Source organism: Citrobacter portucalensis (assembly GCF_002042885.1).
GTDB classification, from domain to species: Bacteria; Pseudomonadota; Gammaproteobacteria; order Enterobacterales; family Enterobacteriaceae; genus Citrobacter; species Citrobacter portucalensis.
Map to the genome: position 1 here is coordinate 1 of NZ_MVFY01000014.1, position 115,343 is coordinate 115,343.

General features: G+C 50.6%; 94 protein-coding genes and 1 tRNA gene (1 of these 95 running past the window's edge). 50 read left to right on the forward strand and 45 right to left on the reverse strand.

What is annotated here, in order from left to right; translation table 11 throughout:
- Window positions 1–356 precede the first annotated feature (356 nt).
- The 8 genes from ecpA (at window position 357) to BZK40_RS18720 (ending at window position 9,472) form a co-directional block, all read left to right on the forward strand.
- Entirely contained in the window at window positions 357–944 is a 588-nt protein-coding gene (gene ecpA, locus BZK40_RS18685; protein ID WP_003830835.1) for a common pilus major fimbrillin subunit EcpA, read from the forward strand.
- A 52-nt stretch (window positions 945–996) separates the two neighbouring features.
- Window positions 997–1,674: an EcpB family pilus assembly chaperone gene (locus tag BZK40_RS18690; protein ID WP_060682708.1), complete on the forward strand. Its 678-nt coding sequence runs from the start codon at window positions 997–999 to the stop codon at window positions 1,672–1,674.
- A gap of 58 nt (window positions 1,675–1,732) precedes the next feature.
- Window positions 1,733–4,225, forward strand: a complete 2,493-nt coding sequence (locus BZK40_RS18695; protein ID WP_079935088.1) for a CS1-pili formation C-terminal domain-containing protein — start codon at window positions 1,733–1,735, stop codon at window positions 4,223–4,225.
- A gap of 10 nt (window positions 4,226–4,235) precedes the next feature.
- Window positions 4,236–5,843, forward strand: coding sequence for a fimbrial adhesin EcpD family protein (locus tag BZK40_RS18700; protein WP_079935089.1), 1,608 nt, complete (start codon window positions 4,236–4,238; stop codon window positions 5,841–5,843).
- Window positions 5,840–6,535, forward strand: a complete 696-nt coding sequence (locus BZK40_RS18705) for a fimbrial biogenesis chaperone (protein WP_079935090.1) — start codon at window positions 5,840–5,842, stop codon at window positions 6,533–6,535. Before BZK40_RS18700 ends, BZK40_RS18705 begins: the two co-directional genes overlap by 4 nt.
- A 517-nt stretch (window positions 6,536–7,052) precedes the next feature.
- Window positions 7,053–8,501, forward strand: coding sequence for an EAL domain-containing protein (locus BZK40_RS18710; protein ID WP_079935091.1), 1,449 nt, complete (start codon window positions 7,053–7,055; stop codon window positions 8,499–8,501).
- 265 nt (window positions 8,502–8,766) lie between these two features.
- Window positions 8,767–9,231, forward strand: a complete 465-nt coding sequence (locus BZK40_RS18715) for a methyltransferase family protein (protein WP_079935092.1) — start codon at window positions 8,767–8,769, stop codon at window positions 9,229–9,231.
- A gap of 165 nt (window positions 9,232–9,396) precedes the next feature.
- Window positions 9,397–9,472 (forward strand) — tRNA-Thr (locus tag BZK40_RS18720).
- Between the two features lie 209 nt (window positions 9,473–9,681).
- On the opposite strand, the gene BZK40_RS18725 is transcribed toward BZK40_RS18720, so the two are convergent.
- The 4 genes from BZK40_RS18725 to BZK40_RS18740 form a co-directional block, all read right to left on the reverse strand.
- A complete protein-coding gene (locus tag BZK40_RS18725; protein ID WP_079935093.1) occupies window positions 9,682–10,863 on the reverse strand; it encodes a MalY/PatB family protein in 1,182 nt (393 codons plus the stop codon).
- Between the two features lie 12 nt (window positions 10,864–10,875).
- Complete coding sequence (nhaC, locus tag BZK40_RS18730; protein ID WP_008783827.1) at window positions 10,876–12,327, reverse strand: Na+/H+ antiporter NhaC; 1,452 nt, start codon at window positions 12,325–12,327, stop codon at window positions 10,876–10,878.
- 153 nt (window positions 12,328–12,480) lie between these two features.
- Window positions 12,481–13,485 (reverse strand): LacI family DNA-binding transcriptional regulator, encoded by a 1,005-nt coding sequence (locus BZK40_RS18735; protein ID WP_008783828.1) that lies wholly within the window; start codon window positions 13,483–13,485, stop codon window positions 12,481–12,483.
- 167 nt (window positions 13,486–13,652) lie between these two features.
- Window positions 13,653–14,102, reverse strand: a complete 450-nt coding sequence (locus BZK40_RS18740; RefSeq protein WP_079935094.1) for a GNAT family N-acetyltransferase — start codon at window positions 14,100–14,102, stop codon at window positions 13,653–13,655.
- Between the two features lie 124 nt (window positions 14,103–14,226).
- Here BZK40_RS18740 and pdxR point away from each other — a divergent pair, with 124 nt between their 5' ends.
- Both pdxR and BZK40_RS18750 read left to right on the forward strand, forming a co-directional pair.
- The gene (gene pdxR / locus BZK40_RS18745) at window positions 14,227–15,696 is read left to right on the forward strand and encodes a MocR-like pyridoxine biosynthesis transcription factor PdxR (RefSeq protein WP_079935095.1); all 1,470 of its coding nucleotides are present in this window, start codon (window positions 14,227–14,229) and stop codon (window positions 15,694–15,696) included.
- Between the two features lie 192 nt (window positions 15,697–15,888).
- The gene (locus BZK40_RS18750; RefSeq protein WP_079935096.1) at window positions 15,889–16,602 is read left to right on the forward strand and encodes a GNAT family N-acetyltransferase; all 714 of its coding nucleotides are present in this window, start codon (window positions 15,889–15,891) and stop codon (window positions 16,600–16,602) included.
- Between the two features lie 52 nt (window positions 16,603–16,654).
- Here the strand turns inward: BZK40_RS18750 and cbdX are convergent, their stop codons facing one another.
- The 13 genes from cbdX to puuD form a co-directional block, all read right to left on the reverse strand.
- Window positions 16,655–16,744, reverse strand: coding sequence for a cytochrome bd-II oxidase subunit CbdX (cbdX, locus tag BZK40_RS18755; protein WP_003830863.1), 90 nt, complete (start codon window positions 16,742–16,744; stop codon window positions 16,655–16,657).
- 13 nt (window positions 16,745–16,757) lie between these two features.
- The gene (appB, locus tag BZK40_RS18760; RefSeq protein ID WP_079935097.1) at window positions 16,758–17,894 is read right to left on the reverse strand and encodes a cytochrome d ubiquinol oxidase subunit II; all 1,137 of its coding nucleotides are present in this window, start codon (window positions 17,892–17,894) and stop codon (window positions 16,758–16,760) included.
- Window positions 17,895–17,905: 11 nt separating this feature from the next.
- The gene (gene appC, locus BZK40_RS18765; RefSeq protein WP_079935098.1) at window positions 17,906–19,450 is read right to left on the reverse strand and encodes a cytochrome bd-II oxidase subunit 1; all 1,545 of its coding nucleotides are present in this window, start codon (window positions 19,448–19,450) and stop codon (window positions 17,906–17,908) included.
- An 88-nt stretch (window positions 19,451–19,538) separates the two neighbouring features.
- Window positions 19,539–20,396: a hydrogenase expression/formation protein gene (locus tag BZK40_RS18770; protein WP_079935139.1), complete on the reverse strand. Its 858-nt coding sequence runs from the start codon at window positions 20,394–20,396 to the stop codon at window positions 19,539–19,541.
- On the reverse strand, window positions 20,396–20,797 hold the full coding sequence (hyaE, locus tag BZK40_RS18775) for a hydrogenase-1 operon protein HyaE (protein ID WP_048236031.1): 402 nt from the start codon (window positions 20,795–20,797) through the stop codon (window positions 20,396–20,398). The genes BZK40_RS18770 and hyaE overlap by 1 nt, the downstream gene beginning before the upstream one ends.
- 5 nt (window positions 20,798–20,802) lie before the next feature.
- Entirely contained in the window at window positions 20,803–21,384 is a 582-nt protein-coding gene (gene hyaD, locus BZK40_RS18780; protein ID WP_048236030.1) for a hydrogenase 1 maturation protease, read from the reverse strand.
- Window positions 21,381–22,115, reverse strand: a complete 735-nt coding sequence (gene hyaC, locus BZK40_RS18785; protein ID WP_079935099.1) for a Ni/Fe-hydrogenase b-type cytochrome subunit — start codon at window positions 22,113–22,115, stop codon at window positions 21,381–21,383. The genes hyaD and hyaC overlap by 4 nt, the downstream gene beginning before the upstream one ends.
- Window positions 22,116–22,133: 18 nt before the next feature.
- A complete protein-coding gene (gene hyaB, locus BZK40_RS18790) occupies window positions 22,134–23,927 on the reverse strand; it encodes a Ni/Fe-hydrogenase large subunit (protein WP_032942453.1) in 1,794 nt (597 codons plus the stop codon).
- Entirely contained in the window at window positions 23,924–25,051 is a 1,128-nt protein-coding gene (gene hyaA, locus BZK40_RS18795) for a hydrogenase 1 small subunit (RefSeq protein ID WP_095533162.1), read from the reverse strand. The genes hyaB and hyaA overlap by 4 nt, the downstream gene beginning before the upstream one ends.
- A gap of 209 nt (window positions 25,052–25,260) precedes the next feature.
- Window positions 25,261–26,541, reverse strand: coding sequence for an NAD(P)/FAD-dependent oxidoreductase (locus tag BZK40_RS18800; RefSeq protein WP_079935101.1), 1,281 nt, complete (start codon window positions 26,539–26,541; stop codon window positions 25,261–25,263).
- 2 nt (window positions 26,542–26,543) lie between these two features.
- Complete coding sequence (gene puuC / locus BZK40_RS18805) at window positions 26,544–28,031, reverse strand: aldehyde dehydrogenase PuuC (RefSeq protein WP_048236025.1); 1,488 nt, start codon at window positions 28,029–28,031, stop codon at window positions 26,544–26,546.
- Between the two features lie 138 nt (window positions 28,032–28,169).
- Complete coding sequence (gene puuR / locus BZK40_RS18810; RefSeq protein ID WP_003830877.1) at window positions 28,170–28,727, reverse strand: HTH-type transcriptional regulator PuuR; 558 nt, start codon at window positions 28,725–28,727, stop codon at window positions 28,170–28,172.
- A gap of 25 nt (window positions 28,728–28,752) precedes the next feature.
- A complete protein-coding gene (gene puuD, locus BZK40_RS18815) occupies window positions 28,753–29,517 on the reverse strand; it encodes a gamma-glutamyl-gamma-aminobutyrate hydrolase (RefSeq protein WP_079935102.1) in 765 nt (254 codons plus the stop codon).
- 212 nt (window positions 29,518–29,729) lie between these two features.
- Here puuD and BZK40_RS18820 point away from each other — a divergent pair, with 212 nt between their 5' ends.
- Both BZK40_RS18820 and BZK40_RS18825 read left to right on the forward strand, forming a co-directional pair.
- Window positions 29,730–31,148: a glutamine synthetase family protein gene (locus BZK40_RS18820; RefSeq protein WP_003830879.1), complete on the forward strand. Its 1,419-nt coding sequence runs from the start codon at window positions 29,730–29,732 to the stop codon at window positions 31,146–31,148.
- Between the two features lie 343 nt (window positions 31,149–31,491).
- Window positions 31,492–32,880, forward strand: a complete 1,389-nt coding sequence (locus BZK40_RS18825; RefSeq protein WP_048236023.1) for an APC family permease — start codon at window positions 31,492–31,494, stop codon at window positions 32,878–32,880.
- A 186-nt stretch (window positions 32,881–33,066) separates the two neighbouring features.
- Here the strand turns inward: BZK40_RS18825 and BZK40_RS18830 are convergent, their stop codons facing one another.
- Both BZK40_RS18830 and BZK40_RS18835 read right to left on the reverse strand, forming a co-directional pair.
- Entirely contained in the window at window positions 33,067–35,289 is a 2,223-nt protein-coding gene (locus tag BZK40_RS18830; protein WP_079935103.1) for an EAL domain-containing protein, read from the reverse strand.
- A gap of 503 nt (window positions 35,290–35,792) precedes the next feature.
- A complete protein-coding gene (locus BZK40_RS18835) occupies window positions 35,793–36,905 on the reverse strand; it encodes an agmatine deiminase family protein (protein ID WP_079935104.1) in 1,113 nt (370 codons plus the stop codon).
- 403 nt (window positions 36,906–37,308) lie between these two features.
- Here BZK40_RS18835 and BZK40_RS18840 point away from each other — a divergent pair, with 403 nt between their 5' ends.
- Window positions 37,309–37,872 carry a DJ-1/PfpI family protein gene (locus BZK40_RS18840; protein ID WP_079935105.1) on the forward strand — a complete coding sequence of 188 codons (564 nt, stop codon included), beginning with the start codon at window positions 37,309–37,311 and terminating at the stop codon, window positions 37,870–37,872.
- Window positions 37,873–37,929: 57 nt separating this feature from the next.
- Here BZK40_RS18840 and BZK40_RS18845 read toward each other — a convergent pair whose 3' ends face one another.
- Together BZK40_RS18845 and BZK40_RS18850 are read right to left on the reverse strand one after the other, a co-directional pair.
- Window positions 37,930–38,676 carry an SAM-dependent methyltransferase gene (locus BZK40_RS18845; RefSeq protein WP_079935106.1) on the reverse strand — a complete coding sequence of 249 codons (747 nt, stop codon included), beginning with the start codon at window positions 38,674–38,676 and terminating at the stop codon, window positions 37,930–37,932.
- A 10-nt stretch (window positions 38,677–38,686) separates the two neighbouring features.
- Complete coding sequence (locus BZK40_RS18850; protein ID WP_003021255.1) at window positions 38,687–38,944, reverse strand: YjhX family toxin; 258 nt, start codon at window positions 38,942–38,944, stop codon at window positions 38,687–38,689.
- A gap of 1,320 nt (window positions 38,945–40,264) precedes the next feature.
- Between BZK40_RS18850 and pepT the strand changes: the two genes are divergently transcribed.
- The 4 genes from pepT to BZK40_RS18870 all read left to right on the forward strand — a co-directional run bounded on the left by pepT (window position 40,265) and on the right by BZK40_RS18870 (window position 44,166).
- Entirely contained in the window at window positions 40,265–41,521 is a 1,257-nt protein-coding gene (pepT, locus tag BZK40_RS18855) for a peptidase T (RefSeq protein WP_079935107.1), read from the forward strand.
- Window positions 41,518–42,879, forward strand: a complete 1,362-nt coding sequence (dcuC, locus tag BZK40_RS18860) for a C4-dicarboxylate transporter DcuC (RefSeq protein WP_057069055.1) — start codon at window positions 41,518–41,520, stop codon at window positions 42,877–42,879. Before pepT ends, dcuC begins: the two co-directional genes overlap by 4 nt.
- A 322-nt stretch (window positions 42,880–43,201) precedes the next feature.
- Window positions 43,202–43,831: a DUF2913 family protein gene (locus BZK40_RS18865; RefSeq protein WP_048226383.1), complete on the forward strand. Its 630-nt coding sequence runs from the start codon at window positions 43,202–43,204 to the stop codon at window positions 43,829–43,831.
- Between the two features lie 98 nt (window positions 43,832–43,929).
- Complete coding sequence (locus tag BZK40_RS18870) at window positions 43,930–44,166, forward strand: hypothetical protein (RefSeq protein WP_020996594.1); 237 nt, start codon at window positions 43,930–43,932, stop codon at window positions 44,164–44,166.
- Between the two features lie 101 nt (window positions 44,167–44,267).
- On the opposite strand, the gene BZK40_RS18875 is transcribed toward BZK40_RS18870, so the two are convergent.
- Window positions 44,268–44,897 carry a LysE family translocator gene (locus BZK40_RS18875; RefSeq protein ID WP_079935108.1) on the reverse strand — a complete coding sequence of 210 codons (630 nt, stop codon included), beginning with the start codon at window positions 44,895–44,897 and terminating at the stop codon, window positions 44,268–44,270.
- A 109-nt stretch (window positions 44,898–45,006) separates the two neighbouring features.
- Between BZK40_RS18875 and BZK40_RS18880 the strand changes: the two genes are divergently transcribed.
- From BZK40_RS18880 to foxA, 3 genes are all read left to right on the forward strand, one after another.
- On the forward strand, window positions 45,007–45,912 hold the full coding sequence (locus BZK40_RS18880; protein WP_048236016.1) for a LysR substrate-binding domain-containing protein: 906 nt from the start codon (window positions 45,007–45,009) through the stop codon (window positions 45,910–45,912).
- Window positions 45,913–46,036: 124 nt separating this feature from the next.
- Entirely contained in the window at window positions 46,037–47,020 is a 984-nt protein-coding gene (locus BZK40_RS18885) for a helix-turn-helix transcriptional regulator (RefSeq protein WP_071444609.1), read from the forward strand.
- A gap of 121 nt (window positions 47,021–47,141) precedes the next feature.
- Complete coding sequence (gene foxA, locus BZK40_RS18890; protein WP_095533159.1) at window positions 47,142–49,250, forward strand: ferrioxamine B receptor FoxA; 2,109 nt, start codon at window positions 47,142–47,144, stop codon at window positions 49,248–49,250.
- A 560-nt stretch (window positions 49,251–49,810) separates the two neighbouring features.
- Here the strand turns inward: foxA and BZK40_RS18895 are convergent.
- From BZK40_RS18895 to BZK40_RS18910, 4 genes are all read right to left on the reverse strand, one after another.
- Complete coding sequence (locus BZK40_RS18895; RefSeq protein ID WP_239497872.1) at window positions 49,811–50,320, reverse strand: hypothetical protein; 510 nt, start codon at window positions 50,318–50,320, stop codon at window positions 49,811–49,813.
- 183 nt (window positions 50,321–50,503) lie between these two features.
- Window positions 50,504–51,598: a 4Fe-4S binding protein gene (locus BZK40_RS18900; RefSeq protein ID WP_079935111.1), complete on the reverse strand. Its 1,095-nt coding sequence runs from the start codon at window positions 51,596–51,598 to the stop codon at window positions 50,504–50,506.
- Between the two features lie 219 nt (window positions 51,599–51,817).
- Window positions 51,818–53,206 (reverse strand): diguanylate cyclase, encoded by a 1,389-nt coding sequence (locus BZK40_RS18905; RefSeq protein ID WP_079935112.1) that lies wholly within the window; start codon window positions 53,204–53,206, stop codon window positions 51,818–51,820.
- Between the two features lie 79 nt (window positions 53,207–53,285).
- The gene (locus BZK40_RS18910; protein ID WP_008783857.1) at window positions 53,286–53,918 is read right to left on the reverse strand and encodes a LysE family transporter; all 633 of its coding nucleotides are present in this window, start codon (window positions 53,916–53,918) and stop codon (window positions 53,286–53,288) included.
- A gap of 449 nt (window positions 53,919–54,367) precedes the next feature.
- Here BZK40_RS18910 and BZK40_RS18915 point away from each other — a divergent pair, with 449 nt between their 5' ends.
- The 5 genes from BZK40_RS18915 to yahO all read left to right on the forward strand — a co-directional run bounded on the left by BZK40_RS18915 (window position 54,368) and on the right by yahO (window position 63,397).
- Window positions 54,368–56,440 (forward strand): CHAT domain-containing protein, encoded by a 2,073-nt coding sequence (locus BZK40_RS18915; protein WP_079935113.1) that lies wholly within the window; start codon window positions 54,368–54,370, stop codon window positions 56,438–56,440.
- On the forward strand, window positions 56,437–60,237 hold the full coding sequence (locus BZK40_RS18920) for an nSTAND1 domain-containing NTPase (protein ID WP_079935114.1): 3,801 nt from the start codon (window positions 56,437–56,439) through the stop codon (window positions 60,235–60,237). The genes BZK40_RS18915 and BZK40_RS18920 overlap by 4 nt, the downstream gene beginning before the upstream one ends.
- The gene (locus tag BZK40_RS18925) at window positions 60,218–61,549 is read left to right on the forward strand and encodes a hypothetical protein (protein ID WP_008783860.1); all 1,332 of its coding nucleotides are present in this window, start codon (window positions 60,218–60,220) and stop codon (window positions 61,547–61,549) included. The genes BZK40_RS18920 and BZK40_RS18925 overlap by 20 nt, the downstream gene beginning before the upstream one ends.
- Entirely contained in the window at window positions 61,542–62,966 is a 1,425-nt protein-coding gene (locus BZK40_RS18930; protein WP_079935115.1) for a C25 family cysteine peptidase, read from the forward strand. Before BZK40_RS18925 ends, BZK40_RS18930 begins: the two co-directional genes overlap by 8 nt.
- A 155-nt stretch (window positions 62,967–63,121) precedes the next feature.
- Window positions 63,122–63,397, forward strand: coding sequence for a DUF1471 family periplasmic protein YahO (gene yahO, locus BZK40_RS18935; RefSeq protein ID WP_032942474.1), 276 nt, complete (start codon window positions 63,122–63,124; stop codon window positions 63,395–63,397).
- A 32-nt stretch (window positions 63,398–63,429) separates the two neighbouring features.
- Here yahO and prpR read toward each other — a convergent pair whose 3' ends face one another.
- Entirely contained in the window at window positions 63,430–65,040 is a 1,611-nt protein-coding gene (prpR, locus tag BZK40_RS18940) for a propionate catabolism operon regulatory protein PrpR (RefSeq protein ID WP_079935116.1), read from the reverse strand.
- Between the two features lie 253 nt (window positions 65,041–65,293).
- On the opposite strand from prpR, the gene prpB reads away from it, so the two are divergent.
- The 4 genes from prpB (at window position 65,294) to prpE (ending at window position 70,844) form a co-directional block, all read left to right on the forward strand.
- Complete coding sequence (prpB, locus tag BZK40_RS18945; protein WP_003830903.1) at window positions 65,294–66,175, forward strand: methylisocitrate lyase; 882 nt, start codon at window positions 65,294–65,296, stop codon at window positions 66,173–66,175.
- Window positions 66,176–66,255: 80 nt separating this feature from the next.
- The gene (gene prpC / locus BZK40_RS18950; protein ID WP_032942476.1) at window positions 66,256–67,425 is read left to right on the forward strand and encodes a bifunctional 2-methylcitrate synthase/citrate synthase; all 1,170 of its coding nucleotides are present in this window, start codon (window positions 66,256–66,258) and stop codon (window positions 67,423–67,425) included.
- A gap of 40 nt (window positions 67,426–67,465) precedes the next feature.
- Window positions 67,466–68,917, forward strand: coding sequence for a bifunctional 2-methylcitrate dehydratase/aconitate hydratase (locus BZK40_RS18955; protein WP_048236009.1), 1,452 nt, complete (start codon window positions 67,466–67,468; stop codon window positions 68,915–68,917).
- 40 nt (window positions 68,918–68,957) lie between these two features.
- Entirely contained in the window at window positions 68,958–70,844 is a 1,887-nt protein-coding gene (gene prpE / locus BZK40_RS18960) for a propionate--CoA ligase (protein ID WP_079935117.1), read from the forward strand.
- 94 nt (window positions 70,845–70,938) lie between these two features.
- Here the strand turns inward: prpE and BZK40_RS18965 are convergent, their stop codons facing one another.
- The 3 genes from BZK40_RS18965 to BZK40_RS18975 all read right to left on the reverse strand — a co-directional run bounded on the left by BZK40_RS18965 (window position 70,939) and on the right by BZK40_RS18975 (window position 76,531).
- Entirely contained in the window at window positions 70,939–72,192 is a 1,254-nt protein-coding gene (locus BZK40_RS18965; RefSeq protein ID WP_079935118.1) for an MFS transporter, read from the reverse strand.
- Between the two features lie 51 nt (window positions 72,193–72,243).
- A complete protein-coding gene (locus BZK40_RS18970) occupies window positions 72,244–75,327 on the reverse strand; it encodes a beta-galactosidase (protein ID WP_079935119.1) in 3,084 nt (1,027 codons plus the stop codon).
- 121 nt (window positions 75,328–75,448) lie between these two features.
- Window positions 75,449–76,531, reverse strand: a complete 1,083-nt coding sequence (locus BZK40_RS18975) for a LacI family DNA-binding transcriptional regulator (RefSeq protein ID WP_079935120.1) — start codon at window positions 76,529–76,531, stop codon at window positions 75,449–75,451.
- Between the two features lie 165 nt (window positions 76,532–76,696).
- Here BZK40_RS18975 and BZK40_RS18980 point away from each other — a divergent pair, with 165 nt between their 5' ends.
- Window positions 76,697–77,305: a class I SAM-dependent DNA methyltransferase gene (locus tag BZK40_RS18980; protein WP_410734518.1), complete on the forward strand. Its 609-nt coding sequence runs from the start codon at window positions 76,697–76,699 to the stop codon at window positions 77,303–77,305.
- Here BZK40_RS18980 and BZK40_RS18985 read toward each other — a convergent pair.
- Together BZK40_RS18985 and BZK40_RS18990 are read right to left on the reverse strand one after the other, a co-directional pair.
- The gene (locus tag BZK40_RS18985; RefSeq protein ID WP_048214826.1) at window positions 77,302–78,252 is read right to left on the reverse strand and encodes a GlxA family transcriptional regulator; all 951 of its coding nucleotides are present in this window, start codon (window positions 78,250–78,252) and stop codon (window positions 77,302–77,304) included. The two genes, BZK40_RS18980 and BZK40_RS18985, sit on opposite strands and share 4 nt — an antisense overlap.
- A gap of 18 nt (window positions 78,253–78,270) precedes the next feature.
- Complete coding sequence (locus tag BZK40_RS18990; protein WP_057067089.1) at window positions 78,271–79,047, reverse strand: MBL fold metallo-hydrolase; 777 nt, start codon at window positions 79,045–79,047, stop codon at window positions 78,271–78,273.
- Between the two features lie 382 nt (window positions 79,048–79,429).
- On the opposite strand from BZK40_RS18990, the gene BZK40_RS18995 reads away from it, so the two are divergent.
- The 3 genes from BZK40_RS18995 (at window position 79,430) to BZK40_RS19005 (ending at window position 81,035) form a co-directional block, all read left to right on the forward strand.
- On the forward strand, window positions 79,430–79,675 hold the full coding sequence (locus tag BZK40_RS18995; RefSeq protein ID WP_079935122.1) for a YmjA family protein: 246 nt from the start codon (window positions 79,430–79,432) through the stop codon (window positions 79,673–79,675).
- An 86-nt stretch (window positions 79,676–79,761) separates the two neighbouring features.
- Window positions 79,762–80,238, forward strand: a complete 477-nt coding sequence (locus tag BZK40_RS19000) for a cold-shock protein (protein WP_003830914.1) — start codon at window positions 79,762–79,764, stop codon at window positions 80,236–80,238.
- Between the two features lie 239 nt (window positions 80,239–80,477).
- Window positions 80,478–81,035, forward strand: a complete 558-nt coding sequence (locus BZK40_RS19005) for a hypothetical protein (protein ID WP_223849069.1) — start codon at window positions 80,478–80,480, stop codon at window positions 81,033–81,035.
- Between the two features lie 235 nt (window positions 81,036–81,270).
- On the opposite strand, the gene BZK40_RS19010 is transcribed toward BZK40_RS19005, so the two are convergent.
- Together BZK40_RS19010 and BZK40_RS19015 are read right to left on the reverse strand one after the other, a co-directional pair.
- Window positions 81,271–81,573 (reverse strand): putative quinol monooxygenase, encoded by a 303-nt coding sequence (locus BZK40_RS19010; protein WP_003830918.1) that lies wholly within the window; start codon window positions 81,571–81,573, stop codon window positions 81,271–81,273.
- Window positions 81,574–81,708: 135 nt separating this feature from the next.
- Entirely contained in the window at window positions 81,709–82,521 is an 813-nt protein-coding gene (locus BZK40_RS19015; RefSeq protein WP_050579920.1) for a DNA-binding transcriptional regulator, read from the reverse strand.
- Window positions 82,522–82,711: 190 nt separating this feature from the next.
- On the opposite strand from BZK40_RS19015, the gene BZK40_RS19020 reads away from it, so the two are divergent.
- The 9 genes from BZK40_RS19020 (at window position 82,712) to mmuM (ending at window position 92,871) form a co-directional block, all read left to right on the forward strand.
- Window positions 82,712–84,376 carry a bifunctional 3-(3-hydroxy-phenyl)propionate/3-hydroxycinnamic acid hydroxylase gene (locus tag BZK40_RS19020; protein ID WP_008783875.1) on the forward strand — a complete coding sequence of 555 codons (1,665 nt, stop codon included), beginning with the start codon at window positions 82,712–82,714 and terminating at the stop codon, window positions 84,374–84,376.
- A gap of 1 nt (window position 84,377) precedes the next feature.
- A complete protein-coding gene (gene mhpB / locus BZK40_RS19025; RefSeq protein WP_008783876.1) occupies window positions 84,378–85,322 on the forward strand; it encodes a 2,3-dihydroxyphenylpropionate/2,3-dihydroxicinnamic acid 1,2-dioxygenase in 945 nt (314 codons plus the stop codon).
- 28 nt (window positions 85,323–85,350) lie between these two features.
- Complete coding sequence (gene mhpC, locus BZK40_RS19030) at window positions 85,351–86,217, forward strand: 2-hydroxy-6-oxonona-2,4-dienedioate hydrolase (RefSeq protein WP_079935123.1); 867 nt, start codon at window positions 85,351–85,353, stop codon at window positions 86,215–86,217.
- A gap of 9 nt (window positions 86,218–86,226) precedes the next feature.
- Window positions 86,227–87,036, forward strand: a complete 810-nt coding sequence (mhpD, locus tag BZK40_RS19035; RefSeq protein WP_003830923.1) for a 2-keto-4-pentenoate hydratase — start codon at window positions 86,227–86,229, stop codon at window positions 87,034–87,036.
- On the forward strand, window positions 87,033–87,983 hold the full coding sequence (mhpF, locus tag BZK40_RS19040; protein ID WP_008783879.1) for an acetaldehyde dehydrogenase: 951 nt from the start codon (window positions 87,033–87,035) through the stop codon (window positions 87,981–87,983). The genes mhpD and mhpF overlap by 4 nt, the downstream gene beginning before the upstream one ends.
- Window positions 87,980–88,993: a 4-hydroxy-2-oxovalerate aldolase gene (mhpE, locus tag BZK40_RS19045; RefSeq protein ID WP_079935124.1), complete on the forward strand. Its 1,014-nt coding sequence runs from the start codon at window positions 87,980–87,982 to the stop codon at window positions 88,991–88,993. The genes mhpF and mhpE overlap by 4 nt, the downstream gene beginning before the upstream one ends.
- Before the next feature lie 69 nt (window positions 88,994–89,062).
- Window positions 89,063–90,274, forward strand: a complete 1,212-nt coding sequence (gene mhpT / locus BZK40_RS19050; protein WP_079935125.1) for a 3-(3-hydroxy-phenyl)propionate transporter MhpT — start codon at window positions 89,063–89,065, stop codon at window positions 90,272–90,274.
- Window positions 90,275–90,548: 274 nt separating this feature from the next.
- A complete protein-coding gene (gene mmuP, locus BZK40_RS19055; protein WP_001373486.1) occupies window positions 90,549–91,952 on the forward strand; it encodes an S-methylmethionine permease in 1,404 nt (467 codons plus the stop codon).
- On the forward strand, window positions 91,939–92,871 hold the full coding sequence (gene mmuM, locus BZK40_RS19060) for a homocysteine S-methyltransferase (protein WP_079935126.1): 933 nt from the start codon (window positions 91,939–91,941) through the stop codon (window positions 92,869–92,871). The genes mmuP and mmuM overlap by 14 nt, the downstream gene beginning before the upstream one ends.
- Before the next feature lie 110 nt (window positions 92,872–92,981).
- On the opposite strand, the gene BZK40_RS19065 is transcribed toward mmuM, so the two are convergent.
- From BZK40_RS19065 to BZK40_RS19105, 9 genes are all read right to left on the reverse strand, one after another.
- A complete protein-coding gene (locus tag BZK40_RS19065; RefSeq protein WP_008783884.1) occupies window positions 92,982–93,386 on the reverse strand; it encodes a hypothetical protein in 405 nt (134 codons plus the stop codon).
- Window positions 93,361–94,827: a PAAR domain-containing protein gene (locus tag BZK40_RS19070; protein WP_139762117.1), complete on the reverse strand. Its 1,467-nt coding sequence runs from the start codon at window positions 94,825–94,827 to the stop codon at window positions 93,361–93,363. Before BZK40_RS19070 ends, BZK40_RS19065 begins: the two co-directional genes overlap by 26 nt.
- 136 nt (window positions 94,828–94,963) lie before the next feature.
- A complete protein-coding gene (locus BZK40_RS19075) occupies window positions 94,964–95,527 on the reverse strand; it encodes a hypothetical protein (RefSeq protein ID WP_079935127.1) in 564 nt (187 codons plus the stop codon).
- A gap of 232 nt (window positions 95,528–95,759) precedes the next feature.
- Window positions 95,760–96,806, reverse strand: a complete 1,047-nt coding sequence (fbpC, locus tag BZK40_RS19080) for a ferric ABC transporter ATP-binding protein (protein ID WP_000192349.1) — start codon at window positions 96,804–96,806, stop codon at window positions 95,760–95,762.
- Window positions 96,807–96,817: 11 nt separating this feature from the next.
- A complete protein-coding gene (locus BZK40_RS19085; protein WP_008783887.1) occupies window positions 96,818–98,896 on the reverse strand; it encodes an ABC transporter permease in 2,079 nt (692 codons plus the stop codon).
- A gap of 68 nt (window positions 98,897–98,964) precedes the next feature.
- Window positions 98,965–99,996, reverse strand: a complete 1,032-nt coding sequence (locus tag BZK40_RS19090; protein ID WP_003830932.1) for an ABC transporter substrate-binding protein — start codon at window positions 99,994–99,996, stop codon at window positions 98,965–98,967.
- Window positions 99,993–101,297, reverse strand: a complete 1,305-nt coding sequence (gene uhpC, locus BZK40_RS19095; protein ID WP_003830933.1) for an MFS transporter family glucose-6-phosphate receptor UhpC — start codon at window positions 101,295–101,297, stop codon at window positions 99,993–99,995. The genes BZK40_RS19090 and uhpC overlap by 4 nt, the downstream gene beginning before the upstream one ends.
- A gap of 85 nt (window positions 101,298–101,382) precedes the next feature.
- Window positions 101,383–102,924 (reverse strand): MASE1 domain-containing sensor histidine kinase, encoded by a 1,542-nt coding sequence (locus tag BZK40_RS19100; protein ID WP_079935128.1) that lies wholly within the window; start codon window positions 102,922–102,924, stop codon window positions 101,383–101,385.
- Window positions 102,924–103,553, reverse strand: coding sequence for a response regulator transcription factor (locus BZK40_RS19105; protein ID WP_008783889.1), 630 nt, complete (start codon window positions 103,551–103,553; stop codon window positions 102,924–102,926). Before BZK40_RS19105 ends, BZK40_RS19100 begins: the two co-directional genes overlap by 1 nt.
- Before the next feature lie 327 nt (window positions 103,554–103,880).
- On the opposite strand from BZK40_RS19105, the gene tauA reads away from it, so the two are divergent.
- Genes tauA through tauD form a run of 4 tightly spaced genes read left to right on the forward strand, consistent with a single transcriptional unit; the run spans window position 103,881 to window position 107,300 of the window.
- Window positions 103,881–104,843, forward strand: coding sequence for a taurine ABC transporter substrate-binding protein (gene tauA / locus BZK40_RS19115; RefSeq protein ID WP_003830936.1), 963 nt, complete (start codon window positions 103,881–103,883; stop codon window positions 104,841–104,843).
- Window positions 104,844–104,857: 14 nt separating this feature from the next.
- A complete protein-coding gene (tauB, locus tag BZK40_RS19120) occupies window positions 104,858–105,625 on the forward strand; it encodes a taurine ABC transporter ATP-binding subunit (RefSeq protein WP_008783891.1) in 768 nt (255 codons plus the stop codon).
- On the forward strand, window positions 105,622–106,452 hold the full coding sequence (gene tauC, locus BZK40_RS19125) for a taurine ABC transporter permease TauC (protein ID WP_079935129.1): 831 nt from the start codon (window positions 105,622–105,624) through the stop codon (window positions 106,450–106,452). The genes tauB and tauC overlap by 4 nt, the downstream gene beginning before the upstream one ends.
- Window positions 106,449–107,300, forward strand: coding sequence for a taurine dioxygenase (gene tauD / locus BZK40_RS19130; protein ID WP_079935130.1), 852 nt, complete (start codon window positions 106,449–106,451; stop codon window positions 107,298–107,300). The genes tauC and tauD overlap by 4 nt, the downstream gene beginning before the upstream one ends.
- A 77-nt stretch (window positions 107,301–107,377) precedes the next feature.
- Here the strand turns inward: tauD and hemB are convergent, their stop codons facing one another.
- On the reverse strand, window positions 107,378–108,352 hold the full coding sequence (gene hemB / locus BZK40_RS19135) for a porphobilinogen synthase (RefSeq protein WP_079935131.1): 975 nt from the start codon (window positions 108,350–108,352) through the stop codon (window positions 107,378–107,380).
- 500 nt (window positions 108,353–108,852) lie between these two features.
- Here hemB and ehaB point away from each other — a divergent pair, with 500 nt between their 5' ends.
- Both ehaB and iprA read left to right on the forward strand, forming a co-directional pair.
- On the forward strand, window positions 108,853–111,774 hold the full coding sequence (gene ehaB, locus BZK40_RS19140; protein WP_079935132.1) for an autotransporter adhesin EhaB: 2,922 nt from the start codon (window positions 108,853–108,855) through the stop codon (window positions 111,772–111,774).
- 89 nt (window positions 111,775–111,863) lie between these two features.
- Window positions 111,864–112,487 (forward strand): hydrogen peroxide resistance inhibitor IprA, encoded by a 624-nt coding sequence (gene iprA, locus BZK40_RS19145; protein WP_079935133.1) that lies wholly within the window; start codon window positions 111,864–111,866, stop codon window positions 112,485–112,487.
- 1 nt (window position 112,488) lies between these two features.
- Here the strand turns inward: iprA and ampH are convergent, their stop codons facing one another.
- Window positions 112,489–113,646, reverse strand: coding sequence for a D-alanyl-D-alanine-carboxypeptidase/endopeptidase AmpH (ampH, locus tag BZK40_RS19150; RefSeq protein WP_079935134.1), 1,158 nt, complete (start codon window positions 113,644–113,646; stop codon window positions 112,489–112,491).
- Window positions 113,647–114,030: 384 nt separating this feature from the next.
- Here ampH and sbmA point away from each other — a divergent pair, with 384 nt between their 5' ends.
- Entirely contained in the window at window positions 114,031–115,251 is a 1,221-nt protein-coding gene (gene sbmA / locus BZK40_RS19155) for a peptide antibiotic transporter SbmA (protein ID WP_003021430.1), read from the forward strand.
- A 15-nt stretch (window positions 115,252–115,266) separates the two neighbouring features.
- Window positions 115,267–115,343, forward strand: the start of a protein-coding gene (locus tag BZK40_RS19160) for a DUF1615 domain-containing protein (protein WP_079935135.1). The gene runs 1,027 nt beyond the window's last position; 77 of the gene's 1,104 nt are visible here — the first part of the coding sequence; it begins with the start codon at window positions 115,267–115,269; the stop codon falls past the right edge of the window.

Here is a 115,343-nt window from a genome sequence, read left to right on the forward strand (position 1 = left end):
TTAATTATCTTTATGTTTTGTAAGGGTTTTGCTCTCGTGGTATTTGTATGATCTTTTTGATATTTATCAAAAACATAAAAAAGATGAATTGTTTGATTTGTCTTATTTATTTGGGTGATAGTTCTGGTTCATGGTGTTATTTAAGTAAATTAAACTTAGGAAACTTCTTAGATTATCGTTTTAGTGGGAAAATTCTTAGTCTTTTTGTAATTTTTGCGTTTCAGGGTTTGTTGAGATGTTACTTAATTCAAATGATAATTTTTGGGCGCGGCAATTCTGGCTCGCAATTAATGGAACCGCTGGAGTGACTTAATAATAAGACTCGGTGGTGAGTTTGTTCTTAGGAGAAGATAAAAATGAAAAAATTATTATTAGTGACCTCTCTGGCGTCTGTATTTGTTGCGGCAAATGCAATGGCAGATGTCACTGCTTCTGCAACGGCCTCGTGGGACGCGACGGCAACAAAAGATACCACCAGCATGTTGGTCGTCACTCCGCTGAACTCTTTGACTTTCCAGTATGCGGAAGGTCTGAATGGCTTCAACTCCCAGGATGGCGCGTTTGATGTGACTATTCAGGGCCAGGAAACGGCAACTGATTTTGAACTGACCGCTCAGATTATTAGCAATACTCTGACCAACGCCAGTGGCGATGCGTCTACCCTGAACGTAGGGGTGGCATGGAATGGCACCGCGTTGACTAATTCATCAGATACTGTCCTGGTAAATTCCAGCTCGACTTCTGGTCTTGAAAGCCTGATGGCTGATGGCGCTTACAACGGTGCTGACCGCGTCAGCGATCAATCCAACTTCAAATTCACCATTGCGTCTGCGACTTCTGATGGTAGCACGCCGGTAACGGATTACTCTGCACTGCCAGACGGCTATTGGACTGGGGATGTAAAAGTACAGTTCAATGCAACCTGGACGACTCCGTCCGCCTAAGAAATAAAAGTTCGGGAGGAGAATTTCTCCCGAATTTATCAGGAATGGTGTCATGAATAAATATTTACCGGCAGCAATGTTGGTAGGGTTGGTAATATCTTTTTCCAGCTGGGCAATTAACGTCGGTGATATCACGTCGATAATGACTTCTACTGAGAGTTCATTATCGAAAGAAATCACTAATACGACAGATTCGGCTCGTTATGTCAGCGTATCGGTAAAACAACTGTCATCACCTTTAGCGGGCGGAGTCGAAATAAAACCCGTTAATTCCGGGGAATTACTCTCTACGCCTGCCAATCTAATTCTGCCTGGTCAGGCAAAAGATGTTTTTCGCTTCTTTTATAAAGGGCCAGTTGATGATGTCGAGCGTTATTATCGTCTGCAATGGATAGATGAGCCAGTCACCGAGAGCGCGGAAACCCGGGCCAATAAATTAGCTGTTGCGACAGCGTCAGCAGAAATTGGAACGATTTTGGTTGTTGCGCCGCGAAAAGAGCGTTTTGAATATAATCGTAATGGTGATGTTATTAGCAATACTGGCAATGTTTCATTTCGAGTAATCGCCTATGGGGCTTGCAAAGATAATGCTCGCGATCAGGGGCGGGGCTGTCGTGAACGTTATTACATTATGCCAGGTACGAAAATAAAACTGCAGTTCACCGACATTAGTAATAGCCGCTCACGCATCGGTATCTGGCACGGTAAGCAGTTTATTACAGTGAAGTGATGGTCAATAGCAGCCATCTGTACGGGAAAAATAAAAATACCGGATTGTAAGGATGCATATGACAACAACATATATTGTTGGCGGTAGCATTTGTCTTTTTCTTGCGCTGACACCAGGAACTTCACATGCAGCCCCAGTAAAAGTGGGTAATTACGTTATTCCCAGCGCTTTCGCTCGTTCACTGGAGCAGGGAATGACGGTGCCGGTTTATATCCGTTACAACGAGACTGATGAGAAAAGTCAGCAAAAAATTGCCGATGCGGTGATTTCGCTTGTTGATGGCAATATTACAGTTAAAGCACTGACTCTTGCTGAATTGCCCAATAATGCTGTGTTATCCGAGAAAACCCGCGCGTTAGTGGAAAAAATCCGTGATGTAAAGTTTCACGATAATACGAATATTGAACTGTCAGATGATGCTCGACTGCAACTTAATGTCTCATCATTTCACCTGGAGATGATTGTCAGCAAAGATGCGTTAACTGAAGCGATTGTCGCGCGCAGTAGCTTGCTTGGACCTTCCAGCGTTGAAACTCTGTCTAACGTCCTGAACTACAACTTCGGTACCTACTACAACGATTACCGAAATGGCAGCAGTACCCGCAGCTATCTGACGATGGACAATACAACATCGCTGCGGGAGCACCACATTAATGTTAACGGTTCGTTTTACGGTATCGGTGACAGCAATGGTACCAGTAAACTATATCGTGCGATGTATGAGCGCGATTATGAAGGGTATCGACTGGCGCTGGGGATGCTTGATACATGGAATGTCCAGTCTATTGCCAGCCTGAATGCGCTGAATGGTGGGAAAATTTACGGTGCGAGCTACGGGAACAAAGGAAGTACGGTTGTTGAGAATACCGCGCTTTCACTCACGCCGATTACCGTATTTTTGCCAGCCGCTGGTGAGGTTCATGTCTTCCGCGATGGACGTTTGCTCAGCGTGCAGAACTTTAATATGGGCAGCTATGAAATTGATACCAGTCGCTTTCCGTATGGTGTTTACGACGTCACGGTAGATATCGTGGTCAATGGGCGGACAATTAATAGTCGTGTCAGCCGGGTTAATAAGATCTTTGCTCGCCAACAAGCTGCCGGAGTTCATCAGCTCTCATGGCAGTTTTTTGGTGGTTCGCTGGATTATGATCGGGTGAGCTATAAGCGTAACCACTATCAGGATTTGGGTAATGAGCAGACCTGGATTGCCGGGGGGGCCGCATCGGTGACGCTGGCGATATTGTCGGGACTGGGCCTGAAATCAACGATCTACGGTTTTGACAACAATGCGGTTAATGAAACGGATGTCACGCTGAATGTGAATGAATACGTCAGTATTGGCAATCAGATGTTGGTAGCGAACGATTCATCATGGCGAAACATCAGTAACATTAATCTCAATGTCCCTGAGGGATATGGTTCCCTTTGGGCATCTCGTGAAGACAGTAAAATTGGCGATCGCTTGCCTATGCAGGAGCGTGATAACTATTCCATTGGCGGAACTCTTAACCTCGGAAAGTTTATTCCTCATGGTGGTTCACTCACTGTTAGTCAGACGGAGAATCGTTACTCAGGCAATAAATACCGTAATCTGGATTACAATACGACTCTTTATTCTGGAAGGTATGCCACGATTGGGTTACGTGCAGGAATTCAGCGTTATTACTACAACAACCGAAATGACGATGGGCGACAGGAACGTTATGTCAGCCTGGACTTATCGTTGCCGTTGGCGACCTGGTTGAGCATGGGCGTCTCCCGAGATCGCTATGGCAGCACCCAGGGTAATCTCAGTGCACGAAAACAGTATGCTGAAGGGCCGATTAAATCGGTCGGATTATCGGCATCAACGCGTCTGAGTGGTGAACAGTATTACGACAATAATTATTCGGTAAACGGCAATCTAAGTTATGACACGAAATATAACGCTGGCACCGTATCGGTAACACGCTCTGCTGACAACTCCACCAATATGAACTTCTCTTCCCAAGGTTCTCTGGCATGGGCAGGTAAAGACTTCGGTCTGAGTAAAGAGAGACAGCGTTCTGGCGTTATCGTAAAAACAGATTTGACCGGCGAGGGGAAACTGGCTGCGAAGATTAATAACCGCAATTATCGTCTCAGCGGTAAATCAAACTTCATTGCACTGCCGCCCTATGCTCAGTACAAGCTGGAAATCCTCAATGATAAAAACTCTGAGGACAGCTTCGATATTGTTTCAGGACGCAAACAGGAGCTGACGCTATATCCGGGTAACGTGGGAGTTATCAACCCTGAAGTGAAAAGCATGGTCACCGTATTCGGTCGCATTCGTTATCCCGATGGACAGTTGGCTGCAAATACCGATATTCATAACCACATCGGTAAAACACGTACGGATGCAAAAGGTGAGTTTGCTATCGATATTGATAAAAAGTATCCGGTTATTACGTTAATTTCTGCCAATGGCAGGATATGTGAAGCCGATCTGGATCTGGAAAATGCACGCGGCGCTGCGTGGGTTGGCGATGTGAAATGTGCAACGCAAACCACGATGGCACAACGATAAGGTATTAATAATGAATAAATCTCTTTCCCTTATTCTCGGCTGTGTCTTTGCCGCGTTATCTCCATCCGCCTGGGCGCTCTCGGCTTCCACTCAGGCGGCGGTCAACAACAACTATTTGTTTATAGAAAACAATGTTGATAACGAATACTTTATTACCCCGTCCTCTCTCGATCCTCGCATTAGTGGGTCGAACACCTGGGTAAAATATGGAAACGACCAGGATAGCCTGGGATATATGGGTATCGTTGGTTGGGTAGCCAATACCTCATATTATAAAGATATGTGGATTGATAATTCACCAATCAGTGAACCATTCCGGGGTATTCGTTGCACCACTGGTGCTAATTGCCCTGCATCTGGCTATATTGCTGCCGAGCTAACCGATCAATTTGGTTTTTATCACACTAAAGCAACCGGATCCGGGATCGCCGGTGGATACTATGGTTTTGCATCGCTGACAGACTCGGCGTATGAATACTTCCGCAATATGTCGGTCGGAAGCGCAGAGACATATAACCTTAATTTTTGTCGAACCACGATTGACTATGATTATGCGGCTGGACAGCGTTGTAAAGACCAGAGCAGCGGTAATTGGTACATCAGACCTTATACATTAAATAAAATAGGTCATTTGTCTTTGGTTTCTACCAATGCATTTCAGGAGTTATGGGTTGCCAGTGATGGTACGCCGAGCATCACTAAAGACAGTGGTTATTGTGAGCTGGGTGTGGTCAGTCGTGAAGATGGCGTTATCTGTAAGATGATTTCATACAATTTAAATCAAACCAGCAACCTGACGGCTTCACTACGTATTCGTATGTATGCGGATAGCGGTTTGCTTGGTTTTACACCGGCAGCTGCCACAATTAAATATTCTGGTGATGGTCAATCCTGGACTAATTTTAGCTCGACATCGATTTATTATAATATTTTTAGTAATGGTGGCGAGTATGTCTATGTTTTTTTGTCGAAAACATTCCTGAAAAATATGGTGGACAGTGGCGTCAGTATCACCAACAGCCAACCATTTACATTTGCTTTTACAAATAGCGTGACGCCAGAGTCGGGGTATTACCAGTTTACTCCTTCGCTACAGCTCAATATTGTGCCAAAGGAATATGGGATCAGTATTATCTCATCGGATAACAGCACCTCGGCAAGCGGCAGCGGCACAATTGGCGAGACCGCTCCGATTGAGGTGGATTACACCGTGACGGTCTCGGGGCCTCGTCAGGCTGATAGCATTACCGCACAAGTTATTGGGGAAAGTACGACGATAAACAATGTGCCTTATTGCCTGTTCACTTCTACGCAAGGTGGGTTATCTGTCCCAATTCCCGCCTTTCTTCAGTACAACAGTCAGTCGGGTGGCGTGGTACAGAAACGAAATAGCTGTAGTGAAGCGGCGATCAGCATGAGAGATGCGCAATGGCAACAGACGCCCTGGGACGCAAATAATACAGATGATGGAAGCTACTTTGCGACTGATTTAAAATTGCTTTTCCCAATGAATGATTCGCGTTCGATGTTGACCGTTTCCGGTGCGGATTGGGAAGGTGTTGTCAGTGCCAGCGGAGAGATAAAAGTGACGGCGAATTGGGTGGGAGTGACGCCATGAGCCACTGTCGTTTGGCGCTAAGATGGATATTGGCCTTGCTTTCCGGGCTGGCGGTGTTCTCCGCACAGGCAGTCTATCTGGAGTCGACTATTTATGAGATGCCATCGGATAAATCATTTATCAGTAAACGAATCTATAACGATAGCCAGAAACAGAACGTGTACAGTATTAGCGCAGTTAAAATAGATAAACCGGGACCGGGAGGTGAAAACAGAAGTGCTATTGCCGAAGGCGAACTTTTGTTTACTCCGCTCCGTTTTTCACTGGCACCGCAGGCAAGTGAGTTTTTTAAGATTTTCTATCGTGGCCCGCAGGATGATAAAGAACGCTATTACCGAATACTGTTTCGTGAAATGCCGATAACGCTGTTTACCGAGCGTAATCAAGGGAAAGGCGGACAGGCTCTCCCGGTGATCGCTATGGATACCATATTGGTCGTTCGTCCGAGGAAAATGAACCTGGCCTACACCATTGATGAGATAAACGGGACGTTGAAAAACACAGGGAATACTTTTTTCAAAATTATCGTACACCAGGGGTGTCACTCAACTGATGATGAAGCCACCATGCGTTATGTGTTACCGGGGGAAACCTGGCATAGTAGTGAGTTGAAAACAAAAAACCGGAAATTTATCGTAGCGTTGCAGAAATACCTACCCGTGGGTCAGAGTTGCTCAAAAATTAATCATTAAGGGGGTTGGGTCTGAACCAATATGCCCTGATTATATATTGAACCTATACTGTCACTCTCTATAGAAAATGTAGCAATAAATTTAGAGTCGATGAAACAATATGTCGTGCATATTGCCGGAAATGTTTATGAATACAAGATCTACGACATCCTCTCTTAGTTTGTCGGTCAGCATAAACTACGGTAATATGTTATTCTGTTGGTCACTGTAGTTATATGTTTTGTAAATTTTGTATTTATAGCTTTTTGTTTTGTAATGAAGTGAAAGTGAGTAAAGGGATTTGTACTGATTAAGAAATGGAGTTTTTTCTTTTTCAATTTTTAAATGGAACTTACGGTGTGATGAGAATACTCATATGGATAACTGTGATTATAAATTCTGAATTTACGTGATATGGCTTATGGATAAAGTTATATCACGAATCGCCTTATGATTATTGGAGGTCGAAGGTGTTGTATATTCTCTCGTGAATAGAGCGAGGGACCTGCTATGCCATAAATTTAAGTTGGTGATAACTATGAATACGAAAAAAATTTTTCTGCTCAGTTATGATAGTTTCCTTTTTTCAGGAATAAAAGCATGGTTACCAAATCTGGTATTGATCGATGCACGGACATTTATTTCTGGCACGCAGTCAGTTATGTCGCAATATCCGTCCTGCTTGCTGGTGATCGATAACCGGTTGCCATTATTATTGGTCAAAAAATGGCTTCAGAGAAACAGTACACAGTTCATCAACATACACTGTATTGTTCTGCGGATGTGCGAAACCCTGCCTGTTAATCGGGGATATGAAGAATATTCCTTTATCAATGGGGGGGAATTGTCAGAGCAGTTGATCGCTCAATTAAAAGAGAGTCTATTGGCACCTAACAAAGTTGTGGAAGTCAATAAAGATTCACCGATGTTTACTTTTAACTTGACTGAATTTGAAGAAGAAATGCTGTATTCATCATTCACAAAAGAAAAACTGCATGATTTCTGTATTGCTAATTCGCTAACAATTAAGTCAGTGTATCGATATCGGGATAAAATTACTGCTCGCCTCGGCTTTTCCAATTTTAATGAAACTGTTATCTTTTTAACCCGAAATAATTTATTAAATGAAAGCTCTATAATCAATAATAATGTGAATGGGGATGCAGTTTACACTGACGCATATGATGTTTCGGATACTAGTAGACTGAGTATGGCAATAAGGAATGAGGAGATCATTCCTTATTTTCAGCCCATCGTGAATATCAGGGGCGACGTTTGTGGTGTTGAGGTATTGGCTCGTTGGCCACAGGGACATAACTATGCTATTTCTCAGCGAGAGTTTATTCCATTGGCTGAAAAAAGTGGCTTAATCAATGAGTTAACTAGCTATTTAATGACCGCTGTTGCGCGCAATCTGGTCTCTGGAGGTGCAAGCATTAATAAAACTCTGTTCGTTTCTTTTAATGTCAGTCCGTCAGGTTTAAATAATCCCGTATTCTATTGGGAATGCCTTAATTTTATGGAGATAACGCAAGGTCTGCCGATAAAATTGATGATAGAGATAACAGAGAACCAGACGTTCACGATCACTCCTGCAATCAAAGAACTTATTCGTTCGTTACGAAATAAAGGTGTTTTGTTCGCTTTGGATGATTTTGGTACTGGATACGCTAATCTCTGCTATCTCAATGAGTTAGACCTGGATGTAATCAAAATTGATAAAAGCTTCATTAAGGAAATTAAAGAGGTTGATCAATATATCCCTATGCTCGAGTCAATTACTCACCTTTCAGGACTTCTGGGGTTACGTACGGTGGCCGAGGGCGTTGAAAATGACTATCAGCAACAATGGCTGGGAAAAAATAATGTTGACTATCTGCAGGGGTATCAGTTTCTACCGCCAGTGACATTTAATGATTTTATCCGGTATTACCAGCAGTCTGTAGATTTGTTTGAATCAGCGTCGGATTCACCTTTATCTACGTAATTCATTTTTGACACGGTTTTTACATATGAAGGGTAAAACCTTTAAACGAGTATGTGCTCTGAGCTGACATGGCCTGCAGCATGATTTTTTCCTGAACACCAGGGGCAGACGCCTCTGGTATTGGCGTCTTTGCATCGCTGCCTGTCTGTCTGGTTAAGTAAAAAGTCCTACAGTGAAGTATGCACCGTTTGTTTATGTATCTTAAACGGGGTATTTATAGTGATATCAGCGTTAATCAAACAGGTACTGAGGTTAGCCCGTAGCCATGCGTCCTTTCCTGACAAAATTAAGAGTCTGGCTTCCACCACCACTCATCCTATTATTATTCCTCATCGCGGATGCGTTGACGGCGATCCCGCGTTTCACATTTGGCGCGGTGACTATCGTAATAAGTGCATTGTTGGCTAGCGTCAGTCTGGCGATGATACTGCATACCGCGTGGCAGATGCGGAAGAAACGTACGACGCTAAACCCACTGCATGCAGAGAAATCGACCACACTTGTTACTGGCGGATGTTATGCCTGGAGCCGCAATCCAATCTATCTTGGAATGAGTGGACTCCAGTTAGCTTTTGCTCTTTACGTCGGTAGCCTGATTGGAATATTGGCTGCACCGCTGTTTATACTGGTGGTTGCCAGATTACATATTGATTTTGAAGAGGAACAACTGCGAAAACATTTCGGGCCGGAATGGATACGCTATGAGCAGCGTGTTCGCCGCTGGTTATAGAATTCCCTTGCCGCGAACAAGGACGCCTGTGACGACACGATTCGTGCGTAATTGAATCCGGATGATGCAAAAATAGGCGTTTGATTCGCAAGGCCATTGACGCATCGCCCGGTTAGTTTTAACCTTCTACCCCGTGTTCACATTCGTGGGCATGTCCTTATCAGGGCCGATATAGCTCAGTTGGTAGAGCAGCGCATTCGTAATGCGAAGGTCGTAGGTTCGACTCCTATTATCGGCACCATTTCAAACTCTTCCCAAGTCTACCGAAATCAACTAAAAGCCCGTTTACTGCGGTTTTCAGCGCACATCTTATTTTTCGGGTAACCTGCACCACGTTCTCCGTATCGCCATTCTTGGTTGGTAGTTCAGAGGCCGTTAATCAGGCCTCGTCGAAATGGCTGATAATATCGAGAGGCCCTGTGCCAGGGCCGATTCGTTTACTGAGCAGATTCAACAGGATGTAAATGCAATACGCTTCAATCCCTCTACCGCTTTTTCGAGGTAGGCGCGTGGACATCCCATGTTCAGGCGGATAAAACCTTTTCCAGCAGGACCAAAGCCATTTCCCATTGAAGGCGCAATACCGGCAACATCAAGCATTACCCATTTGAGCTGCTCATCATCCAGTCCAAGCGCTTTGCAATCTATCCACAGTAGATACGTTGCCTGGGAAGGAACAACCCGAGCCCATGGGAGATATTCATCAATTTGTTGAATAAACCAGCGTCGATTTTCAGCCAGATAGCCAAGTAAATCGTCTAACCATGGTGCACCATGTTGCCATGCAGCCGTACTCGCCTCGACGGATAGCGCATTGAATACATCCAGTCCATGCGCATCCAGACGGCGTAAAAAGTGTTCACGCAATGCCGGTGCCGGTATCAGAAAATTAGCAATACGCAATGTCGACAAACCAAACGTTTTACTGGCTGAAGTGGCTGAAATTACACGTGAATGCCAGCGTTCTCCCAGATGCAGAACTGAAGTAAATTGTTCTCCTGGAAGCAATAAATCTGCCCATATCTCATCAGACAGCAACGTTACATCATAGGTCTCGCATAGCGTAAGTAGCTGTTCCAGCTCCTGTGCAGACCAACAACGACCGGTTGGATTATGCGGATTACATAAAATCATCAGCGGCGGACGTTCAGTCCGGAATAACATTTCCAGGTGAGCAAAATCCATTTGATAACCGGTAGCCGGGTCCTCATACAACGGATTTTCCAGCAGCTGTCTGCCGTTCAGAGAGATAATTTTAGCGAATGAACCATAATAAGGCCCCTGAACGACCACGCCTTCACCGGGTTGACTCAGCATTTGTACGAGTAGCGATAATCCCGGAACAACACCTTCAATACTGCAGATCCACTCTTGTTTGATTTCCAGCTGATGCCGGGTTGATAACCATGAAATTAATGAATCAAAGTAGCTTTGTGGTCGTTCGCTGTAACCAAAAATACCGTGCCCGACGCGGTGAGTTAAAGCCTCCTGAACAGCGGGCGGGCAAGTAAAGTCAAAATCAGACACCCACATTGGCAACAGTTGATGTGTATCCTCGCCGAAATATCGCGCCATAAAGTCCCATTTCAACGAGGCGGTATCGTGACGATCGATAATCTTATTAAAATCCATTACATGCTCTCCCTATTCTGTTGCCGTAATATTTTTTTCTGTTTCTGCCACTGATGGCGCCTTCGCAATACCGATTCCCGTGAAACCGTAAATCAAGGCGAAGAAGATTGCGGCATAGCACTGAATCGCCCATGGCAATAAATCCAGCGTGCTCACTCCTAATGTCGTGGCCATATAAACTCCGGCAGCGGTCCACGGCAACAACGGCTCAATGACGGTGCCAGCGTCTTCAATGGTGCGGGACAGATTTTTGGTATCCAGTCCCATACGACGATATGCGTCTTTAAACAGTTCAGCTGGAACCAGAAGAGCCAGCTTGCCGTCGCTTGTCGCTCCGGTCACCAGAAGGGTGGTACCAATGGTTGCCGCAATTAACTGACCGACACTGTGAATGACCGTCAGTAAGCGGTTAATGATAATGTTGAGTGCGCCGGTTAACGTTAAGGCACCGGCAAAAGAGAATGCGCAAAATACCAGAAGGATAGTGCTCATCATTGAGAACATTCCGCCGCGGTTCAGCAGGCGCGGAACATCAGCAATAATGCCCTCACTCCCTTGCGGGAACATAGTAATGTTGAATCCATCTATAAAGGCATCCAGTCCCTGCTTGATGCTGAGTCCTTGCATGACAACGCCCAGAATCAGGGCTAATACGCATGCACTCAGCATTAAAGGAATGACCGGTTTTTTACGAATCGCGCCCCACAACACAATAACCGGCGGCAAAATCAGAATGATATTGAAGTGGTATAGCGACTCCAGAGCGTTGACAATGTCGGTAACCCGTTGTGGCGTGGCGACCTCGCCGAGCATATTGCTGTGGCCGGCAATAAGATAAACCACGGCGGCAAGCAGAAAGCTGGGAATAGTGGTCCACAATAAGTGCTGGATATGCTCGAAAAGGGTGGTATCTGCAACAATGGCCGCAAAGTTGGTGGAGTCTGACAGCGGCGATATCTTGTCACCGAAGTAAGCGCCAGAAACAACGGCACCTGCCGCTGCTGCCATCGAGACATCCAGTCCGGCGGCAACGCCCATCAATGCTACGCCAACCGTTCCGGCGGAACCCCAGGAGGTTCCGGTACACACCGATACGACGCTGGTCAAAAAGAAGGCGGCGATGAGAATGTATTCGGGGCTGATGAGTTTAAGTCCCCAGTACACCATGTAAGGGATGGTGCCGCTGAACATCCATGTACCAATCAGTCCGCCAACACAGATAAGAATCATGATAACCGGCATTGCTTTGGCGAGTTTATCAACCACCGAATTAATGATGTCTTCCCAGCAATACCCTTGCCACCAGGCCATGCCCGCGGCGACTGCAGCAGAACATAGCAACAAGGGCTCAATACGTAGCCCCATGATGCCGTAGCCAATAATTAGCAGCAGTAGCATGGCTAAAATAGGGATCACTGCCAGTCCAAATGAGAGTGTTTTTTTCTGATTTTGAGAGGCATTCATTCATGAATCTCCAGTCTGTAAGGTCGCTCAAGAGTAGAGAACACCCTTTTGCCTGACTGTGATCGCTCATTGGCCCTCATGTAAGCGATTACATGAAGACGTTAAACTTGAAGTCGGTCACAATTCAGGGGCTTGACGATTTACGCATTGATTTCAGAGAGAGGGGGGAAGAACAGAATCGCGGATCACTAAATCCGCAGTGAAACTATTCACGCTGGGACGCTGAGTTGCGCCCTTAAAAAGCTGTATCGCCAGCTGCGAAGCGCAGCGAGCCATGCGCTCAACGGGATAATGCATTGTTGTGAGTGCGGGGTAGAGATAGCGAGCCATCACCACATCATCAAATCCAACGATCGAAAGCTGCTGCGGAAGTGTAATTCCCTGCTGATGGAGGATGCGCATAATCCCGGCGGCCATTACATCATTAAACGTCACTGCTGCGGTGAAAGGAATGCCGCAATTAAGCAGCTGGTGTGCAGCGCGTTCGCCACCTTCTTCATTAAAGGGCACGCTAATCACCCAGTTTTTATCTGGCGTAATGCCATATTCGGCCAGCGCCTGGCGATAGCCTTCCAGCCGCTCACGGCGATCGATAATCGGTAAATCACTTGTCACGCAGGCAATACAACGGTGCCCCTGTTCCAGGAGATGTAGCGTGGCTGTTTTAGCTGCCTGACTATTTTCCAGCCACACGCAGCGATTGGCCATCCCGGCAATATAGCGGTTCACGACCACCATGGCAGGAAAATGAGCGGCATATCTCAACAGTTCCTTTTCAGACAGTCTACTGGCATGGACCACAATAGCTTCACAGCCCTGGTTTATCAGGAAATCAAGTCCTGATTTTTCCATTCCTTCATCGTGGCCACCGCTGCATACCATCAGCCGAAATTGCTGCTGGCGTGATACTTCTTCCACGCCTCGGGCAAGCCTGGCAAAAAAAGGATCGGCAAGGTTGCCGGTCAATAACCCGAGCATGTCACCGCTGCGTTTCGCTAATGCAATAGCGGCGGCATTGCGATGATAGTTCAGTTCGCGCATGGCTTTTTCAACACGCTCACGCGTCACGGGTTCAACCCATGCGGTTTGATTAATAACACGTGAAACTGTTGCGGTGGACACTCCCGCTAACTCTGCAACATCCTTTATCGTTGCCATGCTGGCTCTTTACCTTTTTGATTCTTAAGAATTTGCTTATCGCTGGTTTTTTTCCTTATCTTATTCAGGTTGGGGGGATTTGTCACCGAGACATCCTCTGAGTATATCTACTCAGAGGCTTATTTTTAGTACTGAATAATTAAATACTATCCTGAGTATTATTATCCTTACATACGATATTCGATCATCCCGCTCTTTTGGGCCACCCAGTCATACAGACGTTGTCCACGGAGATTGGTTTCATGCGTATGCCAGTATAATCTTGACGCGTGGTGTTTTTTGGCTTGTTGTTGGACATACTCGATAAGCTGTTTACCGATATGTTGACCACGTACCTCTTCGCTAACAAATAAATCTTCGAGATAGCAATAGTTGGATTCTGCCCATGTTGAACGGTGAAAGAGATAATGCACCAGTCCCACTATTTTTCCATCATATTTGGCAACAGCACAATAAACAGGTTCGCTCGGGGTAAGGAAACGCTCCCACGTTAATTTTGTTACTTTATCTGAAATTTTAGTGCGATAAAATGTTTGATAGTTTATCCATAAAGGAAGCCAGCTGGCGTAGTCTTTTTGTTCTGCACATTCAATAGTAACGGTATTCATGTTAGTCATATATATCCTGATATTTTATACGAGTAATGTGTTAGTATGATGATACTAAGAACTTTATAAATTCTCGTAAAGAGACACTTTCGATATATTGATAGGATCCACTTTTAGTATAAAGGTTAATACAATGAAGAAAAACAATGCGCCTTTATTTCAAGGATTTGTTTTAGGAAAAGGCGCGGTTAAGGAGCAGGTTTACCACATCCTCCGCGATCACATCCTCGAAGGGCGATTGCCGCCAGGAACAAAAATGCCGTCAACCAGGGCATTGTCCGAGATGATGTCAATTTCACGAAACTCAGCGATCGCCGGTTATGACAGGCTATTAGATGAAGGGTATATCCAGACCCGTAAAGGGTCTGGAACATATGTCTCACATAATATTCCGGATCGGAGTATCAGCAATAGCTATCCAAAGATAGCGTCGGGGGACGTTGTCTCGCCTGATGAACAGGTTCACAGCCGAAATAATCCTGTTCGCGATTTGTGGTCAAATGAGTATGAAGGGCGCGGCATGAACCGCCTATTTGCGGTTGGTGTCGGGTGTACGGATCTCTTCCCGCATGCGTTATGGGGAAAGCTACTGCAACGTGTCTGGAGACAATCCCGGCATCAACTGGGCGCTCACACTCATCCTTGCGGGTACCTTCCTTTGAGAAAAGCGGTTTGCCGCTACATTAAAACAACGCGTGGAGTGAACTGTAACGAAGATCAAATAATCATCGTAAATGGTATTCAACAGGCATTGAACATTACCGCACGAGCGTTGCTGTCGGCAGGAAGTGACGTTTGGCTGGACGACCCGGGTTACAAAGGCGCCCGCGGAGCCTTCATGTCAGTTGGCGCGATGGTGAGGCCCGTACCGGTAGATAGCGAGGGAATGAACGTCCGCTATGGTATTGATCATTTTCCTGACGCTAAGTTGGCCTATGTCGTCCCGTCGGATCAATATCCATTAAGTGGAACGTTAAGTTTATCCCGGCGTTTTGAGTTGCTGGAATGGGCGAAGTTGAATCAGGCATGGATATTTGAAGATGACTATAATAGCGAGTTCCGTTATGCCGACCGTTCTTTACAAGCTCTGCAAGGATTAGATCAGAATCAACGCGTAATCTACGCCGGAACATTTTCTAAAATGATGTACCCGGAATTCCGTTTAGGTTTTTTAGTTGTCCCGCCGGGTTTACAAGAACAAATTATGGTGACGAAATATTTTTCCGATCTTGGCACCAGTTATCTTGAACAGGCTGTGATGGCGAATTTTATTGAGGATGGTCACTATGCCAGTCATGTGCGCCGAATTCGTAAGGCATGCTATGAAAGAAGAACTGCGCTGGTCAATGCTATTCAAGAATACCTGGCTGATAAAATGATTGTGCAGCCTTCTGACTCTGGCGTCCATATTGTGTGCTGGCTACAAAACGGATTAACCGGAAATGAAGTTGAGGAGCAAGCCAGATTACTAGGGATGGGAATACTATCACTAAGTCGTTATTACCAGAGCGATGTCTCACGACAGGGGATTTTGATTGGTTTTGCAAATCATCCGGTAGAGGCAATTGTTGATGGGATTCGCCGTTTGGCTCAGGTTATTTAAATTATAATTTATTCCGCTCTTAGCATTAATGCAGTAAATACGTTTCTTTCGCTACGGGTAAAAATATAGCGCCTGTTTTTTGTACACTAAAATAGTGTGGATCCGTTAAAAACACGCATTGTGGTTCTTTTGGGCCGCTCAGTTTGATCATACCCTGCGCTGGTTTAGTTCTGTTTTGTAAGAGGTACAGATATGCCGGGCGTCTTTAATCAATTCCAACAACCCGTAGGTATGACTTTGTCTGACTGGAAAGGCGCACCCTTTCCACAGGCTCAGCAAATTACAGGTCGCTATTGTAAGCTTGAACGCATTAACACCGAACGCCATGCAAAAGAGTTGTATGAAGCGTACTGCGAAGCAAGCGATTGTCGTGACTGGACATATCTGGCGGTCGGACCTTTTGAAACTTTTGATGCCTTCCTGGTTTATTTAAAAAACATGGAAGAACAGACAGATCCGATGCATTTTGCCGTGATCGATTTAACCAGTATGAAACCTGTTGGTACGTTTGCTCTTATGCGGATTGATCCCGCAAATGGCGTGATCGAGGTTGGCCATGTTTCCTACTCCGTACACATGAAACGCACGCGAATTTCAACGGAAGTCATATCATTGCTTTTAAAGTACGTTTTTGAGGATCTGGGCTATCGCCGTTTTGAATGGAAATGTGATGCCTTCAATGAGCCTTCCCGTAGGGCGGCAGAGCGCTTTGGCTTCAGTTTTGAAGGTATATTTCGGCAGGCTATCGTTACCCGTGGACGAAATCGTGATACCGCATGGTACTCAATCATTGACGGTGAGTACCCGATACTTCGACCTGCCTACGATCTGTGGCTCGATGAGGGTAATTTCGATAGCCAGGGACGGCAGATTCGGCGCCTTGGCGAGCTGATGGAAAGGGGATAAAAAAGCTCCCCGAATAAACCGGAGAGCCAGAAAGCGTAGCGCACGCGCAGTATTATTTCTGCCGCGACTCCAGCCAGACCAGTGCCAGCGTGGAGAGTGCGCACATCAGCAGAATGCCGACAAACCAAAACAGATACCACATCGTACGGTCCTCCCTAGTAAAGTTCGTGATTGTGGCGGCGGATCGTTTCTACATTGATTCGTCCCAGCATTTTGTAATAACTCCACACGGTATAAAGCAGAACGATCGGTAGAAAAATCAGCACAATAACCAGCATGATACTGAGCGTCATCTGGCTGGAAGTGCTGTCCCACACCGTCAGACTGGAGAGCGGATACGCGCTTGAAGGCATCACAAACGGAAACAGGGTGATTCCGGCGGTGAAGATCACGCAGGCCTGGGTCAGTGAAGCGCACAGAAATCCCCATACGGCCCGACGTTGCCCGCAGGCATAGATCGCGAGCATCGGGAACATCATGCCAAGCAGCGGAATAATTAACAGCAGTGGTGACTGATAAAAGTGCGCCATCCACGCGCCCGGTGAGGTCGTTACCATTTTTAACAGCGGGTTGGAAGGACCATTCGGCTCCTGGCTAAGTAGCACATAGCCGTCGATCCCCGTCCATAGCCAGTAACCGGCTAACAGAAAGCAGAGCACGACCAGCATTGCGCTACGACGGGTAGCAGAGAGCGCGCGTTGGTGAAGAATGCCGTCGGTCTTCAACTGGATCCACATGCCCCCTTGCAGAATAACCAGCATCAGGCTTAATGCGCCGCACAGTAGCGCAAAGGGTGAGAGTAACTGCCAGAAAGTGCCCAGGTATTGCACATGAAGCTGTGGTGTGAAGATAAAAGGCACGCCCAAGAACAGGTTGCCGAACGCGACGCCGAAGATAACAGGAGGGACCAGGCTCCCGATAACCAACCCGGTGTCCCACATAGCACGCCAGTGTGCATTGGCTATTTTGCCTCGATAATCAAAGGCCAACGGGCGAAAGAAAAGAGCACACAGCACCAGGATCATCGCTACATAAAACCCCGAAAATGCGGCGGCATAGACCCGCGGCCAGGCCGCGAATAATGCACCACCCGCCAGAATGAGCCACACCTGGTTACCTTCCCAGTGCGCCCCGACGCTATTGATTAACACCCGTCGCTCATCATCGTTTCGCGCGATCAGCGGTAACAGGCAGCCGACCCCCATATCAAACCCGTCAGTGACCATAAAGGCCACCAGAATGATGCCAATCAGCAGCCACCAAATGAGCCGCAACGTTTCATAATCCAACATGATTGTCTCCTTTATCCCTGTTGTTGCGCTGGTTGCTGGTTATGCATTGCATCTGGACCAAGGCGCGCGTATTTCTGCATCAGGTAGACCTCAGCAATTAAAAACAGGGTGTAAAGCGTGAGAATTAGCCCCATCGAGAAGGCCAGTTGGCCTGCGCTCAGCGCGGAGTGGGCGTACCATGTCGGCAAAATATCCTGAATCGCCCATGGCTGGCGGCCAAACTCCGTCATAAACCAGCCAGCTTCGATGGCAATCCACGGGAGCGGCAGGCTCCACAGCGTCATGCGCAGTACCCAGCGATGCTGGTCGATACGCCAGCGTAAGGTCTGTATCAACGCAATCGCCATCACCAATAGCAGCAGCGAACCGCATGCAATCATGATGCGAAAGCTCCAGAACACGGGGGCCACTTGCGGAATGGTGCCGCGTTGCGCGGCCTGATATTGCGCTGGCGTAACGTGGTTCATGTCAGGTGCGTAGTTCGCCAGCAGGATGCCGTAACCCAGATCTTTCTCCACAGCGTGAAAAGCGTTCAGTACCTGAGGCGTGCGGTTACCTTTGGCAATTTCCTGCATCAGTAACCACGCCTCACGGCCCCGCTGCAGGCGTGGGAGCGCGTCCGCCATCAGGTTTTTCAGCCCCGGAACCGGCGTATCTAAAGAGTGGGTCGCCAGAATACCCAGCAGGGCCGGTATCTTCACGGCAAAGGCGTTACGCTCTTGCTCCTGCTGCGGCCAGGCGATGACATGAAAGGGCGCGGGGGCCGGTTCGGTTTGCCATTCGCCCTCCATTGCCGCCAGTTTTACTGGCTGGAGCTGGGCGACCTCAAAGGCTGAGCTATCACCCAGTTGTAGCGTGCCGAGGATAGCCAGCGTGCCAAAGACGGAACCCACCGCGAAGGAGCGCCGGGCGAACTCGCGATTGCGACCACGCAGCAAATACCAGGCGCTGATGGACATCACAAACATGGCGCCGGTGACATAACCAGACATCACGGTATGCACAAATTTCACCTGGCTGACGGGGTTAAAGACCAGCTCGCTAAAACTGGTCATCTCCATGCGCAGGGTATCAATATTAAAGTGAGCGCCAGTTGGATATTGCATCCAGCCGTTGGCGTTGAGGATCCACAGGGCCGAAATGTTAGAGCCAAACGCAACCAGCCAGGTCACCAGTAAATGCTGATACTTGTTTAAGCGCTGCCAGCCAAAGAAGAACAGCCCCACGAAGGTGGATTCAAGAAAGAAGGCCATCAAGGCTTCCATCGCCAGCGGGGCACCGAAAATATCACCCACATAGTTGGAATAGAGCGACCAGTTAGTACCGAACTGAAACTCCATGGTCAGGCCGGTTGCCACGCCGAGCGCAAAGTTAATACCGAATAGCTTTCCCCAGAAACGCGTCATGTCGCGGTAGACTGTTTTGCCGGTCACCACGAACAGGGTTTCCATGATGGCTAGCAAAAAAATCAGCCCCAGCGTCAGGGGAACAAACAGAAAATGGTACAGCGCGGTCAGCGCAAACTGCCAGCGCGATAGGTCAATGACGTCCCACATGCGAACTCCATCAGGCATTAGAGAGTGAATAGGTAAGGAAGAAAACGTCAGACCCGCAGTAGAAAAGTACGCGGGTCTAAAGAGGGGATCAGGCAGGCGGGCCGGATGCCAGCCAGCCGCAGACTTCATCCAGCCGCTCGAGCGAGTCGAGCAGATCTTCCGGTGCGGCCAACACCAGTTCCGGCAACGGACAGATCTCATAACTCTCAAGCAGAAGCCCTTTCAGGGTATCCAGACAGCGAACATGCCAGACATGGCGCAGCGCCGTGGCGTCGATTTGGCTCTCGCCGTAGCCGATGGTGCGGATTTGAATGTGCCCTTCGCCGCACAGGCGGGCGAGGAACAGGCGATCCGCGTCGCTAATCGGCAGTTGGGTGAGGTTAATGCTATGGGGTTGCGCTGCCGGATCGCGCACGTGCGCCAGCAGTTCCTGGGCCAGCGTCAGGCCATTCATCAACCCATCTATAGGCGGAGGCAGCAGGCTATCGTCCGGCAGCGTATTGATTGTTGCCGCCTGCCACAGTGCCCGTGGTGCGCTGCCTACTTCCAGATGTTCCTGCCATTGCCCCTTGTCATTCTGACAACGCACCCGCCAGATACCGCAGAAAATCGACTCCTGAATCTCGCTCGCCCTGCCGTCAGCATGCTGAATGAGCACGGAAACTTCGCCTTCGCCGAGTAGCGTATTCAGAAAGGTGAGATCGTCTGCATTGAGCGAGGATAAATCCCATCCCAGCACATCCTGTTTGGCGGGAATTCTCTGGGTGAGCTGGTGGCGCACATCGGCTAACAATGCCATCACCGCCGGGCTGTGCGGACAGTTTTCCAGTGTTGCCATGCTGGGGTCGCTGTTGACCTGGCAGGTGAGGGGCAAGGGATTCATGCTGAAGCAGTCATCACCTGGCTGCGTTCCTGGCCCCAGCAGATGAAAAAAGGAATCGCTCATCATGCAGACTCCGGCGGTATACGTTCTTCAACGAGGGGACGCATCAGGTTGAGCAAGTCGGCCCACGGGTGGATACCGCTGAGAATGCCGCGCAGCTCACCCTGGGTAAACACCAGGGTAGCCGGAAAACGGAACACGCCGAAGCGATCGCCGATCGCCTCGCTGTGTTCAAGATCCGCCATGGCGATGTGCCAGTCAAACTGGGGAAACTCGCGGAGCAACTCGGCAATCATGACCGGGTTATCGCTGACTTCCGGTGTACGGCGAGGATCGCTACTGAGCAGGACCACGCCATTACGCACGCGGGTTATCCAGTCATCCAGTTCAGATGCGCTCAGCGGTTGCCAGCCCTTAGCCAGCATTCGCTGCCATAGCGCAGAAAACGGTTGGTCATTCAACATGTTAATTATCTCTCTAGCGTTACGCGATACTGGCGAATACGCACGCCTTCATAGTTTTCCATCGACAGGCAGTCATAGTTCAGGCAACGCGTTTCATCGCTTGTCTGTGGCACAATGCCCCACGCGGCCAGTTGCGTAAGCGCGGCCTGTTCCGCCGCCGGGAGCTGAGCGCGCGCGATGTCGGTCAGGCTGCCGCCATAGTCGTCCAGCTGTACCGGCTGTAGTCCCACCAGAGCGATGTGCGCGGGGAGATGGCCGCGAATATCCGCCAGAGCCAGCACTTCAGAGAAGCTGTTCTGATGCAGACTCATTTTTTTAGCGCTGAGGTAACTCGGGACTTTGTCTCCGGCGTAAGTTTGCAGGGTTCCCGGCTCAAGCCCGTAGTCGATGGCGTCAAGCAGCAGCAAATGGCTGGCCTGCTCAACGTAGCCCAGCAGATTCAGTCCCTGCGTGCCGCCGTCAACAATCTCTACCGATTCTGGCCAGTGATAATGGGCGTACAGGCGCTCAGCGAGGCGAATACCAAACCCTTCATCTGCCCACAGCAGGTTGCCTAAGCCCATCACGATGACGTTAGGTTCGCTCATGACGCCTCCTTATCGTGCTGACCCTTAGGAAACTTATGACTACGAAAGCCGTTAATCATGGTTGAGATGACGGTCTCGTCAGACATGATGTCCTCACGAATCGCCATATACACATGGCCTACGATGAAGGCGGCGATGAACCACATCCCTAACCGATGCCAGCTGTGGATATCGAGAGAGTTCCCGCCGGTCCAGTAGAAAAACTCCGTCACATAGCGGAAAGGGATAAAAATGGCATACTGGCTATGTTCGCTGTATAAGGCAAAACCGGTGAGGATCATAAAAACGGAAAGCAGGAAATAACCGCACATCGCCGCCTGCGCGATGGGGTTATGACCGATATCATCTCCCGGTTTTTTTTCCAGAAACAGATACCAACGCACCACAGAATACGCACCCTGCCACCAACTGCGCCGCCAGACCGGCACGATTAACAGTTCGCGTGAATAACGGTTACCGACGAAGGCCCAGTAAATGCGCATCAGCAGTATCACCGTGAACACCATGGCGGCGGCGAAATGCACCAGCCGAATGTCGCCCATATAGAACAGATAAGTGGCCTCACCGCTGACCGACGGCAGCGGTCGGCCAATGAAGTATCCGGTCACCATCAACACCAACATGCAGCCCACCGTCAGCCAGTGCCACAAGCGTACTGGCGCTTCAAACACATAGTGGCAGGTGGTGGTATCACGCGCCTCCCCGACGCGTGGGGATGTTTTTCCAGTCATCGTTCCGTTCCTTAACGCTTAGCGAACCTGGACGGCGATAAGTTCGCTGCCGTCGTCGCCGAGTACGTGGGTTGAACATGCCAGGCAGGGGTCGAAGCTGTGCAAGGTGCGCAGGATCTCCAACGGTTGATCCGGTATCGCCATTTGGGTGCCCATCAGCGCCGCCTCGTAAGCGCCAATTTGTCCCTTTGGATCGCGCGGGCTGGCATTCCAGGTGGTCGGCACCACGCATTGATACAGGTCGATCTTCTGGTCGCGAATCGATGCCCAGTGGCCTAATGCTCCGCGCGGCGCTTCGGTAAAACCGATCCCGCGACAGTGCTGCGGCCAACTTTCAGGCTCCCACTTTTCGGTATTTGCGGTAGCCAGATTGCCGTTTTTCAGGTTGGTCATCAGCTTGTCGAAGAAATATTGCAGCTTGCTCACGGCCCACTGCGCTTCGTGCGCGCGACACAGAATACGTCCCAGCGTTGATTGCATACCCGACAGCGGCAGCTTGAGGGCGGACATCATGCGATCCACGGATTCAATCGTGGCGGCATCCCCTTTGTGATAGGCAATCAGCGTACGCGCCAACGGCCCAACTTCCATAGCGTGTCCCCGCCAGCGCGGGGCTTTAATCCACGAGTAGCGTTCCTGTTCGTTGAGCTGCTTGATATCGGTATCACTGCCTTTGACATCGCCCGGGTTATACCAGGGTTCAGTAATCCCTTCGAACGGATGACGACCTAATTGATCGTCCGGATAACGATACCAGGCATGATCGACAAACTCCTGAATTTGCTGCTGATCGTCCAGGTCCACCGGCATGACGTTATTAAAATCACCGTTAATCACCGCGCCGCCAGGCATCAACAGGCTCTTCGCGCTGAAGTCATTGGCGATATCCGGGAACGCGCCGTAGCTTAAGACGCACTTATCAGAAAGCCCGGTGCCAATCTGGCTCCAGGGTTTATTGAACTGGCCGATAGCCAGCGCGTCAGGCACCATGACGTTGTTGATGAAATCAGCGGTGCGGGTGATGATCGACTGCACCAGGTTCAGGCGTTCCATATCGACTGCGCCTACCGCGCCGCTCTGATCGATATTGATAGCGCACGGCATCCCACCGACAATCCAGTTCGGATGCGGATTCTTACCGCCAAACACCGTATGGATTTTGATGATCTCGCGCTGAAAATCGAGCGCTTCCAGATAGTGGGCAAAGCCCATCAGGTTGGCCTCTGGCGACAGCTTGTACTGCGGATGTCCCCAGTAACCGTTGCGAAAAATCCCCAACTGACCGCCTTCGACAAATTTCTTCAGGCGATTTTGGACGTCAAAGAAGTAGCCTGGAGAAGACATCGGCCAGGCTGAAAGGCTTTGTGCCAGCTGCGATGTGGCGCGCGGATCTGCTTTCAGGGCATTCAGCACGTCAATCCAGTCCATTCCGGCTAACTGGTAAAAGTGCACCAGATGGTCGTGGCACCACAGCGTCGCCAGCATAATATTGCGAATGATGTTGGCGTTGTCGGGCACCTTTATGCCAATAGCGTCCTCAATGGCATAGACCGAGGCGAGCGCATGTACGCCGGTGCACACTCCGCAGATTCGTTCGACAAATGCCCAGGCATCGCGCGGGTCGCGCCCCTGTAGAATGATCTCCAGCCCGCGGAACATGGTGCCGCAGGAAACCGCGTTGGTGATGATGTTCTGCTCATTAATGTTCACTTCACAACGCATATGGCCTTCAATGCGCGTGATGGGGTCGACAACCAGGCGGCGACCGGCATTATTGACCGTATATCCCTGGGTTTGATACGAATTGCTCATGCCTGTTTATCCTTATTGTCTGGAGACTGTTGTCCGGCGTCGGCTAGTTGCTGTTTGTGGCGGTTGTGTTGATTGACGGCGCTGGCGACTGCGTGAACACCGACACCGGCCGCCACGACGCCTAGCGCGGTGAGGCCCACGGTATCGGCGGTTGAATGCGTCCCCATTTGTGGAATATCAACCACGCGGCTGTAGAACGAACCGCGATCCCAGAAGCCGTTTTCCGAACATCCCAGACAACCGTGGCCGGACTGGATGGGGAAGGAAACGCCACCATTCCAGCGAGTGGTGGAACAGGCGTTATAGGTGGTTGGCCCTTTGCAGCCCATTTTGTACAGGCAATAGCCTTTGCGGGCGGCGTCATCGTCCCAACTCTCAACGAACTCCCCGGCGTCAAAGTGGGCGCGGCGGTAGCATTTATCGTGAATACGCTGACCATAGAACATCAGCGGACGCCCCAGACGATCGAGTTCAGGCAAACGATCAAATGTCACCATGTAGGTAATGATGGCGCTCATGACATCCGGAATCGGCGGGCAGCCGGGCACTTTCACGATCGGCTTATCGGTGATCACCTTATCGATCGGCGTAGCCTGGGTAGGGTTAGGCCGGGCAGCCTGCACGCAGCCCCAGGAGGCGCAGGTTCCCCAGGCGATAATCGCGCTGGCTCCTGCTGCGGCTCTTTTTAGCTTTTCAATAAAAGGGCGCCCGCTGCTGATGCAAAACATTCCTTGCTCGCCCAGCGGAGGGTTGCCTTCGACTGCCAGAATGTATCGGCCGTGGTAGCGGCTCAGAATGTCTTCAAATACCTCTTCGGCCTGCGTTCCGGCGGCGGCCATCAGGGTGTCGTCGTAATCGAGGGAAATCAGGGAGAGGATGACGTCTTTGGCAAGTGGGTGAGAGGAGCGGATAAATGATTCGGTGCAGCAGGTGCATTCCAGCCCGTGGATCCAGACTACCGGGATCCGGGGTTTGTTCTCCAGCGCCCAGGCAATTCTGGGCGTCATTCCGGCTCCCAACCCAAGCGATGTAGCCGCGAGGCTACAATATTTGAGAAAACTGCGTCTGCTTACGCCTTTGCGGCGCATCGCCTGATAAAAGGTCTCCTCGTTATTCGTATTCATAACACGCGTTTCTTCCCCCGTTGAGTTCTGGCGCATGCCGCCAGCGATATCTGAAAAAAGCGTATCCGATCGGAAGGGAGAAACAATGCAAAGAGTGTGGTTATGTCCTATTGCGATATTTTCGTACCTGTTATCTGTTTTTCGCTTTCCAGGAATAAAAAAACGCACAGGGGGGATCGCCCTGTGCGTCGGGTTTATCGCGGAAGAACTTAAACCCCAAGGCGATCGCGTAAGCTGTAATATGCCGCCCCCATGGCGGTAAACGGAATGCGCAGGCTGCGGCCTCCCGGGAACGGGTAGTGCGGCAGTTTGGCGAACGCGTCAAAGCGCTCGGCATCCCCGCGCAGCAGTTCGGAAATCAGGCGTCCTGCCAGGTGAGTACAGGTCACACCGTGGCCGCTGTAGCCCTGCATATAGTAAATGTTGGTATCAAGACGACCGAACTGCGGCATGCGAGACAGCGTTAACAGGAAATTACCGGTCCAGCGGTAATCAATTTTTACCCCCTGCAATTGCGGGAAGGTCTTCAGCAGTTTCGGCATCACCAGACGCTCAATATCGTCCGGATCGCGAGCGCCGTAGACTACGCCACCGCCGTACAGCAGGCGGTTATCGCCGGTCAGACGGTAGTAATCGAGCAGGTAGTTACAATCTTCCACGCAGTAGTTTTTCGGGAGCAGCGAGCGCGCCATCTCCGCCGACAGCGGTTCGGTGGTTAACACCTGCGTGCCACACGGCATGCTGCTTTTTGCCAGCGCAGGTTCCAGTTTGTCACCGAGATAGGCGTTGCCCGCGACGATCACAAAGCGGGCCGTCACCTGGCCTTTTTCAGTGCTGACCACCGCCGGGCTGGTGTGCTGAATACGGGTGACTGGCGACTGTTCGTAGACGCGTCCGCCGTTCAGACGAATGGCGTTAGCTTCGCCAATCGCCAGGTTCAGCGGGTGAATATGACCACCGCTGTGGTCGAGCAGCGCGCCGACATAACGATCGCTGCTGACTTCGCGACGAATTTCACTGCTGTCTAACAGTTCAAGCTGCGTGTTGCCGTAGTGTTCCCAGTTCGACTTCTGCTCTTCCAGCGTTTCCATCTGTTTGTGGTTCAGCGCTACAAACAGCCCGCCGGGACGATAGTCGCATTCGATCTGATAACGCTTGATGCGTTCGCGGATGATATTGCCGCCTTCAAACATCATTCCACCGAGCATTTTAGCGGCGTCCGGGCCATAGGTACGTTCGATGACGTCGATATCGCGACTGTAGGAGTTCACCAACTGACCGCCGTTACGTCCGCTGGCCCCGAAACCAATACGCGCGGATTCCAGTAGCACCACGTCATAACCCATTTCCGCTAAATGCAGGGCGGAGGAGAGTCCGGTATAACCACCGCCCACGACGCAAACATCACAGCTTACCGATTCGCTAAGGGGCGGAAACGGTTCGTACTGATTGGCGCTTGCGGCGTAATAACTGCTGGTATGTTCAGTCATGATTAAGACTCCAGGGAGATCCAGATGGTTTTCAGTTCGCTAAATTTTTCCAGCGCATGCAGGGATTTATCGCGTCCGTTACCGCTTTGCTTATAACCGCCGAACGGCACGGTCATATCACCGTCGTTGTAGTTATTCACGAAGACTGAGCCGGCTTTCAGGCGACGGCTCATACGATGGGCGCGCGACAAATCGCGGGTCCAGACCGCGGCGCCGAGGCCGTAGTCACTGTCGTTAGCCAGCGCCAGAGCTTCGGCTTCGCTGCTAAAACGGGTGACGACCAGTACCGGGCCGAAGATTTCATCACGGCTAACGTGGGCCTGCGGTGCGGTATCGACAAAAATCGTCGGGCCGATAGCGGCGGGATGTACGTGGCTGCGGCCATCCAGCGCCAGCGTGCCTTGCGCTTCACCGTCGCGAATAAACGTGTCTACGGTGTCGGCATGCGCATTGTCGATAAGCGTGCCCATCGTGGTTTCCGGATCCAGCGGGTTGCCAGGCTGCCAGTTTTTCGCCTGCTCTTTCAGCAGCGCGATAAATTCGTCGGCAATACTCTCTTCCAGCAGCAGGCGCGTACCGGCGATACAAACCTGGCCCTGGTTATAGAAGATACCTGCCGCTGCATTAGCGGCGGCTTTCGGCAGATCCGGGCAGTCGGCAAACACGATATTGGCGCTTTTACCTCCGGCCTCCAGCCAGACGCGTTTCATGTTGCTGTCGCCAGCGTCTTTGAGCAGTTGCTTGCCGGTACGAGTCGAGCCGGTAAAGGTGATCACATCAACATCCGGGTGCTGTGACAATGCCTGACCCGCTTCGTGACCATACCCGCTAACAACGCTGAGAACGCCATCGGGCAAACCTGCTTTTTTAGCCAGCGCAGCCAGGCGAATGGCGGTCAGCGGTGATTTTTCGGAAGGCTTGAGGATCACGCTGTTACCCGCAGCCAGTGCCGGGCCGAGTTTCCAGCAGGCCAGCAGCAGAGGAAAATTCCACGGTACAATGGCCGCAATCACGCCTACCGGTTCGCGCACAATCAGTGCCAGATCGTTCACCGAGGTGGTGGCAACTTCGCCATAGACTTTATCTATAGCTTCGGCATACCAGCGGATGGCGCGCGCCGCGCCGGGAATATCATCACGCAGGCTATGGCGAATCGGTTTACCGGTATCGAGCGTTTCCAGTAGCGCCAGCTCCTCGTGATGCTGCTCCATTAAATCGGCGAGTTTGTGCAGTACCGCTTTGCGCTCTGCGGGTGATGCTTGCGACCAGTCTCCGCGTTCAAAGACGGTACGGGCTGCGGTGACCGCGCGGTCCACATCCGCTTTTTTACCGCGGGCGACTTTAGCCAGAGGACGTTGTCCTGCCGGATCCAGCGTAATAAAGGTTTCGTTATCAGCGGCGGCACAATATTCGCCGTTAATAAATAAACGGGTCTCTGGTGAATAATGGCTGGCTTTCTCACGCCAATATTTAAGATTCTGAAAGTTCATAGCTACTCCTTTTATATCAATAAGATAAAGTTCGTTGCTGATCTTTTTCAGGCAAAATCAGGCTGCACGATGCCCCAGGGATGTACCCTGTTAATGCGCGTTATTTAAGAAGGCCTGAGAAACTCAGGCCGCTACTTATTAGAAAGTGGTGGGAGTGTGGGCACTGATGATGCGGCAGATCCCTGCCGAGGTGTTGCTGAAGCTGTGTGGTATGCCGGTGTTAATGGCATAGCTTTGCCCTGCAACAAGAGGATACGTTTGACCGTTGATGGTCAGTATCACTTCACCTTCCAGTATTGTGCCAATCTCTTCACCCTGATGTTTAATTCTCTCCCCGGTTGTCGTGCCTGGCTGATAGGTTTCAAACATCATTGCCAGCGTACGATTCGGATTTCCGTTGTGTACCAGCTTCATGGATACTCCCTGACTCCCGATCTCAATCAAATCATCCTGATTGATAACCACCTGCGGTTCGTCAGGCTTTTCCGGTTCCGCGAAGAACTCGGAGAGCGACAGCCCATATACTTTCAATAGCTTTTGCAGCGTACTGATGGCAGGACTGACTTTATCCTGCTCTATGGTGCTGATGGCGCTATGCGTTAACCCAGACAGTTCGGCGGCACGACGCTGCGAAAGACCCAATTGCTGGCGGATCTCTGACAAACGTTTACCCGGCGCCAGGCCGTCATCGCTCATAATTGCATTTCCTTAACTGTAGTGGTCAGAGTCGCTGTTTTTCAGCGAGGTGGTTCTGACAAGCGGTGATAAAACCTTCAAGTAACAAACGCGACAGGGCGTATTCGCTACTGTTCCATTCCGGGTGCCACTGCACGCCGAGCGCGAAAGGATGGTCATGGACGCTGGCAGCTTCCACTAATCCATCCTGCGAGCGTGCTTCCACGCGCAGCTGCGGGCCAAGGGTTTTTGCGCCCTGACCATGCAAGGAGTTAACCCAAAACGTGCTGCAACCTGGTATTAACTGAGATAGCAATCCTCCCTGTTGAACCTGGACTTCATGAGATGGTGCATATTGCTGCTCCACCGGGAGTTCCGCATCTTCACGATGTTCCAGGAACTGTGGATGATCGCACAGGCGACGATACAGAGTCCCGCCAGTGGCGACAACTAATTCCTGCAAGCCACGGCAGATGGCGAAAATGGGAATGCGCCTTTCGAGCCCGGCGGTAATTAGCGCCATGCTCAGAAGATCACGCCCGGGATCGGCGTCAGACTCATCGCCATTTTCACCATAGAGGTGCGGCTGCACATTGCTTGGGCTTCCTGGCAGGAAGATACCGTCCAGTTTCGGTAACAGCGCGTTCAACAATTCGGGTTCCGCAAGCTCATGGGGAAGCGCTATCGGTAATCCACCGGCATTTAATACCGCATTCAGGTACTTTTCTTGCAGAGTCTGGGTCTGGTGACCCTTAAGCCTGTTCCTACACATCACTACACCAATAACTGGCTTGTCAAATATATTGCCCATGATCGACCTCACGTTTTGGAATAAATTATTGCCAAACGGTTCCTTGTTGTGCCATTCCGTTCATTATTTTCTCAATCTAGCAGCGGAATAACCTTCTAGCAAACTTAATTTAACATTTGACAAACAATTTGTTTGCATTCAGAGTCGAAGGGTGGACATTATATTTAACAGTCAAATCACAGAACAGCTTACCAGGCCAACGGCGGTGAATCATGGAAACCAATATCGTAGAAGTTGAGAATTTTGTTCAGCATTCTGAAGAGAGACGAAGTAGCGCGTTTGCGCGCGAAGTTAAGCAGTATCTGGAACGCTATCCTAATACGCAGTATGTGGATGTGTTGTTAACCGACCTTAATGGCTGTTTTCGCGGTAAACGCCTTCCCGTTGCGGGATTGCATAAGTTAGAGAAAGGCTGCTATTTCCCGGCATCCGTTTTCGCGATGGATATTCTGGGCAATGTGGTCGAAGAGGCGGGATTAGGCCAGGAGCTTGGCGAACCGGATCGGACCTGTGTACCCGTGGCAGGTACGTTAACCCCTTCGGCTGCCGATCCGGAATTTATTGCGCAGATGATGCTGACGATGCTGGATGAAGATGGCGCTCCCTTTGACGTTGAGCCGCGGAACGTACTAAACCGACTCTGGCAGAAACTTCGCCAGCGCGGTCTGTTCCCCGTCGTAGCGGTAGAGCTGGAGTTCTATTTACTCGATCGTAAGCGTGACCCCGAAGGTTATCTGCAGCCGCCATGCGCGCCGGGAACGGACGATCGTAATACCCAAAGTCAGGTTTATTCGGTTGATAACCTGAACCACTTTGCTGATGTGCTGAACGATATCGATGAACTGGCCCGTTTGCAGCTGATCCCGGCCGACGGCGCGGTGGCTGAAGCCTCCCCTGGGCAGTTTGAAATCAACCTCTACCATACCGACAACGTGCTCGACGCCTGCGATGACGCGCTGGCGTTGAAACGTCTGGTACGGCTGGTGGCAGAGAAACATAAGATGCATGCCACGTTTATGGCAAAACCTTATGAGGAGCATGCCGGTAGCGGGATGCATATCCACATCAGCGTCATGAATAACAAAGGTGAGAACGTGCTGGCTGATGCGAATGGCGATGATTCCGCGTTATTAAAGCGTGCGCTTGCCGGGATGATTGATCTGATGCCCGCGTCAATGGCGCTGCTGGCGCCGAATGTGAACTCCTATCGCCGCTTCCAGCCGGGGATGTATGTTCCGACCCAGGCGTCCTGGGGGCACAACAATCGTACGGTGGCGCTGCGTATTCCCTGCGGCGACCGTGATAACCATCGGGTTGAATATCGCGTAGCGGGGGCTGATGCCAACCCGTATCTGGTGATGTCGACCATCCTGGCGGGGATCCTTCACGGTCTGGATAACGAACTGCCGTTACAAGAAGAAGTGGAGGGTAACGGTCTGGAGCAGGAAGGGCTGCCGTTCCCGATTCGCCAGAGCGATGCACTGTGGGAGTTTATGCAAAATGACAGTCTGCGTGAACTATTGGGTGAGCGGTTTAGCCATGTGTATCACGCCTGTAAAAACGATGAGCTTATCCAGTTTGAACGTCTGATTACCGACACTGAAATTGAGTGGATGCTGAAAAACGCCTGACCGTTGTACAGGTCATTGAAAAAGAAGTCGCATCATGCGGGCTGAGCGGAGCCAGCCCGTAAAAATTGCAGGAATACCTGCCATTTCCCGGATGTCGCGTAATGGAGCACGGGCGACAACGGGTCTTCAGATAACCGACAGAGTTTGTGACGAGGAAATGTGATGATGCCAATGTTTAAAAACCCGCCCCGCGTGAGTATTCATGGCTCCCGCAGTAAATACGGACCGCATCTGTGCCGTACCACATTGACGCCTTTTTTATGCCATTCCTCCCCGACACGACCCAGGTCTGCTGTACCCACGTTTCGAACGCAGATCTGGACTCGTAGCGGGGAGGAAAACTATGTCGACTAACTCTTCTGCGGATCATTCTGCCCAGCCGGGCAAAGCACAGCTGCGTAAATCCCTCAAGCTGTGGCAGGTGGTGGTGATGGGGCTTGCCTATCTCACGCCGATGACGGTGTTTGACACCTTTGGCATTGTTTCGGGTATCAGCAATGGCCATGTTCCGGCCTCCTACCTGCTGGCCCTGGCGGGAGTACTGTTTACCGCCATCAGTTATGGAAAGCTGGTGCGCCAGTTTCCACAGGCCGGTTCGGCCTATACCTATGCGCAAAAAGCGATCAACCCGCATGTCGGGTTTATGGTCGGCTGGTCGTCACTGCTTGACTACCTTTTCCTGCCGATGATTAACGTACTATTGGCGAAAATTTACCTTTCCGCGCTGTTCCCGGGGGTTGCGCCATGGATTTGGGTGGTGATGTTCGTCGCGATCCTCACCGCGGCCAATCTGAAAAGCGTTAATCTGGTAGCGAACTTCAATGCGCTGTTTGTACTGGTGCAGGTGGCGATCATCGTGGTGTTCATTTTCCTCGTGGTACAGGGGCTGCACAAAGGGGAAGGGGTTGGGACCGTCTGGTCGCTGCAACCGTTTATCAGCCAGAATGCGCATTTGATCCCGATTATCACCGGGGCGACCATTGTCTGCTTCTCGTTTCTCGGCTTTGACGCGGTGACGACCCTATCTGAAGAGACACCGGATGCTGCGCGCACCATTCCAAAAGCTATTTTTCTTACCGCGCTGTACGGTGGGCTGATCTTCATTGCTGCCTCGTTCTTTATGCAACTGTTCTTCCCGGACATTAGCCGATTCAAAGACCCGGATGCGGCGCTACCGGAGATTGCGCTGTACGTCGGCGGCAAGCTGTTCCAGTCTATTTTCCTGTGTACCACCTTTGTGAATACGCTGGCTTCAGGTCTGGCGTCGCATGCCAGCGTTTCGCGCCTGCTGTACGTGATGGGCCGCGATAACGTCTTCCCGGAGAAGTACTTTGGTTATGTCCATCCCAAATGGCGTACTCCCGCGTTGAACGTCATCATGGTCGGGATTGTGGCGCTGTCGGCCCTGTTTTTTGACCTGGTGACTGCCACGGCGTTGATTAACTTTGGTGCGTTGGTGGCCTTTACGTTCGTTAATCTCTCCGTGTTTAACCACTTCTGGCGTCGTGAAGGACGCAAGCATACCTGGCAGGAGAAGCTGCACTATCTGGTATTGCCAATGGTCGGTGCCGCCACGGTTGCCGTACTGTGGGTGAATCTTGAGGTGACATCGCTGACGCTGGGTCTGGTATGGGCCGGCGTTGGGCTGGTGTATCTTGCCTGGCTGACCGGACGTTTTCGCAAACCGCCGCCGCAGTTTGACGCCGCGAAATCTGAGCGCGCCTGGGAGTGATGGAAGCTGAATTGGCCGTAGCATTCGGCTGAGTTGAGTTAAAAATGAAACACGGTATGTCGCGGCAAACGGCCGCGGCATACCTGCTTTAATTAAAGTCCAGCTTGCTTTAGGGAATAAAAAAACCGGCACGGGAGCCGGTAAGTAAATCAATGTAGAAATATAATTATTATTATAATTACTGAATTATAATTCAGCCAACTCAATAGGAACGGGTTTCCCTATATGGTATCCCTGTAACCAACCAATACCCATCGTAATTAGCATCTTTTCAATTTCCTCATTTTCAACAAACTCAGCGACTACTTCCATGTTTTTGAGTTTTGCTACTTCGCAGAAGGATCTGACGGCGCATCGACTAAATTCATCGGTCAATATATTACGGATGAAGGAACCATCAATTTTCAGAATATCTGCGTCTAACGTTCGTAGTCGTGAATAGCTTGATGCTCCTGTGCCAAAATCATCAATAGCAATTTTAGAGCCGGCTTTACGTAGTGCTCTCAGAACATCAGTGACATTAGCGTTGTCAATAATATCTGATTCAATGACTTCAAATATTATACGTTCAGGAGCTATTGAGTATTTTCTAAACAATGTAAAAACATTATCAAGAAAATCAATTTTATTAAGCGAGTCAGGCGTCAGATTAATGGAGAAGTGACTGTTTGGGTCAGATTTCTGCCGTGACTGTATAAAACGAAATGTTTGCTCTATAACAGTGATATCCAGCGCAGGAAGTAATCCTGCCTCGCGAGCAACCGGTAGGATGGTGTCTGGAAAGATTAACTTACCATCAACCATTTTGATCCGAATAAGTATCTCGTGATAACGTGTCAGTCCCGTGGTTGAAACGATCGGCTGAACAACCAGCATCGTTGATACGATGGGTTGAGCCATAAGCTCAAACGACTTTCTGTCAATTGCCTTTTGCAACATATGACGAATGACAGCCTGGCTGACAATTTTATCACCTGGCACTTGCGGGCTGAGTAACAACGGTTGCCCCTGCATTAACGAGATGTAGCTTTGGGTATTAAGATGCTTAATTGCTTGAGATAAATTTTTAATCAGGTTTTTCTCGGTGGTATATGCCACACCACAAGATAGCCCTAATTGGTAGTCCTTCCAGATAAAACGAAAAGAGTTTAGGTCTTTGTAGAGATCAGGAATGTCAGGGACAGCATTAAGGCGAAGAATTATTCCATGACCTGGTGCGTAATAAATGTCACCTGTACCCTTAATCAATTTGCGTATATATGCGCTTAGCGCTTTTACAAATTCAAAACGAAATTCTATTCCGTGAGTTTGCTCCAGCGTATTCAACTCTGTACAACGGATGTAACACAAGCACTCTGTTGCGTGTTTACGGATGTCCATTTGCAGGGCCTGAAAGTTAGGCAGTCCGGTGTTAGGCTCTGATCTAAAAAGTTGTTTGAGGCGGCGGAGATATTTTCGGTTATGAACCACAAGTACACCGGTAACAACAATCGTAATAGAAAAGACAAACACTATCGTGGAGGAAATCACGAGGCTATGTAAATAATTATTATAGTTAGCAGGTGGAATATAACTGTTTATATAATATCCCAACAGGATAAGCATTGTTACCCATACAGGGGATATCAAAGCATGGCCAATACAGATCACTCCCCATAGCATTACTGGAAGTAACCATAGTAATGAATAGTCTGTAAATATAAGAATATCCTCTCTGATGACGATCAAAGCGGACATAATGCAGAGTAACAGCGCCAGCCATAATACTTGATACAGAATAGGAGGGCCGGATTTTATCAGCGCCTTTACTTGTCTAATATATAGAATGCACCATGCAGGATTTTGAACGCTTCTAAGCAACAGATAACAAAAAGGGATGCCAGTCAGGCAAGAGTTCATCAGCCACTGTAAGTTAATTAATGTTTGTAGTGTAAAAAGGTTTGCGATCGGTGCAGAGGCAGTGTTCGACTGGAACCAGTGATCAATCGAGATGAATAGTAAGGCGTTGCAACACACGAGCCAGACAATACGCAGGGTTGTAAGCTGGCTACGACCAAAGCTAACCGCGCCTCGTTTGCCTGTCGAGAAAAAGTAGAGTGTCTGGCTAATGAGAGCAGCCAGTAGCTGAGCCGTTAGTGTGAATACCGAAGATAAAGAGTAAGAGTAAAGCGCATACAAGAAAAAGGCAGCCAAAATTGGCAGCGCCTTTTGCCGGTATAAAACCAGCAGTGCAGAAATGAGAGGTAAAGTGAGATCGTAAAAATGCAGTGTTATACCCGCAACATCCTCTTGCTTACTGAGATGGCCAGCGACCAGTTGTAATGCAAAAAACGCGATGCCGACACAAAAATAGTCTCTAAATGTATTAATGAAATTTATATTTTCCGTTTTTCTTAGCAATATCATCATTCGCAATTCTCAGTGAGTTATCACCGTTCTCGATTTAAGTCATCTACTTAAAACAGGTTAGACTAGAGGTTTGAAATGTGTATTTTTGGATGTTTTCGCTAATTGAAAACTATTCTAAAATATGTTATATGGATTTTTTAAATGTAACCCTCGATAATTTCACTGTGTTTACAACGCAGGGGAGAACAATCTTTGTGGCTGTACTGATAATAAAAGTTGCGTCAGAAGTCATTATTTAAGACAGAATATACGATCGATAATAACGATCAATATAAATCTTTTGATAGATTTTATCGATAGGTTTAGCAGATCATAAATACCATGAAAGATCGATGAAAGCTATTAAAGTGTTATCTTTTAATGGTATTTATTTCATAAATGTTAATTAAGTGCTTTGTTTATTAAAATTTAACCTACGGAGGCATCTTTCTAAGGGAATCATTCTGTTATTGTCAGGAAAGTGAGTTTCCCCACCTTCCCACAACACACTCAATTGTTAATCATTAACGAGGCTGCTGCTGTGTCGCGCAGTGAATACCGCCGCCACCGGCAGCGATACCGTCGATATTCAACTGAATAATTTCACGATCGGCAAACAGCTCCTGCAAAATAGCATGGGTATTACGATCGGTGCGCTTATCGCCAAATTGCGGTGCAATGACGGCATCATTACACAGATAAAAATTGATATACCCCGCGGCGAAATCATCGCTCGCATAAGTCTGGCGGATGGTAGAAGGTCCTTCCAGCGTGACTACCTCCAACCGTCGGCCTTTGGCATTCGTGGCGGCCCGTAATATGTCCAGATGACGTCGGGTGATCGCGTAATCAAAGGATGACGGATCCTGCTCAAGACCCGCCACCACCGTACCCGGATGCGTGAATCGGGCGTAAAAATCTGTATGGCCGTCGGTAATATCCTTGCCGGCAATACCTGGCAACCAGATGATTTTCTCCAGACCTAGCAGTCGCTTAAGTTCTTCTTCGCATTCGGCTTTGCTGACGCCAGGATTACGGTTGGAGTTAAGCACGCAGCTCTCGGTGATGATTGCTGTGCCTTCACCATCTACCTCAACACCGCCACCTTCCAGAGTCAGCACCGAGCGAAGAAACTCGGCCTGAACGTAATCAGTTACGAATTCAGCCACATCGGCATCTCGTTCGTGCTCTTGCTTATTGCCCCAGCCGTTGAAATTAAATCCCACTCCGCCGAGCGCGCCTCTGGCACTTTTCACAAACACCGGCCCGGTGTCGCGGATCCACAGATCGTCTATTGGGTGAACCAGAAGATTTACTGACGGCCCGCACAGACGCGCGGCGAGCTCGCTGTCTTCTTCGCGTACTAACATATTCACGGGTTCAAATGCGGCGATGGTTTTGGCAACTAACGCCAGGTTTTCCTGCACCACCGGTAGCAGATGAGGTTCCCAGATCTCCGCACTGGCACCAAACGCCATCCAGGTTGCCGTATGTGGTGCGCCTTCATCAGGCATTTGCCAGCGGCGGTTCTCTGTTGCGCGGGCAAATTGGCTAAAGCTGAAGCCCGTCATACCGGCGAGTAGCATACTCGTTGAAGTCACCAGGCCTTGTCTGACGAATGAACGTCTTGTCATCATAGGATTAACCTTTGCGTATTTTTACCTGATATCAGGTGAATGAAATAATAATAGATAATAAATATTCTGCGTATTTTAAATATTGAATAATAAATAAAGTGATCGCGGGTAAATTTTATGCGAAATATAGCACAAGAGATATGCGTTGCAATCTCTTAGTTTTATATAATGAGTGAAGCTGGCTTCTATTAAAATTTCTCAACTATATATTTATATATAATTTATATTTATCAGCATGAACATATGTCACGCCGTTGGCTCTGAGCCCTCGTCTGGCGGGCCTTGCCGTGGATTGTGATCTGGCCGATTGTTCTGTTGTATTTATTAATGCCATGAACCGTGTGGACTATAGTAAAGATGGCCGTTATTTCTCATCATTAATAACCGTGAGTGGGGGATGTGAATGAAGAAGATACTGATGCTGGTCGGAGATTATGTCGAAGATTATGAAACGATGGTGCCTTTTCAGGCTTTGCAAATGCTTGGGCATCGTGTGGAGGCCGTCTGTCCGGATAAAAGTCAGGGTGACTACGTTCAAACCGCCATTCACGATTTTGATGGGGCGCAGACATACAGTGAAAAGCCGGGGCATCGTTTTACGTTAAATGCTAATTTTGCCGAGGCGCGGGCCGCCGATTACGACGCACTGTTGATCCCCGGCGGGCGTGCTCCGGAATATCTTCGACTGAATCCAGATGTCATTAAGCTGGTGCAAGATTTCAACACTGCCGGTAAGCCTATCGCCGCAGTTTGTCATGGGCCCCAACTGTTAGCGGCGGCGGGGGTGTTAGAAAACCGGACCTGTAGCGCTTATCCGGCCTGTGCGCCCGAGGTTCGTCTGAGCGGTGGACATTATGCCGATATTGGCATTGATCAGGCCCACGTTGATGGCAATCTGGTGACGGCACCAGCATGGCCCGCGCATCCGCAATGGTTAGCTAAATTTGTTGAAGTATTAATGAAGTAAGCGATGATGCGATGAAAAAAGTCGGTATAACCTGCCAGGCTATACCGACAGGACATATTACCTCTGCATGAGTGCGAACACGCCCCACCCGATATATTCCCGGGTGAATGCAACGTGGCGGACTGGTGAACTTCTCAGTTGCTCTCTGACTTCGGCGGCAAACTCATCGTCCGGATTAGCCTCCAGCCACCGGCGCATCGTCAACCATTTTGCCGCCTCGTATCTGTCCCAACCTTCCTGGTCAGCCAGTACCATTTCAACCACGTCATAACCGAGCAGGTCGAAAGACGAAACGAGTACTGGTAGAGAAAGAAAATCGGCTACTGAAGTTGCGCCGCAAGCCATAGCGATCTCCTCCGTTGCGGGTATCTGACGCCAGTACGGTTCGCCGATGAGCAGGGTCCCGCCTGGTTTGAGACTTTGTTCCAGCTGTTTGATCGTTCCGGCAACGCCGCCGGCAATCCAGGTTGCACCAACGCAGGCGGCAATATCGAATTTTTCTTCGGCGATATAACCTGTTGCATCGGCATGAATAAAACGCACGTGCTCAGTGACGCCCAATTCGCTTGCCCGCAGGGTGGCTTGCTCACTGAATAACTGGCTCATATCGATACCAACTCCGGAAATTCCATGATCGCGTGCCCAGGTGCACAACATCTCGCCCGAGCCGCTGCCGAGATCCAGGATGCGGGTTCCTGGGGGCATCCGTAAAACCTGACCTAACGTCGCATATTTTTGCGCGGTGAACGGATTATGAATGCGATGTGCGCTTTCGCTGATCGTAAAAATCTTCGGGATATCCATCTCTCTCTCCTTAGCGATTATCCAGTTGGGCGCGAACGTTGTTCAGCCCGGTGGTATTGATGCGGTAGGGCTGACCATTAACGGATTTGATCAGTTTTTTCGTTCTGAGTTTTTTGAATACGTCGAGCGTGCAGTCGCAGAGCAGTAACCCTTCGCGGCTATAGCATTCGACGGAAGTGACACGACCAGATGCATCGCGGACGTGAGCAATACGGCCACCTTTGGCGAGAACGTGTAAGGTACGTTGTTCCTGACGGGATAAATTCATACTGGAAAACCTGTTTAATCATCATGTGCAAAACGTGCAAACACACAGCGGTGTCCGCATTCGATTTCGGCGCATTGATAACCAGTCCGGCCTGAAAAGGTCGGTAAGCTGATTATCTGATGATTACATTCTCCAGCATCAAAGCCTCGGGTTGAGTTGATAGGTATTTACCTGCTGAATCATACCAGCCTGGGCGAGTAGGGGAATCGTTCTGTCGGGAAAATGTGATCTATGACGAAAAATTGCGTTTAGCTTATTTTATAATTTTTTAACTCTCGTTAGCTGAGCGGTGTATGGATATATTAAATTTATTGAATATTCAGACATCATCAGTAGCGGCATTGTCCGTAATGATGTGTTGTGAGTCCCACTTGCGTCATACTATAGATTAGTGATATTTAATTTTTCCCTATCCTAATTTTGTTTTATTTGATAAACATGTCTTTATTATAAAAAGGATTTTTAATGGTGTTTTCTTTTAATTCTTTTTAGGAATTTTCTTAACGTCGTGAAGTGTGTATACTCAATCCAGCAAGAAGCTCTTCTGTTATCATCAAAACTATAAAAATGTCCTTAACACCCGTATTACCTCTGCCCTGAATCTCTTCTCAGGGGAGAGGTTTTTTTTGTCTGTGTATAATTTTTATAATCGTCATAAATAGATAATTTAATATTATTGTTCTTGTTGTCTTGCATTAGTGATGACGACAGGTTTTGTGCTGTGAACCATACGGTAATGTTGAAATAGTATCGCTATGAATCTATTTCATGGTGAATAGTGTGATTTCATCTTTATTTATAGGGGTATTATATAGTTTTTCTTATAACTATCTGTTTTTAAGCGTTATGTTAATTTTCGCTTTTGAAGTAATTGTGATTTTGTTCACGGATTTTAGTGCGTTAAGTGGCTATTTGTAGAGAGGTGCAAACGGTTGCATGTTGCTGTTATAGCATTTGTTCATTAAAAAAATATAGCGATGGTATGTCTTGTGTCGGTATCGGGGGCAAGAATCTAAATGATTTTTATTATCCCTTAGACATACGAATTCAGTTTATGACTTCTGTTAGCTTAACACCATGGGAAATGTAGTAAAAACAGACAGGGAATATGATTTTATCAATCAAAAGGAGTTTTTAATCACTGGTATAATTACTGGCCTTTTTTATCTTCCTTTATATAAATCGTTGTCGTAACACCCATAAAATCAGCGTTCTGGGATGAGCGCTGATTTTATTTTGTTCTCAGATTATTCAACCCACGCTGTATGCAGGTCTTCTCTTGCAGTACCTCGTAAATGATACATTAAAGGATCTCCTGGAATGGATATTGTTGAACGCTTTATTAACTACACGAAAATCAATACCACGACCTCAAGGGAAAATGGTGCTAATGGGATAATGCCTTCTTCACCTGGTCAAATGGAACTGGCAAAACTACTTGCAGTAGAACTTGAAGCATTAGGAATGGAAAACATTGAGGTCAGAGATACCGCTATTGTGACCGCGACCTTACCTGGAAATACCGATGACACCATCCCTGTCGTTTCCTTTTTTGGTCATCTGGATACCAGCGCAGAACAGACCGCGGACACAAATGCGCAACGTCTTCACTACAGCGGTGGGGATTTGTGTCTGAACCAGGAGCTGAATATTTATCTGCGTGAAAGTGAATTCCCGGAACTGAAAAATTATATCGGTGATGACCTGCTGGTGACGGATGGTACCAGTCTGCTAGGGGCTGATGATAAAGCCGCCATCGCCGCGATTATGAATGCCCTGGAGTACCTTGTAGCGCATCCGGAGATTAAGCATGGGCCGGTGAAAGTCGGTTTTGTTCCTGATGAAGAGCAGGGATTACGGGGAGCAAAAGCGTTTGATGTTGCGGCGTTTGGCGCTGATTTTGGCTATACCCTGGACTGCTGCGGCATTGGAGAGTTTGTCTATGAGAACTGGAACGCGGGTGATGCGGAAATCATCTTTACCGGCCAGTCCGCGCACCCTATGTCGGCCAAAGGTAAGCTGAAGAACTCTCTGCTGATGGCGCATAAGTTTATTGCGATGCTGCCCGGTGGAGAGGCGCCTGAGTATACGGAAGGACGCGAAGGGTATTACTGGGTAAAACAGCTTCAGGGCAACAGCGCCCGTACGGTACTTAAGCTGGATATCAGGGATTTTACCGAAGAAGGGTATAAGGCGCGTATGGCATATATCCGCCAGCTTGCCGTCAGCACCTGCGCGCTGTGGGGAGAAAACAGCGTGGTCTGTCATTTAACCGATCGCTATGCCAATGTGTTCAATAGCTTGCAGGGCGATGCACACTACCCGATTGATATTGCGTTACGCGCGTATCAGAAGTGTGGCATTACCCCGCAACCTGTCGCCATGCGTGGTGGGTATGATGGCGCAGTGCTATCGCAGAAAGGACTGCCTTGCCCGAATATTTTTACCGGTGCTCATAACTTTCATTCAATTTATGAATATCTACCGGTGCGTTCACTGCGAGCCGCCAGCGATGTGGTGGTAGCGGTCATTGAGGAAACCTTTGCTGAGTTCGCGCAGAGGAGAGCTCAGCCATGATTCAGGTGTTAATTGCCCTACTGGTTATCGTGGTGGTCGCGCGTCTGATACTGAAAGGTTATCGCGCTGAACCGGTGCTGTTCATTGCGGGCCTGGTGTTGATGATTTGTACGGCGTTAACCGGATGGGGTTCTGTATTACCGAAGGGCGTTGCCAGTACGGGGATTTCATTTCTCGATCCTTTCGAGGTGATGCGCGATCTCTTTAGTACGCGTGCTGCCGATCTCGGCCTGATGATTATGGCGCTCATGGGATTTGCGCATTACATGGATCATATCGGGGCAAATGAAGCGGTTGTGCGGGTCGTGACGAAACCTTTGCGCGCGCTGCGTTCGCCCTATGTGCTTCTATTTTTCTCCTATCTGCTCGCCAGCCTCCTGCAGTTGGCCATCCCATCCGCTACCGGGCTTGCCGTGTTGCTGATGGGGACGATGTTCCCCATTATGCTGGGGTTAGGGCTTTCTGCGGCCTCGGCTGCTGGGGTTATTGCCACCTCGCTTGGTGTGGCGTATACCCCGACGGCCATCGATGCTATCAGGGGATCTAAAGCGGTCAATATGGATGTGGTGGAATACGTTGTTTACCACCAGGGACCCGCAGCGCTGGCAACCGTGCTGGTCGTCGGCATCTGCCATTTCTTCTGGCAGCGGCATTGCGACCGTAAAGCGGGGACGCTTCCACGGGAAATCGGTAGCGCTGAGGTGACTGATTCAGGAAAAGCCCCGGCTTTTTATGCGCTTCTCCCGATGCTTCCGATACTGATGGCGGTGGGATCATCGGAAATGTTCGTCAGTGGTATTAACCTGAATATTATCACCATTGTGCTCATTTCAATGGCTGTCTGCATGTTGATTGAGTGGCTGCGGGTGCGTGATTTAAAGTCAGTATGCGAAGGATTCAGCCATTTCCTTAAAGGCATGGGCACCGCCTTTACCGGGGTGGTTGGGCTACTGGTTGCGGCAGGTGTTTTTGCTCACGGGATTAAAGTTATTGGTGCCATTGATCAATTAATCCTGATGGCGGAGCACGTGGGATTACCTCCATTTGCTATGGCGGTGGTGTTTGCGCTGGTGACGCTGGCGGCAGCAATTATTATGGGATCGGGTAATGCGCCATTCCTTGCTTTCGTTGAGCTGATCCCGCAAATCGCGGCAAGTATGGGCGCTAACGCTGTTGCCATGATCCTGCCGATGCAACAGGCATCACATATGGGGCGGGCAATTTCACCGGTTTCCGGCGTGGTGATTGCCGTTTCCAGTGGGGCGAAAATAACGCCATTTGATGTGGTTAAACGTACCGCCGTACCGTTGATTGTGGGCTTTGTAACGCATACCCTGATCATCGGTATTTTCTATTAACTTCGTCTGTAATAAGCAAACTTCCGGGTTGCTGAATGCCCGGTAGTTTGCTTTTTCTGTTTACAGGTCTCATCACAAAAGGTGATATTGATTACTGGTGATTATTATTAACCTTTATCTTTATCGCATTATTCTTATTAGTCATTGTTGAGCCACCCCAGATTAATGATTAATAAGTATGATGTATTATATTTGCACGTTCATTACATAGGGATAAGTTAATCTGGATCATATTTTGGCGATTTTAGTTGTAGTAATTTTTTAATAGAGTAATACAAGAATGACGTGGAATAACAATGATGATTTATTTGGGCAGGTTTAAGTGGTAAGGGATTCTGGAAGAGTTAGTACGTTACGACATCATTATCAGGATGATCTGGAAGCCTTTACCTGGAGTGCGTTAGTCGCAATTGGTATTGCAATAAAGGATCATAAAATCTACTCTAAAATGTCAGAGCATCTATTCATTATGCATTGGCTGGCTATTGCCAAAAAAAGAAAAATATTTTCGAAGAGCATTGTCAGTGAGCTTCAGTGGTTAATTGATGAGGGGAAGAAAAAAAGCCTCAATGCACAACTTAAATTTAAAATAGAATATTTGTACGCCACATCGAGTGGTGATGTGACAATGCAAAACGACTATTTTAAATTTACTCACACGATTGAAGTGTTGAGAAATAATGGATGGGAGAGCTTTCTGCTCACTCCGGAGAAGTGGCAAGGCCTTCATGAAAGTATTAAAGTCAGAAAAGGTGACTTTATTTTTATGGATGACACCCGGCTTCAGGAGTGCTTTGGCGTGCAGGGCGAGATAGTCAAACCTTTCTGTATTCGAGTGTACGGCGATATTGAGTTTGCAAAGTTAACGTTCATCAAACATAACCTGCCGGTTGAATTTGTGAAACATATTTCGAATGAGTTTTATTACTTCAATTTTCTTTCAGTTAAGTAATGCTTAACTGATATGGGGGACAAATTTCTGTTTGTTCAAAGAGTGTATTGATCTACCTGTGAAATTATCGGATATATACCACGCGCAAAGGACAGCGAATGTTTACTCGAAAGTTAGTGATTACAACTGAATGGATAAGGTTGTCGGATACGCCAGACAATGTGTCCATTTCTTTTCGGGGCGTTCTTGAGATCGGTGAAAGCACGGTTGTACCAGATGGCAACACTCCTTTACTTCGCTTAGAAAATGAAATGGCACCTGTCGCCGTTGATGCGTTGTCATGGGTAAGGGTGCCAGTTGAACGCCAGGAAAATGTTATCGTCTATATTTTCTGAATCCTGGTTTATAAATCCATTAATAATGTTAATGTCGATTTGTTCTTATTTTATTCCTCCCGGTGCAAGATGAGATGTCTGGCTGAACAATTCGTTGGGGATCACATCGCGGGTGAGAGCATTTGTAGCGCGTGTACATTATAAATAATGCCAAACACCGCCACCGCGAGCAGAAACAGGGAGGAGATAAAAACGCTGCGTCTGGCAAACCGCTCTGGCATCCAGCGTTTGAAAACCATGATGTAAAAAGACAGCACCGTAACATCAAAAATAACCCACACCAGCGTTAGCGTCAGAATGCTGGTGGTGAAATCTTGCGTAATGGCAATGAACTGGGGAAAAAACGCTACGAAAAACAAAATGTCCTTTGGGTTAGCGACCCCTGTCAGAAATCCATGGATAAGCCCGCTGTTATCGCGTTTTGGCGCACTCAGTCCGAGGTGTGAGTCCCTGGCCCGCAGGCCGTTAATCGCCATCACACCGATATACAACGATCCCACAAGACCCAGTACGCCAAGCCATATCGCAGAGATTGATACCACACCAGCTAGCATCAGTGCAGCCAGAGCAATCAATACTAAAGAAGCGCCGTTAGTGCCAATCAGCGTGAGAAAGGCCCGGCGATAGCCGTGCTGCGACGCGGTGGTGGTAATCAGCGCCACGACAGGACCCGGAGTTAACAGCAGGGTTACTACGCTGAGGCTATAGGCAGCCAGTAAAGTGAAATTCATACCTGATTATCCTGATGATATTTTCCATCAGTATTCCGCCTGCGTGGCGCATTGAAAAACGAATAAAACTGCGCTCTACTGTGAGTAAAACTCAACATAGAAGCTGAGAATGACGCTACCTCCGTTGTATGCCCTGAGGGCTTTTGAAGCCGCAGCCCGTCTGGGATCGTTCAGTAAAGCCGCTATTCAACTTAACGTGACGCCGGGCGCGGTAAGCCGTCATATTCGCACGCTGGAGGCATGGTTTGGTTGCGAGCTATTTGTCCGCAGCGGCCCGCGTATCGAGATAACGCCTTCTGGCCAAGGGCTGGCGCAGCAGTTGACGGCTGGGTTTCAGAGTCTGGAACACGCGTGTCATGCCTTTCGCAGCAGCAGTCATGAGCTACGGCTGAAAGCGCCGTCTACGTTGACGATGCGCTGGCTTCTGGACGTGCTGCGTCATTTCCGTGAAGCGCATCCGACCCCGGTTGTCGAAATTTCCAGCGTCTGGATGGATACCGATTCGGTATCCTTCGGTCGTGAACCGTATGACTGTGCGATCCTGTTAGGGAATGGCCATTTTGGTGACGATACTGACAGCCGGTTGCTGTTTCAGGAGTGGCTTATCCCGGTGTGCTCACCCGCACTGCTGGTGCAGGCGCAGCGCGATCTTTCTGCCTGTGAACTGATTCATCCCTCAGCGGATCGCCGTGACTGGCGTCGGTGGCTGCAACGCACCGGGAAGTTTCCGGCGTTGAATCTTGCGCGAGGCAAAGTGTTCGACACCCTGGAGCAGGGCAGTCTTGCCGCGATGAGCGGTCATGGCGTGTCCGTTGCCGACCTGCTGTTAAGCCTGGCGGCCATTCAGGCAGGGATGTTGGCGTTACCGTTTAAAGATGCGGTAGCGACTGGCGAGGGCTATTACCTTGTCTGGCCAAAGACTTCAACACGGCTTAGAAATATTGAGCTGCTGTATCGCTGGTTAAAAGAGGCTGCGCCGTGTGTCTCCTCGGCAGATCTAAACTGGCTGGATTAAGCTGTTTATTCTGCTAATCACCCATATTGATAATGGTTCTCATTATTATTGTCGTATTGCGCAGGTAATGGTAATGTTGCTTCAGTTATAAACCGTTAATCCCATTTTCTGTGCAGAAGACAGCATGAACAATACCACCGCCCTGAATGCCTCCGGACGCGTCGCTCGCACTTTCTCCGTCAGCGAGTTTATGGATTTTGGTGAGCGCTACGGGATCGATTACCGCTTTCCCCAGTTGGCACAAAGGCCGGATTTACCGTCTGGCAGCCCTGTTCTGCAAGGTGAAATTGAGGAGATGACTCTCCCATGTGGGATGTGCGTGACGCACTCCGACGTACAGGTATTGCAACCCTACGAAACCACCTCTCGTCACGACAGCCCTCTGTATATGCTGGTGGTACTGGAAGGCTGCGTGATCCTGACGCTTAACGGACAGGAGCATGTGGTGCGCTCCGGCATGGCGTTTAGCTCACGCCTGAGTGAGCACCAGACGATGCGTGCCCGTCATCATGCTGATTGTAAACTGCGGACATTATCGCTCGGTTTGTATCCCGACGGCGCGTGTCGCACGGGGTTGCTCGAATCGTTGATGCGTGAGTGGGAAAGATGCCAGACGCCGACGCTTATCTGGCAGGTGCCGGGTTTTTTACTCAGCGGGCTGCAGTACGCGCAGCAGAGTACGATTAGCCATGTTTCTCGTCAGCTGATGTTGGAAGGGCTGATATTACAACTGTTTGGTCATGGCCTCAGCGTGTGTCAGGTCGAGAGCGGTAAACGTCTTGCGGCGAGCGGTGAGCAGCAGCGGCTGGAGGTCGTTCGCCGACTGCTGGAGCAGAGTCCCGAAAATGACTACACCCTTAATGAACTGGCCCAACGCGCAGCGATGAGTCCCAGCAGCCTGCGCAGTAAGTTTCGCGCAGCCTATGGCTGTTCGGTATTCGACTACCTGCGCGATTGCCGTCTGGAACGTGCACGCGGCTATCTACTGGAAGGATATAGCGTACAGCAGGCGGCCTGGATGTCGGGTTATCAGCACGCCACCAACTTTTCTACCGCTTTTCGTCGCCGTTACGGCTTTTCACCCGGTGATTTGCTCAAACTTTGCTAATCCATATTTGCGTTTTACGCACGTGATTTCCTGACAATTTGGCACTGCGCATAGGCAACCTGGCATCCGGCATAGCTATCTCCGCCAGCAAAAAGGTAATAATTCTCACTTACAATTAGACATGCCTTTGGAGATATTCATGTTCGCGAAGACTCGCTTGGCGCTGCTGGTGGGATGGGTTACCGGCAGCGTGGCTTTTCCTCTGCTGGCGCAGGAAACAACAAAAAACGATACGGTGGTTGTCACCTCGCAGATGCAGAGCGGGGCCACGAAGCTTGCCACGCCGGATATTGAAACGCCGCAGTCGGTATCGATCGTTACCCGTGAACAGTTTGAAGAGCAGGGCGCAACCAGCGTGCGGCAGGCCGTCAGCTATACGCCGGGTGTGTACAGCAATCAGATTGGCGCCTCCAACCGCTTTGACTACATCGTGCTGCGTGGCTTTTCTGACGGTAGCCTGGATAACGTCTATCTCGATGGTCTGAAGATGATGGGCGACACCAACTCACACAGCTCGCTGGTGGTCGATCCGTGGTTCCTCGAAGATATCGAAGTCGTACGTGGCCCGGCTTCCGTACTGTATGGCCGTTCCTCCCCGGGTGGCATTGTGGCGCTGACCTCACGTAAGGCGTCGTTTGATACGGGCGGTGAGGTGAAGCTGTTTGCCGGCAACAATAACCAGCGCGGCGCGGCGTTTGACGTCACCGGGGCGCTGGATGATAACGATCGCGTGGCGGCGCGACTGAGCGGGATGACGCGTTACGCGGACTCGCAGTTTGGTCCATTGAAGGAAGAGCGTTACGCGCTGATGCCCAGCCTGACCTGGCGTATCACCGACCAGACGCGTCTGGATCTGATGGCCTATCTGCACCGCGACCCGGAAGGCGGTAGCCACTCCGGTCTGCCGTATGACGGCACCGTGGTTCCGCATTACGGGCAAAAGATCTCCAACACCTTTTACGAAGGCGAGGATGATTACGACAAATACGATCGCCGTGAAAACATGGTGGGCTACAACATTGAGCATATGTTTGATAGCGGTTGGTCGGTGCGGCAAAAGCTGCGCTATCTGCATACCGACGTTGAGCTGAATCAGGTGTATGCGGCGGGCTGGCTGAATGAAACCGAGCTTAATCGCGGTTACTCCGGCTCCGATGAAAAAATGTCGGCGATTACGCTGGATAACCAGCTCGACGGCAGCTTTGATACCTGGCAGGTAAACCACCGTCTGCTGGTGGGGATCGACTATCAGGATCGCAGCAACAATACTACCGGTTACTACGGCGCTTTCCCGCCGATTGACGCTTTTAATCCAGTGTACGGCGCGAAGCCTGATTACATCGACATGTATGCGCGTGAGAAACACAAGCTGCGCCAGACGGGTTACTATTTGCAGGATCAGATGTCATGGGATCGCTGGCGTATTACGCTCGGTGGTCGCTACGATCAGGTCAGCGTTTCTAACATTGATAAAATCAAGGATACTCGCAGCGATCTGGATAAAAACAACTTCAGTACCCGTGCCGCGCTGCTCTATTTATTCGATAACGGCTTTGCGCCGTACGTGAGTTATTCCACTGCCTTTACGCCAACCAGTTTTGCCGATGAGAACGGCAATCTGCTGGATCCGATGAAAGGCAAGCAGTGGGAAGCCGGGCTGAAATATGAGCCGGAAGGACTCAACAGCCAGTTCAGCGCATCGGTGTTCCGTATCAATCAGACGAATATAGCCACCAAAGAAGAGCCGACCGATCCGTACCGCTCGATTGGGGAAATTGAATCTGAAGGGGTGGAGCTGGAGGCAATTAGCCAACTGACAGATAGCTTCCGTTTGCAGGCGGCGTATACCTATACCGACATTCGCTATAAGAAAAGCAGCCCGGAAGAACAGGGCAAGCGCGCAGTGTACGCCCCGCGTAACCAGGCCAGTACCTGGCTGAGCTACGATGTGAAAAGCGGTCCGCTGGACGGCCTGACGTTGGGTTCAGGCGTGCGCTACGTTAACGGTATTACCAGCGATCGCCTGAATACTCACACCCTGCCGTCCTACACACTGGTGGATATGGTGATTGGTTACGACTTAACGAATATCGGCATTAAAGGGTTGAGCGCGCAGTTGAACGTTAACAACCTGACCGACAAGCGCTACGTTGCAGCCTGTAACTCGCTCTCATATTGCTACTTCGGCGCCGAGCGCAGCATTGTCGGCAGTGTGTCCTGGAAATTCTGATGTTTTAGCCGGATGCGGCGCTGGCGCCTTATCCGGCCTACAGCAGCGTGCAAATCGTAGGCCTGATAAGCGCAGCGCATCAGGCTTTGTGATTGCGGCTCTTGTGTAAAACCGTTCTGCAGACAAATCTGCGCGCTGGCGCCTTATCCGGCCTACGGCAGCGTGCAAATCGTAGGCCTGATAAGCGCAGCGCATCAGGCATTGTGATTGAGGTTATTTTGTAAAACCGTTTTGCATACAAATCTGCGCGCTGGCACCTTATCCGGCCTACGGCAGCGTGCAAATCGTAGGCCTGATAAGCGCAGCGCATCAGGCATTGTGATTGAGGTTATTTTGTAAAACCGTTCTGCAGACAAATCTGCGCGCTGGCGCCTTATCCGGCCTACGGCAGCGTGCAAATTGTAGGCCTGATAAGCGCAGCGCATCAGGCATAGTGGATTGCGGTTATTGTGTAAAACCGTTCTGCAGACAAATCTGCGCGCTGGCGCCTTATCCGGCCTACGGCAGCGTGTAAATCGTAGGCCTGATAAGCGCAGCGCATCAGGCATAGTGGATTGCGGTTATTGTGTAAAACCGTTCTGCATACAAATCTGCGCGCTGGTTCTCAGCGTAAAGGCGACTTTGTCTGGGTACTGGCTGTAATAGTTATGCTCTTCTTCCAGCCCTTTTGCCTGCGCCAGACGTACCGTTTCCAGCGAGCAGGTACGGTAGATCAGGTCTTTATTCATATTGGTCTGCTTCTCGCGCTGTTTATCTGCGGACAGCGCCAGCCAGCTTTCGGACAGTGAGTAATCGTAGACCACCCGATTTCCTTTCGCCTGCACGTTCTCAATGGTAATAAATTCGTCGATTTTCAGTCTTGGCTGCCCGCGCATTTTTTTCTTATCTTCTGCGGCGGCATATTGGGCCAGCGCATGAATATCCATACTGGCTATTTTCTGTTTATAAGCATCTACATAAGCGGTAGGTTGCTGATAATGCTGAGCGTAAGCGTTTCTTAATTCCCCGTCATTCATCGTACAACCTGCCAGAAACAGAGGTAATAGCAGTGCCAGTTTTATTTTAGTCATGATGTTATCCCGTTCATTATTTTGATCCCAGTCGCCCATAACAAAATAGAAAAATTATTACAGATGATATTTAAGGTTGTATAAACGAGAGCGCGATGGCACAAGTTCAATTGTCTTAAAATGGCAGGACAGGCGGGAAACCCTGCCAGAATTGGCAGGGTTTTGGACATACTGATAAAAAAATTAATGGCCGATCATCTTTGCCTTCGGGATCAGCTGGAAATACATATGATCGGGCACTGGCGTATCCCAGACATTGGCATAAATGGCATAACCAATGGTGGCAAACAGAATGCCAAGCACCAGTAGCGTCATGGCAACACCTGATAGCGTCTTCTGTCGCCATAACGGTTTACCGTTGTCTTGCGCCCCCGGCGGTGTTTGCAGTGAGAAACTCAGCGTTGAGGCCACCGGGCAGGATTCAACGCAGGTCATGCAGCCAGTGCATTCCACGGTACGCACCTGAATCAGTCTGTCGACCGGGATATGCGACGGGCAGTTTTTCGCGCATTTTCCGCAGTCGATGCAACTGTCTGCGTTACGGCGGATTTTAAACGGCGAGAGCAGCGAGAACAGACCGAGCAGCGCACCATAAGGGCACAGATAGCGGCACCAGGCATTGCGAATAAACAGGCTCAGGACACTGATAACGACAACAAAGATGAGCGTAGCGGAGCCAATATGGCGAAAGAAATCGAGCATCTTCACGTCGATAATCATGCCATAGGCCGACATTAGAAAATACTGAATCCCCTGTGCAGGCATCGACAGGGCGATATACAAAAAGAAACTCAGCAGCAAATACTTCAGACTGAGCAGCGGGATATCCAGCCAGCGCGGCAGCGTGAAGTTGCGACCAAATACTTTTTTCCCCAGATTGCCGAGCAGTTCGGACAGCGTGCCCACCGGGCATAACCACGAACAGAAGGCTTTTTTTAACAACAGACTAATCAGGATAAACGCAACTAACAGCAGCATGGAGGCGGCATGGATAGGCGGAAGAAAACCAGTCTCCAGCGTATAGCGGATATTCATCAAACCCGCGATTGGTAGCCATCCCTCAATACCACCTGGCCTTGGAATATAGACGCTGGTGCCGGCGGTTTCGAAATAGCGGACCCAGTAATAGAACGTTACGCCAATATAAATATTAATAGCCAGCAGGAGAAACTGTGTGGCTTTTCGCCAGCTGCTGGCGTTGCGCCAGTCATTCCACGGCAGTTTGCCTCCGATCGTGCCAGGACGGCGCTGCCAGCGTGTTCTCTTCTTCCCGTTCATGATTTTATACTATCCCTCATATTTCCCCTTCTGCATTCAGAAGGCGTCATCACCGGGATATGCTAGCGCTATTCAGATTTGGTGTATTTGATTTGCATCTTATTACGTGGCTGTTATTTTCATCATGCCAATATGCCTGAATAAAAATAACAGCTCGATATTTATCGCAAGTCAGATAAATACCCTGAACGGGGTATTTATTTCTCTGCAGGGCAATGGTTATTCCTGATAAACCTCAACGCGGTCGCGGCCATTACTTTTCGCCAGATAAAGCGCGCGATCGGCTTTATCAACCAACTGTTTATAGTCGGGATGATAGTCATATTCGGCGATGCCAATGCTGACGGTAATAGAAAATGATTCTGCCGCCGATGCCGCCATGCACATCTCGGCAATCTTCATACGCAGCGTTTCGAGGATAATACTGGCCTGCGACTTGTCTGACTCGACGAGCAGGATCATAAATTCTTCACCACCATAGCGAAACACGTAATCGCTGCTACGGATATGATCATAAATGACCGCTGCGACGTTTTTGAGCGTCATATCACCAGTATTATGCCCATAGTTGTCGTTAATTTGCTTAAAGTAGTCGATATCCAGCATCGCCAGGGTGAAGGGCTTCCGCGCATGTAACGCTAACGAAATCTCACGCCGCATGATGGTTGGAATAAAGCGGCGGTTAAGTAACTGGGTCAGAGAGTCTTTACCATTTTCCTGTTTAACCAGTGCGTCAAACATTGAGGCGAGCAGGAAATGGATTTTTGCCGATAGCTGGCGGACATCCTGCAACAGGCTCATCCTCTCAGGTTCTGTTGGCTGATGCTGATGCGAAAAGGTGGTCGTCATGCGGTTGTCGATCTCTGCTATCAGCGATTCCATTTCTTTCAACAGATTGCTGTTGCCGAGAATGTGTTTTCCTTTATGTGAGAACCACATACCAAAATCAGAATTCGCCAGAAATACCATCTCACCGAAAGGCATACCGATGGCGATGTTATAGATAAACTGATTTTCCCAGTCGGTAAATGAGCGAATTTGCCGTTCGCGCTCGACGTTAACGTCATCGTAAATGGTCTGCAGGCGATACTGCTCCTGCGTATGCAGAGAGTTTTGGTGGCTTGGGGAATAGGAGACGGTCATGGCCTCCAGCGCAGTATCCATTGCCAGGCTGCTGAAACAGATAGCATTGCTCAACAGGGAAGACGAGTCGTCAGCTTTGGTTTTCAATACCCGATACAGCTCATCCTTGAGCTTACGCGCGCCGCGGTTTACCAGATCGATGGGCAGACCGATACGGGCATGCACCACGCCAATTTTGCGTTGTTTGGCCAGCAGCTGCGGTAGATCTTCGTGCGCGCTGCCGAGCACGCTGCGTAACCAGTCAAACATACTACCACTGAGGCGGGTACTGACCTGTTCTGTATTAAGGAACAATGCGCTCTGGGCATGGGAGAGCATATAGTCATAAAAAACGGTCACTAAATGGCGGATCTCTTCATCGCTTAACGATGTGAGGAGCGTGTGAACTTCAGGCGATGTTTGTCGTATCAGCGCCTGCCATTCTGTAAGGAGTAATGTGTCGTTTACCGGTTCAACCTGTTCCATCTCACTGCCACTCAACCTGCGATTAAAAATTCAGGCGGTATTACGGACAATTACCTCACAATGGTCAAGTTAAACTCTCTTATCGATGGCTAATACCTTCATAAATAAGTCTTAGCGCGAAAACACCTATTATTGCGCCAATCACCCGGCTGGCAACACGTTGGATACGACCATACGCCCGTCGCACGGCAGGCAAAGAAAATGCCTGGCTGAGAAATATACGCCAGATAACGGAAGACAACACAATGCCTGCCCAGGCCATCAGTCTGGCCCACGTAGGTGTGTCTGCGCTTAAGGTGACCGAGAAGATACTAATAAAAAACAGCACGGTTTGCGGGTTTGATAAATCCGTTAGTAATCCACGGCGGAAAAACACATACCAGGGGGCGGAAAGCGGTTGCTGTAGCGTGGGCATTTGCGGCGTGGCCTGATGGCGGATGCTGTTCCAGGCAAACCACAGCAGATAGGCGCCGCCGACAATCTTAATCAATGAAAATATCTCTTCACACTGGGTGATTAGCGTTGCCATACCAAAGAGCCCAAGGCCGGAGTAAAACGCATCACCCAAGGCAACACCCAGACCGGTCATCACACCTGCGCGTCGTCCGGATGCCAGGCTAGTTTGTACTACCACAAACAGGTTTGCGCCGGGGTTAAAAAAGGTTAAAACAAAGAGGCTGATGGTAAGAACGACGGCGTGCAGAGGTTCCATAGACAACATTTCCTATGTTCTATTGTTTAACATTATAATATTTATACTTATTTTATAAAGATGAGATATTGCTCACAAAGAATCAGTGTTGAAATTTTTATGCCGTTATAAAAAAACAAATCACCTATTCCAATAGCCTGAAATAATAAATGCTGTAAATTCAAACGACTGCTTGTTTTTATAAAATATTATTTCAAAATAGTAGACAAAAAATCACGCAACAGCTAAATAATTAGTAAGGGCAATGTTTCTTATTGCCAAATAAAGATTGTTAAATTATGTATGCCTTAATGCTTTGGTATGATTTTATGTTGTTACTAGTAAGTTTATTATTTGATTGAGAGAACACTCAGCATCATCATAATTAAAAGATACATCAGTCCAAATAAATGCGGATGCAATTTATTGCGTCCGTACTGACACTTATAAAGCATTGTTAAAGGTGGATAATGGCTGATTACTCAGAACTAGAATTAGTTATTCAGCAGGCCTTTAATGGCAGTTTTCTTGCTCATGCAAGAAGACGCCTAAAAGAAGGTGATAGCATCACACCAATTGTTTCCATTGCTTTGGAACCTACGGACCCAAGGTTCAGGGATCCTTGCAAGTGTGGGTCACTTCTGTGCCAGGCATTGTTCTCCCCCGTTGAATTACGTAGCGAGTTCATTAAAGCGCGGGAACTATCTAAAGAGCGAGGACTACCGTTAAGAATTCGTCTTCGTATTGAGCCATCAGCGGAACGATTACATGGAATCGCATGGGAAACATTGACTGACCCAGATACGCCATTTGGTACCGAAGAACATGCACTTTTAGGGGAAAGTGAATGTGTTTTTTCACGTTACCTTTTTAGCCGTGATTTTCGTTTACCGAAGTTACGTAACCAACAGGGAACAAATGCTTTGGTTGTTGCTGCAAATCCAGTAGGGCTAAACGAAAAATTTGCCCCTATAGCAGCCGACGCCATCATAGATGTAGCTCGGAATGCGATGAGCCCACTCAAAGTACATACTCTGCCTGCAGATCAACCCGCGACTCTGAATGCCATGGCTAATATGATTGAGACGCATGCCGTTGATATTCTTTATCTGGCTTGCCACGGTTCTCGCAGCCAGGGAGAAGCTATTTTATGGCTTGAGGATGAACAGGGAAATGCGGCGAGGGTTACAGGAGAAACTTTTGCGCATTGTATTGCTGGACTGGAAAAACCGCCGACGCTAGTTGTGCTCTGTTCATGTCTGAGTGCGGGCAGCGGTTCTGCAGAAAGTGATGTATTGATGGCAGTAGGTCCTTTATTAGCCAGTAAAGGAATCCCTGCTGTGCTGGCTATGCAAGGTAATTTTCTTTTAAACACAGCGGCAAAGTTTATGCCGACATTCTTTTCTCAGCTCAAGAAACACGGTGAGGTTGATCGGGCTGTGGCGTTTGCCCGCGTTGAAATTATTAATGAACCTGACTGGTGGATGCCAGTGGTATTTACCCGATTAGACAATGCGAGAATATGGTATCCACCCGGGTTTGGCGGTGATGATAAAAACCAACAGGCATGGGATCCTATTATTGATAACTTAAGGGATGAGAAATGTACACCGATTCTTGGGTCAACGCTGAATGAAGCATTATTTGGCTCTCGTAGAGAGCTTGCACGTAGCTGGGGAGAAACATATGGTTACCCGCTAGACGACCATGATCTTGAAGACTTACCTCAGGTTGCGCAGTTTCTGGCGGTGACGCGACAGGGAAAATTTCCTCAGCATGAATTTTATAAGTCTGTCTATCGTTTTATTCTCAAACAACATGCTTCTGAACTTCCTGACCAACTAAAGCAGTTGAGTGATGCTCAGATATTGGAAAAACTGAACAGTATTATCTCGCTTGTTGGTAAGCGATTTCGACAAAGTAATCCGGACGATCCACATCGTGTGCTGGCCGGTTATCCACTTCCCGTTTATATCACGACAGATCCCAGTGATTTGTTGATAGATGCACTGAGGGAGGAGGGTAAAGCGCCTAAAGTGAGGTTATTTCGCTGGAATCATGCTGCTGAAGTATGGGATAAAAATAATGAAAAAAGAGACGGTCGGGTTGCTGCAAATAAAGCTACAGTTGATGCACCTATCGTGTTGAAATTATTCGGCACTTTAGATGTTCCCGGAACGTTGGTAATGACGGAGGATCATTATTTCGATCATCTTGCAAAAGCATCGACCAGTAATGTTAGTTTACCTTCAATTATTCGTAGTAGATTAAACGATAGTGCCTTGTTGTTTATTGGTTTGCAGGTTGATTCATGGGAATTCCGCGTCCTGTTTCGTAGCCTGTTACAACAGGAAGGTAAAGATTTACGTGACGATTACCAGCACTTCTCAGTTCAGCTTGATCCCAATAGTCTATTAGATGCCGCAAGTGCGCGACGATATATTGAAAAATATCTTCAGACAAAAGCATCATTACGATTGTATTGGGGGGACACTGAAACATTTATCCATGAATTAAATAAAAATTACAGGAGGCCATCATGATATCACCGTTCGTGGGGCCAGGACCTTTCGGGCCAGAACAAATACTGTTTGGCCGTGATAATGAAATTGAGGAGTTACATAATCGGCTGATTGCTGATCGTATCATTATTTTATATTCACCCTCAGGTGCGGGTAAGACTTCACTTTTACAAGCCAAGAATGGATTGCTTCAGCGTTTTAAGGAACGCTTTCATCTCCTCCCCATTTTGCGGATTTCCGGTGGCGCTCATCATTCTCCGGTAAAGGGAATTCTGGAACAGCTTAGTGCTAGCGGATATGGTAAATGTAGTGATGGTGACACGCTTGAAACCTATTTTGAACGGTTTCTGTACAGTGAAGGTAATGTCTTTAAGCGCGTCTTAATGGTCATTGACCAATTTGAAGAGATATTTTTATCTGAGATATCAGCAAAAGAACGTGAGGAGTTTTTTATCGATTTAGGTAATGTTTTAAGTCGCTATAGTAAAAGTGTGTGGATTGTTTTTAGTATGCGTGAAGAGTATTTTCCCTGGCTGGATGATTATCGTGATTTAATTCCGACAGGACTTGAATGTAGAGTTCGACTATCACTTTTATCCTTTGAGCAGGCTATTGAGGCGATACGAGAGCCAGCTAAGATGAGCAACATTATTTTGCCTAAAGATGATGGAAGAGATGCCGCAGAATATATTGTCGAGGAGCTTAGTAAGTTTCGTAAACGTATGGCCGGAGAGATAGCGGTTTACCAGGGAGCAATTGAGCCAGTATTACTTCAGGTTGTGTGCACTGAGATCTGGAATGACCTCAGCGTTGGAGGGCAGTCGGTTCAGGAAATACGAATCGCTGACGTACGCCAGATTCAATTGGATGCTATCTTACAAAACTATTGTGAAGAGGTTTTGGAATATTCCGTTAGTAATCTAACTCGCGGTAGATGTTTGCGTGAGTGGATCGAAAATAAACTGTTAACACCAGGAGGTTTACGTACGCCTGCAATGATTGAATCCAGTGATATAAATTCCCCTCAACCTGATGAGTTGGAGTATTTAATATCTCACCACTTAATTCGACGGCAAATTAGAGAGGATGGCGATTGGTATGAATTATCTCATGATAGCCTGAGTTTGCCGATCAAAAACAGTATTGAAAAATGGCAACATGAGCATCTTGCTGAGTGGCAACGCCTTGCGTCTCAATGGCATATAAAGGGCCGGCGTAAGGATTTTTTTTCATCTTTACCTGGGCGGGTACGATTATTTCCGAGACGTGCACGAATTTTATCATTAGAATCTAATAATACAGAAAAGCCATCAGAAATAGAAAGCGCATTTATTGATGCTTATCAGGATTATTCATATTCCTGGTGGTCAAAAATAACCATTTTATTCATGGTGCTGGGATTTACGATGTGGTTTGCAATTGATAAGCATAAAAGTCAGTTATCAGCAGCAGAAGATAGATTAATAGCTCAACGGGATCTTTTTAATAAACAACAAAAAATCGTTTTGCAAAGAGAAAACGATACCTTGCAAACGGGGTTGCTGAACATATTAGGTGGGCGAACCAGTCTTGAACTCCGGGCTCTGGCAGCGGCTACAGGGGCTCAATTCCAGGAGGCATCAAATGGTGGAGTACGCACTGAGTATCGTGGACTTTTAGCTAACATATTATTTGATAATCGCTATATTTTATCTGTTGAATCTCCAGATAATGATAAAAGTAAAGTGGTCGCTATAAATGAAGATTACCGTGTTATCGCTCAAGTTGGCAAAGCAAGGAAAAATATTCAGGTTTTTGATAAAACTGATAATCTATTGTGGAATATTGATTCGTTAGCATTTTTAAAATTTCCTGTGAGCGATACGCGAGTTATCACTTTGGTACGGAAATATTATCTGGCAATTGGCGATTCGCAAGGGAAGGTTGCGTTATGTGATATTCGTCGCAGAGAGTGTATTGCATTGAACTTGGCCAAGTCAGGACAGGAACCCGTTAATGAAACGATTCGTGGGATGTCCTTTGCCAATGATTTTCTTATTGTCAGTTATGCAGATACTACCATTTCAGCATGGCGTTTTGATACGCTGAATAATTTATTGTCGATATCCATTAATAGTAAAGATAATAAACCTAAAGCGAAATCGATAATTAACGCACTGACCTTCATTCCTGGCCAATCGGCATTTTTGGATGCAGGGCATTCCTCGCAGGGTATTAAGATTCTTAATGTAAGTGGTGGGGGGGTATATGTCAAGAAATTACCGCCTCCTCAGCGCCAGGCAATAAGTATGACATCTTCGGGAGAAATAATTTATTCTGTTGCAGTTAGTCCTGATGGTAGATTTATAGCTGCTGGGAATCGTGCAGGAAATATTCATTTATGGGATATTACTACATTGTCGCAGCCAAAATATATTTTTACTATAAAGAATGCGCATGAGGATGTAGTCTCGCAAATTAAGTTCCTGCAAGATGGCTCGCTTCTCTCAGCGGGATGGGATGGTCAATTGAAACGCTGGTCTGGGTTATCGCTAGCGGATAAATCTGCATTATTACCTCAGGCGGAAACATTACTGGGACTGCCGCACCAGATCACCAGTATAGCCATTCGTGCTGATAAGCGGGAAGCTTTTATTACCACAGAGAAAGGTAGTGTGTTAAAAGTTACACTTGCAGATGAGCATCATCCTTTCGGGATATTTTATCCAAATAATGGCCGCTTAGTTGGATTTGAGGAGACGAGAAACGGTACTCAGCTTAACTGGATTACGAGTGGACGACTGGAATCCATCCAGCCAGAGTACGCACAGGCAAATGGCTCTAAACCTCAGGTGCGAGCAGAGCTAACTGATGTTGAACATTTTGCTAGCGCCGATCGGGCAGGCATTATTTTAATCCGTCGCGGTGAGACATTAATGGCTTTGCGACATGACAGCAGTACACTTCAGGTTGTTAAAGGGGTTTACTTTTCGCCTGATGAAAAAGTTCTCTGGATGAAAGTGAATGATACAGCATCTCTTTTAATGATCGATCGTCAGGTCAGGGATAAACCACCGCGCTTATGGATTTTATCTACTGATACGATGAGTGCGGTGGAGTGTTTGCATTCTATTCCTATTGGATTTCGTGCTAGAGAACAACTTTCTGGATTTCGTCCACATAGCAAGGATTTTCTCTCTATAGATGCCTTGAATGATCAAATAACATTGTGGCAAGAAACAGCAACTGATGCTCAAGGATGTCCAATATATGTGGCGAATACTTCATTGCAGAATTCTGCCTCTTCTTTCCCTTTGCCAAAATATACGCTTAACTTTGCTTTTAGCCCTTCTGGAGAACAATTTTATCAGGGGAATTATCTTGGGCAGATTTACCCTATAGCAATTAAAGATGGAACACAGCGTCGCGAATTAATCAAGGATGACTCTACTTCCATCTCCAATACGTTGGCAGTCTTGCAGAATAAAACTGTTGCGATGGGGGATCGTAAGGGGCGGCTCTGGCTTTATTCATCCAATACTATGCTCCCTATTGAAATCAAACAGCAATTTCATCATTCAGCGATTACCGCTCTTGCCATTTCATCTGATGGTCGCTGGATGGCATCGGGTTCGCAAGAAGGTATTGCATTATGGGATCTTCGAATAGACACCTGGATTCAACGGGCGTGCGATTTTGTACCTGAAAGAAGGTTTTCAGATGCTCAAAATAGCATTTATTTTCCGGAAGTTAAAAAAAGGGTATCGCCCTGTGAAGATCATGGCGAAAAGATGACTAAGTTTCAGCAGGAGAACCCCCATGCCCTGGCAAAATATTGATGATTCGCAAACAGGTTATTTTCTGCTTTCGGTGGATAAACAGGGTAAGGAAACCCTATCTGATGTGAACAACAAAGGAGAATGTGTTTCTTCACAAGTTATCAATGTCGTTAAGTATGAGGTGATCACAGATCTTTTTCTATGGGTACATGGTTGGCAGCAAGATCCTGAGCGGGCAAGTAGCCAATTTGACTCGTGGATTGGAGCATTCAAGAATTGCACCTATGATCGACTACGGGTAGAAGCCTCAGTTCCACATTTTCGGTCACTGCATATTGGGTTCCATTGGCCCAGCCTGGCATGGGCTAATGAATCGCTAAAAGCAGTCCCTTTTGATGGTACAGAACAGCTGTCCAGAGCGATGTGGGTCGAGCAATATACGCTAATGCTGGGAAATGAGCCGGGTATTCGTCAGGCAATTGAAAACCTGTTTGACGCCATTAGTATCAATATGTGGATGGATACCTTACCAGATGATGTTTGCCGTGCGTATCTTGCTCTTAATGAGGCGCTAGCCTTGGGAGAAAATGGTTGCGACGGAGATGGTGCTGCAGATCGCCATGCTTTTGATCCACGAGCAATAGTCGAATCGGTGCCTGGGTTTGATAACTTCGCAATCAGTGGTTTAGGAGATGCTATTCTGCTGCCGCTTAGGCAACTGACATTCTGGGCGATGAAAAAACGAGCGAAGGTGGTTGGTGAAAATGGATTGTATCCGTTCATTGTTGCCCTTCAACGTTCAGCTCCTGAGCTACGTATTCATCTGATGGGGCATAGCTTTGGCTGTATCGTTGCTAGTGCTGGAATTGCTGGGCCGGAAGGTAATGCCCCGTTGATCCGTAGTATACAATCTTGTGCGTTGGTGCAGGGAGCTATGTCGATTTGGGCTTTTGCACCTACCAACGAGTATACCCCAAATACACCTGGTTACTTTTATTCCATCATTGCGGACAAAAAGGTGTCTGGCCCTTTAGTGTGCACGTTTTCTGCTTTTGACTATGCGGTAGGGCGTCTATATCCCTGGGCGGCGGGCGTTGCGAATCAAATTGCATTTGATCAACCAAGAGAAATGCCTCGCTATGCAGGGATTGGTACTTGGGGGATTCAGGGCGTTACAAACGATAAACCGAGTCCGATGCTGGAAGTAACAACAAGATACGTATGGGAAAACTCTTCCGTTATCTACAATATTGACGGTGGAAAATACATCTGCAAAGTCGATGGAATTTCAGGAGCTCACAGCGATATTGGCGGACCCGAGGTTGCGCACCTGATTTGGCAAACTGCTTTTCCGGAGGTTAATAATGAGTGAAAACGAAGAGCTACCGCTATCGTTTGGCGTTCATGCGACAACCGGAAAAACCCTGGAATTGAAACCTGGCACAGAGTTTATCTCCCAAATGTTGACCCAGGAAAAAACACTCAGTCAGGCGATCGGTACTGAAATTTTACCAGGCATGAAAGTTTGGGGGGTACCTTTTGATGTCAATCATCAGGAGCTGAGCGAAGCGGGTTGGGGTATTCTCTTTGCTGCTGATGTTGATCCTCAACCGTGGTTAGATGCTCTGGAGCCGCTTATTATGCAACGCCGTATTGAGGCCGGCGATCGGTTTCGACTCTTTTCTGGTTCAAACGGTTACCGTAAGGGCGAAAGTGCCAGTGCCTGGTTGAATAGACATGGTGCAGCGTTAATGATGATTGACCCTGCACAGGGGGTACCTTATTACCTGACGATAGTCGGGCCTCCCACGCAGGTGCCATTTAGTTTTCAATATTCGCTGGATATTGTGGCTGCTGTCGGCAGAATTGATTTTCAGTGTATCACTGAGTATCAATCCTATGCTTTAAGTGTGATTAACTGGGAACGTGACGCCAGCCGTTATACGCGGCGAAGTATTGATTTATTTGCAACGTGTCATAATTTTGACAGGGCAACTCAATTGTTTACTAACAAGGTTGCTGCTCCATTTGCTTCAGGAACAGACAAATATCCTCCTCTGGGGGAAAAATATGGATATCAGGTCAATGCGCTAATGGGGGCCAATGCTACGAAAGATAAACTTAAGCAATCCATGTGCAATGCTTTCGGCGCACCTTCGCTGATTTTCACAGGCTCACATGGAATGGCTTTTAATGCTGATGATCCGCGGCAACCGCACTGTCAGGGGGCAATAGTTTGTCAGGATTGGCCGGGATTAGGTGAAATTGATGAGCGGCATTGGTTTTCAGCAGATGATGTACCTGAACAGGCCTTTTTACATGGAGCAATACATTTTTTCTTTGCTTGTTATAGCGCTGGTACACCACAGTTTGATGATTTTAATTTTGAATCCCCCTCTCGGGCTATTGCTCCAGAGGCGATGAGTGCTCGCCTCCCGCAAAAGTTAATGAGTCTCCCTCAGGGTGGTGTTTTAGCCACGTTGGGTCATATTGATCGCGCGTGGTCTTCTAGTTTTCAGACGCCAGAAGGTGTTGCGCAGACGCAGGGATTTAAGGATGTTATCTCTCGATTATTAGCCGGACAGCGGGTGGGGCAGGCAGTAGATCGGTTTAACAGTCAGTGGGGGGTATGGAGTAGTGAGCTTGTGACAGCACTACTGAAAATTGATAGTGGCATGGCAATCAGTGATGCTCAGATCTTGTCACTGAGAACGCAGCGCGATGATTGTCGTAATTATATTGTGTTAGGTGACCCTGCTGTTCGCCTTAAACCTGAACCACTGACATAGCTTTGCCAGCTCAAGTATGACCTGAATAATTTAATTGATGAGCCTGGTCGACTGGATTTTTTTCTGAACATCAACTAATTATTTAATCAATCTGAACAAGTTATCCGTTCCGAGAACACGATGATGGCATATATAACAAAATCTGGAGCTTTTATATGAAAACTGGAATTAAAGTACTTATTGGTGCGTTAGCTTTTGTTGTGACCAACGCGTACGCCGCGGAATTTATGACGAAGGTTGAGTTTGAAAAGGTTGAGTCTCAGTATACAAAAATCGGTGATATTTCAACGAGTAATGAAGTCTCTACTTCGGATGCTAAAGAAGACCTTCTGAAGAAAGCTGAAGAGAAAGGCGCTGACGTGGTGGTATTAACCTCCGGCCAAACGGATAACAAAATCCATGGCACAGCGAATATTTACAAGAAAAAATAACGTGCAGCTGTAAAAAATACGACACCCGTCGGTCATTGTACCGGCGGGTTTTCTTTTAATCTGCGCCAGAACGTGGTTCTGCTAATTCCGAGATAGCGTGCAGCCGCGGTTTTATCACCATTGAATTGTGCCAACACCTGTTGTGGCGTCAGCAATGACGATGCTTGCGGTGAGTCTGCAACAATGGCCAGTTCCGGTAACAGCTGTTGTAAAAAATCCACATTCAGCTCTGGCTGCGGCTCGACGCTTAAAAACAGTGCCAGGCGCTCCATCATATTACGCAGTTCGCGGATATTCCCCGGCCAGCCATAATTCAGCAACGTCGGCTGACTTAACCCCAGCCCCTTGCGAACAGGCTCAGAAAACGGCACGTCCAGTTCCGCCAGCGACTGTTTTAAAAAGCCTTCCGCCAGTGGCAGGATATCGGGCAACCGTTCGCGCAGCGGCGGCAGCTTGAGGCGTAAAATGCTCAACCGATAAAACAGATCGGTACGAAATTCCCCCTGTTTCATCTCCTGCTCCAGATTACAGTGCGTGGCGCTAATCACCCGGACATCGACCGGAATCGGTTGATGTCCGCCCACCCGGGTGACCTCTTTTTCTTCGAGCACACGCAGCAGTCGGGTTTGTAACGGCAGCGGCATCTCGCCTATCTCGTCAAGAAACAGGGTTCCGCCGTGAGCGATTTCAAACAGGCCCGCGCGCCCCCCTCGGCGAGAGCCGGTAAAGGCGCCATCCTCATAGCCGAACAGCTCCGCTTCCAGCAATGACTCGGTGATTGCCCCGCAGTTGACGGCAACAAACGGCGGTGAGGGTTTACCGCGCCGATTCTCCTGACGGGTGAAAAACTCACGGTGAATGGCCTGTGCGGCCAGCTCTTTACCCGTTCCTGTTTCGCCCTGAATGAGGACCGGCGCACGCGAACGGGCGTACAGCATAATGGTGTGCCGTACCTGTTCCATCTGCGCAGAGTGACCGCGCATATCTCCGAGCGCGTAGCGAGTGCGCAACGTATCGCCAGAGGCGTACTGACCGTTTCTGCGTAATGTCAGGCGGGTCATATCCAACGCATCGATAAAGGCCTGGCGCACGGTGGCCGCCGAATAGATAAAGATGCCGGTCATGCCTGCTTCTTCTGCCAGATCGGTAATCAACCCCGCACCAACTACCGCTTGTGTACCGCCAGCCTTCAGCTCGTTGATTTGCCCACGAGCATCTTCCTCGGTGATATAGCTACGCTGTTCAAGCTGCAAATTGAAAGTTTTTTGAAACGCGAGAAGCGCCGGGAGGGGTTCCTGATAGGTAATGATGCCAATTGACGAGGTGAGTTTTCCCGCTTTTGCCAGTGCCTGTAGCACGTCGAATCCGCTGGGTTTAATCAGGATCACCGGAATAGACAAACGGCTTTTCAGATATGCGCCGTTGGAGCCTGCCGCAATGATGGCATCGCAACGCTCGGTGGCCAGCTTCTTACGGATATAGGCCACCGCTTTTTCGAAACCAAGCTGAATGGGGGTGATGGTCGCCAGATGGTCGAACTCCAGACTGATGTCGCGAAACAGCTCAAACAGGCGGGTGACCGAGACTGTCCAGATAACCGGTTTATCGTCGTTCACTCGCGGCGGTAGATGCGTATCTGCCATAACTAACCCCAAAAATTAAGGAACCGAGTAGTAGGGTTTAGTTGTGTTTCATAAATGTTGCAATGAAACGTGAAGGAACGTTTCATGAAACGATAGCTGACACGCTTTTGTGCAACAAAAATAGAAACATTGGATTTAATCTGTTGTTTTAAAAGATAAAAAATTAAATAGAAGAGAAAATAAGCTCCCTGGCATACCCCTTGCTTTAGAAATATCAACGAACGATAACAAGTTGATAACAAGAGGACGGGATATGTCTCTACACTCCCCAGGGCTGGCGTTTCGCGCTGCGCTCACTAAAGAAAACCCATTACAAATCGTTGGCACCATCAACGCCAACCACGCTCTGCTGGCTCAACGTGCCGGGTATCAAGCGATTTATCTCTCCGGCGGCGGTGTCGCTGCGGGGTCGCTGGGTCTGCCGGATCTCGGCATTTCTACCCTTGATGATGTGCTGACTGATATTCGTCGCATTACGGATGTTTGCCCGCTGCCATTGCTGGTGGATGCGGATATTGGTTTTGGATCGTCTGCATTCAACGTGGCGCGTACCGTCAAGTCGATTTCCAAAGCGGGTGCTGCTGCGCTGCATATTGAAGATCAGATCGGCGCCAAGCGCTGCGGTCATCGCCCGAACAAGGCGATCGTCTCGAAAGAAGAGATGGTCGACAGGATCCGCGCTGCCGTTGATGCGCGCACCGATCCCAACTTTGTGATTATGGCGCGGACCGATGCGCTGGCGGTGGAAGGGCTAGAGGCTGCCATCGATCGTGCCCAGGCGTATGTCGAAGCGGGCGCTGACATGCTGTTCCCGGAAGCCATTACCGAACTTGCGATGTACCGCCAGTTTGCCGATGCGGTACAGGTACCAATTCTCGCCAACATTACTGAATTTGGCGCCACACCGCTGTTTACCACCGATGAACTGCGCAGCGCGAACGTTGCGATGGCGCTATACCCGCTGTCAGCTTTCCGCGCCATGAACCGCGCGGCGGAGAAGGTTTACAACGTGCTGCGTCAGGAAGGTACGCAAAAGAACGTTATCGACATTATGCAGACGCGCAACGAGCTGTATGAAAGCATCAATTACTACCAGTTCGAAGAGAAACTCGACGCGTTGTACACAAAAAAGTAACCGTCGTAGGCCGGATAAGGCGTAGCCGCCATCCGGCAATAAATTAGTACCCTACATATTACAATAATGACGAGGACAACATGAGCGACACAACGATCCTGCAAAATAGTACCCATGTCATTAAACCCAAAAAATCGGTTGCGCTGTCAGGCGTCGCTGCCGGAAATACTGCCTTATGTACCGTGGGTAAAAGCGGTAACGATCTGCACTATCGTGGCTACGATATTCTTGATCTGGCACAACAGTGCGAATTTGAAGAAGTTGCGCATCTGCTGATTCACGGGAAATTACCCACCCGCGATGAGCTCACCGCCTATAAAAGCAAATTGAAAGCGCTGCGCGGATTGCCCGCTAACGTGCGTACCGTACTGGAAGCGCTGCCTGCCGCCTCGCATCCGATGGACGTGATGCGCACTGGTGTTTCCGCGCTGGGTTGTACGCTGCCGGAAAAAGAAGGACATACCGTCTCCGGCGCACGCGATATTGCCGACAAACTGCTGGCATCGCTCAGTTCTATCCTCCTGTACTGGTATCACTACAGCCATAACGGCGAGCGTATTCAGCCGGAGACCGATGATGATTCTATTGGCGGTCACTTCCTGCATTTGCTGCATGGTGAAAAGCCATCACAAAGCTGGGAAAAGGCGATGCACATTTCGCTGGTGCTGTACGCCGAGCACGAATTTAACGCTTCCACCTTCACGGGGCGTGTGATTGCGGGAACTGGCTCTGATATGTACTCCGCGATTATCGGTGCTATTGGCGCACTGCGTGGGCCGAAACACGGCGGCGCGAATGAAGTGTCGCTGGAAATTCAGCAGCGCTACGAAACGCCGGATGAAGCCGAAGCGGATATCCGTAAACGCGTTGAAAACAAAGAAGTGGTGATTGGCTTTGGTCACCCGGTTTACACCATCGCCGACCCGCGCCATCAGGTGATCAAGCGTGTGGCGAAACAGCTTTCTCAGGAGGGCGGTTCGCTGAAAATGTACAACATTGCCGACCGTCTGGAAGAGGTGATGTGGGAAACGAAAAAGATGTTCCCTAACCTCGACTGGTTCTCGGCAGTCTCTTACAACATGATGGGCGTCCCCACTGAAATGTTCACACCGCTGTTCGTTATCGCCCGCGTCACCGGCTGGGCGGCGCACATCATCGAACAGCGCCAGGACAACAAAATTATCCGTCCTTCCGCCAACTATACCGGCCCGGAAGATCGCGAATTTGTCCCGATTGAAAAACGTTGCTAATGCAAAACCTCTAAAGATAAAAAAACAGGAAATGTACCCTATGTCTGCACATATTTCGAACGTCCGCCCTGAATTTGACCGTGAAATCGTTGATATCGTTGATTATGTCATGAACTACGAGATCACCTCGAAGGTGGCGTATGACACCGCGCATTATTGCCTGCTTGATACCCTTGGCTGTGGCCTGGAAGCGCTGGAATATCCGGCCTGTAAAAAACTGCTGGGGCCGGTTGTACCGGGTACCGTCGTCCCGAACGGTGTGCGCGTACCTGGTACCCAGTTCCAGCTCGATCCGGTGCAGGCGGCGTTTAACATCGGTGCGATGATCCGCTGGCTGGACTTTAACGACACGTGGCTGGCCGCAGAATGGGGTCATCCTTCCGATAACCTCGGCGGTATTCTGGCGACGGCTGACTGGCTGTCGCGCAATGCGGTGGCGGTGGGTAAAGCGCCGTTAACCATGAAAAAAGTGTTAACCGGAATGATTAAAGCCCATGAAATTCAGGGCTGTATCGCGCTGGAAAACTCCTTCAACCGCGTCGGTCTGGATCACGTCCTGCTGGTAAAAGTCGCTTCCACGGCGGTGGTTGCCGAGATGCTCGGCCTTAACCGGGATGAAATTCTCAACGCCGTCTCGCTGGCGTGGGTCGACGGTCAGTCGCTGCGTACCTATCGTCATGCGCCGAATACCGGCACGCGTAAATCCTGGGCGGCTGGCGATGCCACCTCACGTGCTGTACGTCTGGCGCTGATGGCGAAAACCGGTGAAATGGGATATCCATCTGCACTGACGGCGAAAACCTGGGGCTTCTATGATGTCTCTTTCAAAGGCGAATCTTTCCGCTTCCAGCGCCCGTACGGTTCGTACGTGATGGAAAACGTGTTGTTTAAAATTTCCTTCCCGGCAGAGTTCCACTCGCAGACCGCGGTAGAAGCGGCGATGACGCTGTACGAGCAGTTACAGGCCGCAGGTAAGACCGCTGCCGATATCGAAAAAGTGACCATTCGTACGCACGAAGCCTGTATCCGCATCATCGATAAAAAAGGCCCGTTGAATAACCCGGCGGATCGTGACCACTGCATCCAGTACATGGTGGCTATCCCGCTGCTGTTCGGACGCTTAACGGCGGCAGATTACGAAGACGGCGTGGCGCAGGACAAACGCATTGATGCGCTGCGTGAAAAGATTAACTGCTTCGAAGATCCGGCCTTTACTGCCGATTACCACGACCCTGAAAAACGCGCCATCGCGAATGCCATCACGCTTGAGTTCACCGACGGCTCACGCTTTGAAGAAGTGGTAGTGGAATACCCAATCGGCCACGCGCGCCGTCGTAACGACGGTATGCCGAAGCTGGTCGAGAAGTTCAAAATTAACCTGGCGCGTCAGTTCCCGACCCGTCAGCAGCAGCGCATCCTGGATGTCTCCCTGGACAGAACTCGCCTGGAGCAGATGCCGGTCAATGAGTATATGGACCTTTATGTAATCTAAACCTGCGTGCGGCAAGGCGTAAGTTCAACAGGAGAGCATTATGTCTTATAGCGAGTTTTATCAACGTTCTATTACGCAGCCGGAGTCGTTCTGGGCCGAGCAGGCCCAGCGTATTGACTGGCAGCAGCCGTATACGCAGGTACTGGACCACAGTAATCCGCCGTTTGCCCGCTGGTTTTGCGGTGGTACGACCAATCTGTGCCACAACGCCATTGACCGCTGGCTGGAGAAACAGCCTGACGCGCTGGCGCTGATTGCTGTGTCATCAGAAACCGAAGAAGAACGCACGTTTACCTTTCGTCAGCTGTATGACGAAGTGAACGTCGCGGCGGCGATGTTGTTGTCGCTGGGCGTACAGCGTGGCGATCGGGTACTGGTTTATATGCCGATGATCGCCGAGGCGCACATTACGCTGCTGGCCTGCGCGCGCATTGGGGCGATCCATTCGGTGGTGTTCGGTGGCTTTGCCTCGCACAGCGTGGCGGCACGCATCGACGACGCCCAACCGGTGATTATCGTTTCGGCGGATGCCGGCGCGCGCGGGGGCAAGATCCTGCCGTATAAAAAGCTGCTCGATGATGCAATCAGTCAGGCGCAGCACCAGCCGCGTCATGTGGTATTGGTCGATCGCGGTCTGGCGAAAATGGCGCGGGTAGAGGGGCGAGACCTCGACTTTGCCGCGCTGCGCCAACAGCATCTTGGCGCGCGGGTGCCGGTGACGTGGCTGGAATCGAATGAAACCTCCTGCATTCTCTATACCTCCGGGACAACCGGTAAACCGAAGGGCGTCCAGCGTGACGTTGGTGGCTACGCGGTCGCGCTGGCGACTTCAATGGACACCATTTTCGGCGGTAAAGCGGGCGGTGTGTTCTTCTGCGCGTCGGACATCGGCTGGGTGGTTGGGCATTCGTATATCGTGTATGCCCCACTGCTGGCGGGGATGGCGACGGTGGTGTACGAAGGGCTGCCAACGTATCCAGACTGTGGCGTTTGGTGGAAAATTGTTGAGAAGTATCAGGTCAGCCGGATGTTCTCCGCCCCAACCGCCATCCGCGTGCTGAAGAAATTCCCGACCGCGCAAATCCGCAATCACGATCTCTCCTCGCTGGAGGTGCTGTATCTGGCCGGGGAACCGCTGGACGAACCGACCGCCAGTTGGGTAACGGAAACGCTGGGCGTCCCGGTTATCGACAACTACTGGCAGACTGAATCCGGTTGGCCGATTATGGCGATCGCTCGCGGGCTGGACGACCGCCCGTCGCGGCTGGGTAGCCCAGGCGTGCCGATGTACGGCTATAACGTGCAGTTGCTCAATGAGGTAACCGGTGAGCCCTGCGAAGCGAATGAAAAGGGCATGCTGGTGATTGAAGGGCCGCTGCCGCCGGGCTGTATCCAGACTATCTGGGGTGATGACGCGCGGTTTGTGAATACCTACTGGTCGCTGTTTTCTCGTCAGGTGTACGCCACCTTTGACTGGGGTATTCGCGATGCGGACGGCTATTACTTCATCCTTGGCCGTACGGATGATGTCATCAACGTGGCCGGGCATCGGTTGGGGACGCGTGAGATAGAGGAGAGTATTTCCAGCTATCCGAACGTTGCCGAAGTGGCTGTGGTCGGCGTGAAGGACGCGCTGAAGGGGCAGGTAGCGGTCGCGTTTGTCATTCCGAAACAGAGCGACAGCCTTGAAGATCGCGACATCGCACATTCGGAAGAGAAGGCGATTATGGCGCTGGTGGACAGTCAGATTGGTAATTTTGGCCGCCCGGCGCACGTCTGGTTTGTATCGCAGTTGCCGAAAACGCGCTCTGGCAAAATGCTCAGACGGACGATCCAGGCGATCTGTGAAGGCCGCGATCCTGGCGATCTAACGACCATTGACGATCCCGCGTCGTTGCAGCAAATCCGTCAGGCGATCGAAGAGTAACATCGTGTGATGCCCGGTGGCGCAATGCTTACCGGGCCTTTTAGTATCGTAGGCCGAATAAACCACGTGAGTGGTGCATCCGGCAAAGAGGCTTTTACAGCGCGACGCTTTCGCGACGACGCCGCAGGGAAAACGGCCCCGGACCGCTAAGGGTAAATACGGAAATCAGCGTGAAGCTCAGCGCAATAATCCCCAGCACCAGATAAGCTCCCTGGAAACCAATACTCTCATACATTTTCCCGGCCAGAACTGACATGAAAATCATGGCTAACTGTTTGAAGAAACAGAAACACACCAGATAAATCGTGGCCGAGAAACGTACTTCGAACTGGCTGGTGATGTATTTGAAGCAGCCGACGATCAGGAACGGTATCTCAAACATATGCAGCGTTTTGAGAATAACGACCTCCAGTGCAGTGGTGGCGAATGACGAGCCAATAATCCTTACCGACATAATCGTACCGGCCAGCAGCAGGGCGTTCTTTCCGCCAATGCGGTTCACAATCAGCGGTGCAAAGAACATGATAGAGGCGTTGAGTAATTCTCCCATCGTCGTGACGTAGCCAAACACGCGGGTACCCTGTTCGCCGGTGGCAAAGAATGAGGTAAAGAAGTTGGCGAACTGCTGGTCAAACACATCGTAAGTACAGGAAACGCCGACCACATACAGGGAGAGGAACCAAAGTTTCGGTTGTTTAAATAACTCCAGCGCCAGCTTCAGGCTGAATGCCGAGTTATTGGCGCCTACCGCATCCGCGACTTTTGCAGAAGAGGGGGCATCTGTTTTTGAAAATAACAGCAGCAATGCCAGAATGACCGCACAGCCAGAGCCTAACCAGAAGACGAATTGGTTATTGATGGTGAACATAATTCCGGCAATCGAGGCGCACAGCGCCCAGCCCACGCAGCCAAACATGCGCGCGCGACCAAATTCAAAGTTGCTTCTGCGGCTGGCTTTTTCAATATAGGCTTCAATCGCTGGGGCACCGGCATTGTAAATAAAGCCAAGGTAAATCCCGCCGACAATTGAACCCAGTAAAATATTAACCTGCAATAATGGGCCAAATACGTAAATAAAGAACGGGGCAAACATTACCAGCATGCCGGTAATTACCCACAGCAGATGTTTACGCAGGCCAAGCTTATCGGACAGTAGTCCGAAAATTGGTTGGAATAACAAAGAAAACATCGAGATACAGGCGAAGATGATGCCGGTATCGCCTTTACTGATATGGTTTACATCGTGTAACCAGATAGGGAAGAAGGGGAAATACGCACCCATAATAAAAAAGTAAAAGAAGAAGAAAAAGCCGAACATCCAAAAGTTAGTGTTTTTTAAATAATACATAACAGACTTCCTATAAATGCGGGCAGGTATCAACCTGCCCTGCTTATATTATTATTTTTGGCCCCAGACGAACTGGAAGTGGTAGCGTCCGGCGCTCAGCTGGAATTCCGGCGACACGGAAGGACTCCACGAATCATCGCCGCCGACGCCCATATGGAAGCCATCAATATTGAGCCAGGTGCCTGCCTCAGGTTGCAGCAGATGGCGGTGGCTGGTTTCCATCAGTTGCTGCTGGCTAAAGCGGCTGATGTTGAACTGGAAGTCTCCGCGCCACTGGTGCGCACCGTAGTACAGTTCGCGCGTACCGCAGCGCAGACCGTTTTCGCTCGGGAAAACATACGGGGTGTACATCTCATCAAGCGACAGATCCCAGCGATCGAAACAGGCGGCGCCCCGACGGTCCGGGTAGTTCTCATGCGGGCCGAGACCTAACCAGTTCACTCGCTCCGCAACCTGCGCCAGCTGGCAGCTCAGGCCGATGCGGGCCGGATGCGGCGTACCGCTGGCAACGTTGACATCCACCGTTACCTGCATTTCACCATTGCCGTCAATACGGTAGCTTTTTCGGCTGATGAACAGCGTTTCACCCTGATACTGCCACGCATGTTCGGTGGTGATCAGTACCGCATTGCTCAGCGTATCGGCAGCACAGTGCAGTAACGTTGCTTCAGCCTGATAGTGACCGGCGGCCTTCCAGCGTTCAACCCAGGCGTTAGGGTCGATGCGGGTTGACTCGCTCACGCCGATGTCGTTGTCCAGCGGCGCGCGGGTGAACTGGTCAATAAGCGGGCTTACCAACTGGGCTTCATCGCTAATCCAGTATTGTGTTAGCAGACCGGACTGACGATCGAATTGCCAGCGTGTGTTGTTGGCCAGCACGGTAAAATTGCTCTCACTAACATCCAGCTGTGGTGCGCTGCTGACGCGTGATGGACGTACCAGGCTGAGCTTCTCTTCCAGCTTCCACTGTTGCCAGGCGCTGATATGCCCGGCTTCTGACCATGCGGTTGCCTGAGGCTGCTCTACGCGCACCGTCAACCACAGTTCGCCTGCGGTGTCCGGCATCGGAACGTTCGGCAGGGTAATCACCTGGCGGCCCTGTGGGGCGATATCCAGAACGATTTCTCCGGCGGCCAGAGGGTTGCCGTCCAGGGCAATCGACCAGTGCAGAACTTCGTTATCGCTGCGGCGGAACAGATATTCGCTGGTCACTTCAATCTGGCGTTCAGCGCCCGGCAGTAAAGTGAACTGGAAAAACTGCTGTTCATGTTTGGCCTCATATAACGCCGGATGCGGAGTGCGATCGGCGAACACCAGCCCGTTCATGCAAAACTGACGATCGTTAGGCGTGTCGCCAAAATCGCCACCGTAGGCTGACCATGCTTTGCCGTTCTCATCATATTTGGTCAGCGACTGATCCACCCAGTCCCAGACAAATCCGCCCTGCAGGCGCGGATACTGACGGAACGCTTGCCAGTATTTGGCGAAGCCGCCAAAGCTGTTGCCCATAGCGTGGGCGTATTCACAAAGGATCAGCGGACGCTGTTCGCCGGGCATCGACAGCCACTTTTTAATCGACCATTTGGGTACTGCGGGGAAGGGCTGATCCTGATCGACGCGGGCGTACATCGGGCAAATAATGTCGGTGGCGGCAGTATCAGCTCCACCGCCCTCGTACTGCACCGGACGTGACGGGTCTTCTGATTTTATCCAGCGGTAGAGCGCGTCGTGATTGACGCCATGGCCGGATTCATTGCCCAGTGACCAGATAATAATGCTCGGGTGGTTGCGATCGCGCTGCACCATGCGCGTGACGCGCTGGCTCATGGCAGGCAACCATGCGGGATCGTCGGTGAGGCGATTCATCGGCACCATGCCGTGGGTTTCAATGTTGGCTTCGTCGACTACATACAGGCCGTAACGATCGCACAGGGTGTACCACAGCGGATGGTTCGGGTAATGGGAACAGCGCACGGCGTTGAAGTTATTCTGCTTCATCAGGATGATGTCCTGCACCATCGTCGCCTCATCCATCACCTGGCCGTTGACCGGATGGTGCTCATGGCGGTTGGTACCGCGAATCAACAGCGGCTTGCCGTTTAACAGCAACAGGCCGTTTTCGATACAAACCTGACGAAAACCAACGTCACAGGCTTCCGCTTCAATCAGTACTCCGCCTGCGGTGTGTAACTGCACAACGGCGCGATACAGATTGGGCGTTTCGGCACTCCATAGCGCCGGTTTTTCGACGTTCAGACGCAGAGTCACCCGGTCATGATAAGCGCCGCGTTCATCAATGATCTCGCTGCCGAGCGGTGAGGTCGTTTCGTGGGTGAGCGTTTCACTTTCCCACAATTGCAGGGTGACGCGTAAATCTTCGTTCTCGTTGCCACCCACTCTGACTTCCGCTTCCAGCGTGGCGCGGCTGAAGTCGTCATTAAAACGGGTATTAATGCGCAGGTCGCGGATTTGCGTAGTGGGCTTATGCAGCAGGGAGACATCGCGAAAAATGCCGCTCATGCGCCACATGTCCTGGTCTTCCAGATAGCTGCCGTCGCTCCAGCGCAGCACCATCACAGCCAGACGGTTTTCGCCGCGCAGCAGATAATCGCTAAGATCAAACTCAGACGGCAGACGGCTATCCTGACCGTAGCCGACCCAGCGACCGTTGCACCACAGATGAAACGCGGAGTTCACGCCGTCAAAAATAATGCGCGTCTGACCTTCCTCTAACCACGCGTCTTCAATATTAAATGTGAGCGAGTAACATCCTGTCGGGTTCTGTGCCGGAACGTACGGGGGATTCACCGGGATTGGGTAGGTGACGTTGGTATAAATTGGCGCATCATAACCGGCCATCTGCCAGTTAGAGGGGACGTTGATGATGTCTGCCTGTGGCAGATCGCTTGTCAGCCAGCTTTCTGGGACAGCCTCCGGCGCGGCAAACCAGGCAAATTGCCACTGGCCATTCAGCGAGCGTAACTGACTCGAACGCTGATTGGTACGTGCATCATCCGCTGAGCGCCAGCTACAGAACGGCGGATGTGCTTCCAGCCGGTTGAGCTGCGTGACGCCGGGATTCTCCCAGTCGCGGCGGGCCAGAACAGCGGAGAGTGAATCTGTGTTCAGGTTCATAACGGTATCCTGTTTGAATTTGTTACTCGCTCACAATTTCAATCAAAATACGAACAAGCGCTCCTTGCTGTAAAGGATGGGGCGTTCAATAAGTGAACTGACTCACACAATTGTTATGCGTTCACAATTTGGGTGTGAGCTGAGAAACTTGCCGCGCCAGCTGGATCAGTGAATCAGCCAGCGCCTGGGGAGTGGTGGTTTGCGTATCGGGAGGCAGAACCGTTTTGCGCTTGACCAGGGTGACGGGAAGCAGTTGGTTACCCACGCTGGAGCCGCCACGGGGGAGTTGCAATAGCCTGTCGACGCTGGTTTCACCCAGCAACGGAAAATCCTGCCTGATGGTGGTCAGCGGTGGGATGTAACAGGCGCTGTCTTCGGTGTCATCGTAGCCAATTACCGATATATCTACGGCGACCCGCAGACCGAACTCGCTGATTGCCCGCATCGCGCCCAGCGCCATTTGATCGTTAGCGACCAGCATGGCGGTAGGGAGGTTGCCGTTATTCAGCATGTGCATCGTTTGCTGAAAACCAGACATCGCGCTCCAGTCGCCTTCCAGCTCCACAACGGGTTGTAGCTGGTAATGTGCCAGATACTTGTGCCAGCCCGCATGCCGAAGCCTTGCCGAAACGGAAGTGTGCGGCCCGCTCAGCAGGGCGATCCGTTGATGTCCGTGCTGCACCAGATGTTCAACGCCAAGGCGCGCGCCGTCGTCATGAGAGAAAATCACGCTGTTAATTGGCGTCAGGTCAGAGACATCGAGAAACAGCACCGGCACCGTACCGCAGGCAGCGGCCACGGCAATGGCATCTTCTTCATCCAGCGGATAGTTGATGATAAGCCCGGTTACGCGTTGAGAAAGCAGATTGTGGACCGCGGCTTTACAGGACTCAACGCCGCTGCGCTCGACCATGGCGATCACCACGCTGGCACCGGAATGGTCGGCGCGGGATTTTATGGCAGCAACAATTTGTGAGGGGGCATGCAGAGCTAGGTTTGCCGTCACAACGCCAATCAGTGGCGTCTGTTTGCCAGCCAGCTGCTGTGCAACGCGGTTAGGGATGTAATTGAGTTCCGCCATCGCGGCCTCAACTTTCTGTCGGGTTTTTGCGGAAACGTGGCTGGCCTGGTTCACGACGCGAGAGACGGTCTGGTAAGAGACACCTGCATGGTCTGCCACATCGTATAGCGTTACCGGTTTCACGTTTATCACCCCTGTAATGACGTTATCTGTGCGCTATGATGCCACAGCGGGACGGTTTTGGGGTATTTGCGCATGGGTTCTGCGAGGCGCATTCCAGGGTTTGAGGATAGCGTGCTGAAGGATTTATCGGCGTTATACCTAACAGAAGAAAAAAGTGAGGACATTGTGAGCGATTGTGCGGCAAAAAATATTCTGTCCATCTACCGACGCCATGCGGATGCTTTTGCCAGCCAGCGCTCGCGCACCTTGTTCGAGAAAAGCTGGCTCGATAAATTTATTTCCGTGATGGGCGGGCAGGGCAGCATTGTGGATATTGGCTGCGGCAACGGTCAGCCGATCGCCGGTTATTTTATCCAGCAAGGTTTTCAGCTTACCGGCGTTGATGGCTCCCCGGCGATGCTGACGCGGGCCCGAAACACTTTTCCCGCACAGCGCTGGCTGGAACAGGATATGCGCGAGTTGGCACTCTATGAGACTTTCGATGGACTGATCGCCTGGGACAGCTTTTTCCATTTAACTCAGCAGGACCAGCAAAAGATGTTCCCGATTTTTGACCGCCTCAGCCATCCCGGTAGTGCGTTGATGTTTACCAGCGGTACGGACAACGGCATCGCGATGGGGCAATTTGAAGGTGAGCCGCTGTTTCACGCCAGCCTCGCGCCGGATGAATACCGCGCACTGCTGTCAGCACACGGTTTTGCGGTGGTCGAGATGGTGATGGAAGATCCGCAATGCACCGGGCACACCATCTGGCTGGCGCAAAAAAGAGGCTAATCGCCGCGAAAGGTTTTACGCCATTCAGCCGGGCTAACGCCAAAGTGGGATTTAAAATGCTGGCGCCAGGTGACGGGCGACTGAAAACCAACCTGTTCTGCGATGCGTTCAACGGGTAACTGGCTGGACTCCAGCAACGTCTGGCTACGGCGCAGGCGCTCGGCAATCAACCATTCGGCCACGCTTGACCCTGTGGCCTTCATAAAATGACGGGTGAGGGTGCGACGGCTCATCATCACCCGTTGCGCCAGCTCGTCAAGATTATGCGGTTCATGGAGATGCTGGCGCAAATAGTCGAGCAGGACGTTGATGCGCTGATCTTTGGTATTTTTCGCCACCGGTTGCTCGATAAACTGTGCCTGGCCGCCCTCGCGATGTGGCGGCACAATCATCCGTCGGGCAATCTGATTCGCCACCGTGCTGCCAAAACGCTGGCGGATCACGTACAAACAGCAATCCAGCGCGGCGGCGGTGCCTGCCGAGGTAATAATACCGTCGTCATCCACGTACAGCGCGTTGATATCCAGATGAGCTGCCGGAAAGCGGGCCTGAAAATCCTGCTCGAACTCCCAGTGCGTAGCCGCCCGTTTGCCATCCAGCAGACCGGCGTAGCCGAGGACAAACGCACCCAGGCATAACCCAACAATCTGCGCGCCGTTTTGTCGCGCACGATTGAGCGCATCAAGCAGGCTTTGTGGTGGCCGATGTGCCGTGGTACCCCACCAGGGGATCACCACGATGTCGGCGGCCTCCACCGCTTCATAGCCGTAGGCTGCGTGAATGGAGAAGCCATCCTGCGAGGAAACGATGCCCGGCTGTTCGGCGCACAGTTGCACCTCAAAACGCTTTTTCGCCGTCACTTTGTCACTGAAAATAATGCACGGCACCGAGAAGTGAAACGGGCTGAAATCTTCCACGGCAACAATGGCGACGTTAAGCGGTTGCATACGAGTCCTCTGTGGAGTTTAAAACGTCAGGGTTTCGCCATCTTCCGGCACGTTAACAAATTGCGCAATCTGGTTGTCGCAGGCGTACTCTTTCAAGGCCGCGCGGGTCAGCAGACAGTGGTTAATCGCCTCCATGTGGGTCGCCACAATTTGTGCTTCGGGCAGCGTGAAGTGGGTTTTTAGCACATCTTCCGCGCCCATGATAATTGGGCCAAACCCGATAACATGAGCAAAGCCTGCGTTCAGAATGACCACGCCTGGCTGGAAAGTCCGCATGTTGGTTTCCACCTCGTCGCGCCAGATGGTGTCCCCGACCAGATACAGCGTTTTTTCCGCCGGATGCTGGAAGATAACTCCGCAGGCATCACCCAGACGCTCAGCCATTTGCGGGATGGCGTAAGCGCGATCCGAACCGTGCTGGCCGCCGGTTTTACGCAGGGTGATATCACCAAGCGCAGTGTTTTGCGTCAGTACGGTCAGTTGCGTGAAACCTTGTTCCCGCAGTACCTGCGCATCGCGATCGTTTTGCACATAAATCGGTTTGTCTTTCGGCACGACACGAGCCGCGGCTTCATCCCAGTGGTCTTCATGCAGATGGGTCACGATCAGCGCATCAACGTTGAGCAGGGTGTCGATATCGACAGGCAGATCAACGGTCGGGTTGCGGATCTCGGCGCGTGCCGTACCGGCAAAGCCCGGATAAGTACCTTTTGCCGCCAGCATAGGGTCGATCAGAAAGGTTTTGCCACCAAAAGTGATGTGCTGCGTAGCGTTACGGATTTGCGTGATGTTCATGGTGTTTGCTCCACGTGTTGGGTCAGTGGTGTCATCGTAGAGTGTTGTCCAGAAGATGAATGTGGGCAAATGGGCGACTAGCGATGGGATTGGGCCAACTGCGGATTACAGATGTCGATAATGTAATTAGAATTAAAGTAATTTAATATTTCCTTGGTGGCTCGTTATTTAATAAGTAGCTATTATATCGAACTGAATAAGAATGCTGTTATTTAAATACGGAAAGGTTTATTAAATGCGAAGTTGTGCCGGAAAACATTATTGATATATGTAATGCATAGTGACCAATAAAACAGATCGCGAACCATGAAATAAGAATGCTATCATTCACACCAGACGCGGCAGGCAACTGCTGGCACACGCATTTACCCCGGAGCAACTGATGAACAACGACATTCCGCTAAAATATTATGATATCGCCGACGAGTACGCGACCGAGGCCGCAAAGCCGGTGAGCGACACAGAACGTGACGCGCTGGCGCACTACTTCCAGCAGCTGATCAATCGTTTGATGAACAACGAAGAGATCAGCGAAGAAGCGCAGCAGGAGATGGCTACCGTGGCAGGTGTCGACGCTCAGCGTATCGATGATATTGCGGAGTTCCTCAATCGTTGGGGTAACGAGTAGCCAAAGACATGGCCTGTGTTTTACACTGCGCGCAAATTGAGTAGGTATACTCTACAAGTAATAGGTTTAATCAGGCGGAAACAGCAATGAACGGAACAATCACAACGTGGTTTAAAGATAAAGGCTTTGGATTTATCAAAGATGAAAACGGCGACAACCGCTATTTTCATGTGATTAAGGTTGCTAATCCTGAGCTGATCAAGAAAGACGCGGCGGTGACTTTTGAGCCCACCACCAACAACAAAGGCTTGTCTGCCTACGCGGTAAAAGTCATACCAGACAGCAAGTACATCTATATTGCAGGCGAGCGTCTGAAGCTCACCTCGATCAAGTCATTCCTGGTCTACAGCGAAGAAGTCCCTGTAGAGACCCGTATCGACAAAGAAAATGCTGTGCTGTCTGTCGGCGTGCTGATGAACAGCATCCGACCGAAATCAGACGTCAAGCCTGGTGAAATGCGCACGCTGAAAAAGCTGGCCATCACTACCTTCCAGGGCACGACGCTGATCTTCTCGGAAGATGAAATTGACATCGACGCGACGGTGAAACTGCTTAAAGTCTGAAACCCTTCAGACTGAATAAAAACCGGAACGCAGCTCTTTTCAGGAGCGGGTTTCGGTTTTTTTTTGATATGTGTAATTTACGTGATTCAGGTATGTAGTGATAAAATTAGTAGGTAGCAATCCGTTTCTGAATAGGTATATATTATCCGTATTAAATAAATATGATCGCCAACTATTTGCAGATTAGTAGCGCGGTTAACTAATAGTGATTCACCGGTATAACTAATGGGGTAATATAAGTGATTTTTAAAAAAATATGGAAAGCTATATCTTCTGAATATATACCATCGGCCATTTGCTTTTTTCTCCTTGCAAAAATGGATTATGAAATAATATCTATCTGGCCACAGAATGAATCGGTTGATGACAGAATTAAACTTTCTTTACTATTCATTCATTTGGTGATGATTTTAGTGATGTTTACTCCGCTAATTAATCGGTTTTTGTCACGAGTAGACAATGAGAAACTTGAAAAGTTTATAGCTCTTCCGCAGAAAGATAAAAATATCACATACATCGATTATTATGATTTTCTGAGCGGGCTTGCTTTATCAGCATTTTACTTATCTATCCTTATTTTTACAATGAAGAGTATTTACGAAGAAGCAGGATGGATAATTTCTGGTATTTATATATTTACAATGTTTGTGTCTTCTATTTCTATTGCTGCATTGTCATTGCTTAGATTTATCTGGTTATTTACAAAGTTTAATAATTATATATATTGGTTTATTGTTTTACTTGCGAGCAGTATGTGTATGGCAGTTATTGGTGCCGCGATGAAAATGGCCTCGTAAAAATGCGCTTAATATCTGGAACAGTAATAATGGAGTATAAACTCTAAATAACAATACAGCTGGAACAGTGATGATTCCGTTTTGTAATCCGTGGGATGCATTGTTGCAAAGCTTAAAGCCTCTTTTGAAGAGGCTTTAAGCCCTCAGCGACCAGGGAAGTAAAAGACTGTCTTTCCTGGTGTTGAGCATTCTGCCAAAAACATAATTAACAGTATTCCAACTACTTTCTTCATTATCACGAGACTGCCGGATTTACCACGTCATCCATCAGTATGTAACGTGCTTCCTGGCGCGTGTATTGATCGATTAATGGTACAAGTCGCTGGAAATGCTCGCTGGCACAATGTTCATCGAGAGCCGCGTGGTTTGGCCATTCTTCGATAAAAATAAAATGCCCCGGATCTTTTTCATCAATATAGAGGTCGTAAGCAATGCAGTGCGGTTCTTTCTTCGTTGCCGATATTAGCTCACGATACAACGGGAGAACAGTTTCAATATACTCTGGTTTGATGAAATCCTCAGCAATGACCTTTAACATGCAGCCTCCTGGCAGAAAACGAATGCACACTATGTAATGAAGATATTTTTTGGGCAAGAGGTCACAGAGTTTTATCGGCCGGATAGTGAGTTATGCCAGCTATCAATCAGATGATCCGCATAACTGTGATCCATCTCACCTCCCGGCAACCAAAATCTCCTGCGATTCGACGCCGTCCTCTATCTGTTTCGCCACCTTTTGTAAGGCCGGAAGATGCTTTTCCGCGGCTTGTTCGATGGTCATGGCGCTGGCCATATACACCAAATTCAGGCAGCCGATCACCCGCTGTTCTCTGCGGATGGGGACGGCGATAGAAGCGATTTTCTCCTCCTGATCCCAACCGCGAAAGTTCTGCCCAAAACCGTCTTTTCGCGCGCGGGTCAAAATGGCATTGAGCTTCAGCGGCTCGCGCGCAAGCTGGAACTCTTCTCCCGATCGGGAGGCAAGCATTTCAATCAGTTCCTGCCGTTCATTCTCCGGGCAAAATGCCAGCCAGGTCAGGCCGGATGCGGTTTTCAGCAGTGGCAAACGACGCCCTACCATCGCCCGGTGAAACGACAGACGGCTGAAACGGTGGGTGGTTTCACGTACCACCATCGCGTCCACATCCAGCGTGGAAACGTCGGTCGGCCAGATGACCTCGCGCAGCAAATCTCCCAGCAGCGGGGCGGCGAGTGCAGAAATCCACTGCTCGTCACGAAACCCCTCGCTGAGCTGGCGGACTTTAATGGTTAAGCGAAAGCTGTCATCGGACAGGCTGCGCCGGACGTAACCCTCATCCTGCAGGGTTTCCAGCAGCCGTCTGACCGTGGTGCGATGCAGGCCGCTTAACTCAGCAAGCAAGCCAACACTGGCCCCACCATCGAGCCGGTTTAACATATTTAATAACATTAATCCGCGCGTTAATCCGCGTACGGTTTTGTACTCAGTGCTCTCGTCATTTTTCATATTCATTGACAAATCTACAGGTAAAACAACGTTGTGCACTTAGTGCACATCCTGGCATGTTTTGATTGTAGCGCAAAAACTCGCTTCTATACTGACCGCACAACAAAAATTGTTCACATATTTTTAACAAAACAAATTGCGCCTCACCAGGGGCCACAATTGCGTTTTGTCCGAGTCGTGAGGTTCTGAAATGACAACAAAAAACCCGGATATCCAACCCGCTGTGCAGCATACCGCGCAGGTGGCGATTGCCGGTGCTGGTCCGGTAGGGCTGATGATGGCCAACTATCTTGGGCAGATGGGCATTGAGGTGTTGATAGTGGAGAAGCTCGACACGCTGATCGACTATCCTCGCGCCATCGGCATTGACGATGAAGCGCTGCGCACTATGCAGTCTGTGGGGCTGGTCGAGAACGTTTTGCCGCACACCACGCCGTGGCACGCAATGCGCTTTCTCACCCCGAAAGGCCGCTGTTTTGCTGATATCCAGCCGATGACCGACGAATTTGGCTGGTCGCGTCGTAATGCGTTTATTCAGCCGCAGGTGGACGCGGTGATGTTGGAAGGGTTGTCGCGTTTTCCCAACGTGCGCTGCCTGTTCTCCCGCGAGCTGGAGGCCTTCAGCCAACAAAACGGCGAAGTGACGCTAAATCTGAAAGCGCCAGACGGTCAACGTGAAACGGTGAAGGCTCAGTGGCTGGTGGCCTGCGACGGCGGCGGCAGCAACGTCAGACGCTCGCTGAACGTGCCGTTTGAAGGTAAAACCGCGCCGAATCAGTGGATTGTGGTGGATATCGCCAACGATCCGCTCAGCACGCCGCATGTGTATTTATGCTGCGATCCGGTGCGCCCGTATGTCTCCGCCGCGCTGCCGCACGCGGTGCGCCGTTTTGAGTTTATGGTTATGCCGGGGGAAACCGAAGCGCAGCTTAGCGAGCCGCAGAATATGCGCCAGTTGCTGAGCAAAGTGCTGCCGAACCCGGACAACGTCGAGCTGATCCGCCAGCGCGTGTATACCCATAATGCTCGTCTGGCCGAACGTTTTCGTATTGACCGCGTGCTGCTGGCGGGCGATGCGGCGCACATTATGCCGGTCTGGCAGGGTCAGGGATACAACAGCGGCATGCGCGATGCTTTCAATCTGGCATGGAAACTGGCGCTGGTGATTAACGGTAAAGCCGGCGATGCGCTGTTGGATACCTACCAGCAGGAACGCCGCGACCACGCCAAAGCGATGATCGACCTCTCCGTGACCGCTGGCAACGTACTAGCGCCGCCCAAACGCTGGCACGGCGCGGTACGCGACGGGGTTTCCTGGCTGCTGAATTATATTCCGCCGGTTAAACGCTACTTCCTTGAAATGCGCTTTAAGCCGATGCCGCAGTACCACGCCGGGGCGCTGGTGCGTGAAGGCGACGCGAAAACTTCACCGGTCGGCAAGATGTTTATCCAGCCGAAGGTGACGCTGGAATCGGGCGAAGTGACGTTGCTCGACAACGTCATCGGACCGAATTTCGCGGTGATTGGCTGGGGCTGTAACCCACTATGGGGCATGAGCGAGGCGCAGATCCAACAGTGGCAGGCGCTGGGGACGCGTTTTATCCAGGTCGTGCCGGATACGCAGATACATACCGATCAGGATAACCACGACGGCGTTACCCGCATTGGCGATACGCAAAACCGCCTGCGCGCGTGGTTTGCCCAGCACAACGCCGCGCTGGTAGTAATGCGCCCGGACCGCTTCGTGGCCGCTATCGCCATTCCGCAAACCCTGGGCAGCACCCTGAATAAACTGGCGTCGGTGATGACGCTCACTCGCGCTACTGCCGACATTCCTGTTGAAAAGGTTGCCTGATATGCACGCTTATCTTCACTGTCTTTCCCACTCCCCGCTGGTGGGCTATGTCGACCCGGCACAGGCTGTGCTCGACGAGGTTAACGGCGTGATCGCCAGCGCTCGGGCACGTATTGCGGCGTTCGAACCTGAACTGGTCGTGCTGTTTGCCCCCGATCACTACAACGGATTTTTCTACGACGTGATGCCGCCGTTCTGTTTAGGCGTTGGAGCTACGGCGATCGGCGATTTTGGTAGCGCGGCGGGGGAATTACCGGTGCCGACAGTTCTGGCTGAAGCCTGCGCCCACGCGGTAATGAAAAGCGGTATCGATCTCGCCGTGTCCTACAACATGCAGGTCGATCATGGCTTCGCGCAGCCGCTGGAGTTTTTGCTCGGCGGCCTGGATAAGGTGCCGGTGCTGCCAGTGTTTATTAACGGCGTCGCCACGCCGCTGCCGGGCTTTCAGCGTACCCGCATGCTCGGTGAAGCGATTGGCCGTTTCGCCAGCTCGCTGAATAAGCGCGTGCTGTTTTTAGGCTCCGGCGGGCTATCGCACCAGCCGCCGGTACCGGAGCTGGCGAAGGCTGATGCCCATATGCGTGACCGCCTGCTCGGCAGCGGCAAACAGTTACCTGAAAACGAGCGCGAGCTGCGTCAGCAGCGGGTGATCAGCGCCGCCGAGAAGTTTGTGGTCGATCAAAACACGCTACACCCGCTTAACCCCGTCTGGGATAACCGTTTTATGACCCTGCTTGAGCAGGGGCGTTTGCAGGAGCTGGACGCGGTCAGTAACGAAGAGCTGTCCGCGATGGCGGGCAAATCAACGCACGAAGTTAAAACCTGGGTTGCCGCCTTTGCCGCCATTTCTGCCTTTGGCAACTGGCGCAGCGAAGGCCGTTATTACCGCCCGATCCCGGAGTGGATCGCCGGATTCGGCTCCCTGAGCGCCACTACGCAGAACTAAAACAGAACTGAATATGCAGGAGAACATTATGACTTACCAACCGCAAACCGAAGCCGCTACCAGTCGTTTTCTGGAGGTGCAGGAAGCAGGCGAAACCCTACGCGTGCATTTCAATGACTGTGGGCAGGGCGAAGAGACCGTCGTGCTGCTGCACGGATCCGGTCCTGGCGCGACGGGCTGGGCAAACTTCAGCCGCAATATCGATCCGCTGGTACAGGCCGGATACCGGGTGATCCTGTTGGATTGTCCTGGCTGGGGCAAAAGCGATGGGATCGTTAACCGCGGTTCGCGATCCGATCTCAACGCCCGCATCCTGAAAAGCGTGGTCGATCAGTTGGATATTCAAAAAGTCCACCTGCTGGGTAACTCGATGGGCGGTCACAGTGCTGTGGCGTTTACCCTGAGCTGGCCGGAGCGCGTGGGCAAACTGGTGCTAATGGGCGGCGGAACGGGCGGCATGAGCCTGTTTACTCCGATGCCGACCGAAGGTATCAAGCGCCTGAATCAGCTTTATCGCGAGCCGACCATCGAGAATCTGAAGCTGATGATGGAGATCTTTGTCTTCGACACCAGCGACCTGACCGAGGCGTTGTTTGAGGCACGCCTGAATAACATGCTGTCGCGTCGCGATCACCTGGAAAACTTTGTCCAGAGCCTGGAGGCCAACCCGAAACAGTTCCCGGATTTCAGCCCGCGTCTGGGTGAAATCAAAGCTCAGACTCTGATTGTCTGGGGACGCAATGACCGCTTTGTACCGATGGATGCCGGTCTGCGCCTGCTCTCCGGGATTGCCGGTTCTGAGCTGCATATCTACCGCGACTGCGGGCACTGGGCGCAGTGGGAACATGCGGATGCCTTTAACCAACTGGTGCTGAACTTCCTCGCACGCCCTTAAGGAACGGACATGACGAATCGTAATCTTGAGCAGCTAGCCGCCGATTTACGTCAGGCTGAAGAAAAAGGGGAAGCCATCGCCCCGCTGCGTGAATTGATTGGTGTGGATAACGCCGAAGCGGCCTACGCCATTCAGCGCATCAACGTACAGTACGACGTGGCGCGAGGGCGTCGCGTGGTCGGGCGCAAAGTGGGGCTGACGCACCCGAAAGTGCAGCAGCAGCTGGGTGTCGATCAACCGGACTTCGGTACGCTGTTTGCTGATATGTGTTATGGCGATAACGAAACCATCCCGTTTTCCCGTGTTCTGCAACCGCGTATTGAAGCCGAAATTGCGCTGGTGCTGAACCGCGATCTGCCCAATACCGACACCACTTTTGACGAGCTTTACAACGCCATAGAGTGGGTACTTCCCGCGCTGGAAGTGGTCGGCAGCCGTATCCGCGACTGGTCGATCAAATTTGTTGATACCGTGGCGGATAACGCCTCCTGTGGCGTGTATGTGGTCGGCGGTCCGGCACAGCGTCCGGCAGGATTAGATCTGAAAAACTGCGCGATGAAAATGACGCGCAACAACGAAGAGGTCTCCAGCGGGCGCGGCAGCGAATGCCTGGGACATCCGATCAACGCCGCCGTTTGGCTGGCGCGCAAAATGGCCAGCCTCGGCGAGCCGCTGCGTGCGGGAGACATTATTCTCACCGGAGCGTTAGGCCCGATGGTGGCGGTGAATGCGGGCGATTGTTTTGAAGCCCATATCGACGGTATTGGTTCAGTCGCCGCCACCTTTTCAGCGGCGGTTACAAAAGGAAGTCAGTCATGAGTAAGCGTAAAGTCGCCATTATCGGCTCCGGCAACATCGGTACCGATTTGATGATAAAAATTCTGCGTCACGGCGTGCATCTGGAAATGGCGGTGATGGTCGGTATCGATCCAGAATCTGATGGCCTGGCGCGTGCCCGACGCATGGGCGTTGCCACCACCCATGAAGGGGTGAAAGGGCTTATCGACATGCCGGAATTCGCTGATATCGACATTGTGTTTGACGCCACCAGCGCAGGTGCGCATGTGAAGAACGATGCCGCGCTACGTGCCGTTAAACCAGGCATCCGCCTGATCGACCTGACGCCCGCGGCAATCGGTCCTTACTGCGTGCCGGTGGTGAATCTGGCAGCCAACGTTGATCAGCAGAACGTCAATATGGTGACCTGCGGCGGACAGGCGACCATCCCAATGGTGGCGGCAGTTTCTCGCGTGGCAAAAGTCCATTACGCCGAGATTATCGCCTCGATCGCCAGTAAATCGGCGGGGCCGGGTACCCGCGCCAATATCGACGAGTTTACCGAAACTACCTCGAAGGCGATTGAAGTGGTCGGCGGCGCGGCAAAAGGCAAAGCCATTATTGTCCTTAACCCGGCCGAGCCGCCGCTGATGATGCGTGACACGGTGTATGTGCTGAGCGAAGCGGCCTCTGAGGTTGAAGTTGAAGCGTCGATTAATGAGATGGCGGCGGCGGTGCAGGCCTACGTGCCGGGCTATCGCCTGAAACAGCGTGTCCAGTTTGAAGTCATCCCGGAAGATAAACCGGTGAATCTGCCGGGTATCGGCCAGTTCTCTGGGCTGAAAACTGCGGTGTATCTGGAAGTGGAAGGCGCGGCGCACTATTTACCAGCCTACGCGGGCAACCTCGACATTATGACCTCCAGCGCGCTGGCGACCGCTGAGAAGATGGCGCAGTCCCTCGCTCGTCAGGCAGGAGAAGCCGCATGAACAGTAAAAAACTCTATATCTCTGACGTGACCCTGCGCGACGGTATGCACGCTATTCGTCATCAATATTCGCTGGAGAATGTGCGCCAGATAGCCAAAGCGCTGGACGACGCACGGGTTGATTCTATTGAAGTGGCCCACGGCGACGGTTTACAAGGTTCCAGCTTCAACTACGGCTTTGGTGCGCACAGCGACCTGGAGTGGATTGAAGCGGCGGCGGACGTGGTGAAGCATGCCAAAATTGCCACGCTGTTGCTGCCGGGTATCGGCACTATTCATGACCTGAAAAATGCATATCAGGCCGGCGCACGGGTAGTGCGCGTGGCGACCCACTGCACTGAAGCGGATGTGTCGGCCCAGCATATTCAGTATGCGCGTGAGCTTGGCATGGATACCGTCGGTTTTCTGATGATGAGCCATATGACCACACCGGAGAACCTGGCACAGCAGGCGAAGCTGATGGAAAACTACGGCGCGACCTGTATTTATGTGGTCGATTCCGGCGGCGCAATGAACATGAGCGATATTCGCGCCCGCTTCCGCGCACTGAAAGCGGTGCTGAAGCCGGAAACAGAAACCGGAATGCATGCGCATCACAACCTGAGTCTTGGGGTGGCGAACTCGATTGCCGCAGTAGAAGAGGGGTGTGACCGTATCGACGCCAGCCTGGCCGGGATGGGCGCAGGCGCGGGCAACGCGCCATTGGAGGTATTTATCGCCGCTGCGGATAAGCTTGGTTGGCAGCACGGCACCGATCTCTATGCACTGATGGACGCCGCCGACGATTTAGTGCGTCCACTACAAGACCGCCCGGTGCGGGTGGATCGTGAAACGCTGGCGCTGGGCTATGCCGGGGTGTACTCCAGCTTCCTGCGTCATTGCGAAGTGGCGGCAGCACGTTATGACCTGAGCGCAGTAGATATTCTGGTGGAACTGGGCAAACGTCGGATGGTGGGCGGCCAGGAAGATATGATCGTCGACGTAGCGCTGGACCTGCGCAACCGCAAATAAAAAATGATTACGCGGCTGGCAACGTATCAGCCGCGATTCACCTGCATCGTGACCTCAGAGGGACATCTTATGACGACCCGTACCCCCGCATCTTACCGCCTGACGTTGACCGTTGGGCTTTGCTTTTTAGTTGCCCTGATGGAAGGGCTGGATTTACAGGCCGCCGGTATCGCTGCCGTCGGTATCGCCCACGCGTTTGCGCTGGATAAAATGCAGATGGGCTGGATCTTCAGTGCGGGCATTCTCGGGCTGCTGCCCGGCGCGCTGGTGGGCGGCATGCTGGCCGACCGCTATGGCCGCAAGCGTATTCTCATTGCCTCTGTGGCGCTGTTCGGCCTGTTCTCGCTGGCGACGGCGATTTCCTGGGATTTCTCATCGCTGGTGTTTGCCCGTCTGATGACCGGTGTCGGGCTGGGCGCGGCGTTGCCGAATCTGATCGCGCTGACTTCCGAGGCGGCGGGCCCGCGTTTTCGCGGTACGGCGGTGAGTCTGATGTACTGCGGTGTGCCGATCGGCGCGGCGCTGGCGGCGGCGCTTGGGTTTAGCGGCCTGGCCTCCGCCTGGCAAACGGTGTTCTGGGTTGGCGGGGTGATCCCGCTGCTGCTGGTGCCGCTGTTGATGCGCTGGCTGCCGGAATCTCAGGTTTATACCCAACAAAAGCAGGTGGCCGCCGCACCGCTGCGCGCCCTGTTTGCGCCAGCGACGGCGAGTGCCACGCTGCTGCTGTGGTTGTGCTATTTCTTCACCCTGCTGGTGGTGTATATGCTGATCAACTGGCTGCCGATGCTGCTGGTGGAGCAGGGCTTTCGACCATCGCAGGCGGCAGGCGTAATGTTTGCTCTGCAAATTGGCGCGGCCAGCGGCACGTTAATTCTCGGGGCGTTAATGGATAAACTGCGCCCGGTGGTGATGTCGCTGCTGATCTACACTGGGATGTTGGCTTCGCTGTTGGCGCTGGGTACGGTGTCGTCATTGAGCGGCATGCTAGTGGCGGGATTTGTGGCCGGGATGTTCGCCACCGGCGGGCAAAGCGTGTTGTATGCGCTGGCGCCGCTGTTTTACAGCACGCAGATCCGCGCCACAGGTGTGGGCACCGCCGTCGCAGTCGGGCGTCTGGGGGCGATGAGCGGCCCGCTGCTGGCAGGGAAAATGTTAGCGCTCGGTACCGGAACGGTAGGGGTGATGGCGGCTTCTGCGCCGGGCATTTTGCTGGCAGGCCTGGCGGTATTTATTCTGATGAGCCGCAAATCGCAGATGCCGATCCCGGCCAGCGGTGCTTAAGCACTCATCCGGTTATGTGAGTGGGGAGATTTGGTTCCTACTTCCGGGTGAACGCCGTCAGTCAACTGTGTTGCCAAAGTTTAGATAAAACATGGCAACGGAGGCGTTATGAGCTGGCGGCCCTTTTTGTATCTGATTATTAATCCCCACCCGCTATTAAGCGCCCGACGTGGTCATCTGCGTCTGGTGCAGGGTTGACTTTGCATTCTGTTAACAAACGCGGTATAACAAATCTTCTTTGGATGTTTAGATGTCCATACGTTTAGAAGGTTATATGCAAACAACACAACAAAATGCGCCACTGAAGCGCACAATGAAAACGCGTCACCTGATTATGCTTTCCTTGGGCGGCGTGATTGGCACAGGATTATTCTTCAATACCGGGTACATCATCTCCACCACTGGAGCGGCGGGAACGCTGCTGGCCTATCTGATTGGCGCGCTGGTGGTCTGGCTGGTTATGCAGTGTCTGGGCGAGCTGTCGGTCGCGATGCCGGAGACCGGGGCGTTTCACGTTTATGCCGCGCGCTATCTTGGTCCGGCTACCGGGTATACCGTGGCCTGGCTCTACTGGCTGACCTGGACTGTGGCGCTGGGTTCGAGCTTTACCGCCGCCGGATTCTGTATGCAGTACTGGTTTCCACAGGTGCCGGTATGGGTCTGGTGCGTGGTGTTCTGCGCGATTATTTTTGGTCTGAATGTTATCTCCACGCGCTTTTTTGCCGAAGGGGAGTTCTGGTTCTCCCTGGTCAAGGTGGTCACTATCATCGCCTTTATCATCCTCGGTGGGGCGGCGATTTTCGGCTTTATTCCGATGCAGGATGGCTCGCCCGCGCCGGGGCTGAGTAATATCACGGCGGAAGGCTGGTTCCCGCACGGTGGCTTACCGATTCTGATGACTATGGTTGCAGTGAACTTTGCTTTTTCGGGTACCGAGCTTATCGGCATTGCCGCCGGTGAAACGGAAAACCCGCGCAAAGTTATCCCGGTAGCGATTCGTACTACCATCGCGCGACTGATTATTTTCTTTATCGGCACCGTGTTTGTATTGGCGGCGCTGATCCCGATGCAGCAGGCGGGCGTGGAGAAAAGCCCGTTTGTGCTGGTGTTTGAGAAAGTAGGGATCCCGTACGCCGCTGATATTTTTAACTTCGTGATCCTGACGGCTATTCTTTCTGCAGCGAACTCCGGGTTATATGCCTCCGGGCGCATGCTGTGGTCGCTGTCGAATGAACGTACGCTACCGGCCTGTTTTGCGCGAGTAACGAAAAACGGCGTGCCACTGACGGCGCTGTCGGTCAGTATGCTCGGTGGTGTGCTGGCGCTGTTTTCTAGCGTGGTGGCCCCGGACACGGTATTTGTTGCGCTGTCGGCAATCTCCGGGTTTGCGGTGGTGGCGGTGTGGCTGAGTATCTGCGCCTCGCATTTTGTTTTTCGTCGCCGTCATCTGCAACAAGGTAAGGCATTGAGTGAATTACATTATCGCGCGCCGTGGTATCCGCTGGTGCCAGTATTAGGTTTTGTGCTGTGCCTGGTGGCCTGTGTAGGGCTGGCATTCGATCCAGCGCAGAGAATTGCGTTGTGGTGCGGGTTACCGTTTGTTGCGTTGTGCTATGGTGCTTATTTCCTTACTCAACCCCGAAACGCAAAACAGGAGCCAGAACATGTCGCAGAATAATCCGTTACGCGCTCTCCTTGATAAACAGGATATCCTGCTGCTGGATGGCGCGATGGCGACGGAGCTGGAAGCGCGAGGGTGTAACTTAGCCGACAGCCTGTGGTCAGCCAAAGTGCTGGTAGAAAACCCGGAGCTTATCCGCGAAGTGCATCTTGATTACTACCGGGCGGGGGCGCAATGCGCGATCACTGCCAGCTATCAGGCGACGCCGGCGGGCTTCGCCGCGCGAGGTCTGGATGAATCGCAGTCGAAAGCGCTGATTGGCAAAAGCGTGGAGCTGGCGCGTAAAGCCCGTGAAGCGTATCTGGCAGAGAACCCGCAGGCGGGAACGCTTCTGGTGGCGGGATCCGTCGGGCCTTACGGCGCGTATCTGGCGGATGGCTCTGAATACCGTGGCGATTATCATTGTAGCGTTGAGGCATTTCAGGCGTTTCATCGCCCGCGCGTGGAAGCCTTGCTGGATGCCGGGGCCGATCTGCTGGCCTGCGAAACCCTGCCGAATTTTGCCGAGATTGAGGCGTTGGCTGAGCTGTTGACCGCATATCCGCGTGCGCGGGCGTGGTTCTCATTTACCCTGCGCGACAGCGAGCACCTGAGCGACGGTACGCTGCTGCGTGACGTGGTTGCGTTGCTGGCGGGTTATCCGCAGGTGGTGGCGCTAGGCATTAACTGTATTGCGCTGGAAAACACCACCGCTGCGTTGCAGCATTTACACGGTTTAACGGCGCTGCCGCTGGTGGTGTATCCGAACTCGGGCGAGCATTACGATGCCGTGAGCAAAACCTGGCATCATCACGATGAACATTGCGCGCAGCTGGCGGATTATCTGCCGCAGTGGCAGGCCGCTGGCGCACGATTAATTGGCGGGTGCTGTCGCACCACGCCTGCGGATATCGCCGCGTTAAAAGCGCGCAGCTGAGAGTTTATCGGGTCTACAGTGAATGATGTGGCGATACGGCTGGATTGTTGATCAGATATAGGGTGCATTGATGTAAAATTAAAGAAGGGACTCCAATGGAGTCCCTTTATTCAAAATGCAATAAACATACTTAGCAACACAGGAATACATAAAATCCACAGCACTGCTTCAATTTTAAATCCTAGTGTTAATTTGCAAGGCAAGCCTCTTATTAAATTATAACCCTCTATGCTCATGCCATAATTAGAAATTTTATTATATTTGAAAATTAAAGTCTCCATAATAAACGCGACTTTAGTCAAATATAATCCTGGTGTGGTAAATAGACTTGCATTTTTACATATTATTGCTGTAACAGGTAATGGTCCGATTTCCTTTTCATAGATATCAACAATTTTTTTATATGCTATTTTGTTGTAAAAATAAAAGGTTGTTATTAATAATCCATTAAGCATTAAAGCAAAGCTAATGATAATTTTTATATCATCTTTATTTTGAATGAAAAAAGTTTTCATAGATAATATGATCTCCTACATAATTACCTAATTTTTCACCAGCGTCCTCGCCATATTTTTCTGCAATCTTACCTGACGTAATAGTAACACCGACCCCTGTAACAAAACACAGAGTAGCACCGACACCGCCTGCTTCTATAGTAGAAATCCCTAATACCCAGGTACAAAGCGCAGTCGCAGCACGCCCGGCAACAGCTCCTGCCAGTATACTACTGCCCTGTTTTAATCCAAACTTACTATATTCTGTTATCGCCGCTTTTTTACAAGCACTTTCACGACCTTTTGAACAAGCGTCATAAACGTTTGATGTATATCCGGAAAAATCTAAACCTATGCCAACAAAACCAACTGTTTTCATTAGATTCATTAGTTTTGCCGAGCGCTCAATATATGTAGCATAACCTTCAATGTTATCTATTCCAGTTTTATCCCATTTATACATAATTGAACTTGTAGATAAACCTAATGCTTTTTTAATACTATCATATTCTTCTAAATTAAGCTGGGTTTTTGAAAATTTGTTTAAAACAGCATCTAGGTTTTTAAACAGTCTTGCTCGTTGACCAAAGAACTCTTCCCCAGATATAATTCCTTTGTTATGACTGTACGTATCTTTATATAACTCCTGAATTTCAATTAATATTTGTTTTATTTCTCCGTAATAACTTTTACCTATCTCACTAATATATCCAAAACCATCTCCAGCATTTCCTAAATAATCACCGAAAAGTTGATATGAAAATGCATCCACGGCTCCTCTGTTATCATGCAATAACTTTGCATCCTGCAAGGTAAGTGGGGCCAGAGCTTTATCAATTCGATCACGCGCTTTTTGCAATGTTTCAATCTGTTGCTGATCTTGCTTTTCAGGATCAACAACAATCAGAATTGAACCAGGTTGTTTTTTCATATCAGGGTTCAGTTTGTGATACAGCTCTCTCGTACCCTCAGGGGGGTTAACGAAAATATACGGCTCATATGTTGATGGTTTTGACTCATAGGGCAATACACAAAATCCCCCATCGACAGGCTCACGAGGCGGTTTATCCTCTTCACCCGGACAATATGGTCCAGGTGCCATCGTGAGCGGTTTTGGCGCGTTCTGCGGCGCTACAGAGACCACTCTGTTTGTGACTGGCTTAGGTGCGGAGAGAACTTCACTCTCATAGAAATAAGTGACATTTGAAATTGAGTTAATAAATCTGCATTTGCAGGGGCATGTGCCAACGCTATGTGCTGTTCCGGCAGCTTGAACACCATGTATAAAATAACCCGGTTGTCCTCCTACTATGTGGTAGAGTTTTTTATCTTTACCGCATATATAGCTATCGCCATGTCGTGCCGTTGGCTGTCCGTCGAGTATATGATTAGTACAACCTGTTAAAATAGTACCGCCGCAGGTTGTTTTATCACCGACCCTTAAAAAATATGCAATTCCCATACAATTCTCATTTTAATAAACTTAAACTTTCCGGATTACAAAAAATCCAGTCATTTTTCCATGTTGCCATATAAACACAATCTTCGATTTTATTCGATTCTTTGAATTGCATATTATTATAAGCGATTAGACTTTGTTATTTTAAATAGTCATTATGATAATTACATTGCGATTGAGTATGACTTAGAAAATCAGGGAATCTTTTCTTCCACATTTGATGAAATCTATCTGTAACTTTTTCAGGTATTTTTAGGATAGGCAATTTTTCATTTTCACTGAAACTGCTAAAGGTATATTTGACGGGGATTACAACTTGAGCTAAATGATAACCATGATATATAATATTGCATTGTTTATCAGCCCATAATCCTGCACTCAACAGCAGATAATAATCATCGCTATTTTTGATGGTTTTATTGTTTTTTACCATTTCCCCAATGTTAAAATCATTCAGTGCATATACGCTCCACTTTTCATTAAATTTTTTCTCTAGGTAAACAGAGTAAATTGATGCTTCCATCTTTGAATAAAAGATTAAAATCCCCTCGATACTTCGATCGTATCTCCTCCACAACGGTTCTAACATTTTTTCGTTTTTATGTGTTATTTTGTTGTATATCCCGCTGACACGACCCAATACCCATAATTCGTGCTCACTTATATATTGAGTGATTTGGTTTTCTTCCTGGTAAAAATACATTTTTGAATCTCTCTCATCCGTTGAAAACGTGATGACATACTATTTTCTCTGTAAAAGTTGTGCGGCTGATCGCATAAGTAATAAAAAAGCCTGAATCCAATTAAGGATGATTCAGGCTTGGAATAATTAAGTTTATATGTATTTACTTAATAAATATTTTATAAGGATTTTTCCTTCTCTATAATCAAATTAATTTTATCTGGTCCGTTGTTTGATCGTAGCCCGGCACAAATTATGCCGCATCCGCCAGAACAAACATGCCGTACGGATGGATTTCAAGATAATACTGCTCGCCGACGTCCGGTTGCAGACGCGTAGCGTTGACCTGCAATAATATCTCCTGCCCGTGCCATTCCACCGTCACTTCATACTGCGGCCCCATATAGGCGACATGGCGGATAACGCAGCGCTGGCTCTCCTCGCCGCGATCGCTGAGCGTGATCGCTTCCGGGCGCACACCGACCATCCCTTCGCCCTGTGTACCAAAGTGCAGCGGGCGCGGCAGATGATAGCCGTAGATATCAACGTATCCGTCGCTGAAGGTTGCCGGGAACAGGTTGGCATCGCCCATAAAGCTCGCCATAAAGCGGGAGGCGGGCTGGCGGTAAAGATCCTGCGGTGAGCCGATCTGCATGATGTGTCCTTTGTTCATCACCAGCACGGTATCAGAAACCGCAAAGGCTTCGCTCTGATCGTGGGTGACGTACAGCGAGGTGATATCAAACTGCTTTTGCAGCTCGCGGATCTTGTCGCGCATGCTGCGACGCAGGTTGGCGTCGAGGTTACTCAACGGCTCATCAAACAGCAGCACTTTCGGCTTGAGGATCAGCGCGCGGGCCAGCGCCACGCGCTGCTGCTGCCCGCCGGAGATCTGATCGACAAAGCGGTCTTCGAATCCTTCCAGATCCACCATCGCCAACGCCTCTTTGACGCGGGCTTTCAGCTCTGCGCGCGGTACGCCGAGCATTTTCAGGCCATAACCGACATTCTCTCCCAGCGACATATGCGGGAACAGGGCATAGGACTGAAACACCATACAGATATCGCGCTGCTGAATAGAGCGATGGGTGACGTCTTCGCCATCAATGAAAATTTGCCCTTCGCTCGGTTTTTCCAGCCCGGCAACCAGGCGCAAAATAGTGGTTTTGCCGCAGCCGGACGGGCCGAGCAGCGTCACCATTTGCCCCTGCGGGATGGTGAGGTTGATATTGTCGATTACCGTATTACTGCCAAATCGTTTAGTGACGTTGCGCAGTTCAACGAAATTTTTCTGAGTCATAGTGCGCTCCATTACGCCTGGTTTTTGGCTTTTGAACGGGAGGTGCGTGATTCACCGATCAGCCAGTCAAAGATGAAAATAATCGCCAGCATCACCACGATCAGAATGGAACCGTAGGCAATCGCTACACCGTATTCGCCATCTTCCACGCGGTTGAGGATGTAGGCCGTCGCTACGCGGGTATCCGGCGTGACGAGGAACACGATGGCGCTAACGGTGGTAATGGCGCGCACAAAGCTGTAAATCAGCGCCGAGAGGATCGCCGGGCGCAGCAGCGGCAGTAGGATGTGCGTAATGGTACGCAGGGAACCGGCGCGCAGGCTGAGTGAGGCTTCATCCAGTGATTTATCGATTTGGCCTAAGCCCGCGATACCCGCCCGGATACCGACCGGGACGTTACGCATCACCATTGAGATAATGACAATCGCCGCCGTACCAGTGAGGTACACCGGGGCGCTGTTAAAGGCCAGAATGTACGATACGCCCGCGACGGTGCCCGGAACGGCAAAGCACAGCATGGTGGTGAACTCGATGGTCTTCTTGCCTTTAAACTGCTGGCGCACCACGATCCATGCGATCAGCAGGCCGAAGATCGCGGTAATTGGCGCGGCAATCCCGGCGTAGAGCAGGGTGTCGAGCAGTGAAGGCCACGCGCCGTCGCTCATCCCCTGACCGAACAGTTTGGTAAAGTTCGCCAGCGTCAGGGTGTAGTCCACGCCCCAGTTGACGGTGAAACTGCCGTAGAAAATGCTGCCGTAGAGCAGGGCGTTAAAGGCAATCCACACTGCCAGCAGCGCGACCACACTCCATACCAGCGTTACCGGCAACGGCTGTACGTCGCCCCGGTAGGATTTGCCGGAAACGGTGACGTATGAGCGTTTACCAATCCACATATACTGCACGCAGAACACCAGCAGCGAAAACAGCAGCAGGAAGGCACCCAGCGTACTGGCGGCCTGGTAGTCAAGCTGCGAACCGGTGATGTAGAAGTAGATTTGCGTTGCCAGCACGTCGAAGTTTCCGCCGAGCACCAGCGGGTTACTAAAGTCGGCCAGTGACTGCACGACCACAATCAAAAAAGCGTTAGCCAGTGCGGGTTTCAGCAGCGGGACAAACACGCCGTTAAAGGTCTGCCAGCGGCTGGCACGCAGGGTGTATGACGCTTCTTCCAGCGACGGATGAATGGTTTTGATTGCTCCGTCGAGGATCATAAACGCCATCGGCGTAAAGGCCAGAACCTGCGCCAGCCAGATGCCGGTAAAGCCATACAGCCAGTTGGTGTTGGTTAAACCAAACCATTCGACCATAAACTCGGTGATGTAACCGGAGCGTCCCATCATCAGCGTGACGCCTAAACCGACGACAAACGGCGGAGTGACGATCGGCAAAATCGAGAAGATACGTCCGATTATGGCGCTGCGTCTGGCGATACGGGTGGTGTAGATAGCCAGTACCAGACCAAAGAAGGTACAGCCGACGCCGACGGCAATCGACAGCATAATCGAGTTGAGGATCACCTGAATGATATGTGCCTGCGACAGCACATTCATAAACGCCAGCGGGGCAAATTCCCCGGCGTCGTTGGTGAACATCGGAATGAAAATGGCGATGCTTGGCCAGACGATAAAAATACCGATCAGCGCGACAATCGCGGTAAGCGAGCCTATGACGAAACGGTCACCGCCCAGCCATTCGAGGCGGGTGAGCGCCAGGGTCATGATTGCGCCAAGCGCCACAAACAGCACGATGGTGGCATAGCCTAAGCCGCGCCCCTCAAGGGTGGCGCTGGCGACAATAAAAGCCATACAGAAAAATGCCCAACCCGCGTCAAGATAATGGCGGCTGCGCTGTTCGCGCCTGGCTTCATGGAATGGGCGCACCAGCAGCAGGCTTGGCAGCAGATACCACAGCCAACTGATATTGAACTGCGACCAGCCGTAGGCGGCGAGTATTTCTTCCCGCGTTGACTCCAGCAGACCGTAGTCCAGGCTCCAGCTCGGCAGCAGGGCAAACGCCAGCCAGCCGAGCAAAACCCAAAGAAATATCGCATCCCGTTTTTTCACGGGATGGAGTGCAAGTGTGTGTGACATAGCGTTTCCGGTAATGTAGGCCGGGTAAGGCGTTTAGACCGCACCCGGCAAATGAACGCAACGTGGGCTTATTTACCCATCTTAACTTCGCTAACCCACTTATTGATCAACGCCTTACGTACGTCAGTCGAACCGTACTTATCCATGTCGTAATTGATAAGCTTCAGGTCGTCGAGCTTCAGCGAGTTAGGAGAGGTCTCGGCAGTGGTGTTGGTCAGGATCTGATAGGATTTGCCTTTCTTCCACGCCAGCTCCTGCGCGTCTTTCGACAGTACCCAGTCAACGAACAGTTTGGCGTTGTCGACGTTGCGCGCACCTTTCAGGATGCTGACGCCGCCGATTTCATAGCCGGTGCCTTCGCATGGAGAAATCAGCTCCAGCGGTGCGCCCTGTTCTTTTTCCAGCGAATAGTCGTGCAGGAAGCCGATGCCGATAGCCGTTTCGCCGCGGGCGGCGTTACGCGCCGGGGCAATGCCGGATTTGGTGTATTGAGAGACGTTGGCGTTGAGCTGTTTCAGGTAATCAAAGGCCTGATCTTCACCCCACAGTTGAGCAAAGGTCGCCAGCGCGGTGTAGGCGGTGCCGGAGCTTTGCGGGTCAGCAATCTGGATTTCGCCCTTGTATTCAGGTTTGGTCAGATCCTTCCAGCATTTTGGCACCGGCAGGTTTTTCTCTTTCAGGCGCTGGGTATTAACGCCAAAGCCCAGAATACCGACGTAAACCGCCGAAGAGAGATTACCTTTGACCTTCGCGGGATCGCGGAATTTCTCCATGATCTGTTCGAGGTTTGGTGATTTATACGGCTGCAGCAGACCCATTTCACCGGCCTGGGATTGCGGATCCAGCGTACCGCCGTACCATACATCCGCCTGCGGGTTTTTCTTCTCTGCATCCACTTTCGCCAGCGTACTGCCCGAACCGTTGCGAATGAATGAGGTTTTCACATCATATTTTTCACCGAAGGCTTTGGTTTCGGTTTCGCACATCTCGTTGGTGGCGCTGCAATACACCACCAGACGGCCCTGCGCCTGGGCTGCGTTGCTGAAGGCCGCCAGCGTCAGAGCGGAAGCAATCAGGGTAGAGGTAAGCGTCAGTTTCATTGTTTTATCCTTTGACTGAGAGAAGGGGTAATGCCCGCAATGAGCAACGGCATCAGCAATAAACCCATAAAGACAGCGGCAACCGAGAGCAAACTGAACATTCCCGACCAGCCGTAATGTTCTATGACCAACGACAGCGGCCAACCCGCCAGCGCGGCCCCCAGATAGGCGAACAGCCCGAGAAAACCGGTAATTGAACCTGCCGCCGCTTTGTGTCCGCATTCAACGGCTGCGAGGCCAATCAACATCTGCGGGCCAAAAACGAAAAAGCCCACGGTAAAGAAACACACTGCCAGTAGCGCGTAGTGGTGCACTGGTGCCAGCCACAGTGCGGCGACGGAAACCATCAGCCCCAGCGTGAACAGCAAAATCATCGGCGCACGCTGACCGCTGAACAGCAGATCCGATCCCCATCCGGCAAACAGCGCCCCCAGCAAGCCGCCAACTTCAAACAGCATCACCGTGGCATTGGCGCTGAGCAGATTTACGCCGTGGCTTTCCGTCAGCCAGATGTTGCCCCAGTCGTTGAGCGCAATGCGGATCAAATAGACCAATACGTACGACACGCCGAGCAGCCAGATCATCGGGTTTTTCAGCATAGTAGTGCGCAACATTTGCCACAGCCCCATCGGCGGGCTTTGCTGCTCCTGACGTAGCTCCAGCGGGTCATGCCGCCATTCCCCAACCGTGGGTAATCCTTCTTCCTGGGGCGTACCTTTCAATTGCAGGGTGAGCCAGATTCCCAGTGCCATACTGATTATCCCCGGTGCCAGCATGGCTGCCTGCCAGCCCCACCAGTGGGCGGCAAAAGCGCTAATTAGCGGGATAATGGCGCCACCGATGTTGATTGACATATTCCAGCAGCCCCACCAGAAGCCACGTTCATTGCGCGAGTACCAGTGGGTCAGTAGTCGGGCACAGGGTGGCCAGCCCCAGCCCTGAAAAAATCCGTTCAGCGTCCAGACCACCAGCAGCAGCGTCAGCGATTCACCAAAGGCGAACAGCACGTTTAAAACGCCGGTGGCAAACAGACCAATACCCATAAACGCGCGTTGTCCGTGGCTGTCGTGCCACAGCCCGGCGGTGAATTTCGACAGACCATAGGTCAGATAAAACAGTGACCCAAGCAAGCCGATATCGCCTTTATCCAGACCCAGATCCGTTTGCAGCGCCGGGAGGACATAGTTAACGCTTTTGCGCGTCAGATAAAACGCGGCGTAACCAATTACCATACACATCAGCAGCCGGGGGCGTAGCGCCCGGTATTGTTGGTCTGTTTCGCTGGCTGAGCGTGTATGCATGGCAGTCTCCGTTTGTGCTGACTATAGGAAAGTGAAAGCAAAAGGGGATGAGAGAAAGTCCGCAGTGACTAAGACTTTTTCCTGGTTAGCTGCTGGTTTGTTGCAAATTTGTGGGCAGGTTAACAATTACTCGCGTGCCGTTGTTTGATTCGAGCGTCAGTTCACCGCCAAGGGCGCTCACCCGCTCACGCATCCCCTGGATACCGAAACCGGGAATTTTTTCTGGCAGAATACCAACGCCGTTGTCAGCGACGTCCAGAAACAAGCAATGTTCCCGCTGGCGCAGCGTAATCGACACATCGCTGGCATCGGCATGTTTACAGACGTTATTGAGTAACTCCTGCAACAGGCGATACAGCGTGAAGCGCACCGTTTCGTTTTCTGGCGTATTTTCTAGCTGATAATCAAAGCGGCAGCGAATACCCCGTTCAGCAAAAGCAAATTCATTCACCAGATGATGTAGTGCATCTTTAAAAGACAGTTCATCGAGCGCGGGGGGGCGCAGTTGGCGCAGCAACTGACGGGTGGAGTGATGAATACGCCGGGCCAGGTCGTTGATTTGATTCGCAACCTCAAGCGTTTGCTCACGACCCGGTGCGCGTTTGACCAGTTGCGACTGAATTTGAATGGCGGTGATGTTCTGACCAATTTCGTCGTGCAGTTCCCGCGCCAGGCTTTTGCGCGTGTTTTCTTCGGTGCGGATCAGCTGTTCGGTCAGCGCGCGACGCGCCGCCAGTTCGGTTTCCAGACGCTGGCGATAATGGTGCAGGTTTTGCGCCAGATGCTGCTGGCGGCTGATGGCGATCCCCAGCCCTATACCCAGCAGAGCCTGGGTGGCGAGGAAAATCTCCAGCTCCAGTAAGTTACTGAACCCGACACCGATTTGCCGGGCGATGGTGATCATCATACTGCCGAGCAATCCGGACAACACGCCGCCCTGCCAGCCAAATTTCCACGCCATCACCACGTTCGGTAAGAACACCACGATCAGCAACAGGCGCTCGATCTCCGGCGACAGTACCATCTGAGTACCGATGCCAATAATAAAAAACAGGCTACACCAGATGATAAGCGAAGTGCGCAGCGGGGGATTGGTGGTATCCAGCCCGAGCAGATGATAGCGGTGCTGCTGGCGCAGAAATTCATAGATCAGATAAACAAACGGCGTCAGCAACACGCCGCCGGTAAACGACGCCAGACCAATCAGCGTTGCCGGGCTCTGGATAAACGGTGAAAGCAGGGCTGTATTGAGCAATGAGGTGAGCGTTACGGCGGCCAGCAGCAGCGTTAAGCGTTGCCAGTAAAGGGGAAAGCGGTGCCAGTATGACTGGCCGATGCTTGCTGGAATCAGGCTAATTAACGGAGCAGCCAGCAGGATATAGCCATTCAGTAATTGCTCGCTGTGCAGCCAGAACAACATCAGCACCGGCGGCAGCACCAGCGCGGGCCAGTAACGGCGAGAAAGCAGGATTAACAGCGCGAGATAGACGCCATGTGGCAGGAACAATGCCGCCTGCTGGCCGTTGTGGGTCAGATAAAACCCCAGCGTCCACAGCATCAGCCAGCCCGATCCCCAGGCCAGCAGAATAAACAGAGAAATAACCCAATGCCGAAGGCTACGCGACATTAATGCCCCGTCAATAGTTGGTGGTCGAGGGCAAAATGCACCAGATCGATGGTGCTGTGGCATTGCAGTTTGCCCAGCACGTTCGCCCGATGAACGTGCACCGTCTTGTGGCTGAGGTCGAGCTTGAAGGCGATCTCTTTTACGCTGTCACCTTTAACCAACAGATCAAACACTTCACGCTCGCGCGGGGTCAGAACCTCCAGGACCTGCGCGGGCTGCTCGCCGCCGCGTAGTGCACGCAGCGCATCGGCGCACAGGTAATGGCCGCCCATGCCTACTGAGCGTACAGCCTGCACCAGTTCTTCCGGGCCGCAGCGTTTGGTCAGGTAACCGCTGGCGCCTGCGTCCAGCGCGCTTTGCACAAACGTGGGCGAGTCATAAATGCTGAGAATAATGGCGCGAAAACCGGGCTTCTGCGCCCGCAGTCGTTTTAACAGGCTCAGGCCATTTTCATCCGGCATGGCGATATCCATTACCGCGACGCTGACATCATCATGCAGAAGTGCAGGCCAGGCCTCCGCCGCGCTGCTGTACTGACCGGTAACGTTCAGATCGTCTTCGAGACTGAGTAATTGCGCAAAGCCGGAACGCACCACCACATGGTCATCCACCAGCACAACATGAATCATGATATTGCTCTCTTGCTGACAATGGCCTCTATGATGCCTGCCAGCGCCGCGCTGGCAATCATCGTGGCGCGGATATGTAACGAATGTAACAAAATCGCAATAATTTACAGCGAGTGTAGGCCTGATAAGCGCAGCGCATCAGGCATTGATTGCCGGATGGCGGCGCAAGCGCCTTATCCGGCCTACGTTCTGTAATGAGCGAAATAGCTAACTATTGCCGCTTTTTTTCTAAAAACGCTTTGTTCTTAGCCAGAATTTTTAATTCCTTTATCAAAATGTGCCGCAACGAAATACTGCCTCCATAACAAGACAGGGGAGCAGACAATCATGGCTATTTCATCGCGTAACGCACTTCTTGCCGCACTGGCATTCATCGCATTTCAGGCGCAGGCGGTGAACGTCACCGTTGCTTATCAGACCTCCGCCGAACCTGCCAAAGTGGCGCAGGCGGACAACACGTTTGCCAAAGAGAGCGGGGCGACCGTTGACTGGCGCAAATTCGACAGCGGGGCGAGCATCGTTCGTGCGCTGGCGTCCGGCGACGTGCAGATCGGTAATCTTGGCTCCAGCCCGCTGGCGGTCGCTGCCAGTCAGCAGGTGCCTATTGAGGTTTTCCTGCTGGCATCAAAGCTTGGCAATTCTGAGGCGCTGGTGGTGAAGAAAAACATCAGTAAACCGGAAGATTTGATTGGCAAACGCATTGCCGTGCCGTTTATTTCCACCACCCATTACAGCCTGCTGGCGGCGTTGAAACATTGGGGGATTAAACCCGGCCAGGTGGAGATTGTGAACCTGCAACCACCGGCGATTATTGCCGCATGGCAGCGCGGAGATATTGATGGTGCATATGTCTGGGCACCTGCGGTCAACGCGTTGGAAAAAGACGGAAAGGTGTTAACCGACTCCTCGCAGGTTGGCGAGTGGGGGGCACCGACGCTGGACGTGTGGGTGGTGCGCAAAGATTTTGCCGAGAAGCATCCTGAGGTGGTGAAAGCCTTTGCCAAAAGCGCTATCGATGCCCAGCAGCCTTATATCGCTAATCCTGATGAATGGCTGAAGCAGCCGGAGAATATCAGCAAACTGTCGCGTTTGAGCGGCGTACCGGAGGCGGATGTTCCGGGGCTGGTGAAAGGTAACACTTACCTGACACCGCAACAGCAAACCGCTGAGCTAACCGGCCCGGTGAACAAAGCGATTATCGACACCGCGCAGTTCCTTAAAGAGCAGGGCAAAGTCCCCGCTGTCGCGACAGATTACAGCCAGTACGTGACCGATCGCTTCGTGCAATAAATAAGGAGGCGATGATGCTGCAAATCTCTCATCTTGCCGCCAGCTACGGTGGAAAACCGGCGCTGGAGGATATCAACCTGACGCTCGATAGCGGTGAACTGCTGGTGGTACTCGGGCCTTCCGGTTGTGGGAAAACCACGTTGTTAAATCTGATTGCTGGGTTTGTGCCGTATCAGCATGGCAGCATCACGCTGGCGGGTAACAGGGTTGATGGTCCGGGGGCAGATCGCGGGGTCGTGTTCCAGAACGAAGGTCTGCTGCCCTGGCGTAACGTCCAGGACAACGTGGCTTTTGGTCTGCAGCTGGCGGGCGTGGACAAGCCGCAGCGTCAGCGTATTGCTCTGGAGATGTTGCAGAAAGTCGGGCTGGAGGGCGCGGGAAAACGCTTTATCTGGCAACTTTCCGGTGGACAACGTCAGCGCGTCGGCATTGCCCGGGCGCTGGCGGCCAACCCGCAGCTGTTGCTGCTGGATGAACCCTTTGGTGCGCTCGACGCCTTTACCCGCGAGCAGATGCAAACCCTGCTGCTGAAGCTGTGGCATGAGACTGGCAAACAGGTGCTGCTGATTACCCACGATATTGAAGAAGCGGTGTTTATGGCGACAGAACTGGTATTGCTGTCCCAAGGACCAGGCCGGGTACTGGAACGTCTGCCGCTCAATTTCGCCCGTCGCTTTGTGGCCGGAGAGTCGAGCCGCAGCATTAAGTCCGATCCGCAGTTTATCGCCATGCGCGAGTACGTGTTAGGTCGGGTCTTTGAACAACGGGAGGCATTCTCATGAGCGTGGTGATTAATGATAAACCCCGTCGCCAGCGGGTGCTGAACTGGCGCTGGCCGTTCTCGCGGCAGATTACCTTAAGCCTTGGTACGTTGGCCGTCATTCTGGCGGTGTGGTGGACGGTGGCGGCGCTGCAGTTAATCAGTCCGCTGTTTTTACCGCCGCCGGGACAGGTTTTACAAAAGCTGATCGTCATTGCCGGGCCGCAAGGGTTTATGGATGCCACGCTGTGGCAGCATCTGGCTGCGAGTCTGACGCGTATTGTTATCGCGCTGCTGGCGGCAGTGCTGCTGGGCGTTCCGGTTGGGATCTCGATGGGGCTGAGTCCGACAATGCGCGGCATTCTCGATCCGATCATTGAACTGTATCGTCCGGTTCCTCCCCTGGCCTATTTACCGCTGATGGTCATTTGGTTTGGCATCGGTGAAACCTCCAAGATCCTGCTGATCTATCTGGCGATTTTCGCCCCTGTGGCGATGTCGGCGTTGGCGGGGGTGAAAAGTGCGCAGCAGGTGAGAGTGCGCGCCGCGCAGTCGCTGGGGGCCAGCCGTGCGCAGGTGCTGTGGTTTGTGATTTTACCGGGTGCCTTGCCGGAAATTCTTACCGGGTTGCGTATTGGACTGGGCGTGGGGTGGTCGACGCTGGTGGCAGCTGAACTGATCGCTGCCACGCGAGGGTTAGGATTTATGGTGCAGTCAGCCGGTGAGTTTCTGGCAACGGATGTGGTGCTGGCAGGGATCGCGGTCATTGCCGTTATCGCATTTATTTTAGAGCTGGGTCTGCGCGCGCTTCAGCGTCGCCTGACGCCCTGGCATGGAGAAGTACAATGAGTGAACGTCTGAGCATTACCCCGCTGGGGCCGTACATTGGCGCACAAATCACTGGTGCGGATTTGACGCGTCCGCTGAGCGATAATCAGTTTGAACAGCTTTATCATGCGGTACTGCGCCACCAGGTGGTGTTTCTGCGGCAGCAGGTGATTACGCCACAACAGCAGCGGGCACTGGCGCTGCGTTTCGGCGATCTGCATATTCACCCTGTCTATCCACATGCCGAAGGGGTAGAGGAAATTATCGTGCTGGATACCCATAACGATAATACGCCGGATAACGACAACTGGCACACCGATGTCACCTTTATCGACACGCCGCCTGCCGGGGCGATTCTGGCAGCAAAAGAGCTGCCATCGGCCGGGGGAGACACTCTATGGACCAGCGGAATTGCTGCTTATGAGGCATTGTCTGAGCCGTTTCGTCAGTTGCTGAGTGGCCTGCGGGCAGAGCATGATTTCCGTAAATCGTTCCAGGAATATAAATACCGCAAGACACCAGAGGAGCATCAGCGCTGGCTGGATGCGGTGGCGAAACATCCGCCATTGCTACATCCGGTGGTGCGGACCCATCCGGTAAGCGGTAAACAGGCACTGTTTGTGAATGAGGGATTTACTACGCGAATTGTCGATGTGACGGAAAAAGAGAGCGAGGCGTTACTAAGCTTTTTATTCGCCCATATCACCAAACCGGAGTTTCAGGTGCGCTGGCGCTGGCAGCCCAACGATGTGGCGATTTGGGATAATCGCGTCACGCAACATTATGCCAATGCGGATTATCTGCCGCAGCGGCGTATTATGCACCGGGCGACGATCCTCGGGGATCAGCCTTTTTATCGGGCGGGGTGATTGTTGGTGGGATTTTACTTATCGGGCCTGGAACTGTCGGCCCGATAAGGCGAAGTCGCCATTCGGCAACAAAGTGGTTAGCGCAGGATTTTTTTCTCAGCCAGATCCAGTGCGAAGTAACTGAAGATCAGATCCGCGCCAGCGCGTTTGATCGAGCCTAAGCTTTCCAGAACCACTTTCTCTTCATCTATTGCACCTGCCATCGCCGCGAATTTGATCATCGCGTATTCACCGCTGACCTGATAAGCGCCAATCGGCAGCTCGGTGCGCTCGCGGATATCACGCAGAATATCGAGATACGCGCCAGCGGGTTTCACCATCAGGCAGTCTGCGCCCTGGGCTTCATCCAGCAGCGATTCGCGAATCGCTTCACGGCGATTCATCGGGTTCATTTGATACGTTTTACGATCGCCTTTCAGCGCCGTGCCTGCGGCTTCACGGAACGGGCCGTAGAAAGAAGAGGCAAACTTGGTGGAGTAGGACATGATCGCAGTATCGGTGAATCCCGCGGCGTCCAGCGCCTGGCGAATCGCCTGTACCTGGCCGTCCATTGCGGCGGAAGGGGCGATGAAATCTGCGCCCGCTGCGGCGGCAACAACTGCCTGTTTGCCGAGGTTGGCAAGGGTTAAATCGTTATCAACGCCGTGATCGCATAACACGCCGCAGTGACCATGCGAGGTGTATTCACAGAAACAGGTGTCGGACATGACGATCATTTCTGGTACGGTCTGCTTACAGATACGCGACATGCGCGCCACCAGACCGTCTTCTCTCCAGGCATCGCTGCCGGTCTCATCGGTGTGATGAGAAATCCCGAAGGTCATGACCGAGCGGATGCCTGCATTAGCAATACGTTCGATTTCGCGCGCCAGGTGTTTCTCTGGAATGCGCATCACGCCGGGCATGGCGTCGATAGCTTTGTAATCGTCGAGTTCTTCTTCAACAAAGATCGGCAACACCAGGTCATTTAAGCTGAGTGTTGTCTCTTCAAACATAGCGCGCAGCGCAGGGGATTTGCGCAGGCGACGAGGGCGTTGGATTAGGTCTGTCATGGTATGCCTGATGTTTGTGGAATCGAAGGCCGTAGTATACCCGAACCTGAGGGCGAGGGGTTTACGAAAGTTGGCGTTATGCCGAGGTTATGTTGATGTTACCAATGCTTGGTATTATGTGTTATCTCTATTTTTGCAATTATGACTATTTTAAATAGTGATTAGTTTTATGGTGAATTTAGTTTAATTTAATTTTTAATTAAGTGGCGAGATTTAACGGTATTTATTTGCTGACGTTTGATTTTTAAGCTAATCATAATTTCAATATATTGTTTCGCCAATGGTTTTACATGTAACCGTCTAAAATAAAAATGATTTTTACGTTTATTTGCTGTTTCGAATAATTTGCATGTCTATTGTCCGTAATCGGACTTAAACCAAAGAATAATTGAACCTTTCCTTTGTGAAACCGCATAATCTTCCCCGCGAAACATAAAATGTTTTCTTTGCATTGATAATTGATGGATCAACTATATTACGTCCCTGAGGAGGGATGACAAATGCACACTTGGAAAAAGAAACTTGTAGTCTCACAATTAGCATTAGCCTGCACTTTGGCAATCACTTCTCAGGCGAATGCTTCAACTGATATCTCTGGGACCACCTACACAACGTTTGCTCATTATAATGACGCATCCTACGCGGATGGCGTCTATTATGATGGATATGTTGGTTGGAACAATTACGACACCGATAGTATTTATAACGGTGATATTTATCCGGTAATCAATAACGCCACTGTCAACGGCGTTATTTCGACTTATTATCTGGATGATGGGCTGTCTACTAACACCAATAACAACAGCCTGACGATTAAAAACAGCACCATTCACGGTATGGTGACATCCGAATGTATGACCTCGGATTGTACTAACCGTACGGGTACTGACTATTACTACGATCGCCTGGCGATGAACGTCATCAATTCAACTATCGATGACAACTACGAACATTATACCTACAACGGTACGTATAATGACGCAGCTGACACACACGTTGTCGACGTTTATAACCTGGGTACGGCTATCACTCTGGATCAAGAAGTTGATCTGTCTATCTCCGCCAACTCTCATGTCGCTGGCATAACCCTGACTCAGGGTTACGAGTGGGCAGATATTGACGATAATACCGTCAGCACTGGCGTAAACAGCAGTGAAGTATTTAACAACACTATCGCTGTCAGCGATTCTACCCTGACCTCTGGTTCATGGACTGACGAAGGCACCACCGGTTGGTTTGGTAACACCAGCAATGCAAGCGACTACAGCGGGTCTTATACTGCAGACGATATTGCGTTAGCGGTTATTGCTAATCCAAATGCAGATAACGCGATGCAGACCACCGCAACGTTTAACAATTCCACACTGATGGGTGATGTGCTGTTCTCCAGCAACTTCGATGAGAACTTCTTCCCGAACGGTGCTGACACTTATCGTGATACCGATACTGACCTGGATACCAATGGTTGGGACGGTACTGACCGTCTGGATCTGACACTGAACAACGGCAGTAAGTGGGTCGGCGCGGCAATGTCCGTGCACCAGGTTGACACCGATGGTGACGGAGTTTATGACAGCTACGCTGCGGGCACTGAGCACACATCGACACTGATCGACATCACCGCTAACAGCCTGTGGCCGAATTCAACCTACGGTATTGATAGCGACACAACTTCTTATGACGAAAATGGTCATGTAGTGGGCAACGCTGTCTACCAGAGCGGCCTGTTCAACGTCACGCTGAACGGTGCTTCACAGTGGGATACCACCAAAACTTCCCTGATTGATACCCTGAGCATCAACAGCGGTTCTGTCGTCAACGTGGGTGATTCTGAGCTGGTTGCTGACTCCATCTCTCTGACTGGTGCTTCTGCACTGAACATCAACGAAGATGGTCATGTTGCAACTGATACGCTGTCTATCGACAACAGTACTGTCACAATCGCCGATGATGTTTCTGCTGGCTGGAATGTGCTTGAAGCTGCGCTGTATGCAAACACCATTAACGTCACTAACAACGGCGTTCTGGATGTGGGTAACAGTACCGGTAATGCACTGCAGGTTGATACCCTGAACCTGACTAGCTACACCGACGCTTATAACCATGTTAACGCGGGTGTTTTCGACATCAACAGCACTGACTATGTGCTGAATGCTGATCTGACCAACGATCGCACTAACGATAAATCTCAGTCTAACTACGGTTATGGCGTGATCGCGATGAACTCTGATGGTCATCTGACTATCAACGGTAACGGCGATTCCGACACCTCAGGCGATCAGTCTGAAGTTGATAACTATGGTGACCACGTAGCGGCGGCAACTGGTAACTATAAAGTCCGTATCGACAACGCGACTGGCGCAGGTTCTGTTGCGGATTACAAGGGTAACGAGCTGGTCTACGTTAACGACGCGAACAGCACTGCGACCTTCTCTGCAGCTAACAAAGCTGACCTGGGTGCTTACACCTATCAGGCACAGCAGCAGGGCAACACCGTTGTTCTGCAGCAGATGGAACTGACAGACTACGCGAACATGGCGCTGAGCATTCCGTCTGCTAACACCAATATCTGGAACCTGGAACAAGATACCGTTGGTACTCGTCTGACTAACGCGCGTCATGGCCTGGTTGATAACGGTGGCGCATGGGTAAGCTACTTCGGTGGTAGCTTCGATGCAGATAACGGCACCATTAACTACGATCAGGATGTTAACGGCATCATGGTCGGTGTTGATTCCAAAATTGATGGTAACAACGCTAAGTGGATTGTCGGTGCTGCAGCAGGCTTCGCGAAAGGTGATATGAGCGACCGTACCGGTCAGGTGGATCAGGATAGCCAGACTGCCTATATCTACTCTTCTGCTCACTTTGCCAACAACATCTTTGTTGACGGTAACTTAAGCTACTCTCACTTCAACAACGATCTGTCTGCCAACATGAGCAACGGTGAGTATGTTGATGGCAGCACCTCATCTGACGCCTGGGGCTTTGGCTTGAAACTGGGTTATGACCTGAAGCTGGGTGATGCAGGTTACGTAACGCCATACGGCAGCGTATCCGGTCTGTTCCAGTCTGGTGATGACTATAAGCTGAGCAACGACATGAAAGTTGATAGCCAGTCTTATGACAGCATGCGTTATGAACTCGGTGTCGATGCAGGTTATACCTTCGCTTATAGCGACGACCAGGCGCTGACCCCGTACTTCAAACTGGCTTACGTTTACGACGACTCTAACAACGATTCTGACGTAAACGGCGACTCTATCGACAACGGTGTAGAAGGTTCTGCGGTACGTGTTGGACTGGGTACTCAGTTCAGCTTTACCAAAAACTTCAGCGCATACACCGATGCTAACTACCTCGGTGGTGGCGATGTTGATCAAGACTGGTCTGCAAATGTTGGTGTTAAATATACCTGGTAAGACATCTCTTGTTGTTAAAGAAAAGATAATCTAACTCAGAAAAATGCCCGTCACGGATTTGACGGGCATTTATTGCAAGGAATGCCCAAATGTTGTCTGCAAATAAACCGCTTGTGGAATTTGGTAAGCTTGATAAATGTTTGTCAAAATATGGCAAACACTTTGAGTGTGATAACGATAAAGAAATAATTTATTCCAGTGATATAAACAGTGACGATACCTTTATCATTTTAAATGGTGTAATTTCTCTGAGGCGAGGGGAGAATGTGCTGGTCGGTATTGCGCAGGCACCGTTTATTATGGGGCTTTCAGATGGTGTGATAAAAACAGATATACAATACAGATTAATCACGGAAAGCGATTGTACGGGATACCATCTACCTGCCTCGCAAACAATTAATATAATTGAAGAGTGCCAGCTTTGGCGTGAAGCTTTTTGTTGGTTGGCATGGCAAAACTCCATGCTTGAATTACGCGATCTGCAGTTGATCGGCAACAACTCCTACGATCAGATCCGCGCGACATTGATCTCTATGACGAAATGGGATGATGCCCTTCGTTCACGCATTGGCGTTATGAACTATATTCACCAACGCACACGAATTTCACGCTCGGTTGTCGCTGAGGTTCTCGCAGCATTGCGTAAAGGCGGTTACATTGAAATGAATAAAGGCAAACTGGTGTGCATTAACCGTTTGCCTTTTGAGTATTGAATCAGGATGCAGGAATGGCCTGTGGCTTGTACCCGCTCAACTCTGCAACCAGTTCGTTGATACCGTCGCTCATATTGGTAAAACGGGTCAGCGGAGAGCGCGTCACTACGACAAATGCCCCAACGTTTTGCTGTGGGATCATCGCCATATAGGTAATGAAGCCACCGCCGCCACCGGTTTTTTGAATAATTCCCGGTCTGCCATTCTTCGGCGCCATGTAGACCCAGCCCAAACCAAGCGCATCGGCTCTGCCTGGAACGTCCATTCCCACCACTTTAGTTAACTGCGTACGCTGGTAAATCAGCGTCTGCATCCGGTCGGCCTGCTGGCTACGATGATAAAAGTCAGAAGAAAGATACTGCTGCATCCAGCGCATCATATCGCCAGGCGTTGAATAAACGCCGCCGCTGCCCATCGCTGCCAGCGTATTGTTACAAGGACTGGCACCTTTTTCCGCGACCATCAGGCGTCGGCACTGATCGGGAGATGGCGTAAAGGTGGTGTCTTTCATCCCCAGCGGACGGGTGATTTTTTCTTCAAACAGCTGCGGATAAGGCTTACCGGACGCGGTACCCAGCGCATCGGCCAGCAGGTCAAACGCCAGGTTGGAATAAGAAGCCTGCGATCCTGGTGCGGCTTTAAGCGTAGCCGTTGAGAGATAGCTCCAGCGCTGCTCGCGGGTTGGCCAGACAAACACCGGGCGCTTGGCCGCGCCGCCTGGCTGTTCGCGCGGCAGTGCGCTGGTATGTGTCGCCAGATTCACCAGCGTAATTGGTGTTCCTTGATAAGTGGGTACGCGTGCGCCAGGAGGTGCATATTTACTCAATGGATCGTTGAGTTTGACCGTGCCCTGATCGAGTAATTTCACCAGCATTTCGCTGGTCATTAATTTGGTAATTGAGGCAATGCGGATTACGGAATCCAGTTGCGGGTGAACATTATTGCCGGGGCGTGTTTCACCAAAACTGCGAAATACACGCTGATTACCATCAATCACCACGAGCGCCATCCCCGTAGCACCACTGCCGTAAAATATATGGTCGGCATAACGATCAACGATATCAGAGGCGAAGACCGGATCGGTTATAGGCTGTGCCGCCTGGACAGATGTCAATGACGCCGCACACAGCGCGGCAGAAAAAAGCAGACTACGTTTCAACGGTGGTGTCCATGAGTTAGAGAAAGTGAAAAAGGATGTCGTGCGTATGCGTATTTATACTACTCATCGGCGTATTGCAAAGCGCTTATCAACCAATGATAGTGGGAAAAACGTAACGATGAGTAAACACAGGAGTTTCCTGGATTGCGGATGTTCGCTTTTGTGATCTCACGCTGTGATAATCTGCACATACTGGAACGTTGTCGAGTGTGAAAACCACAGAAACAATTCTTCATAACCGAGGTGCGAACTAAGTGCCTCGGTTTTGGTCACAATTGTCGGTTTCAGCTTGTGTTTTTGGGCGTAAGCCGTCTGGCCTCCGCACTCTACGGTGGCAAATGCACAGCAGTCGTCATAACGATAAGAAGTTAGCAGGAGAGCACTATGTTTAAGTCTTTTTTCCCAAAGCCGGGGCCGTTCTTTATTTCGGCATTTATTTGGGCACTGGTCGCCGTTGTATTCTGGCAAGCAGGTGGGGGAGCCTGGGTTGCACATATTACCGGCGCGTCGGGAGACGTACCTATTAGCGCAGCGCGTTTTTGGTCGTTGGATTACCTGATTTTTTATGCGTACTACATTCTTTGTGTCGGGGTGTTCGCGCTGTTCTGGTTTCTCTACAGTCCACACCGCTGGCAGTACTGGTCTATTCTGGGCACATCGCTGATTATTTTTGTGACCTGGTTTCTGGTTGAAGTCGGCGTCGCCGTCAACGCATGGTATGCGCCATTTTATGACCTGATTCAAACTGCGCTCAGCGCACCACACAAGGTGAAGATTGAGCAGTTCTATCATGAAGTGGGCATTTTTCTCGGTATTGCGCTGATAGCCGTAGTCATTGGCGTGATGAACAACTTCTTCGTCAGCCACTATGTGTTCCGCTGGCGTACCGCGATGAACGAACACTATATGGCGCACTGGCAGCATTTGCGTCACATCGAAGGCGCAGCACAGCGTGTACAGGAAGACACCATGCGTTTTGCTTCTACGCTGGAAGATATGGGCGTCAGCTTTATCAACGCGATTATGACGCTGATTGCCTTCCTGCCTGTACTGGTAACGCTCTCTGCCCATGTTCCTGACCTGCCGATTGTTGGACATGTGCCTTATGGCCTGGTGATTGCCGCGATTGTCTGGTCGCTGATGGGAACCGGTTTACTGGCCGTGGTCGGGATAAAGCTTCCCGGGCTGGAGTTTAAAAACCAGCGCGTGGAAGCGGCCTATCGTAAAGAATTGGTCTATGGCGAAGATGATGGCAACCGTGCGACGCCACCGACGGTGCGTGAACTGTTCCATGCGGTACGGCAAAACTACTTCCGTCTCTATTTTCACTATATGTACTTCAATATTGCCCGTATTCTTTACCTGCAGGTTGATAACGTTTTCGGCTTGTTCCTGCTGTTTCCGTCGATTGTTGCCGGTACGATTACGCTCGGCCTGATGACGCAAATCACTAACGTGTTTGGCCAGGTGCGCGGCTCGTTCCAGTATCTGATTAACTCCTGGACAACGTTAGTAGAACTGATGTCTATTTATAAGCGTCTGCGAAGCTTTGAGCGCGAGCTTGATGGTCAGGATATTCAGGAAGTTACCCATACGCTGAGTTAATAATAAGGAGATGTTATGTCGACGGTTTCCCGTCTTTACCCCTTGTCTGGTCTGGCAGCACTGGTGCTGGTGGGATGTAGTAGCCAACCTGC

Bases quoted from the DNA above. Each gene is read 5' to 3' on its own strand.
- BZK40_RS18825 (WP_048236023.1), top strand. From the start codon at position 31,492: ATGTCGACTAACTCTTCTGCGGATCATTCTGCCCAGCCGGGCAAAGCA.
- mhpF (WP_008783879.1), top strand. From the start codon at position 87,033: ATGAGTAAGCGTAAAGTCGCCATTATCGGCTCCGGCAACATCGGTACC.
- BZK40_RS18920 (WP_079935114.1), top strand. From the start codon at position 56,437: ATGATATCACCGTTCGTGGGGCCAGGACCTTTCGGGCCAGAACAAATA.
- BZK40_RS19100 (WP_079935128.1), bottom strand. From the start codon at position 102,924: ATGTCGCGTAGCCTTCGGCATTGGGTTATTTCTCTGTTTATTCTGCTG.
- BZK40_RS19065 (WP_008783884.1), bottom strand. From the start codon at position 93,386: ATGAAAACTTTTTTCATTCAAAATAAAGATGATATAAAAATTATCATT.
- mmuP (WP_001373486.1), top strand. From the start codon at position 90,549: ATGCAAACAACACAACAAAATGCGCCACTGAAGCGCACAATGAAAACG.
- puuR (WP_003830877.1), bottom strand. From the start codon at position 28,727: ATGAGCGATGACGGCCTGGCGCCGGGTAAACGTTTGTCAGAGATCCGC.
- mhpB (WP_008783876.1), top strand. From the start codon at position 84,378: ATGCACGCTTATCTTCACTGTCTTTCCCACTCCCCGCTGGTGGGCTAT.
- mhpE (WP_079935124.1), top strand. From the start codon at position 87,980: ATGAACAGTAAAAAACTCTATATCTCTGACGTGACCCTGCGCGACGGT.
- tauB (WP_008783891.1), top strand. From the start codon at position 104,858: ATGCTGCAAATCTCTCATCTTGCCGCCAGCTACGGTGGAAAACCGGCG.
- BZK40_RS18715 (WP_079935092.1), top strand. From the start codon at position 8,767: ATGCGTCCTTTCCTGACAAAATTAAGAGTCTGGCTTCCACCACCACTC.
- hemB (WP_079935131.1), bottom strand. From the start codon at position 108,352: ATGACAGACCTAATCCAACGCCCTCGTCGCCTGCGCAAATCCCCTGCG.
- hyaC (WP_079935099.1), bottom strand. From the start codon at position 22,115: ATGACTGGAAAAACATCCCCACGCGTCGGGGAGGCGCGTGATACCACC.
- BZK40_RS18740 (WP_079935094.1), bottom strand. From the start codon at position 14,102: ATGACTAACATGAATACCGTTACTATTGAATGTGCAGAACAAAAAGAC.
- tauD (WP_079935130.1), top strand. From the start codon at position 106,449: ATGAGTGAACGTCTGAGCATTACCCCGCTGGGGCCGTACATTGGCGCA.
- BZK40_RS19075 (WP_079935127.1), bottom strand. From the start codon at position 95,527: ATGTATTTTTACCAGGAAGAAAACCAAATCACTCAATATATAAGTGAG.
- puuD (WP_079935102.1), bottom strand. From the start codon at position 29,517: ATGGGCAATATATTTGACAAGCCAGTTATTGGTGTAGTGATGTGTAGG.
- prpC (WP_032942476.1), top strand. From the start codon at position 66,256: ATGAGCGACACAACGATCCTGCAAAATAGTACCCATGTCATTAAACCC.
- appB (WP_079935097.1), bottom strand. From the start codon at position 17,894: ATGTTGGATTATGAAACGTTGCGGCTCATTTGGTGGCTGCTGATTGGC.
- BZK40_RS18955 (WP_048236009.1), top strand. From the start codon at position 67,466: ATGTCTGCACATATTTCGAACGTCCGCCCTGAATTTGACCGTGAAATC.
- BZK40_RS18900 (WP_079935111.1), bottom strand. From the start codon at position 51,598: ATGAACGGGAAGAAGAGAACACGCTGGCAGCGCCGTCCTGGCACGATC.
- BZK40_RS19105 (WP_008783889.1), bottom strand. From the start codon at position 103,553: ATGATTCATGTTGTGCTGGTGGATGACCATGTGGTGGTGCGTTCCGGC.
- foxA (WP_095533159.1), top strand. From the start codon at position 47,142: ATGCCTTTGGAGATATTCATGTTCGCGAAGACTCGCTTGGCGCTGCTG.
- BZK40_RS18905 (WP_079935112.1), bottom strand. From the start codon at position 53,206: ATGGAACAGGTTGAACCGGTAAACGACACATTACTCCTTACAGAATGG.
- iprA (WP_079935133.1), top strand. From the start codon at position 111,864: ATGTTGTCTGCAAATAAACCGCTTGTGGAATTTGGTAAGCTTGATAAA.
- ehaB (WP_079935132.1), top strand. From the start codon at position 108,853: ATGCACACTTGGAAAAAGAAACTTGTAGTCTCACAATTAGCATTAGCC.
- BZK40_RS18930 (WP_079935115.1), top strand. From the start codon at position 61,542: ATGAGTGAAAACGAAGAGCTACCGCTATCGTTTGGCGTTCATGCGACA.
- BZK40_RS18885 (WP_071444609.1), top strand. From the start codon at position 46,037: ATGAACAATACCACCGCCCTGAATGCCTCCGGACGCGTCGCTCGCACT.
- BZK40_RS18735 (WP_008783828.1), bottom strand. From the start codon at position 13,485: ATGGCAACGATAAAGGATGTTGCAGAGTTAGCGGGAGTGTCCACCGCA.
- BZK40_RS18725 (WP_079935093.1), bottom strand. From the start codon at position 10,863: ATGGATTTTAATAAGATTATCGATCGTCACGATACCGCCTCGTTGAAA.
- BZK40_RS18970 (WP_079935119.1), bottom strand. From the start codon at position 75,327: ATGAACCTGAACACAGATTCACTCTCCGCTGTTCTGGCCCGCCGCGAC.
- hyaA (WP_095533162.1), bottom strand. From the start codon at position 25,051: ATGAATACGAATAACGAGGAGACCTTTTATCAGGCGATGCGCCGCAAA.
- BZK40_RS18695 (WP_079935088.1), top strand. From the start codon at position 1,733: ATGACAACAACATATATTGTTGGCGGTAGCATTTGTCTTTTTCTTGCG.
- hyaE (WP_048236031.1), bottom strand. From the start codon at position 20,797: ATGTTGAATGACCAACCGTTTTCTGCGCTATGGCAGCGAATGCTGGCT.
- BZK40_RS18700 (WP_079935089.1), top strand. From the start codon at position 4,236: ATGAATAAATCTCTTTCCCTTATTCTCGGCTGTGTCTTTGCCGCGTTA.
- BZK40_RS19085 (WP_008783887.1), bottom strand. From the start codon at position 98,896: ATGTCACACACACTTGCACTCCATCCCGTGAAAAAACGGGATGCGATA.
- BZK40_RS18710 (WP_079935091.1), top strand. From the start codon at position 7,053: ATGAATACGAAAAAAATTTTTCTGCTCAGTTATGATAGTTTCCTTTTT.
- pdxR (WP_079935095.1), top strand. From the start codon at position 14,227: ATGAAGAAAAACAATGCGCCTTTATTTCAAGGATTTGTTTTAGGAAAA.
- hyaB (WP_032942453.1), bottom strand. From the start codon at position 23,927: ATGAGCAATTCGTATCAAACCCAGGGATATACGGTCAATAATGCCGGT.
- BZK40_RS19020 (WP_008783875.1), top strand. From the start codon at position 82,712: ATGACAACAAAAAACCCGGATATCCAACCCGCTGTGCAGCATACCGCG.
- uhpC (WP_003830933.1), bottom strand. From the start codon at position 101,297: ATGCATACACGCTCAGCCAGCGAAACAGACCAACAATACCGGGCGCTA.
- BZK40_RS18830 (WP_079935103.1), bottom strand. From the start codon at position 35,289: ATGATGATATTGCTAAGAAAAACGGAAAATATAAATTTCATTAATACA.
- nhaC (WP_008783827.1), bottom strand. From the start codon at position 12,327: ATGAATGCCTCTCAAAATCAGAAAAAAACACTCTCATTTGGACTGGCA.
- puuC (WP_048236025.1), bottom strand. From the start codon at position 28,031: ATGAACTTTCAGAATCTTAAATATTGGCGTGAGAAAGCCAGCCATTAT.
- BZK40_RS19000 (WP_003830914.1), top strand. From the start codon at position 79,762: ATGAACGGAACAATCACAACGTGGTTTAAAGATAAAGGCTTTGGATTT.
- prpB (WP_003830903.1), top strand. From the start codon at position 65,294: ATGTCTCTACACTCCCCAGGGCTGGCGTTTCGCGCTGCGCTCACTAAA.
- BZK40_RS18845 (WP_079935106.1), bottom strand. From the start codon at position 38,676: ATGGATATCCCGAAGATTTTTACGATCAGCGAAAGCGCACATCGCATT.
- BZK40_RS18870 (WP_020996594.1), top strand. From the start codon at position 43,930: ATGTTTACTCGAAAGTTAGTGATTACAACTGAATGGATAAGGTTGTCG.
- BZK40_RS18820 (WP_003830879.1), top strand. From the start codon at position 29,730: ATGGAAACCAATATCGTAGAAGTTGAGAATTTTGTTCAGCATTCTGAA.
- BZK40_RS18895 (WP_239497872.1), bottom strand. From the start codon at position 50,320: ATGACTAAAATAAAACTGGCACTGCTATTACCTCTGTTTCTGGCAGGT.
- tauC (WP_079935129.1), top strand. From the start codon at position 105,622: ATGAGCGTGGTGATTAATGATAAACCCCGTCGCCAGCGGGTGCTGAAC.
- sbmA (WP_003021430.1), top strand. From the start codon at position 114,031: ATGTTTAAGTCTTTTTTCCCAAAGCCGGGGCCGTTCTTTATTTCGGCA.
- BZK40_RS18880 (WP_048236016.1), top strand. From the start codon at position 45,007: ATGACGCTACCTCCGTTGTATGCCCTGAGGGCTTTTGAAGCCGCAGCC.
- mhpD (WP_003830923.1), top strand. From the start codon at position 86,227: ATGACGAATCGTAATCTTGAGCAGCTAGCCGCCGATTTACGTCAGGCT.
- hyaD (WP_048236030.1), bottom strand. From the start codon at position 21,384: ATGAGCGAACCTAACGTCATCGTGATGGGCTTAGGCAACCTGCTGTGG.
- fbpC (WP_000192349.1), bottom strand. From the start codon at position 96,806: ATGACTCAGAAAAATTTCGTTGAACTGCGCAACGTCACTAAACGATTT.
- pepT (WP_079935107.1), top strand. From the start codon at position 40,265: ATGGATATTGTTGAACGCTTTATTAACTACACGAAAATCAATACCACG.
- BZK40_RS18910 (WP_008783857.1), bottom strand. From the start codon at position 53,918: ATGGAACCTCTGCACGCCGTCGTTCTTACCATCAGCCTCTTTGTTTTA.
- BZK40_RS19070 (WP_139762117.1), bottom strand. From the start codon at position 94,827: ATGGGAATTGCATATTTTTTAAGGGTCGGTGATAAAACAACCTGCGGC.
- BZK40_RS18840 (WP_079935105.1), top strand. From the start codon at position 37,309: ATGAAGAAGATACTGATGCTGGTCGGAGATTATGTCGAAGATTATGAA.
- BZK40_RS18990 (WP_057067089.1), bottom strand. From the start codon at position 79,047: ATGAACATCACGCAAATCCGTAACGCTACGCAGCACATCACTTTTGGT.
- BZK40_RS18915 (WP_079935113.1), top strand. From the start codon at position 54,368: ATGGCTGATTACTCAGAACTAGAATTAGTTATTCAGCAGGCCTTTAAT.
- yahO (WP_032942474.1), top strand. From the start codon at position 63,122: ATGAAAACTGGAATTAAAGTACTTATTGGTGCGTTAGCTTTTGTTGTG.
- BZK40_RS19010 (WP_003830918.1), bottom strand. From the start codon at position 81,573: ATGTTAAAGGTCATTGCTGAGGATTTCATCAAACCAGAGTATATTGAA.
- prpR (WP_079935116.1), bottom strand. From the start codon at position 65,040: ATGGCAGATACGCATCTACCGCCGCGAGTGAACGACGATAAACCGGTT.
- BZK40_RS18750 (WP_079935096.1), top strand. From the start codon at position 15,889: ATGCCGGGCGTCTTTAATCAATTCCAACAACCCGTAGGTATGACTTTG.
- dcuC (WP_057069055.1), top strand. From the start codon at position 41,518: ATGATTCAGGTGTTAATTGCCCTACTGGTTATCGTGGTGGTCGCGCGT.
- ecpA (WP_003830835.1), top strand. From the start codon at position 357: ATGAAAAAATTATTATTAGTGACCTCTCTGGCGTCTGTATTTGTTGCG.
- BZK40_RS18770 (WP_079935139.1), bottom strand. From the start codon at position 20,396: ATGAGCGATTCCTTTTTTCATCTGCTGGGGCCAGGAACGCAGCCAGGT.
- BZK40_RS19015 (WP_050579920.1), bottom strand. From the start codon at position 82,521: ATGAAAAATGACGAGAGCACTGAGTACAAAACCGTACGCGGATTAACG.
- mhpC (WP_079935123.1), top strand. From the start codon at position 85,351: ATGACTTACCAACCGCAAACCGAAGCCGCTACCAGTCGTTTTCTGGAG.
- appC (WP_079935098.1), bottom strand. From the start codon at position 19,450: ATGTGGGACGTCATTGACCTATCGCGCTGGCAGTTTGCGCTGACCGCG.
- BZK40_RS19090 (WP_003830932.1), bottom strand. From the start codon at position 99,996: ATGAAACTGACGCTTACCTCTACCCTGATTGCTTCCGCTCTGACGCTG.
- BZK40_RS18965 (WP_079935118.1), bottom strand. From the start codon at position 72,192: ATGTATTATTTAAAAAACACTAACTTTTGGATGTTCGGCTTTTTCTTC.
- BZK40_RS18800 (WP_079935101.1), bottom strand. From the start codon at position 26,541: ATGACTGAACATACCAGCAGTTATTACGCCGCAAGCGCCAATCAGTAC.
- BZK40_RS18925 (WP_008783860.1), top strand. From the start codon at position 60,218: ATGCCCTGGCAAAATATTGATGATTCGCAAACAGGTTATTTTCTGCTT.
- mhpT (WP_079935125.1), top strand. From the start codon at position 89,063: ATGACGACCCGTACCCCCGCATCTTACCGCCTGACGTTGACCGTTGGG.
- BZK40_RS18985 (WP_048214826.1), bottom strand. From the start codon at position 78,252: ATGCAACCGCTTAACGTCGCCATTGTTGCCGTGGAAGATTTCAGCCCG.
- BZK40_RS18690 (WP_060682708.1), top strand. From the start codon at position 997: ATGAATAAATATTTACCGGCAGCAATGTTGGTAGGGTTGGTAATATCT.
- mmuM (WP_079935126.1), top strand. From the start codon at position 91,939: ATGTCGCAGAATAATCCGTTACGCGCTCTCCTTGATAAACAGGATATC.
- BZK40_RS18835 (WP_079935104.1), bottom strand. From the start codon at position 36,905: ATGATGACAAGACGTTCATTCGTCAGACAAGGCCTGGTGACTTCAACG.
- BZK40_RS18850 (WP_003021255.1), bottom strand. From the start codon at position 38,944: ATGAATTTATCCCGTCAGGAACAACGTACCTTACACGTTCTCGCCAAA.
- cbdX (WP_003830863.1), bottom strand. From the start codon at position 16,744: ATGTGGTATCTGTTTTGGTTTGTCGGCATTCTGCTGATGTGCGCACTC.
- BZK40_RS18875 (WP_079935108.1), bottom strand. From the start codon at position 44,897: ATGAATTTCACTTTACTGGCTGCCTATAGCCTCAGCGTAGTAACCCTG.
- BZK40_RS18995 (WP_079935122.1), top strand. From the start codon at position 79,430: ATGAACAACGACATTCCGCTAAAATATTATGATATCGCCGACGAGTAC.
- BZK40_RS18705 (WP_079935090.1), top strand. From the start codon at position 5,840: ATGAGCCACTGTCGTTTGGCGCTAAGATGGATATTGGCCTTGCTTTCC.
- tauA (WP_003830936.1), top strand. From the start codon at position 103,881: ATGGCTATTTCATCGCGTAACGCACTTCTTGCCGCACTGGCATTCATC.
- prpE (WP_079935117.1), top strand. From the start codon at position 68,958: ATGTCTTATAGCGAGTTTTATCAACGTTCTATTACGCAGCCGGAGTCG.